Here is a 115,343-nt window from a genome sequence, read left to right as displayed (position 1 = left end):
CAGACCATGGAATTCGAGAAAGCACAAAAACCAGGGCAAGACCGTAGAATATACCGAGTGTTTTAAACTTTTGGTTAGACAGGCGCTTATTTTTGTGTTTTGAATATCCAATAGTGATCAATGCCACAGCAATAACCATAATAAGCGGGTGCTCCACAAGGTAAAGTCGCAAGGTGGAATCTTTCATTACTTGCCCCATTCCCAGTTCGCCAAAGGCTTTAAAATAGGGGGAAACAAAGTAGAGAACAATCCCAATAAGAAGCTGGATATGCGACACAATTAGCGAAAATAAAGCCAATCGAAAATCTGTTGCAGCATATTCTTTCTTTGAGGAGATCCCAATTATGAAATTAACGGTTGCAATTATAAGCACCAGTAAGACCAGGTATGCCCACCAGGAGTGGATAAAGAGTACTGTTTCGTACATAATAGTAGATTTATTAGGGGTAAAGATAAGTTTTTTAAATAAAAAAACCGCTCCTTATGGGAGCGGCTTGTATGGTGGAATTCACAATTTAAAAAGTTCCAAGACCTTCGGTATTCTCATCGCTGAAGGTTTCCCACTCATCGGGCACAAAGGTAGTATTGGGGGTAGAACCAGGTTTTCTTCTAAGGTTTACATCTTTTGCAAAATCGGCACCTCCTTTTTCTCCCAGCATATCAACCAGAACACCGTCAAGGAAAAGTCCGATTGGATCATTCCCGTTGAAGTTTACAACCTGATGCTCTGTTTTGATATCGGCAGCATTAAGAAGAGCCTGCCTGTCGGCTTCACTATTCACAATAACGAGAACTTCTCCTGCCTCTAACGTATACCCGGCAAGGCTGAATTCATTATCCCAGGTTTCACTTGCATTTGTGATCTTCATAAGCGAATAAGACTCGAGATCTACAGTTTCTTCTGAAAAATTAGCAATTTCAAGCGCTTTATTGTGTCCAAAAGAACCTTCAATATATTCGGAAATAATTATTGAAGAAGCTCCTTCTGAATCACCTGTATCAGCATCTGTTTTACCTTCAACTGCTGTACTTTGAGCTGAAGCATTGTCGTAAATATCTACAGCTGCAACGGTAAATGAATATGTGTGATCGGCATCAAGACCGGCAATGGTATAATCTAAAGATTCTACATTTTTATAGAATTCGCCATCAATGTAGATATCATATCCCTGAACAGCTGCATTATCTGAAGATGCTGTCCATGAAAGGGAAATGCTTGAAGAAGTAGCTCCCGTCACAGCAAGATCTTGTGGCACTGAAGGTGCTTCAGCATCGGCAATTGTAGTAACCTCCAAAGCCGTACTCATGGCCGAATAATTTCCAGCAGAATCTCCAGCAGCTACTGTGATGGAGTAAGTTGTTCCGGGTGCCAGATCAATAATATTAACAGTTGTTGAAGTAACAGTTGTATAGTACTCTCCATTCACTTCAATGTAATATTTTGTTACCGCAACATTATCTGTTGAAGCATTCCAGGAGATCTTGATATTTTCGAATCCTTTTTCATTTAAAGTTAACCCCTCCGGAACTGATGGAGCCTCTTCATCAGAAAAATCTACTTCTCCATCCCAGCGGTTTTCAGCATCATCTCCACCCCAAAGGCTCGTTGCTAAATGTGGGTTATCAATAAATGGATTCCTGTTGCCCTGTGCACCGTATATAACTTCGTTTCTCTGGATCTCAAAATTAGAAACAGGATCTTCGGCGTTCCACTCAAGGAACAGAGCCAGTCCTCCAACTTCGTCAAAAGGTTCATTATACCTAAGGTTCATGTACATGATCATTCTGGCAACATCACCACGCCATTCATCACCCGGATAGAAAGCAGTACCGTTTACTAATTTGTACTGACCATCTCCATCAACATAAGGAAAGTTTAACCTTGATTCATTTATCGCGATATCGGCTACGCGCAGAATATGAAGGTCGGCAATAGCGTCACCTTCAAGGAGGGATTTTGGATAAACATGCTCTGTATTGAATGTTTGAACATCATTAGGATTACCCGAAGACTGGTATTCATCTTTACTTCTGCTTTCTCCTGAATACAACAAAATGACATTAGCAGGATTAGAAGGATCTTCATCGGCATCATAGAGATAATCATGACGATCTGTATACCCCAGAATATTTTTATGTTTCTCTATGGTAAGAACTGCAAGCTCATCATAAAGCTCTTCAGCAGAAAGTGTAAAATCGACGCCGCCATAATATCCAACCAGGGCATCGGGAATTACATAAATGCTCTCTTCCTCAGGAACCTCAGGGTCTACCGGCTGATTAGGAACAGTATTGTTATTATCATCTGTACTACAGGCAAACAGGAATAAAAAACAGACTATTGGTAAAAAGATATATTTTTTCATTCTTGTAAATATGGATAAAAAAAACCGCCACTAAAAGTGACGGTTTTAAGTGTTTAGCTGTTATTCGTTGAGAACGAATTCCCCTTCTTCATTTACAATGACGTTAACGCTATAAGTAGCAGGTGATCCTGCATAACCTATAAAGTAAACGAGGAACTTCTGTCCTGTTTCAGCTTCAGGGAACCGGGTTTCAAGTATGGTAACAATATTTTCAAATGCAGCATCATAATCGTCCTGATCCCAATAATTGAAGTTACCATATTGTTCATTTCCTGTAAGTGCATAGTCGGCAGGAGTCAAGGTATAGATAATAGTATTGTCTGGCTCCCATGCTGTACCATTGTGGCCGTACTGCAATACCATTTCTACAACACCAGTGGTAGTATTCCATTGTTGACCATTATAGTTAAAGATCTGAATTACTTCAATGGTATTACCATTACCTATATGAAGATTATAAAGAATAGTCTCAGTGTCTCCTTTAAGAGCATAAGGATATTTCAATCTTAAAAAGTTAGGAATAATCTCTTCTGCATCTTCACGGTTAGAGAAGTTTTTATAACGGCCCTGTCCCATTTCGTCATAATCCTCATCGGTTAAAGTGTAAGGTGCCACCCAGGTATTATCAGCTTTTACATAAAGCTTTGTTTCATCACTGGTATTTCCCGAAGAGTAGTACTTATATGTAAGCTCAACGGCATCACCACCTTCTGCCTGTGGAAATTTATAATTTAGGAACCTCACCATATCATCGGAGCTGTCAAAATTTTTGTATTTGAAATTCAACTCCAGATAATCTTCTTCAGTAACAGTATATGCTACGGCTTCACTAACCTCAATTAACGGGTTTGCAATATTAGCCGTTATAGAAGCCAATGACTGGTTGCCCCATAGTGGATAGGTTTCATCAAGGTAAGCAGGGATTTCAACATTTGCGCTGTCTATTGACGCAAAATACTCATTATCAAGGCCCATAGCAGTGTAATCCTCTTCTGTAAGTGTGTACTCAAGAGTACCCACCAAAGGATCGGTCGCGATGATTTCATCGATCTCTGCATGAATGTCATCCATAGGGTCACAACTTATAAAAGTCGCACCTATGACCATCATTAATAAATAAACTAATTTTTTCATTTTTCCTTTTTTTAGAAATTAAGCTTTGTTCCGATGTTGAAGGTTCTTCCAAAACCATAGAAGAAACCACTGTCTCTGGCAACAGAAATATATTCTGTATCCAATACGTTGTTTACATTTCCAATTAATGTAGCATCAAATCCGCCAAAGTCGAAATTGTAGGTTAAACCAAAATCCACCAAACCGTAAGCAGGTACTTCATAAGACTGTCCTAGGGTTGGATCATCACGTCTTGCAGGATCAAAGTCGGCATACAGACTGTCAAAGTAATTCCAGTTTAAACGAATATGAGTACCTTCCATTGGTTCGAAATCGGCACCGGCAGCAAAACTGTTTTGAGCAGAACCACCAACCTTTAGACCACCTATGTAAAGGTTTACTTCACGTAAAAATTCTCCGGTTTCATCAATAACAGCAACTCCTGTTACGTCATTTTCCCAGGTCCAGTCTCCAATAGAGGCCATACCATTAAGAGTAAGGTTCTCAAATGGGCGGTAGTTAACTTCTAACTCGATACCCTGGTGAAGCGCATTAAGACCAAGAATGTTTGCAGAACCAAAAGTTCCATCTTCCTGACGGAAAGTCTCGGTTAAAGTCTTGTCATCCCACTTAGTGTAGTATGCGTTAAGGTCTACTCTAAAGTTACGGCTTCTGTAACCGTATCCCAACTCTGCACTAAAGATTTTCTGATTTTCAGCATCTTCGTTGATATCATTGGTGTTGTTAAGGAAAACAGCGTTCATAAAAGGCGCTTTTTCAAAATAGCCAATATTGGCAAAAACATTATGAGTATCAGTAAGGTTGTAGTTAGCACCACCTTTTGCACTGTATCCAAAGAAGTCTACCCATTCGGTTTCCTGATTTCCTACTTCATATCTAAAATAATCGATTCTTTTGTACGAAGTGTTTGAAGCGGCAACATTAATAAAAGCAGAAAGTGCATCTTTTGAATACTCTGCCTGTGCAAAAGCACCTAGCCATCCTACAAGACCGTCATTATAGTAATCAATCTTATCTCCAACCTGTGCAGTATTTAAAGGATTGTTTACATTGGAATCATCAAAAACATATTGGCCTCCTAATAGATCTGTGAGTTCAGTATAGTGCTCACCTTCGTAGTATCTAACATCTATACCTCCGGTCAATTCAAGGTTTTCTACTACTTCGGAAGAAATTGTAGATAAAAGTCCGTACCACTCATGGTTGTTTCTTGAAGCCCTTAAATAAGTTTCTGAACCTAAGGCTCCAAGAGCCACATTCTCTTCTACGATAAGATCAAGATTTACAGGCTGAAGAAAGCCGTCTCTGTATTTGGAGTCAAGGCCAAATTTATTGACACCTCCAAAACCTCCACCTCCACCGGAACCGAAGGAAGCATAAACAACTGTAGATAGTTGTGTTTCATCTGAAATATCCCAATAATGGTTTAGGGATATTTGTGGTTTATGGAAGAAGTTGTCTTCAATACTCACCACCTGGCCATCGCGATAACCCCAGTCTCTGTTAAAACGGGTACCACTCTCACTTTGTCTATATGTAATTAACTGCTCTGCATTTTGACGTTGCCCATGCTCCTGTTGCGCCCCAAAGGCGGTAAAAGAAAGCTCATGGTCTTCACCAAGTTCTTTAGCCACATTCACGAAGTATGAAAACCCAGAGAATTGAGTTCCATCAACATAACCATCTCCCTCAGTTCTGGAACCAGATACAGTTGCAGCCCAGCCGTTCTCCATTTTTCCTGTAGAAACTGTTGCAGCCACTTTGTTATACCCGTCATTTCCTAAAGAGTAAAGAACGCTACCCCCTTCTTCTGCATCGGTAGTTTTGGTAACAATGTTAATTGTTCCACCAATAGAAGGCACAGCAACTTTTGAAGCACCAAGCCCGCGCTGAACCTGCATAAATCTTGTAACATCTGAAAGACCAGCCCAGTTACTCCAGTAAACACGACCATTTTCCATGTCGTTCACCGGGATACCATTGATCATTACGGCAATGTTTTCAGAATCAAAACCTCTAAGCCTGATTTCAGCATCACCAAATCCACCACCACCTTTTGTTGCGTAGACACCCGGAGTGGATTTTAAAATTTCAGGAAACTCCTGGTTTCCCAGTCTTTGCTCAATGGCTTCAGCTTTGATCGTGGAAACAGCCACCGGCGTTTTACGGTCAATCGCAATAGAATAAGAAGTTATGATCACTTCTTCCAAAGCATCTGCATCTGGAGAAATTAAAATCCTACCAAGATCAACAGTTTGTCCATTTTGAACTGTAAATGGCACGCGAATTGCTTCAAATCCTACGTAAGTAATTTCTACAACTCCCGAAGAACGATCGGTCTGAATACTGAATTTACCGCCAAAATCGGTCATGCCACCTGCGTTGGTGCCCACTACCAGTACATTTGCCCCCGGCAGCGGCGCATCCATGTCAGAATCGATTACCGTACCGGTAATTGTTCCTTGTGCAAAAATTGTAGCTGACGTTAAAAATAACGCTAACGCTAAAAATTTTCTCATTGTGTAATTTGTTAGTTTGTGTTTAAAAAGTTGCTGCAAAAGAACAACTTTCTTTAAAAATATCCTTTAACTTAAGGTTAAGAATTTTTCACAAAAAACACAAGGTTTTCAACAGCCCTAATAACAAAACAACCTCCTGTTTATCAGGAGGTTGTTTGTACATAACATAAAAAGCTAACTATCTGTTACTCTTGCAGATAAAATTTTAACAAATTTCCTGTAGAAGAATCGTGCGTTCCCACGTCATTTTTCTCAATTTCGTCGAGAATGGTTGTTGCAAGCTGCTTGCCCAATTCTACCCCCCATTGATCATAACTGTATATGTTCCAGATGATACCCTGCACGAAAATCTGATGTTCGTACAAAGCGATTAACTTGCCAAGGCTTTCAGGAGAAAGCTTGTCTATCAAAATAGTGGTTGTAGGATTATTCCCTTTAAATACTTTGAATGGCAATAATTTTTCAATCTTTTCTTCGGAAGTATTTTTAGCTTCCAGCTCTTTTCTAACTTCATCTGAAGATTTTCCCTGCAACAAGGCTTCTGTCTGGGCAAAGAAATTGGCCATCAACTTGTTATGGTGCTCCTGCTCGTTGTGCAGGGATTTTTTAAATCCGATAAAATCTGCAGGAATGAGTTTTGTTCCCTGGTGGATTAGCTGGAAGAAAGCATGTTGAGAATTTGTTCCGGGTTCCCCCCAAACTATATTTCCGGTTTGATAGCTTACTTCATTGCCGTTGCGGTCTACACCTTTCCCGTTACTTTCCATAATTGCCTGCTGCAAATAGGCAGGAAAACGGTGCAGGTACTGGGTATAAGGGATGATGGCCTGGGTTTCAGCTTTAAAGAAATTGTTGTACCAAAGGGTCAAAAGTGCCAGTTGAACGGGAATATTTTCTTTAAAGTCGGTCTCTTTAAAATGCTCATCCATTTTTCGGGCACCTTCGAGCAGGGCGTTAAAGTTGTCGTAGCCTATGGAAAGGCTGATAGAAAGACCTACCGCACTCCAGAGAGAAAAGCGGCCTCCAACCCAATCCCACATTGGGAAAATATTCTGGGTTTCAATGCCAAATTCCTCTACTGCCTTCACATTGCTCGAAACGGCCACAAAATGTTTAGCCACAGCATCGGCCGGCGCTTTTTTGGTGAACCATTTTCGTATCGTAGTGGAATTGGCCAAAGTCTCCTGGGTAGAGAACGATTTGGACACGATAATGAACAAAGTAGTCTCTGGATTGAGGTCTTTAATCACCTCCTGCACGTGGTCTCCGTCTACGTTTGAAACAAAATGTACCTTCAGGTGGTTTTTGTAGTACTCCAGGGCCTCGGTAACCATCACCGGACCGAGATCTGACCCCCCAATCCCAATGTTCACCACATCGGTGAAAGCCTTACCTGTAAAGCCTTTTTTGGCACCAGTAATCACAGAATAAGAAAATTCCCTGATATTTTCTTTAACTTCGAAAACTTCAGGAATCACGTTCTCACCTTCAACTTTAATACTGGCATCGGCCTTACTCCTCAAAGCGGTATGCAAAACCGAACGCCCCTCGGTCCTGTTGATTTCTTCCCCTTCAAAAAGGGCATTTATAGCCTCCTTTAATCCGGCTTCTTCAGCAAGAGCAGTAAGGAGGTCACGAGTTTCTTCAGTAATTAAATTTTTGCTGTAGTCTACATAAAAATCTTCCCACTTAAGAGTAAAGGCATCAGCCCGATTAGGATTTTTTTGAAAAGCTTCCTTTAGGTTAAAATCTTTTATTTCAGAAAAGTGAGCCTGAAGTTTTTCCCAGGCTTTGGTATGGGTTGGATTAGTTTTAGTCATTTTAAATAGGTTCTTTAAATTCAATTTTTCCCAGCTCCGTCTTCAAAGGCTCAATAGCCGCAAAGTAAGACGGGATGTATTTATCTTCAATAGGCTCGGCTGCCGGAAGGTTTTGACGGAATGGATCTACCTGCACGCCATTCTTCCAGAAGCGATAGCAAACATGCGGCCCGGTGGCCAGTCCTGTACTACCTACATAGCCAATAATATCTCCCTGCTTTACACGCTGCCCCTGCTTTACCGCACGTTTTGACATGTGCAGGTACTGGGTGGTATAGGTGCCGTTGTGTTTTATCTTAACGTAATTACCGTTGCCGGCAGTATAAGAAGATGCTATCACCACGCCGTTTGCCGTACTCCAGATGGGCGTCCCGTGAGGTGCAGCATAATCTGTGCCTTTATGGGCTTTCCAGCGTTGCTGTACAGGGTGGAACCTTCTTGGGCTGAAACGGGATGAAATTCGGGTGAAATTAAGCGGTGCCTTCAGGAAAAAACTCTGTAGCGGCCGGGCTTTTTCATCGTAATAATCGCGCTCCCCCGAAGTAGAATCTACCATGAAATTAAACGCGTAATACGGCTTGTCTCCATGGTAAAACACCGAAGCTTCAATATTCTCAATTCCTGCATAAATACTGTCATTGATGTAGCGCTCGTTGTAGACCAGCTTAAACCTGTCTCCTTTTTGCAACCTAAAAAAATCTATACTCCATTGGTATATGTTGCTCATCTCGTGCGCTATAAGATAGCTCAAACCTTCATCCTGAATTGCCTCGGTCAAACTGGAGTTTATCACTCCCGAAACTGTTCTTTTGGCAATAGTCACCGGTTTTTTTGCAGTATACACCGAAACACTGTCCCTAAGGTCTACCACGGTGTAATTTACCAGGTCATTCTCGTAAATAAAAACATGCGGGGTTGCAGCCGAATCGCGGTCTTTAAGGATCACATAAGGCTTTCCAAGAACAATTCTACGCGGATTAAAAGTGTCACGCACTTTGTTCACTATCTCAAAGATCTTGTTTGGATCAACGCCATGTGTACCCAGGATAAGGCCAAAACTATCGCCCGACCTGATGGTGTCGCGCACCACTTCATAGTCATTTAAGACAAAACCAAACTCCTTTACCAAAGCCGGTGCCTTTACTTTAACAGTGTTATCGGCTATTTCAGGTTTTTCATTGTGGTTATTACAGCCAACCATAACCATCATCAACATTAGCAGGTAACCAAGTCTTCTCACTTTCAATATTTTATTGTGTTATCATTTCTTCTACCCATTGTCTACCCCATTCTTTTTTCTCATCTTCACTCCAAAGTTCCGGAAAAAAGAAGATCCTTTGAAAACTGGGTGGCAAAAACTCTTTCCAGTTTGTACCTCCCGTTGCTTTTACGGCATGTTTCTTCACTACAAGGTAACGTTGCGCTGCACCAATATGCACCAGGAGCCAGTTTACATTGACTGCAACATCCAGATTACGCAACGCCGAAATTAAATTTTTATTGTCTTTTTCTTCCTGCGGAAGTTTATGATAAAGCTCTAAAAGAGTTTTACCCTGAAGGTTGTTTGCAAGCCTTAAGAAAGTCTCGTCATATTTCTCTTCAAACTGCCTGAGGGTAAGGGTTTTTTCGCCGGTATCTGAACTTATTCCTCCCCGCTTCCAGTAGATATTCTGATATACCTCCTGAAGGTTGGTGTTAGCGCGATAAGCCTCCCGGTTCTCCTGCAACACGAGGTTGTGGAGCGGTGTGGAGTAAATCTCTATCATCCTGAACTGGCCCGACTGGAATCCGCTGGCGGGCAACAAGGCCATCCTGAACTTCAGAAATTGCTCCCTGTCCAACCCTTTGATCATCACATCAAAAGAATGGGTCTGTATCTTGAAGTACCTTACAATACGGTTGAGCCTTTCAGTAAAAAAATCGGCCTTGAGATCTCTGGCCTCAACCAGCTGTTTCATCTCGTGGAGAACCAGCTTAAAATACAATTCGGTAATTTGGTGATAGCCTATAAAAATTTCCTCATCGGGGAAATGGGTCTTTGGTTTTTGCAGGCTCAAGAGCGTATCCAGCTCGATATAATCCCAATAAGTAAGATATTTATCGTAAAGCAGACCGTCGAGATACGAACCAAGATCCTGGCCGGAATTCCGGAATTTCTCCTCCAGCTGCCTTAGCTTTTCGGCTATCTCGGGCTGTATGCCACTCATATTTACTTCATTATTATGTTCAATGGATATTTCAATCCTTTAAAAGCATCAATATCAGCATTCAGGGAACCTACAGCAAGATCGGCTTTGATCTTTAAGGGCATGCGGTTTTTGTCATCGCTAACCCAAATTGTAAGGCTTTCTTTCTTTTCAAAAACCCGGCCAGCCAGCACGTAGGGCTGAAATTTTAATGCCGCAATATTACCCATTTTTGTTTTCACGACCTCCCTCCCCAGGAATTTTAACTTAAAATCGTGGTTCTCGTCATCTATGAACATTTTAATGCTAAACATTTCCCCATGCTCAAGTGAACTCACGTCCAGATTATTGCGCAGGTAGTAAAAAGAAGAAAGCATATCGTGTACATTCTCGGGAATGGAATACGTATTCCTGGTGTTGTATTTACGGTTAAAAACGTGAGCCGTATTGCTGTCGTGATCAAAATCTATAAGCAGATCACGGGTGTGGCCACCTTCATCTATCTGCCGGATAAACCTGAGGGGTTCGCCGCTCTTCTTGTCCATAAATGTCTCGTAGTTGTCATCAACTTTAAAGAACAAATGCAGTAAACCTGTAGATTTTCCCTTCCCCACCACATGGTACACAGGCTTATTTCGAAGTGTGGTCTCCTTTACCTCGAGGGTCGCAAAACTTGCATTGAACATACCGTAGTGAATTCGAAACCTGAACCACTCCCCGGCATCAAAAGCCTGGTGAGACTGAGCCGACATATTGAGGGCAATAAGTGAAATTATAATCGCTGTAATCTTCTTCATTTTATACAAGTAGGTTTTTTCCGGTATGACAATTACAATTTCTATTCCAAATGTATTAAAAGAAAAAGCCCCGTCAAATCAATGACGGGGCTTTTAATCTTATTAACCAACTAAAACTTAAATTATGAAAAAAAAGTAATTTTTTTCCCAATCCTGGTAACCACTCCAAAATTGCGGTGCAAAAGTCTTATATAAGTAGATAACTCACAACTAAAATTTGGACTTTAACGCAACTTATTTGAAATACCTACATTTTTAAGCTTTAAGCTGAATTAGAAATGAGTTAATATATTAATTTATAGCGTTCCCCGTAAATTTTGTTCTCTTTCTATTGCTTCAAAAAGGGCTTTAAAATTACCTTTTCCGAAAGATTGTGCTCCTTTTCTCTGAATGATCTCAAAGAACATGGTGGGCCTGTCAAGAACCGGCTTGGTAAATATTTGCAAAAGGTAACCTTCATCATCCCTGTCTATCAATACGCCAAGCTCCTTTAAAGGCTCAAGTTCTTCATCTATTTCCCCCACCCTGTCCAGCACATCGTCATAATAGGTTTCGGGTACGTGAAGAAATTCCACTCCGCGGTCGCGCAAAGAACTAACGGTTTCAATAATATTATCTGTGGCCACAGCGATGTGTTGCACTCCTGCCCCGTTGTAGAAATCTATATATTCTTCTATCTGGGATTTCTTCTTTCCTTCAGCCGGCTCATTAATAGGAAATTTGATCCTTCCGTTTCCGTTACTCATCACCTTACTCATCAGGGCTGTATATTCCGTAGAAATATCTTTGTCATCAAAAGATACCATTTGCGCAAAGCCCATTACCTTGGCGTAAAACTCGCACCATTTGTTCATTTCATTCCAGCCCACATTCCCTACCATGTGGTCTATGTATTTAAGCCCCACTTCCTCTACCCTGAAATTTGGCTTGTATTCTTTGTAGCCGGGCATAAAGGGGCCCGAATAATTTTTTCTTTCCACAAACACGTGAACCGTCTCCCCATAGGTGTGAATGCCCGAAAGTACCACATGCCCGTGTTCATCACTCACCTCTTTAGGTTCAAAATATGATTTTGCACCTCGTTTTGTGGTTTCTTCATAACTCTTGCGGGCATCGTCTACCCAAAGAGCTACTACCTTCACCCCGTCTCCATGCTTATCAATATGAGCATTTATCTCTCCTCCCGGCTGTAACGGGCTGGTAAGCACAAGCCTTATCTTGCCCTGCTGAAGCACATAGGAAACCCTGTCTTTACTGCCCGATTCAAGCCCCGAATAAGCTACAGGCTGAAAGCCCCAGGCCTGCTGGTAGTAGTAGGCCGCCTGCTTGGCATTTCCCACATAGAGTTCAACGAAATCTGTACCCATAATAGGCAGGAAATCTTCGGCCTGTGGCACTGTCTTCTTTATTTCTGTTGTGTTTTCTGTAGACATAAATAATTATATTTTAGGCCGCACTGCGACATTTTTCTTTAAAGTTCAATTTCATAAAGCCTCAAAAATGGCATTTTTTAAAGCATTTATTTTCAATGGTCAAGCCATGATTTATGGTAAGAGTCATCTGCGATCTCCATGGCATCTTCAGTCACCATTAAGGGCTTAAAAGTATCTACCATCACTGCCAGCTCTTCGGTTTGGGTCTGGCCAATGCTGCGCTCTACCGCTCCCGGGTGTGGCCCGTGAGGAATACCCGCCGGGTGCAAAGAAATATGCCCGGCTTCAATATCGTTCCGGCTCATAAAATCGCCATCTACGTAATAAAGAACCTCATCGCTGTCTATATTGCTGTGACTGTAAGGCGCCGGTATGCTTTCGGGATGGTAATCGTAAAGCCGCGGGCAAAAAGAACACACCACAAAGGCATCGGTCTCAAACGTCTGGTGCACCGGTGGCGGCTGATGAATTCGGCCCGTTATGGGCTCAAAATCGTGAATTGAAAAGGCATAAGGATAATTGTAACCGTCATAGCCCACCACATCAAAAGGATGTGAGGCATAGACCATATCAAAAATTTTTCCCTGCTTCTTGATCTTGATCAAAAAATCCCCTTTTTCATCATTCGTTTCCAGCTCATATGGCCTTCTGATATCCCTTTCACAAAACGGCGAATGCTCCAGCAGCTGCCCAAAATGGTTACGGTAGCGTTTTGGCGTATAAATGGGCCTGCGCGATTCCACAATGAATAACCTGTTCACCTCATCATCAAAGTCGAGCTTATAAATGGTTCCGCGGGGAATTAGCAGGTAATCTCCGTATTTAAAATCGAGGTTTCCCAGGTGGGTCCTCAGTTTACCGCTGCCCTTGTGGATGAAAAGCAACTCATCTGAATCGGCATTTTTATAGAAATAATCTTTCGTAGATTTTTGCGGCGCAGCCAGGGCGATATCCACATCGCTGTTGGTAAGCACTACTTTTCGGCTCTTCAGGTAATCTGGATCTGGCTTTACCTGGAATCCTTTAAACCTGTAAGACTGTATATTCTTCACAGTGGCCACCTTCGGCTGCACGTCATAACTCCCTTTGATCTCCTTTACCTGCGTGGGCCGCTGCTCGTGATACATATTCGAGTACATTCCGTCGAAACCAATAGTCCCAAAAAGCTGCTCGTAGTAAAGACTTCCATCGGGCTTTCTAAAAACGGTATGTCTTTTATGCGGAATTTTTCCGAGGGTATGATAAAAAGGCATATTAGCGTATTTTAATGAAAACGTTTTCGTAAGTTCCTCTTTTGAGCCTCAAACTCCTGAAGGAACGGTTACAAATATGAACAAATTTTACTGAATTCTCCGTTAAAGGACCTCTAAAACCAGAAGCCCAGGCTAAAATACCACTGACTTTCCTTTTTTTCGGGGGAAATAGAATACTTCACCTCAACAGGCCCCAAAAAAGTCTCCAGGCCGTATCCCAGGGCGTAACCCGAATACTCGGGCCAATTCAACCAGTTTCCGCCTTCAAAAAGTTCGTTTTCAACATTGGCAAAGTTTGCGCTTAAAATGAGGTGGCTGTTTGCCAGGAACCTGTAATCTAGCTCCAGCAGGCCTTTGATAAAACTATCACCCGAAAGATTGATGAATTCATAGCCGTAGAAAGAAGTGAAGTTGTTGATAAAGTCATTGCCATAACCGCCCAGAAAGAAGTCAAAAATGTTGTTTTCGCGGCTGCCAATCCTAAACCCGGCTTCCGAAGAAATCCTTACCGATAACTGCTCTGCAGGAGAAAAAGTAGCTCCCAAAGTACCCTTTGCAGTCGAAAAGGCTGAAAAATCATCTCTTGACGATAACAGCTGCCAGTGAAAATCGCTTTCAAAGAAGACGCCGCGGGTTGGAAAATATTTTGAATCCCTGCTGTCGTAAAGCAGGTACCCAAAAGGAGCATAATAAGAGCTGTCGTCAAATTCCCCTGTTTCAGGCATGGCAGGATTGGGAGTGTCTATAGTCTCTGAAGTTATGTTCAGGTGCTTGTGCTCCAGCCCAATTCCAAACGAAAATACCTGCTGAAAAAGCGTTTCTACATAAACCTGATTGGTAAAATCCTGGTAATCTATCTCCAGCCGATTGATCCCGTCAATTTCGAAACCAGAATTTTCATTAGCAAGGTCGAACGAAACTCCTTTGCTAAAGCTGTTGTACCTCGACCTGAAGCCCACGCTCCAGTAGTAACCTTTGTCTATATAGTAATTGAAATTATACCTGAAATTATCCCCCAAAACCACATCGAGCGAACTCACATCGTTGGTCACCAGTAAACTCTTATGGGTGATGTTTAAAAGCACTCCGCTGTGATAAACATTGTCGTAATGCAATCCCATTCTTAAAAGGGTCTTGCTGGGATTTTCCTCTAATTGCAGCACAAGCAGGTGACCATCATTTGATGGTACCAGCCGGTAATTGATGCGGTTAAAATTCCTGGTGGCCGAAAGGTTATTAATGCCCAGGTTCAAATCTTTGTAAGTAATGGTATCGGGAGACTGAATTTTCAGTTTCCCGAGCACATAGGCTCGGGGATACGATGTGTTCCCCTCAATCTGCACCCCCGTGATGAACAGGGATTCTACCGGCGAGATATATTTTCTTTGTTGCGGCTCTTCCTGCTGCTTTGCCGCAATTTGCTGCAGGGCCGGCAACATTGCCCGTGCAGCGGCCTCGCCTTCATCAATGATCTCCCGGCCTTTTTCAAAAGAGACTACAGAAAAGGGTTTAATGTCAGGATCAATATAAACATCGGTCTTTTCGATTTTCTCGCGCATATCGGTAATGGTTCTGAAGTTACTCACCTGGGCAAGGATATCAAAAACCGATTTTAATTCATCCCGTTCCAGAAGCGTATCCTGCACATCTACACCAATAATTATATCGGCTCCCCTTCGCCTCACTTCCTCTACGGGGTAGTTGTTCACAATACCACCATCAACCAACAGCTGCCCGTCAATAATCACCGGGCTAAACAAACTCGGGATAGCCGCACTCGCCGAAATTGCCTGCGGAAGGTGCCCCTCATCAAGCAGGACTTCTTCCCCGTTCTCAATATTGGCAGCAACAGCAAAGAAAGGAATGGGCAAAGCTTCAAAATCCTGATTTTCCTCTAAATGCAGGGTGAGCTTTGACATGAGGTTATACACGTTCTGGCCTCTTGAAAGGGCCGTGGGAAAACTAATATTAAAATTATCGAACGGCAGCGTGAGCGCATATCTTTCTGAATCCCTCTTTTCATAAAAGGTTTTGGCACTTCTGGGCAGCTCATCCTGAAGCAGGATATTAAAATTGGTGGTTTGAAAAATACTGTCGAGCTGATGGGCAGAATAACCCGCCGAGTAAAGCGCACCCACAATGGCTCCCATGCTGGTACCACCAATGAGGTCTACCCTTACCCCGGCTTCTTCAAGCACCTTGAGCACCCCAATGTGCGCCAGGCCCTTTGCCCCGCCCCCACTCAATACCAGCCCCACTTTGGGATCTTCCTTTTCCTGGGCCAGCCCCGGCAGGAGTCCCAAAAAGAGTAAAAGCACAAAGAGTTTTTTAGTCTTTTTCTGCATGGTAATGTTGATATATAAGCATAGCTTTAGACTTTCCAATTACCGAAGATAAACTTTCCAGCGTAGCTTCTTTCACTCTTTTTACAGACCTGAAATGCTTTAACAGCTCTACCACCGTTTTCTCCCCAATTCCCGCAATTTCTTCAAGCTCGGTATTGAGGGCAACACTGCTGCGCTTTTGCCGGTGAAAGGTAATACCAAAACGGTGGGCTTCATTCCTCAACTGCTGAATGATCTTGAGGGTTTCCGACTTTTTATCGAGGTATAAAGGAATTGAATCTCCAGGGTAGAAAATCTCCTCCAGCCTTTTTGCAATTCCAATGATGGCGATCTTTCCTCTAAGGCCCAAAGTTTCCAAAGCTTTTACTCCTGAAGACAACTGGCCTTTCCCACCGTCTACTATCACCAGCTGCGGCAGGGGTTCGCCTTCTTCCAAAAGCCTGCGGTACCGCCTGAAGACCACTTCTTCCATAGAAGCAAAGTCGTTAGGGCCTTCAACTGTCTTAATATTGAACTTTCGGTAATCTTTCTTGCTGGGTTTCCCATCTTTAAACACCACACAGGCCGCCACCGGATTGGTTCCCTGAATATTCGAGTTGTCAAAACACTCTATATGCCTTGGCTCTTCGTTTAGCCTGAGATCCTGCTTCATCTGGGCCATGATACGGTTCACATGCCTGTCGGGGTCCACGATCTTCATTTGCTTGAAGCGCTCCTGCCTGAAGTATTTTGCATTTCTTGTAGACAAATCGACGATCTGTTTCTTGTCACCCAAAACAGGCACTGTAACTTTAATTTCTTCGCCCACATCAACTTTAAAAGGAACGTAGATCTCGCGGGTGTGGGAATTGAACCTTTGCCTTATTTCGGTTATGCCCAGCTCCAGCAGTTCCCTGTCGGTCTCGTTGAGCTTTTTCTTCATTTCTATGGTGTGCGAGCGTATAATGGCACCATGAGACAGCTGCAAAAAATTCACATAACCGTAACCTTCGTCACTCACAATAGAGAACACATCTACATTGTTGATCTTTGGGTTCACCACGGTAGATTTCGCCTGATAGTTCTCTAAAATGTCAATTTTCGTCTTGATTTTTTGCGCCTCCTCAAATTCCATTTTTTCGGCGTGGGCTTTCATCTGCTGCCTGAACTGCTGTAAAGAGTCCTTGAAATTCCCTTTTACGATTTGGCGAATGGCATCGATCTTTTTGTGGTATTCGGCTTCAGTTTCATAGGCTTCACAAGGCCCCATACAGTTCCCAAGATGGTACTCCAGGCATACTTTGTACTTGCCGTTCCTTATTTTGTCTTCAGCAAGATCATAATTACAGGTGCGAAGGGGATACACCCCCTTAATAAGGTCCATAAGCGTGTGTATGGTCTTAAAACTGGTAAAAGGGCCATAGTATTCACTGCCATCCTTCACTAACCTGCGGGTGGCAAAAACCCTTGGGAATCTCTCATTTTTGATACATATCCACGGGTAGGTTTTATCATCCTTCAGCATCACGTTAAAACGCGGCTGGTGCTTTTTGATAAGGTTATTTTCCAGGAGAAGGGCATCGGTTTCCGAAGAGACCACAATATGCCTTATCTCGTGTATTTTTTTTACCATCACGCGTATGCGGTGGCTGTCATTGTTCTTGGTAAAATAGGAAGTGACCCTTTTTTTGAGGTTTTTGGCCTTCCCCACGTAAAGGATCTTTCCGTTTTTGTCAAAATACTGGTATACCCCCGGATTTTCGGGCAGGGTTTTTAATTGTACTTCCAGCTTGTTTTCCTCCATGCTTCAAAGGTAAAATATTAGAATTTGCCATTTTAAATAGCACGGGCTGTATAGTGTTAAAAAAATTTTCTGAAGCTTCAGGTGTCAAAAATGCCAAAAAGAAGGATTACTTCGGAAGAAACCGGAATCAATATGGGGCTTTAAAGAAGCTTACAAAGTATAAAACCAACGGGGAGTTAGTTCATTTTCAGCAAAATATATTTTCAGAAATAGTTAAGATTTTAAAAATCTGCTTTTAGTACCTTGCGATCATGGAAAAAATTACCATTGGCCGTTTTGACAAGGCAGATTTTCCCGACCTGCACCTCGAAGACATAGCAGTTAAGGTAGATACCGGAGCTTACACCTCATCCATTCACTGCGATCACATCGTGGAAGAAAAAGGGGTGCTAAAATGCACCTTTCTGGACGAAGAGCACCCGCTGTACAATGGCCGCACTTACAGGTTTAAAGACTATGATATTGTGTTTGTGAAAAGCAGCAATGGCATCGTGCAAAAGCGCTACCAGATACAAACCACCATTACGCTCTTTGGAAAAACCCGAAAAATCTCCCTGTCCCTTTCGGCACGGCAGGAGATGAGATTTCCCGTACTTTTGGGCCGAAAATTTATAACAAGAAAATACATCGTAGATACCGAATATTACGATCTCTCTTATAAGAAGAAGCAAGAATGAATATAAAGATCCTTTCCAGGAACAGCAGCCTGTACTCCACGCAACGGCTTGTAGAGGCAGCTAAAAAAAGACATCACGACGTTGAGATCATAGATCCTCTAAAGTGTGACCTCATCATTGAAAAGAAACACCCGAGCATTTACTACAAAGGCCGGCATATTGAAGATGCCGATGCTGTAATTCCTCGAATTGGGGCTTCGGTCACTTTTTACGGTACGGCTGTGGTAAGGCAGTTTGAGATGATGGGGGTATTCTCTACCACCGAGTCACAATCTCTGGTAAGGAGCCGTGACAAACTGAGGAGCCTGCAGGTACTCTCCCGCGCCAGGCTTGGCCTTCCAAAAACGGTGTTCACCAATTATTCCAAAGATGTTGGGGAAGTAATAGACCACGTGGGTGGCGCCCCTTTGATCATTAAACTGCTTGAAGGGACCCAGGGCCTTGGGGTTGTTCTTGCTGAAACCAAGAACGCAGCCGAATCGGTCATTGAAGCTTTTAACGGGCTGCAGGCAAGGGTGATCGTACAGGAATTTATCAAGGAAGCCGGTGGTGCCGATATACGGGCATTTGTTGTGGATGGCCATGTAGTTGGCGCTATGAAGAGACAGGGGAAAGAAGGGGAATTCCGTTCTAACCTCCACCGTGGTGGGACCGCAAGTATCATTCAGCTTACCGATGATGAAGAGAACGCAGCCATCAAAGCAGCCAAAGCCATGGGACTGGGAGTGGCCGGGGTAGACATGCTACAAAGCTCCCGCGGGCCCCTTATCCTGGAAGTAAATTCTTCCCCCGGGCTCGAAGGCATCGAAGAAGCCACGGGAAAAGATATCGCTAAAACCATTATTCGTTATATTGAGCGAAACGTTTAGTATATGGCATCTATAGATGAGAACAATGTTCTTGAGATCTTAGGGAAAAGAGTGCCTCCCGGCAAAAGTGCAACGATCAATTTCAACATGGCCAAACTCTACACCACCACCCATGTAGAAGTGCCCATTATTATTGAAAGGTCAAAAAAAACCGGCCCGGTGGTACTTATCACTGCGGGGATTCACGGCGATGAGATCAATGGCGTAGAGGTGGTGCGCCAGCTTATTGTAAAGGAAATTAACAAACCCGCCAGGGGCACGGTTATTTGCATTCCCATTCTCAATGTTTTCGGATTTTTGAATATGACCCGCGAATTCCCTGATGGGCGCGACCTCAACAGGGTTTTCCCGGGTTCCAAAAATGGCTCTTTGGCCAGCCGTTTTGCCTACCAGTTTGTACAGAAGATCCTCCCGGTAGCCGATTTCTGCATGGACTTCCACACCGGCGGGGCAAGCCGTTTTAACGCTCCTCAAATTAGGATCAAAAAAGGCGAGGAAATGGCCATGCATTACGCCAAAATCTTTAATGCGCCTTTTACGATCATCTCAAAGACCATCACCAAATCTTACCGCGAAACCTGCGCAAAACAGGGGAAACCGGTGCTGCTTTTTGAAGGCGGAAAATCGCAGGACAGCAATAAGAGCATTGCCAAACAGGGCGTGGAAGGCGTCATGCGCATTCTAGACCATTTTGAAATGCTCAAGCCTAAATTTGACGTGCCCGACCCTACGGGAGAAACGATATTAATAGAATACAGCAGCTGGATGAGGGCAAAATACAGTGGCCTGCTGCATGTGAAGATCCCCTGTGGCAAACATGTTGAAAAAGGCGAATATATTGCCACGATCACCGATCCTTACGGAAAACTTCGGCACAAGGTGAAAGCCCCAAATGCCGGGTACATCATCAACGTGAACGAATCTCCCATTGTTTATCAGGGAGACGCAATTTTCCATATTTCCCTTTCAAAAGAATCTTATGAACAAGAAGCAGCTTCGGCTTAAATACAAAGAGCTACGGGAAGCCCTCACACCAGAGCAGGTAGAAGAAGGCAGCCTGGAGATTGCCAACCGTCTTTTAGAGCTGCCCATCTGGAACTACTCGTATTATCACCTTTTTTTAAGCATTTCAGAAAAAAAAGAAGTTGATACGCAGGGCGTTTTACACATCCTTCAGGGAAAAGACAAGCATGTGGTGTTGTCAAAATCCAATTTTAAAAAGGCTTCACTTACCAACTATTTGCTTACAGATTCTACGGTGATCAAGGTGAACGAATGGGGCATCCCCGAGCCGGTTGACGGTATTGAGGTCCCTGCCTCCAAAATTGACGTGGTGTTTATTCCGCTACTGGCCTTCGACAAAAAAGGGAACAGGACAGGCTACGGAAAAGGCTTTTACGACAGGTTTCTTTCCCTGTGCACAAAAGAGGTGCTTAAGGTAGGTTTGTCGCTCTTCCCGTCCGAAGAAAGCATCAAAGACATCAATGAACACGACGTGCCCTTGGATTACTGCGTGACTCCCGAAAAAATTTATAAATTTTAAAATTTGTAAACTTTCAGGTTTTCAGTTACATTTATTAGATCCAATAGGTAATTTTAATGCTCAGCGACCTCCAGTTAAACAGTATTTTAGAAGACTTTGATGTTGCATACTGGAAAATCAATCTTCTTACCAAAGAGATTTCCTGGTCTTCACATTTTAATAATCTCGTGGGAGATCCAGACACTGCGGGGGACAAACTGGAGTATTTTCTGAACAATATTCTCCACAACGATTACCGTTATGACTTCAGGGAGCATTTTGAAGAACTCACCAATCATTCCAGGTCTTTTACTTCGGAAATCCGGATTAAGCTCGAAAACGGGAAATACCGCTGGTTTGAATGTCGAAACCTGAAGAGCAGGGACAAATCTTCGAACGACACCGCCGTACTTTTGTTTGTGAACATTCACCAGGCCAAAAGAGACGAGTACACCATTGAAGAGAATTTTTTCTATTACCGCGAAACCGCCGAAATGACCTCTACGGGAGGCTGGTATTACGATGTAACTTCGGGGGCTGTTTACTGGGACAACGTCACCAAAAAGATCCTGAACTGCCCCTTGAACCATGAGCCAAAACCCGAAGACAAAATGAGGTTCTACGCCGAAGAGCATCATGAAAAAGTGACGAACATGTTCAATAAATGTTCAAACTACGGCATTCCCTTTAAGGTGGAAATTAAGATGCGCACCCTCCACAACAGGGAGTTTTGGGTGAGGGCAACTGGTAAGCCGGTGTACAACAACGATCAGGAAATTATTGGGATTAGGGGCGTTTACCAGGACATAGATGAGCAGAAGACCAACGAATTAAACCTTCAGAATTCGCTCGACATCATTGCCTCACAAAATTCCCGACTTTTCAATTTTGCACATATAGTATCGCACCAGCTGCGTTGCCACAGCAGTAACCTGAGCCTCATCTCCCAACTTCTTGGCGAAGCGAAAACGCCCGAAGACAAGCTGGACCTGCTTATCAACGTGAGCGATATCTCCAAGAACCTAGAACAGGCCATAGTTGAACTCAATGCCATAGTCACAAAACAGAACAACCTTAAAAAAGAACGCCAGGTGGTGAGGTTTAAGGATGCTCTCGATATGGTCATTGCTTCTGCCTCATCCCTTATCAAAAGGGAAAATGCGGAGATCGTCGCCGAATTTAGTCAGTTGAACGAAATAAATTACATTTCGGAATATCTGGAAAGTATTTTGCTAAATTTGATCACCAATGCAATTAAGTACAGGTTCGAGGGCAGGAAACCAGTGATCTTTATCCAGACCTACAAAGAGAATGGAGAAAACATTCTTGAGATAAGCGACAACGGGATGGGGATTGATCTTGATGAGCACGGGGATAAGATGTTCGGAATGTACAAAACCTTCCACCGGCACCCCGAAGCAAACGGAATAGGCCTGTTCATCACCAAAAATCAGGTAGAGACCATGGGTGGAAAAATCTCGGTTACCAGTACAGTGAACATTGGCACCACGTTTAAAATTACCCTCTAATTCTATGGATCATCCAATAGAACTTGCCTGTATTATCGACGATGACAGGATCTACGTTAACCTGGTAAAGAAGATCATCGAGATCAAGAAGCTTTCCCAAAACCTCATCATCTTCAAAAATGGCAAAGAAGCACTAGATTATTTTAAAGCTATTCTTGAAAACATCAGTGAAAACAGTCTGCCCGATATAATTTTCCTGGACCTCAATATGCCGGTGATGGACGGCTGGGAATTTCTTAGTGAATTTGTAAAAATCAAGAATAACTTCAACAAAAAGATCACGCTGTATGTGGTAAGTTCTTCAATAGATCCCAGGGACCTCGAAAGGGCGAAATCCTTTAACCTGGTGACAGATTACCTCATCAAGCCCATCGAGCTCAAGAAATTTGAAAAGATCTTTGACCAGGATGTAGCCTAACCAACAGTTTCTTTAGGCTGTTCCTGCTCTTTTTTCTCCTGCGGAAATACCTTCTTATTAAAGATGATCAAAAGGAAGAACCCTAAAGTAATGGCAGAATCGGCAATGTTGAATACAGGCTCAAAAAAGGTAAAATATTCCCCTCCCCATATAGGAAGCCACTCCGGAAGGTAACCAGACCACAGCGGGAAATACAGCATATCTACAACATGTCCGTACAACAAGGGCGCATAGCCACCGGCTTCTGGCATAAAATCGGCTACCTGGTTGTAGCTGTGCTCAAAGATCACCCCGTAAAAGACCGAATCAATGATATTCCCCACTGCCCCGGCAAATATTAAAGCTATGGCAGTGATAAGAATCCTAGAGCCATTTTTTCTTACCGAATCCCATAACCAGTAGCCAATAAACGGCACTGCGATTAACCTGAAGGTGGTAAGCAGCAGCTTGCCGTACTCACCGGGAATCTGAGCTCCCCATGCCATGCCCTTGTTCTCCACAAAAAGAATCCTGAACCAGTCAAAAACCCTTATCTCATCCCCCAACATGAAGTTGGTTTTTATATAGAATTTTGAGACCTGGTCTATAATAAGGATCACAACTATAAGGGCAGAGGCTTGTTTTATGGACATTGAATTTTTTTTAAGCGGAGTAAAAATACTAATATTATTTAGTTTCGGTAATCTTTATATCCCCGTTAATACTGGTTAATACCATATTGTGATTTCCAGAGGGGACTTGTGGCACATTCACATTGCCATGCCTTGACTTTGCTTGCACATTCACCCGGTTTACCGTACCCAGAATATTCCCGTTATAAGTATTGATCACTGCCTCCCCGCTAAAGCTGGTAAGGTAACAGGAACCGTTCCTGAGCTCCATAAGCACAGAATCATATGTTCCCGAAAGGTAAACACTTGCCAGGTTTGAAGTGATCTCCAGCAGCATTCCTTGAGGAACCTCCAGGTCAACTTCCATAGAAAAAACCTTATGGGCACTTAGCTTGTCATAACCGCTTTGCAGTATTTCCCTGTAGCGGGAACTTATAAATAAAGAACGCCGTTCCAGCCGGGTATCAAGACTAATCTGGTTGAAGTATTCACCTTCGGCGTTGGTTTTGATCCTGATTTCTTTCCGGGGGCTTGTGGTAATATTGATCCTGTAAATTTCATCGCTGGACAGTACAATTCTATCAATATTATCGGCCGCTATCACATCCTGTGTAAGCTTTTGAGCCTTCGCTGAAAAAGCCAGAAGAAAGAAAAAAATTAGTAGGTGAACTCTCATTTTAGGACGAAAACAAAAAACGCTCCAAACCTAAAAGGCAGGAGCGTTTTTATAAGGAATTCACAGCTTATCGCTGCATGTTCTTTGCCTCAATACTCAAAGTAGCATGAGGAACCAGTTTTAATCGCTCTTTGGCAATCAGTTTCCCGGTAACTCTGCAAATTCCATAGGTTTTGCTTTCAATGCGCACAAGGGCATTTTTCAGGTCACGAATGAATTTTTCCTGGCGAATTGCCAGCTGCGAGTTAGCCTCTTTACTCATTGTTTCACTGCCTTCTTCAAAAGCCTTGAACGTGGGAGACGTGTCATCTGTACCATTGTTCCCGTCATTCATGTAGGCGCTCTTGTAAAGTTCCAGCTGCTCCTTTGCCTTCTCAATTTTGGCAAGGATCAATGTCCTGAATTCCGCCAGCTCTGCGTCGCTGTAGCGTTCTTTTACTTCTGTTGACATAGTTCTTAATGTTTTTTAATTAACAACCTTGTGGTCACTTCATCAAAAGAAACTTCCAGTCCGTTGTTCACTTCTTCTGCTAAGTCGAGATTTGCAGTGAGGGTTTCGGTTTTAATATATTGAATATTTTGTTGAACAGCATCCTCGACAGTGCCGTCCTTTTGTAGGGTCACATCTATTTTATCTGTCACTTCAAAGCCAGAATCCTTACGCATGTTTTGAATGCGGTTCACCAGCTCTCTCGCAATCCCCTCTTTCTTGAGTTCATCAGAAATGGTGATATCCAAAGCAACAGTAATATTTCCGGAGTTCGCCACTAACCAGCCCTCAATATCCTGGGAGGTTATTTCTACATCTCCGCTTTCTAATGTAAGCGAATTCCCGTTAATATCAACTTCAATTTTTCCGTCGCGTTCAATTTTCTTGATGTCTTCTGCGGAAAAGCTGTTGATCTTAGCCGCTACCAGCTTCATGTCTTTTCCAAAGCGGGGGCCCAGAACTTTAAAATTAGGCTTGATTTGCTTTACCAGGATGCCCGAAGCATCATCTATAAGTTCAAGTTCCTTTACATTCACTTCAGATTTGATGAGTTCAGCCACTGCCGCAATCTCCTTTCCCTGCTGCTCATCGAGCACCGGGATCATCACTCGCTGTAAAGGCTGGCGCACTTTGATCATCTCCTTCTTCCTAAGGGAAAGTACAAGCGAAGAGATGGTTTGCGCCTTTTGCATTTGACGCTCCAGCTCCTTATTCACAAAACTTTGATCTGGCTCGGGGAAACGCGATAAATGTACCGACTCAAAACTTTCCTTCTGAGTGGCCTTTTCGAGATCTTTGTACAACCTGTCCATAAAGAAAGGCGCCACGGGAGCTCCCAGTTTGGCTACGGTCTCAAGGCAGGTGTAAAGCGTTTGATAAGCCGAGATCTTATCGGTGCCGTATTCGCCTTTCCAGAACCTTCTTCGGCACAATCTCACGTACCAGTTGCTCAAATTCTCCTGCACGAATTCTGAAATTGCCCTGGTAGCCCTGGTAGGCTCATAATCGGCATAGAATTTATCAACATTCTCAATGAGCGTGTGCAATTCTGAAAGTATCCAGCGGTCTATTTCAGGTCTTTCCTCCAATGGTACATCGGCTTCGGAATAAGTGAAGTTATCAATATTAGCGTACAAACTAAAGAATGAGTACGTATTGTAAAGGGTTCCGAAGAATTTACGCCTTACTTCTGAAATTCCCTCAATATCAAATTTTAAGTTGTCCCATGGGTTGGCATTGGAGATCATGTACCAGCGGGTGGCATCGGGACCAAAAGCCGCCAGGGTTTCAAAAGGATCTACGGCATTTCCAAGACGTTTGGACATTTTTTGCCCGTTCTTGTCGAGTACAAGTCCGTTAGAAACCACATTTTTATATGCCACATCGTCAAAGGTCATGGTTGCAATGGCGTGCAGCGTATAGAACCAGCCTCGTGTCTGGTCAACACCCTCGGCTATGAAATCGGCCTTGCGCCAGGTCTTTTCAACTTTTTCGGCATTTTCAAAAGGATAATGCCACTGTGAATAAGGCATAGAACCCGAATCGAACCAAACATCTATGAGGTCGGCTTCACGCTTCATGGGTTTTCCTGAATCTGATACCAGTACAATCCCGTCAACCACATTTTTATGCAGGTCTACCTTGTCATAATTCTCATCGCTAAAGTTTCCGGGTTCAAAACCTGCAAAAAGATCGGCGTCCATAAAGCCGGCTTCTACGGCCCTGCTCATTTCCTGCTTCAGCTCTTCAATAGATCCTATGATCTTTTCTTCCTTCCCGTCTTCAGTCCTCCAGATAGGCAGCGGGATTCCCCAATATCTGGATCTTGAGAGGTTCCAGTCGTTCGCGTTGGCAAGCCAGTTTCCAAAACGGCCTTCACCGGTAGATTTTGGCTTCCAGTTAATTTCTTTATTGAGTTCATGCATCCGGTCTTTGACCTCTGTGATCTTGATGAACCAGGAATCAAGCGGATAATATAGAACTGGCTTATCGGTTCTCCAGCAGTTAGGGTAACTGTGAAGGTATTTTTCAACTTTAAAAGCCCTGTTCTCTTCTTTTAATTTGATGGCGATCTCTACATCTACCGATTTCTCGGGGGCTTCGCCGTCATTGTAATACTCGTTCTTGACATATTTGCCTCCAAACTCCTTTAGCTCGGGCCTGAATTTCCCCTGTAGGTCTACCAGCGGAACAAGATTATCATTCTCGTCTTTTACAAGCATTGGCGGCACTTCAGGACTGGCCTGTTTTGCAACCATGGCATCATCGGCCCCAAAAGTTGGAGCAGTATGAACAATACCGGTACCGTCTTCGGTGGTAACAAAATCCCCAAGAATAATCCGGAAAGCATTTTCGGGATGTTCATCCGGCTGCGCATACGGCATCAACTGCTCATACCTGCTTTCTGCAATTTCCTTACCGGTGAAAGACTTACCTGTCAAAAATGGTATTTTTTTATCCCCTTCTTTGTATGCCTGCAAAGCCTCTTCAGAATCCACTTTCTGGAACTTCTTATCAAACTGCTTTTCGGCCAGCTCTTTGGCAACTATCACCGTAATGGGCTCAAAAGTGTACTGGTTATATGTTTTAACCGTTACGTATTCTATTTTAGGCCCCACAGTGAGTGCCGTGTTGGAAGGCAGAGTCCACGGAGTGGTGGTCCATGCGATAAAGAACACTTCCCCTTCAATTTCGGAAAGAAATGCGGGTAAAGTTTCTTTTTTCGCCTTAAACATGGCAGTAACGGTAGTATCGGTCACATCCTGATAAGTACCCGGTTGGTTGAGCTCGTGTGAACTAAGGCCTGTTCCTGCTTTTGGGGAATAGGGTTGTATGGTATAGCCCTTATAAATTAGGCCTTTTTTGTAGATCTGGGAAAGCAGCCACCATACAGTCTCCATGTACTTGGATTTGTAGGTGATATACGGGTCATCCATATCTACCCAGTAACCCATTTTTTCGGTAAGGTCATTCCAGACATCGGTATAACGCATCACGGCATTTTTACACGCCTCGTTGTATTCCTCTACGCTTATCTTCTTCCCAATATCTTCTTTAGTGATGCCCAGTTCCTTTTCAACGCCAAGTTCTATGGGCAGGCCGTGGGTATCCCATCCGGCTTTTCGCTTTACCTGGTAACCTTTCTGGGTTTTGAACCTGCAAAAAATATCTTTAATGGCACGCGCCATAACGTGGTGGATTCCGGGCAGGCCGTTTGCTGAAGGTGGCCCTTCAAAAAAGATAAACGGCTCTTCTCCATCTCTCGAAGTTACACTCTTCTCAAAAATGTCATTTTCCTTCCAGAATTGCAGAATTTCTTCGGTCACTTTTGGCAGGTCAAGTCCTTTATATTCAGGGAACTTTGCGCTCATCATCTTGTTCTTTCAAAATAGTTGCGCGAAAATAATGATTTTTAGTAAATCGAATGGTTTAAAATGGGAAAACCTGAAAACACCCTGATTTTTATCAGCTATAAAATATTTATAATCTGAAGTTTACACTAGAAGGAGTACTGCAGCGCGAGGATAAGGTTGCGGCCGGCAGCCGCCACTCCCGATGAGTACGTGCGGTAGCGTTGATCGGTAATATTTTCAAGGCTGGCAGTGACCAGCCACATTTTGCCCAGCTGATATTGCGAGCTGAAGTTAAGCGTGTACCATTCAGGAGAGTAGGGGTCACCATTTTCATTTATCGCGTAAAGGTAGTCTTTGTCCTTTTCTAAAGGCGCCAGCTCAGAGGCACTAATCTCGCCGTTGTACTCGCCAAAAAGGTCAAACCTAAGCCTGTCGTTCTCCCAAACAAGGTGCGCATTTCCAAAGAGTGGTGCCGCATGCCGCAAAGGCGCGGTTGTGCCGTCATCCTGCTCTTCTTCTCCTTCGGTAATGCTCAATTGACTCTCTATTTTGAGCTGTTGGCTAAACCTGATTTTTGCCCCGGCCTCAAAACCGTAAACATGGGCACGGGCAGCGTTTTGTATAGCCTGAACCCGGCTGGGCTCTCCGTGATATTCGATGCTGGTCTCCCCATTCAGGTCAAAATCCCGCCGCACCAGGGCATCTTCCAAGAGGGTGTAATATCCGGCAAGTTCCAGCTTTACCACATGCTCAAAATTCAGTCTTAAGCCTAGCTCGGCATTGTAAGCTTTTTCGGGTTCAAGATCGGGATTTGGAACAACCACAAGCCCGGGGGCTGAATCAAAGATCTTCCCCACGTCATCAATGTTGGGCGATCTAAAACCGGTAGAAAGGTTGAATTGCCATCCAAAAATGTCATTTTGCTGCCAGTTTAATCCGGCACTTCCGGTTAAGGCACCGGTGCGCAAATTGGCATCTGAGAAGGGAAAGTCGTAAATCTCCTCATCAAATTCGGCATCAAGCAGAATGTAATTATACCTCGCGCCGGTTTGCAGGTTAAGGGAAGGAGCCAGCTCCCACTGTAAATTCCCGTAAGCCGCCAAAGACTGCCAGCTGGCATCATCGGGATATCGTGAAGTACCGGCAGCCCACTCTCCGGTGATGATGTTCTTTTCACTTCCTTTAGACCCTACTTTGTTGTACACATATTCTGCCCCGTAAGAAAGGGTGGTAGAAGCAAAATCCTTCTCAAAATCAAGGTTTAGAGAATAGGCATCGACTTCTTCCTGGGTGTGGTAAAAAATATCGTCCCCAAAAGCACGGTCATTTCGGCTCTCTTCAAAGTACTGATAAGCCGCGGTCAATTTGGCATCGTTATAGATCTTGCCGTTTCCGGCCTTGTTTAGCTGAAAATTGGTCTGCAGCCATTCCTGGGGGCCATAGTACCAATCGGCAGCCCTCAAAACCCCGTTTCGTTTGCGGTAAAGCCGGTCGTATCGCGGATAATCGGAAGTTGTGGAGTAGATCATCCCGAGGGAAAAATTGTATTCTTCGTTAGGTTTGAACCTTATTTTCTGAAGCAAATTCAGCTGGTTATAACCCGTGGGTTTTTGCACCTTCGGGTTGTCATTTTCTACCATGAGATCCTGTCCGTTTCGCCTCACCACATAATCGGGCCGCAGGTATTCTTCGGGGCCATGGCTTCCCATGCGCATATCCCCGAAATCTGAATAGGAAGCACTGCTTAAAAAAGCCCACTTTTTAGTGCCGTATGACAAATTGAGGTGCCCGGTTTTTTCTTCATTGGCAGTAGCATAGCGGGTGTAGGCACGACCCGAAAAATTCCCTCCCTTCGCCACAGAAAACGCAGGAGAAAGTGTTAGAAAATTAATTACCCCTCCAATGGCGTCGCTCCCAAAAACCAAAGATCCGGGGCCAAGAACCACTTCGGCTCTTTCTATGGAGAGAGGATCTATAGAGATCACATTCTGTACATTTCCACCCCTAAAAATGGCGGTATTCATACGCACGCCGTCTACAGTAATCAATAACCTGTTGGTCGCAAAACCTCTAATCATGGGGCTGCCGCCGCCTAACTGACTCTTCTGCACGTACACCTGCCCGGTGCTCTCGAGCAAATCGGCCGAAGTTTGCGGAGCCGATGTAAGTATATCTTTTTGATTAATGGTGACCACCTTTTGCGGCACCATTCCTTTGTTCTGCTCAAACCTTGATACCGAAAGCACTACTTCTGAAAGCTCATTTTTAGTAGATGCCAGATACACTTTTCCTTCCTGCTGAAGGATCTGCCGCTTGGTAGCATGAAAATTTGAATGAGAAACATGCCTGAAGAAAATCACCTCGTTATAAGAAAACCCTGAAAGACTGGCTTCTCCATTAAAGCCGGTAAGCAGGTGTTTTGACTTATCTTTATTAAAGACCGCCACGTTAAAAACAGGCTCGCCGGTCTCCTTATCAAGCACCTGAATTTCCTGGGCCGAACTAACAGTAAAAAGCAGAAAAAACAGGGCTAAACTGATGTAAAATCTCATTAGGAATAGATTTCGTTCAATACCGCAAGAGACTTTGGCTTATGAAAACCCTGAAGGTGAATTTCGTAATATTTCAAGAGCATTAGTAAAAATCCCGAACGGGTGGTTTGGTTAAGTTTAATGGCAGAAAGTTCATCAAAGTCTGTGCCTAAGAGCCGCTGCAAAAGGCCCACATTCTCATCGTTGATACAGTCGGGGTTGGTCTCCACCTCCTGGAAAGTGCCGTCTACAAGATTAAAAACCGGGGCATCGCACTGAGAATCATCGGGGTAAAAGCCCAGGTAACGGCTAAGCTTCAACAGGAAGAGCAGGTGGAAATTTACTGCCGGGCCATGAGTATCAAACCATTCGAGGCTTGTATCGAGAAAATTGTAGAGCTCAGGATTTGCTTCTTCCTCTTTTACGGCATTTTTGAGCACTTCAGCAAGAAACATCACGACGCTGGACTTTAGCATATTGGTATGCAGGCTTTGATAAGCTTTAGCCAATTTGGCTTCTTTCATGTACTCCAGCGTGCCTTTGTCTTTGTGGCTGGCCACGACCTCAAGCCGGGTGAGCGGCTGAAAAAGCGAGGCTTTAATTTTGCCCTTTTTAGACTTTAGCACCCCCCGAAGCAGGTAAGTCTTTAAACCGCTTTGCAGGGTAAAGCATTTCACAATAAGATCGGCTTCCCCGTACTTTAAGGCACTAAAAACAATTGCTTTGGTGGTGATCAACATGTAATAACTGGTCTTTCAGCTGAAAAGCTCTTCAAAAATGGCATTTTCGGGAGGAATTATTTCATCCTGTAAGGCTCAAAAAAGACATTTTCAAAAAAGAATTTTTCAGAAGTAATAAATGTAAGCTAAAAAAAGAAAAAGCCGCACAAAGCGGCCTTTTCAGAATTTATTTCAGCAAAAGTTTACACAACTCCCTGCGCAAGCATGGCATCGGCTACTTTTACGAATCCGGCGATGTTGGCTCCTTTCACGTAGTCTACATAACCGTTTTCATCTGTACCAAATTTCACACACTGGGCGTGAATATCGTTCATGATTTGTTTAAGTTTTGAATCTACCTCTTCGGAAGTCCAGTTATACCTCAGGGAGTTTTGAGACATCTCAAGCCCCGAAGTGGCAACCCCACCGGCGTTTGAAGCCTTTCCGGGAGAGAAGAGGATCTTCGCTTCCTGGAACACGGCAATAGCTTCGGGGGTACAGGGCATGTTGGCACCTTCACCCACAAGGATACAGCCGTTGCTCACAAGGGCGCGGGCATCATCTTCGTGCAGCTCGTTCTGGGTGGCACATGGCAGCGCGATATCACACTTCACATGCCACGGAGTCTCACCTTCAAAGTATTCGGCATCTGGATATTCGTTGAGGTATTCTTTGATCCTGCCTCTTTTCACATTTTTAAGATCCTGGATGTACGCGAGTTTACCTGCATCAATCCCGGTGCTGTCGTAGATATATCCTGAAGAATCGGACATGGTCACTACTTTTCCACCCAGCTGGGTAGCCTTTTCAGCAGCATACTGGGCCACGTTCCCTGAACCGGAAACCACTATGGTCTTACCTTTAATGGTGTCTTCTTTGGTCTTCAGCATATTTTCGGCAAAGTATACGTTTCCGTAACCTGTGGCTTCGGGGCGAATCAAAGAACCGCCGTAAGAAAGGCCTTTCCCGGTAAGCACGCCGGTAAATTCGTTGCGAAGCCTTTTGTACTGGCCGTACAAATAACCAACTTCACGCCCACCTACTCCAATGTCGCCCGCAGGCACATCGGTATCGGCACCAATGTGGCGTTGTAGCTCTGTCATAAAGCTCTGGCAGAATTTCATCACCTCATTGTCTGACTTCCCTTTAGGATCAAAATCTGACCCTCCTTTCCCACCGCCCATGGGCAGCGTGGTAAGGCTGTTTTTAAACACCTGCTCAAAAGCGAGGAATTTAAGGATAGACAGGTTTACGGAAGGGTGAAAACGAAGCCCGCCTTTGTAAGGCCCGATAGCAGAGTTCATCTGTATCCTGAAACCGCGGTTCACCTGTACCTCGCCGTTGTCATCAATCCACGGCACGCGAAACATGATCACGCGCTCGGGCTCGACCATACGTTCGAGTAACTTTTTATTTTGATATTTTTTATTCTTTTCAATGAATGGGATAACAGTTTCAGCAACCTCATGAACCGCCTGTAAAAACTCGGGTTCATTGGTATTCCTTTTTGAAACGCTATCTAGAAATTCTTTTACATTTTGTTCCATGGTTTTGGCTAAAATTACATTAACGAAAACGTTTTATACGATTCGTTGCAAATATACATTATCTGCAAATTTTAGCCTTGAAATTTTTGTTATTCCTTTATAATTAATCATTTTCTGAAAGCCCCGTAATTCCAATTTTCCTTAAGATGTTTTTATATATTTGCCCGTAGCGGAAATTTCTATATGGCCAAGATTTTCAAATCTTTAATGCTGGGGTTGCTCTTTTTTTTCTTCGGAAAAGGGGCCGCTTCGGCACAGGTTGGATTGGTGGGCCAGGAGATAGGAATAGTGGCGGGACCGGTAGCCTACTTCACCGATTACGGCCTGCGGTGGAATCTAGAGACCAATTCCTCAAACGTTGGCTTGGGGATAGGCCTGGTTTACTACCTCAATTTTGCTTACCGCGCCGATTGTGACTGCTATGCCCGCTACAGTTATTTTAACGATCATTTTAGAGTTAGGGCCGAAGTAGATTACCACGAAGGTGAGCTTAATCATTATGGGCCATTGGCTCAAAAGGAAAGCACCGGCGGTGAACAGCTGCGCGCCATGATTGGAAAAGCACAGGTTTATGAGGTAGGCGCACATTTAGAATACTATCCCCTGAGCATTAGAGACTATACGGCCTTTGCATATCCCATTGCCCCTTATGTGAGCCTTGGCTTCAACTTTGTAGGTTTTGACCCTCATACTTATTCTACTTTAGGGCCGCTCGAAGAGCACATCTTCCCTACATTTGACGGCTATGTAAGCCAGGAAGCAGGCTCTACCTGGAGCGTGGTGGCAGGCGGCGGATTTCGTTACAAGCTGGGAGTGTCCAGCGACCTCGTGATGAACATGCAGTGGCGGTATTACGACACCGACTGGCTGGATGGGCTGGACCACGACAACCCACAGAACAAGTTTAACGACATGATGTTCTGGTTAAACTTCGGGTATATTTATTATCTGAATTTTTGATGAGCCTTGAGATATTAGACGTGAGACATTAGACATGAGATGTGAGATGTGAGAAAAAATCTCTTGCTATCTTATTTTAACCCAGTTCAATTACTTTTATTTCCCTTGATTGCTTTCGCCTAATCTTGTTTAAAAATTAAGAAGTCCCGGAAGTTCTTCCGAAGCCTCCTCAAAAATGGCATTTTTGGAGTACTTATTCTAAAGCCTGCTTCAGGTCGTTGATGAGATCTTCTTCATCTTCAACTCCCACGCTTAGCCGAACCATAGCATCTACCACCCCTGTTTTTTCCCGTTCTTCCTTCGGAATAGAAGCATGGGTCATGGTGGCGGGATGACCTGCAAGTGATTCTACCCCGCCCAAAGATTCGCCCAGCGTGAAAACCTTCAGTTTTTCGACGAATCTAACGGCACTATCTATAGTTCCTTCAGCAGTGGTAAAAGAAACCATTCCGCCAAAACCACGCATCTGTTTTTTGGCAATCTCGTGGTTGGGGTGGTCTTCAAAACCGGGCCAGTACACATTTTCAACTTTTGGATGTGTTTTCAGAAACCTTGCAACTGCTTCCCCGTTCTCACAATGCCGCTGCATGCGCAGGTGCAGGGTCTTGATGCCGCGCAGCACCAGAAAACTGTCCTGCGGGCCACACACCGCCCCGCTGGCATTCTGTATAAAATACAATTTTTTGGCAAGTTCCTGATCTTTCACCACCAGGCTCCCCATAATCACGTCACTATGACCCCCAAATATTTGGTGGCGCTGTGCATCACAATATCGGCACCCAAATCTAGTGGCTGCTGCAAATATGGCGTGGCAAAAGTATTGTCTACCGCCAGCAACAGCCTGTGCTTTTTGGCAAGACCGGCCATGGCTTCAATGTCAATGATATTCATCATTGGGTTGGTAGGAGTTTCCACCCAGATCATTTTGGTATTCTCATTAATATACTGCTCGATACCTGCGGGATTTTGCATGCTTACAAAGCGGAATTTAATACCCAGCTTTTCAAAAATCCCTGTAAAAAGCCGGTATGAACCTCCATACAGATCATTGGTAGAAATGATCTCATCACCGGGACCAAAGAGTTTTAACACGGCATCTATAGCGGCTAGACCCGAGCCAAAAGCGAGTCCGAAATTGCCATTTTCAAGACTGGCAAGAGATCTCTCGAGTGCCGCTCGGGTGGGATTGCCGCTTCGGGAATACTCAAAACCTTTATGGCCTCCAGGAGTGTCCTGCTTGTAAGTGCTTGTCTGGTAAATGGGTGGCATCACCGAGCCGTAAGCCGGGTCTATGTTCTCCTGGCCCCCATGAATGGTTTTGGTGTTAAACTTCATTTTTACATTTTATTTAAGACACAAAGGTAGCATTGACCTTGGGCTTTCCCAAAATAGCCCGTACCTTTCAGATCAGTTTAACATCAAGAATTTATGTTCCGCAAATTATTTGCCCTGGTATTCCTGGCACTGGTATTTACAGGGTGTAAGCAAGACAAAGAAGAAGAAAAATCGGCAGGAAATTTAGCTCCTTTAAGCTTTCAGAAGGAGAGCCTGGTGAGAAAGGCGGGGAAAAACTGCGACACGGCCGATTACGATTGTTCTGTCATCGCGTTAGACGTGGTGAGGGCAAGGGGTGCTTCGGAAGTTTCTGAAAGCATAAACCGAAGGCTTGATGAACACACCATTGGCCTGGTCTCTACCCAGAAAAACCCGAATATTTCGAGTCTCGAAGAACTGGCCGAAAAATTCCTGAGCGACTATCGCGAAGCTGCGAGGAATTTTTCCGAAGAACCACCATGGGAAGCTTACGTAGATCAAAAAGTATATCTGCACACCGACAGTTTGATCTCTATTGGAATAGTCACTGAAATTTTTAGCGGCGGCGCCCACGGCTATAAAACCCTTACCTTTTTGAACATGGATCCCACTACCGGGAAATTACTTTCCAAAAATGACATTTTTGAAGAGGATTTTACTTCATTCGTAGAGCAAAGGTTTAGGCAGGAACAGGAGATCCCTGAAGCTGAAAACATTAACAGTACAGGTTTCTGGTTTGAAAATGAAACCTTCAGCCTGCCCGAGAATATTGGCTTTTCCGAAGAAAAGGTGATCCTGATCTACAACTCTTATGAGATTGCGCCCTACGCTGCCGGGGATATCATGATGGAAATTCCGCTGAAAGAAGTGGTGCCTTTCATGAAGATTGAATAATTTTACCCCATGAAGAAAATCTATTACCTGTCTACCTGCGATACCTGCAAAAGGATACTAAAAGAACTCGACCCGCCTGCCGATTATGAACTGCAGGACGTGAAGAAGGAACCGCTTACTTTAGACCAGCTTCAGGAATTAAAACACAGGGCAGGCACTTATGAAGCCCTTTTTAACAAACGGGCAAAACTCTATAAAGAACGGGATTTAAAGAACAAACAACTCTCTGAAGAAGATTACAAAAACCTCCTTTTAGAGCATTATACATTTCTTAAACGGCCGGTTGTTATTAACGGGCAAAAAATCTTTATTGGCAATTCTAAAAAAGAAGTCTCTGCCGCAAAAGCAGCGTTAAGTGAATAAGAGGCTGCTGGCAATTCTCGCAGCCATTGGCGCAGGCACTATTTATGGCATTAACCATACGGTAGCCAAAGCTTTGATGCCGGTTTACATTCAGCCATTTGGGTTCATCCTGCTGCGGGTAACGGGAGCCGCCATTCTTTTCTGGTTAATTAGCCCCTTAGGGCCAAAAGAGAAAATTGCTACCAGTGACTGGCCGCGCCTGCTGGGTTGCTCTATTCTGGGGATGTGCATAAACATGCTGTTCTTCTTCAAAGGCCTTAACCTCACCACGCCCATCAACAGTTCGGTGATCACTACCATCACACCAATTATTGTGCTGGTTTTGGCTGCCATTCTCATCAAAGAAAAGATAACCCTGCTAAAGACTATTGGGATCATAACAGGACTGGCGGGAGCGCTGGGCCTCATCCTGTTTAGCAGTAGCGAAGTAAGGAACGCCAGTAATATCCCGCTGGGGAATTTCCTGGTGCTCGTAAATGCCACTTCTTACGGACTTTATCTCATTTTGGTAAAGCCGCTTACCGGCAGGTATCACCCTTTCACATTGATGAAATGGCTTTTTACAATGGCGGTGATCATCAATTTGCCATTCACCCTGAAGGAATTCATTCAGGTGGAATGGAGCAGCCTGCCCATCGAAGCCATTTTAGGGATGAGTTTTGTTGTAGTGGGAACTACTTTTCTCACCTACCTCCTCAATGTTTACGCGCTTAGGCAATTGAGCGCCTCCACCATAAGTGCATTTGTGTATTTACAGCCCCTCATCGCGATTATCTATGCGGTATCAACCGGGGCCGATTCCCTGAATTTGCTCAAAATAGTGGCGGCGCTTCTCGTTTTTGCAGGGGTCTATATGGTTACCCGAAAACCCAGGCCTAAGCCTGCAGCATAGCCGGGTCTATATCTTTTGGCTTCTTGCCGTACTTCCTGGTGTCTTCACGGGTAAGGATCTTGAAATCTTCGGTATGGGAAAGGTGGTTAATATTGTCAAACAGTTCTTTTGGGAGACCTGTTAACTTGCGCTCTTTTAGATCTATCCAGCCGCCCATCATTTCACAGCTGGCAAAGTTCCTGCCTTTGTGATCGTAAAAATCATGGATGAACTCAAAGTACATCCCGTCTTCCGACAGGCCTTTTAGCTGTAAGGTCACAGTTACAGGCTTTCCTGCAAAAACTTCTTTGAAGTATGAGATATGCTCATAAAAAACCACCGGGCCCAGGTTGTGCTGTGCCATTTCTTTTTGCCCAAAACCATTTTCCATAAGGAAACCCATTCGGGTGTGGCTCATAAAATTTATATAGGCAGTGTTTGCCAAATGCCGGTTGGCATCAATATCACTCCATCTTATTTCAAAACTCTTCTTGTACATTTTTCTAATTTTGAGATAAAATTACAAATTTATGCTATGCGTGCATAACAAATTTTTCTTTCATTTACAGTCTTCAAACCCTGCACAGCCCGATGCCAATAGTAGAAAGCACATATCGCCCACCCATGATCTTCAGGAATTACCATGTTTCTACAGTGTATTCGGCCATGATTAGACGGGCACCGGTTGCACAGGAGCGGGAGCGGATGGAACTGCAGGACGGGGATTTTCTAGACCTGGACTGGAGCTTTTCCGAAGAAAATTCAGGAAAGGTGCTTATCGTGATCCACGGGCTTGAAGGCAGTGCAAAGCGCCCTTATGTGACCGGCCTGGCCAAATATTTCACTCAGAGAGGCTGGGATGTGGCCGCAGTGAACCTTAGAGGCTGCAGCGGCGAGATTAACCGCCACTTTAGGTCGTACCACGCCGGGGCCACCAATGACCTTCAGGAAGTTGTGGAACATATTCTGAAAAAGAACAGGTATGCAACAATGGCCTTTAACGGCTTTAGCCTGGGCGGGAATTTAATGCTGAAATACCTTGGCGAAGAAAGGGAAATTCCGAAGCAGTTAAAAGCAGCTGTCATGGTCTCGGTGCCCTGTGATCTCCACGGAAGTTTAAAACAACTTCAAAAGCGTGAAAATTTCGTGTATGCCCAGCGGTTCAAGATCAAACTGCAAAATCATTTACTGCTGCGCGCAAAGAACTTCCCCGATCAACTTTCCAAAGAAGAGATCAAAGCCTGCGACAGCCTGCTCGACATTGACGACCTGTACACCAGCCGGGCGCACGATTTTGAAAATGCACTAGATTACTATCACAAGAACAGCTCCCGCCGGTTTTTACAACACATCAAGCTGCCCACACTGCTTATCAATGCTAAGAATGACGGCTTTTTGTCTCCTGAATGCTATCCTTTTGAAATTGCCAGAGAAAGCGATCACCTCTACCTGGAAACCCCCGAGTATGGCGGGCATGTAGGTTTTATGCAAAACAAACCCGAAACCTATAATGAAGAACGCGCCTATCAATTCATCAATTGCCGTCTCTAGCCACTTTTCTTTGTGCCGCCTTGAATTTGTTTATCTTTGTGCATCAATAAAATCACCCTATGATTCAGTCAATGACCGGTTTTGGGAAAAGCGTTTTACAGCTGCCTTCCAAAAAGATCACCGTAGAGATCAAATCCCTCAACAGCAAGAATTTAGATTTAAATGCCCGCATCCCATCCCAGTACAGGGAAAAGGAGTTGCAGCTGCGCAATAAAATTTCACGCGAACTCACCCGCGGAAAAGTTGATTTTTCGGTTTATGTTGAAGTTACGGGAGAAGAAACCAGCTCGGCCGTAAATACGGCTGCAGTGAAGAAATACATGAATCAATTGCGGGAGATTTACCCGGCCTCAGATGTTGACCTGCTCCAAATGGCAGTGCGCATGCCCGATGCCTTTAAGACTGAAAGAGAAGAAATTGACGAGAATGAATTCAAAGCCATAGAAGAAGCTGTTGACCAAGCCCTTAGGGAGATCAACGATTTTAGGTCGGCTGAAGGGAAGGTGCTCGAAGACGAACTTGAGCAAAGAGCCGGAAACATTCAGCAGCTGTTGCAAAAAGTAATTGCCATGGATCCCGAAAGGATTGCCGGCGTGAGAGAACGCCTGCAAAAAGGAGTAGCCGAACTCAAAGAAAATGTTGACCAGAACCGCTTTGAGCAGGAGTTGATCTTCTACATTGAAAAATTCGACATTACCGAAGAAAAAGTAAGGCTTGAAAATCATATGGACTACTTTCAGAAAACGCTTGGGTCATTAGATTCCAACGGAAAAAAACTCGGGTTCATCTCGCAGGAAATGGGCCGTGAGATCAATACCATTGGCAGTAAATCAAATTATGCTCCCATGCAGCAGCTGGTGGTGCAAATGAAAGACGAACTGGAAAAGATCAAAGAACAACTTTTAAACGTACTCTAATGGCAGATGGGAAATTAATCGTCTTTTCGGCACCATCGGGATCGGGAAAGACCACTATCGTAAAATACCTGCTTGCCCAGGAAGAACTAAACCTGGAATTCTCTATTTCTGCAACCTCGCGGGCACCAAGGGGCACAGAAGTGCACGCTAAAGATTACTATTTTTTAGACCTGAAAGAATTCAAAAATAAGATCAAGAACGAAGAATTCCTTGAATGGGAAGAAGTCTATCGCGATAACTTCTACGGAACGCTTAAGAGCGAAGTAGAACGCATTTGGTCGCATGGCAAAAATGTCATTTTTGACATCGATGTGGTTGGCGGGCTGGATATTAAGAATATTTACCCTGAAAAAACCCTGGCCGTTTTTGTGAAACCCCCCAGTATTGAAGAGCTAAAAATACGCCTGAAGAAGCGCAAAACCGAATCGGCCGACAAGATTAGCATGAGGGTGGCAAAAGCCTCTATTGAACTGGCCACTGCGCCCCAGTTTGATCATATTATAATCAACAATGACCTCAATACAGCCCTTGAAGAGGCCTACACTCTGGTATCTGATTTTGTGGGGGCTGCTAAAGCCCCAAAAAAGTGAAAAAAAGAATAGGTTTATTTTTTGGCACTTTTAACCCGGTACACGTAGGGCACCTCATCCTGGCCAATCACCTGCTGCAGTATTCAAAGCTAGACGAGGTCTGGATGGTAGTGACCCCGCACAACCCGTTCAAAAAGAAAAGCAGCCTTTTAAATAACCATCACCGCTTTGAAATGGTGTGGCAGCTGTGTGAAGAATACTCTAACATTAAGCCCAGCGATATAGAATTCAACCTTCCGCAACCCAATTACACGGTGTACACGCTGGCGCACCTGGAAGAAAAATATCCAAATTACGATTTCGTGCTGATCATGGGCGAAGATAACCTGAAGAGCTTTCCGAAGTGGAAGAATTATGAGGTCATTCTAGAAAGACACGATATCCTGGTGTACCCGAGATATTCTGAAGGAGAAAATCACCCCGACTTGCTGGAGCATCCTGGAATCACACTTACCGATGCTCCAAGAGTGGAGATTTCTTCCACCTTTATAAGAAAAGCCATCAAAGAAGGAAAAGATGTTCGACCTTTATTACCTCCCAGCGTCTGGAAGTATATAGACCAAATGGGCTTTTACCGTTAAAAAAAATTGCCTCCCAAGCTTTAGCTCCCGGAGGCAATCCTCACTAACTAACCAACCAAAAAAGAAAACTCTTCTTTTATTATAATCTTTCTTATTCCATAACGCAGTTAAGGTCTTAATAGTACATCATTAACAGGCTCAAAATGTTAAAGTTTTAGAGGCTATCCTCAGCTTTTTAAGCTATTCTTTGCTACGGCTATTCTTATCAAGCCCTTTATTTTGCTTATTTTTGGAGACACAATTACCGTTCTATGGAGAAATCGCCGAAATTTGCCGTTATAGGCGGAGGGAGCTGGGCTACAGCTAATGTAAAAATGCTTTGTGAGAACCTTGACGAGGTTACCTGGTACATGCGCAGTGTATATGCCATTGAACATATCAAAAAGCAGGACCATAACCCAAATTATTTAAGTTCGGTTGAATTTGACAATTCCCAACTCTATCTTACAAGTGACATAAACGAGGCCGTTAGACGGGCAGATGTGCTTATCTTCGCAATACCCTCGGCTTTTCTGAAGCGGGAACTCGACCATCTCACCGAATCTCTGCAGGAGAAGATCATTTTTTCAGCAATTAAAGGTATAGTGCCCGAAACCAGCCTTATTGTAGGCGAACATTTCCACAAGACCTACAACATTCCTTACGAGAATATTGGCGTGATCACAGGACCATGCCACGCAGAAGAAGTGGCGCTGGAGCGTCTTTCTTACCTCACCATTGCCTGTTCTGATGAAGAGAAGGCAAAACTTGTAGCCAAACACCTTAGCAGCGATTACATCACCTGCAAGACCAGTGATGATATTGTGGGGACCGAGTATGCGGCCATGCTCAAGAATATTTACGCCATTGCCGCCGGAATTGCCCACGGCCTGGGTTACGGTGATAACTTCCAGAGTGTTTTAATGAGCAACGCCATTAGGGAGATGAAGAAATTCATCAAAAAGGTGCATAAGATGAAACGAAACATCAATGACTCTGCCTACCTGGGCGACCTCCTGGTAACGGGATATTCTACCTTTAGCCGAAACAGGATGTTTGGGAATATGATTGGGAAAGGCTATACGGTAAAGAGCGCCCAAATGGAAATGAGCATGGTAGCCGAAGGTTATTACGCTACAGACAGCGCTTTTAAAATAGTGCAGGAAACAGGGGCCAAAACTCCCATTATTAACGCCGTTTACGGAATTCTATACCAGGGGAAGGAACCCAAAAAGGTATTCAAGAAATTAGCAGAGAAACTGGATTGATACTGAGACCTGCGAGGTTTTAGAAACCTCGCAGGTCTTTTGAATTTATTCCCTCCAATTAACCAGTAAGTAATCTTGGATTAACTACTTAAGCAGCACGCCTTTCTTTGGCATTACCGGGAGGTCTTGCAGTGCTTTTTCGTTAATGCTGTTCTTCCTGAAGACAAATTTCTTGTGAAACATCTTTCCTTCAGCAAAAAAAGAAACTGAGAATTCATTGTTCAGCTGCAACACGTCATCCTGCAAAAATTCCACTTTAGCAAAAGACTTTGGGGGCAAAGTGGTGATACTGTGCCTCATGGTTGAAGTTTCCTTTGTTCCGTCGTAGCCTTTTGAAACGATTAGCACGCCTTCAATAGCTTCGGCACGGTCGTTAATCAGGTAAGCATTCCAGTCAAGGCTGCCGTATTCTTCATGCTTTTCGCGAACGGCAGCAACAAAAACATCTTTAACCTGGGGGATATCAATATCCTTTTTCACTAACGATCAATTTTGCTTTTGGCCCAGCGGTACAAGCCCCATATTACTAAAGCAGCAACTCCCAGCAGGATTGCCCCTATGGTAAATTCAATGATCTCAATGGCTACTAAAAGAATGATGATCGCAATGGCGATGATCCCAATAAATACCAGGCCTGTAGTTTTCATATAGACGATTTAAACTGTTCCAGAAATCTCATGTCGTTTTCATAGAACATTCGAATATCCCCAATTTGGTAAAGCAGCATGGCAATTCTTTCTATTCCCATTCCAAATGCAAAACCCGAATATTCTGAAGGCTCTATGTTACAGTTGCGAAGCACGTTAGGATCTACCATCCCGCAGCCCATGATTTCCAGCCAGCCCGTACCTTTTGTGATGCGGTAATCGGTTTCGGTTTCAAGGCCCCAGTAGATATCAACCTCTGCACTTGGCTCTGTAAACGGAAAATAAGAAGGCCGTAACCTTATCTTCGACTTTCCGAACAACTGCTTTGTAAAGTACAACAAAGTTTGCTTTAAATCTGCAAACGACACATTTTTATCTACATACAAGCCCTCTACCTGGTGAAAGATACAGTGTGATCTTGCCGAAATCGCTTCATTTCTGAAAACCCTTCCGGGAGAGATTGTTCTTATTGGCGGGGTGTTGTTCTCCATATACCGCACCTGTACCGAAGAAGTGTGCGTGCGCAACAGCACATCGGGGTTTGTCTGGATAAAGAAAGTATCCTGCATATCCCTTGCCGGGTGGTACTCGGGAAGGTTTAACGCAGTAAAATTATGCCAGTCATCTTCCATTTCGGGCCCTTCAGAAACATTAAAGCCAATGCTGGAAAAGATCTCGATGATCTGGTTCTTTACAATGGAAATAGGATGGCGGGCACCAATTTCAACCGGCTCGCCGGGACGGGTAAGGTCTCCATAGACCCCTTTCTCCTCTTCGCGGCCCTCCAGCTCCTCTTTTAATTTCTGAACTTTACTGGCAGCTGCATCCTTCAGCTCATTCACCGCCTGCCCAAATGCTTTTTTCTCCTCATTGGGTACCGCTTTGAATTCGGCAAAATACCCGTTCAAAATGCCTTTTTTGCCAAGGTATTTTATACGGAAATTTTCAACTTCTTCTTTGGTATTTGCCGTGAAGGCTTCAATTTCAGAGATATGTTCCTTAATGGTTTCTGTCATGGTTCCTTGTCTTTAGGAAGCGCAAATTTATGAAAAGTAAATGGGATGTGATTTCCCTGAATAAGAAACTTAAATGCATTGTTCCCTCGGGAACTACTTCATTAACCTTTTGTCTGCTTTCTTTTCTTATTCCTGTAATCCAGAATTAATACGATAAAACCCAGAACAGAAAATATCAATAAGAAGATTTCGGTGGATACTCCCGCTAATTTCGAATCAAAAATGTAGGCATAAACAATTGCAAGAAATCCTAATGCCACTATGATATAAAAAAACCTGATCATTTTTATTACTTCAGTGGAATAATCAAGTCCTGGCTCTTGGTTCTTGATTCTTCCTTTTCCTACTCAATATACTCTTTTTCCAAAAAATACTGCACTATAGCTTCTTTCATAAGCACAGCCTGCTCCCCGGCTTTTAAAGTCGGCAGGTTTTCCACTACCTTATAATGAGGCCAGCCTTCATCATCAAAATATTCGAATTCATAGTACCCGTAGGGTTCCAGAAGTCGGCAGATCGCGATGTGCATAAGATCGAGCTTGTGATCTTTTTTGAATTTCCGGTGTAGCTGCCCCAGTTCCTGGAGCCCGATTATATATATTATGGCATCGAGCTCGAGTTTTTCACCGTCTGCAAATTGCTTTGACAATTTGTTTTCCACCTCGGCCCAGCGTTGTTTTAATTGTTCATCTCTAGACATGCCGCAAAGATAATTACTAAGAACCGGAAATTGCTATCTTTGGGAATATGAATATCCTGGACCTGCTGCTTAGCATTTTTCTGCTTTTAGGGCTCGTAAGAGGGCTCTTCAAAGGTTTCTTTGCCGAACTTGCAGCCTTATTGTCTCTTATTTTAGGAATATATGCCGCCATTCATTTTTCGGGCAACACCTATATTTTCCTGGCTTCTTTTATAGACTGGGATGTAAAATACCTGAGTATCCTATCTTTTGCCCTAACCTTTTTTATGGTAGCCCTAATTATTTCTCTCGCCGGGAGTTTCCTCACAAAAATGGTGCACATGGTGGCCCTGGGGGTGATTAACAGATTGGCCGGTGCAGCTTTAGGCGTGTTGAAAATGGCATTTTTGGCAAGTGTTTTTATGATGTTCGTAGACGGCTTTGAAGTCTTTGATGCCGAAGAAGCCACAAAAGAAGAATCTGTGCTCTATGACCCGGTACGGGTTTTGGCTCCGGCTATTTTGCCTACAATAATTGAGAAAATAAAAGAAGGGGATCTTTTTGAGACTTCTTCGGAAGCTGAAACAACTCCAAAATAATCCCTGAAAAATCCCCTTTTTGAAAGCTATATTAGAAGTTTAGCTGGTAAACTTCATCAAGTTCAGAATTGTTGCTGATGTTTACGCCCAGATCCTTAATAATTCCCGATCCTACTCCATACACCACGCCATGCAGGAACAGGTCCTGATTGTTGTTCCACGCATTTTGAACAATAGTGGTCTTAGCCAGGTCATAAACCTGCTCCACCACGTTCAGTTCTACAAACCTGTCAAAACGCTCTTTTTCATCGGCAATATTGTCAAGGGTTTCTTTGTGCACGCGGTACACATCTTTGATGTGACGAATCCAGTTGTCTATAAGCCCAATTGACTGGTTCTTCATTGCAGCCTGCACACCTCCACAGCCATAGTGCCCCACAACCATTACGTGCCTTACCTTTAAGTGGTTCACAGCATAATCCAGCACACTTAACATGTTCATATCGCTGTGTATAACCATATTTGCAATGTTCCGGTGAACAAAGACTTCCCCGGGCTGCGCCCCAATAATCTGGTTGGCCGGCACCCGGCTATCTGCACAACCTATCCAAAGAAGCGGGGGCTGCTGCCCATTTTCGAGCCTTTTAAAAAATTCAGGATCTTTATTCAGCTCCTGTTGTACCCATTCTTTATTATTCTCTAGCAGATGATCAAAAAATTTAGCCATTTTGTTTTTTTATTTAGTGTTTTAGATTTACCTGTTTTAGCAGGCATATTTTATTTGAATTTAGTTTGTTTTAAGCTGTTTTTGGCCTCATAAAGAACTGCTGATAACTCGGAGGGTTATCTACCGTACCTCTTTGAGAAATAATTTTAATGTTAATATTTTTCTCTTCGGCCTTGATCCTGAAGTCATCAAGTATTTCTATAATATCACTATCAAGATAGTGAGTTTTGCTCACATCCATAATGAGATTTGAATTTTCTTCGAGCCTGTTGAGTTCTTTTATAATTGCCCCCTTGTTGATAAAGGTAACTTCTTCGGCCAGCCTCATCTTTACGGTCTTTTGCCCGTTTTCTACATCTTCTTTGTGCAGGAAGTAAGAATTCTGGTAGCTCTTGATAAGGATCACACAAATACCAACCAGTAACCCCATGGCGATGCCTACCAGCAGGTCTCCAAAAATAATTCCCACTACAGTGACCATGAACGGTACAAATTGTTTCCACCCGGCCTTGTACATTTGTACAAAAAGCTGTGGCTTTGCAAGTTTATAGCCTACAAGAAACAATACGGCCGCAAGTACCGACAGCGGGATATAATTCAGGATCGTGGGAATGATGATTACCGAAATAAGCAGTAAAAACCCATGAAGGATGGCAGAAAGTTTTGTTTGCCCACCCGACTGTATGTTGGCAGAACTTCTTACAATTACCTGCGTAATGGGCAGGCCTCCAATAAACCCTGAGATCAAATTTCCGGTTCCCTGGGCAAAAAGTTCCCTGTTGGTAGGTGTGGTTCTCTTATGAGGGTCAAGCTTATCTGTAGCTTCTACACAAAGCAGGGTCTCCAAACTGGCAACAAGTGCTATGGTAAAAGCAGTGACCCAAATCTCTGCACTTCCAATCAGTTTGAAAGACGGAAAAGTGAACTGCCCTATAAAGGAATCAAAGCTATCGGGCACCGGCACATTTACCAGGAACTTTTCATCTATGGCAAACATCGCCGAATCGCGGGTTAACAGGAAAAAAACAATCCCCACAACTACTGCCACCAGCGGCCCCTGAATAAGCCTGAAAATTTTGCTTTTTTTGGTAAGCACCGAATCCCACAAAACCAGGATTCCCATTCCTATTAAAGCAATTAAAGTGGCTCCCACACTTATACTATTAAAAGCATTTCCTATTCCTTCAAGAGAATAAATATCCCCAATATTGCCGTCATATCCAAAGAAGTGCGGGATCTGTTTGATGATAATGATGATCCCGATACCGGTCAACATTCCTTTAATTACCGATGATGGGAAATAATACCCAATGATCCCGGCCCTTAGAACACCAAACAAGATCTGCATAGCTCCCGCCAAAACCACGGCTAAAAGAAAATCCTGGTAACTTCCAAGGCTGGCAATTGCGGCCAGTACGATCGCAGCCAGCCCGGCAGCGGGGCCGCTCACCCCCACATTGGAACCACTTATGGCCCCAACCACAATTCCGCCGACAATCCCGGCTATTAATCCTGAAAATAATGGCGCGCCACTGGCTAAGGCGATACCTAAACAAAGTGGCAAGGCGACAAAAAATACTACAACACTTGCCGGCAAATCACTTTTGAGTTGCTTGAACATAAAATATATACGTTTACTCACAGGAACTTCTTTTGCTCCTGCAACTGGTTATTAAAACTTGATAAAAAAGAAGGTTCTGCCAAACTGCCCAAAAAGGGCAATACAGTGCCTGGGCCACGAGAATGCAGCCACCTGTTGCGAACCTTAAAAACGGATATAATTATATGTTCTTGGGCGGGGGGGAAATCACCTCCAGGTACACCTGGTGATAGTTTTTCTTGTAGGAATAATTTTCCTTCTGGTGAGATTTAAGATACTCGATACTGGCGTGGTTTGAATAAATGTCTTCAATCACAGATTCAAAAGAAGCCAGGTTCTTTGAAGAATTTTCTTCCTCATTTGCAGTAAAGGCGTAAGAAACATCTACAGAATCATCTATAAGAGCGATGGTAGTAGGCCCTGCAATAAAGCTGAGGAAAATAAAGGATAATATGTATGCAACCTTTTTCAAAGCTTACAAAAATAGCATTTTTGAGAGGTGTTGCAAATTTAATTGTAATCTGAAATGCCCTACATACATCAAAAAAGGCATATTTTTAGTTATTTTTTTGTTATTAATTCATTTTCCCGAAGTGACCGGAAGCTGAGTTACAACCTCCTAAGATGGTTTTCTTCCAGCCATCCCGTACTCCCGTTAGGCAATCGAATCTCTACCCAATCCTGGAAATCTTCAGTGATCTTCACTTTAGCCCCTTCGTGCAGCAGGAAGGCATCATCGGCACGTGGTGACGGCTCGTTCTTTATCTCCACTTCTTCAGAAAAAACAATCGCATATTCGCCCTCCTCACTATAGCTTTCTTTGGTCACAGCCACTATTACTGAAGATATTGCCATCAGCAGAAATAACATGGAACCAATAAACAGCAAACGTTTCGTAAAGGTTCTACTACTGAAATAATACACCAGGAAAAAGACTACAAAAACAAGCATACAAAAAATAGCGACCCAGCCCCAGCCCGAAGCAGAGAATGCCGCCGTAGAGGTCTCAAAAATGCCTCTAAAGCCGGTTTGTTCTTCCTCGCCAATGGCGTCAATGGCCATATTCCTGGCAAAGCCCAGATTATTTTGCACATCTTCATCCCCGGGCTCCAACCGCAATGCTTTTTCGTAGTGGTAAATACTCGGCGCAACCCGGTTCAGTTTGTAGTAGCTATTTCCCAGATTGTAGTGCAATGCTGCCGAAGTTTGTCCGCTTTCCAGGATCTGTTCATATTGCGCAATGGCTTCCTCGTAATTCCCTGCGGCATAAGCCTCATTGGCAGCTTTAAAAACCTGCGCATTTTGTGCGCTTGCCATGAAACTGAAACACAGGGCCAGTAAAAAGATCAGCTTTTTCATACTTGTTTATCCAATTCTGAAATTACACGTACTGCCTTATCATAATCCTGCTGCATGGCCACATTTGATGCCGGGGTGTAACGGGCAAATTCGCAGCTTCTAAGCAGCTCGTTGAAATCGGCTACCGTACCGGCGTTGGCTCCTTTACTCTCCAGCAGTTCCTTAATGCGCTCCTTGCTCATTTCGCTGGTTTGTATGTGCAGCTTTGCCTTTAAATAATTGTGCAGCGCCCTTTCCAAAGATTCATAGAACTTGGTTTGGTCACCCAGGTTCTTTTTAGCTTCCGACAGATATTTACGGGCCAGCCGGTCGGCTTTTCTAATTCGGTTACCCCGCACGTCTCCCGCTTTTGCCTGTCTCTTTTTTCCGAAGAGAATTACCAGCGGAATGAAAAGCAACGGACTCAAAAACAACGTCCAGAACAAAGCCGATCCCATAAATGGTGCCTCTCCAACAGTTTTTAGAGAAGTATTGAGCTTTATGTACCTGAATTGGTTTGTCGCAGCTGGCACCTGTTGCGCTACCGCAGCCTCGTTACTGCCCGGCCTGGCTCGGCTTCCTGCCGGCGCTGCCTCAACATCGAGCAGGATCTCTTCTGAAGTAAGGGTTTTATATGATTGGGTGTTAAGATCAAAATAACTGAAGCTCACCGGCGGAATGGGAACCTTGCCTTTGGCCTGTGGCACAAGGGTATATTGATTGGCAATGCTTCCCTGCATCCCGTTGATCGTGGTATTTACATTTTCAATGTATTCCGGCTCGTACTTCTCCATTGAGGCAGGCACGGTTAAAGGCGGAAGATCAAACAGCTTTAAATTCCCCTGCCCTGTCACCTTTACAGTGGCCTGTAAAGATTCGGTAGCCCTTAGGGCATTTTTATCGGTGGAAACTTCGAGGTCCAGGTTTTTACCCACTGCACCTGTAAAATCGGCTGGGCGGCCTTCCTGCGGCAGGGGCTTCACATTGATCACCCTGTTGCCTGCGGCCACTACTTTGTCAACGGTTTCATAAAACCTGTTTCCGAAGATATCCCTTCGGTTGCCCGGAACTTCTACTGAAATATTCAGTGTAAGCGGCTCAATATTGAGTTTCCCGGTCTTTTGTGGGTAAAGTACCGTTTTCCGAAGCACCACAAAGCGATAAGGTTCACCTTCATAAGTGCCGTTTTCAACCTGAAGTCTTCTAATATCGATATTCTGGCTCCAAAAGTCACTAAACTTGGGGCTGTCAAGCTGCCGCCAGTCGCTCACGTTAATACGGGGGCTTACGTAAAGTTTGTAAACTACGGTAATGGCTTCGTTGAGATACGGATTGGTATTGGAGATTTCTGCCACCAGGTGGATGTTCTCTGAAGCTATGTATTCTGAATTCTCCCCATCGGTAGGCTGGTCTACGGCAGCGGTTACCTCCACCTGTACGGGCGTGGTTTTATAAATATTGCCGTCAATGGTGATCTCTGCCTGTCCAATGGTAAAATTTCCCCGGCTCTTTGGGGCAAGAAAATAACTGTAGGTTTTGGAATAAGTCCTTTTGCCGTTTATCCAGCTGTTGCTCACTGCCTGGTTGGGACCTCCCACCACGGTAAAATTGGTGAACGGGGGCGGATTAAAATTGTCGCCGTCCTGGTTCATCTCAAAATCTACCCTAAGGCGCTCATTTACCCCCAGCTTGTCTTTGCTTACCTTAGCCTCAAACTGCACCTGCCCAATGGCAAGGCCTGAGGCAAGTAACATCATTAAAAGTACCAGTTTGTGTTTCATCATGTGACTACCAGTCTTTTTCTGTTTGTACAGGAACACCTTTTGCCTTTTTGGCATTTATCCTTTCCTGAACTTTCTTTTCTTCATTTCCCATGGCTTCGAGCAAGTTCTTTACCTGTTGCGGTGAAAGCTGGCCCGGCCGCTGTTGTGGCTGTTTAGGCTGCTCGCCTTCTTTTGGCTGCTCCTCTTTTTTCTGCTCTTTATCATCGGGCTGGCCTGCTTTATCTTTCTTTTGCTCGCCTTCCTTATTTTCATCTTCTTTCTTGTCGCCACCTGCTTTATCATCGGGCTGGCCATCTTCATTTTGCTCTTTCTCGCCTTCGCCGTCCTGCTGCTCCTGTTTATCGTCTTGCTTTTGCTGGTCTTGTTGATCTTTTTCCTTGCTGTCGCCACCGCCACCCTGCTTTTGCTCTTCCTCGAGCATCTTTTTAGCCAGGGCTAAATTATAGCGGGTCTCATCGTCTTCAGGGTTGTTGCGCAGCGACTGCTTGTAAGCCTCAACCGCCTCGCTGTATTTCTTCTGCTTCATATAAGCGTTGCCCTGGTTGTGAAAAGCGTCGTGCTTCAGAGGCTTTTCTTTGGCTGTGCTGGCCGCCGAACGATGCCGCTCAAGTGCCTGACTCGTAACCTCCTTATTGTAGTAAAGATTTCCTAAATTATATTTTGCTTCGGCATTAGCCGGGTCTTTTGCTATGGCCTTACGATAATAAGCCTCGGCCGTTGCCGGGTCGTTATCGGCTAAAGCAGCTTCGGCTTCCTGCATGTATTTCCGGGCAGCTTTGGCTGCTGCTTTAGTATCTTCCTGTGCGCCTGCAATAAAAGGAAAAGAAAAAAGCAGGCCCAAAAACAGCGTTTTTGGCAGGTATGTTTTCATCATCATCAGCTTCTTTTTTCGTTAAACAAATTTAGCCTTTTTAACCAGGAGGTTTGTCGCTCAAGTAAAAGAATGTCCAGCAACAGGAAAAGTAACCCCAGTCCCAAAAACCACTGGAACTGGCTTTTGTATTCTGCGATTTGCTGGGACTCAAACTCTTTCTTATCCATATTTTGAAGGATCTCTGTCACCTCTTCAACTACCTGCGCCGTGTTACTGCCGTCTATATATCTTCCGTTTGCTTCGGAAGCTATTTCCTTCAGGGTTTCCTGCTCAAGCCGGGTGATCACCGTCTCCCCCTGATTGTTTTTTTTATAATTCTGAACCACTCCGTTGCGCCTGACGGGAATTGGGCCCCCTTTGGGTGTTCCCACCCCAATAGTCACTATCCTTATTCCCTGGCGGGCAGCTTCAGCAGCAATTTCTTCAATATTCCCTTCATGATCTTCGCCGTCACTAATAAGGAACAAAACTCTATTGGTTTGCTCGTCATCATTAAAGTAGGTCTTTGCCAGCTCAATCGCTTCCCTAATGGCAGTTCCCTGCGAAGAAAGCATATCTGTATTCATGTTTTGCAGGAACATTTTTGCCGCAGCATAATCTGTGGTGATGGGCAACTGCGGAAATGCACTCCCGGCATAGGCGATGATCCCCACCCGGTCACTGGCCAGGTTATTTATGATCTGGGTTACCAGTTGCTTCGATTTCTCAAGCCTGTTGGGCGCAATGTCTTCGGCCAGCATACTTTTTGACACATCTATGGCAAAAACTACATCTACACCTTCCCTTTTCACAGTTTCCAATTTTGTGCCAAACTGCGGGTTCACCAGCGCAATTACCAAACTGGCGATAGCAAGGCACAGCAGTACTATTTTTAGCACCTGCTTTCCGGTAGAGCGGTTGGGGCTCAGCCTGTCCAGCAACTCCTTATCGGCAAATTTGCGCTGTGTCCTTTTTTGCCAAAAGATGACCATGGCATACAGCAGCACAATGACCGGGATGCCTATCAATAACCATAAGTAAGTCTTATCTTCTAACAAAAACATGTTGTACCTTTTTAAACAAAACTTCGGAAAATAGTAAACCTCAACAGCACTTCTACCAACAACAGTAATCCTGCCAGCAATATTAATGGCCTGAATTTCTCTTCATAGTTGTAAAACCTGAATTCTTCTATCTCCGTCTTTTCAAGTTCATCAATTTCGGCATAGATCTCTTCTAGAGAGCGGTTATTGGTAGCCCGGAAGTATTTTCCGCCGGTAGCATCGGCAATTTCCTTTAGTAAAGCTTCATCTATCTCAACCGGCACCCTGCCATACTGGAAATTCCCGTTAGGCAGGATAGCTATGGGAGAAAGGGCCGTGCCGTTGCTTCCCACGCCAATGGTATATACCTTGATTCCAAATTCCAGGGCCAGTTCACTTGCGATCTTTGGATCTATAAAACCGGCATTGTTCATCCCGTCGGTAAGAAGGATCACTACCTTACTTTCGGCTTTACTGTCTTTGAGCCGGTTCACTGCCGTGGCAAGCCCCATTCCAATTGCCGTACCATTTTCGAGCACATTGTTGTACTCAATATTCTCAAGGGCGCTTAACACGATGCTTTTATCGCTCGTAATTGGGGTTTGGGTAAAACTTTCACCCGCGTATACCACCAGCCCAATCCTGTCGGCAGGACGGTTTTTCACAAAATCGGCAGCCACTTCTTTAGTTGCTTCAAGCCGGTTGGGCTCCAGGTCACGGGCCAGCATACTGGCAGAAACATCTATGGCCATTACTATATCAATCCCAAAATTGCTGCTGGTACGCGAAGAAACATCTACACTTCGCGGCCTTGCAAGGGCAGTGATGACCAAAGCCAGTACGAGCAGCCTGAGTATGAAGAGCAGGGGGCGGAATTTTCCCAGCAAACCGGGTTTGGCCTCAAAACCTTTAATGCTAGAGATCCTGAGCTCGGCGGTTTGCCGGTTGCGTTTCCAGATGTACCAACCCAGGGCCAGCGGCAAAAGCAGCAATAGCCAAAAGAACTGCGGATCTTCAAAAACTAATCTTTCGAACATTAATTGCTGTTGTTTATAAGTTCAACCGAATCTGAGATGCGCTGCGCGATCTCATCGGCATATTTATCATTTTCATTGTAGATCACCACTACCTGCTGGAATCCCTGTCCCATTCCGAAGTTAAGGATGATATACTCCTTGGCCACAGGTGGTGATTTTTCATCTTTTTGCAGGCTCATGGTCCCAAAGATCTTAAATCCGGGAGCGCCGTTGAGCGTTTCGTAATCTTCCTGCTTGGTAATAATGTTTTTAGCGCCATTGGCTTCCAGGTAAGCATAAACCTCTTCTACGGCCAGGTCTACGTTAAAATCATCATTGGCCGGGCGGGTGCTTACATTCACAAAGAGATTGGCATTAAGGCTGCCATACCTGAAAGTCTCACGGCCAGCAGCCATTCCTTCAGCATCGCTGAGATCTCTCACCAGCACATCGGGCGTGGCAATGGTGACCGATGGAGTACCGTATTCACTGGAGATCCAGTCGCTCTCCAGCATCTCCTTACTGGTGTTTCCAAAGTAAGTATCAGTAAAATACTCAAACCCGCGGGTAGAAATAATATAAGCCGTACCTGCACTTATGAGCAACACTACCGCAAGGATTCCAAAAATGATCTTTTTGACCTTCTTTTTTCGCTCCAGCCTTTCCCGGTATTCGCGGTCTCTTAAGAGTTCTTCTTCGGTAGGCTGCGGGATAGAAGCTTTAGTATCTTTTATAACATTTTCAACACTGCTGCGGTCTTCTTTTGCCGTAAGCACATCGGGTTTGGAGTTTGCGAATTTTGCAAGATCGGCTCTTTCGAGAATCTCTTTCAGCCTGCTTATAGTGGTGTTTTCGAGCTTTAGTTTACCCTTATCTCTTTCAGCTTCAAGATAAGTGATAAGCTCATTGGTGGTACTTTCGAGCGCATGATCGTAGACCTCGCCATCTAAATACCTCCTTACCGCCGCCGAAAGCTGGGAATAATACTCCTTGATCTCCCGTTGCTCCAAAAGCCGGGAATCATCTAATTGCTTCAGCTCAAAGAGTGCGCGTTCATAAGGCGGAAGTTGTTTTGTAGCTTCTTTTCTTTTTTTCCTGCTCCTGTACAACAGGTAAATAACACCTGCCAGAAGCGCCAGGCCAAGCAGCCACCAGAGCCAGGCAGGAACGCCAAAAGCCGGTGGCACTTCAACAGCCGGTTTTATGGGAAACATTTTCTGCTTGGTAGTATCAACTACCACATCATTCACTACTACCTGAAATGAATCGGTGCGAAATTCCCTGTCGTTGATCAACACCCGCTGCCGCGGAATGGTATAGCTGCCCGAATCGAATTGTGTAAGCGCGTATTCGCGTGTGAGGCGGTACCTGTCGCTAATTTCACTGGTATCTATGGCCAGTGCCTCTATCATTTCGAGCGGAGAAAAGCTCTGCCCTTCCGGAAACACCACCAGGTCTTCACGGTTAGTTTCCACAGCAAGTTTATAGGTGATCTGCTCCCCTATTTTTATAGTAGTTGTGTCTACGGAAGCAGAAACCTCCTGTGCCTGTCCCGCAAAACTGTTGAGCAGCAGAAAAATTGCACACAGGCAGAAAAAGAGAACACTCTTCACGGGGGTGTCAAAAATGCCATTCTGCCTTACTATTTTTTGCATTGTTATTCTTTTATCTGGCTTTAAAATAGCCCAGTAATTTTTTTACATAACTTTCATCTACACGGGTGCTAAGGCTTCCTGCCCCACTTCTGCGGAAGCTCTCGCTAAAATACTCCACTCTCTCGTGGTAATATTTAGCATAGTTGCGGCGCACCGACCTTGAAGAGGTATCTACAAGTATCCTTTTCCCGGTTTCTTCATCCTGCATGGCCACCATTCCAAGGTTTGGTATCTCTTCTTCGCGCTCATCATAAACCCGGATACCGGTAACATCATGCCGGCCGCTGGTGATCTTGAGCGTACGCTGATAATCTTCAGCAATAAAATCGGAAAGCACAAAAACAATGGCTTTTTTCTTCATCACGCGCGAAAGGTAACTGAGCGCATTTTCGAGATTGGTCTTCTGACTTTTAGGCTCAAATTCCAACAGCTCTCTAATAATCCGAAGCACATGTGAACGTCCCTTTTTAGGCGGAATATAAAGCTCAATGATATCGGAGAACAGGATGAGCCCGATCTTATCGTTGTTCTGGGTAGCCGAAAATGCCAGAGTAGCGGCAATTTCAGTAATAATATCCTGCTTGAACCCGTTGCGGGTACCAAACAGGCCAGAGCCGGAAACATCTACCACCAGCATCATGGTGAGCTCCCGCTCCTCTTCGAACACCTTTACAAAAGGTTCAGAATAGCGGGCAGTAACATTCCAGTCAATATTCCTTACATCATCCCCAAACTGATACTGGCGCACCTCGCTAAAAGTCATTCCACGCCCCTTAAAGGTAGAGTGGTATTCCCCGCCAAAGATGTGATCACTCAGCCGGCGGGTCTTGATCTCTATTTTTCGAACTTTCTTGAGTAACTCCTTAGTATCCATTTCTTCAATTGACAATGATCAATAAACAATTATCAGTAACTAATTAACAGGTGACAGATGTTCAATTCTGTTCATTGTTAATTGTTCATTGTTTAAGGTACTTCAATCTCGTTTACGATCTTGTTGATGATATCTTCGGAAGTTACATTTTCGGCTTCGGCTTCGTAGGTGATCCCAATCCTGTGGCGAAGCACATCGTGCACCACGGCACGCACGTCTTCGGGCACCACGTAGCCGCGGCGCTTTATAAAGGCGTAGCATTTTGCCGCCGTTGCCAGGTTGATACTTCCCCGCGGGGAAGCACCAAAATTGATAAGAGGCTTCAGGCTCTCAAGCCTGTATTTTTCAGGAAAACGTGTGGCAAAAACGATATCAAGGATATATTTTTCGATCTTTTCATCCATGTACACCTCTCGCACCGATTGCTGGGCGCGGGCAATTTGATCCAGGCTCACTACCGGGTTCACCTTTTCAAAACTGCCTTTTAAATTGGCGCGAATGATCATCTGCTCATCGGCCATTTCGGGATATTTAATGACGGTTTTAAGCATAAAACGGTCAACCTGGGCTTCAGGCAGCGGATAGGTTCCTTCCTGCTCCACCGGGTTTTGAGTGGCCATTACCAGAAATGGCTTATCGAGCACAAAAGTCTCTTCCCCAATGGTCACCTGTTTTTCCTGCATGGCTTCGAGCAAAGCCGACTGCACTTTGGCAGGTGCCCTGTTGATCTCATCGGCAAGTACGAAATTTGCGAAGATGGGGCCTTTTTTTATGCTGAAATCATTCAGCTTCATATTATAAATGAGCGTACCCACCACATCTGCCGGAAGTAGATCGGGCGTGAACTGTATACGGCTGAAGCTACCGTGCACCGCCTGAGACAGGGTGTTGATGGCAAGGGTTTTTGCCAACCCCGGAACTCCTTCCAGAAGTATATGCCCCTGGCCCAGTAAGCCAATTAACAGACGTTCAACCATATGCTTCTGGCCCACAATGACCTTCTTCATTTCTGAACTTAAAATATCAACAAAGGCACTTTCGCGCTCAATTTTTTCATTGATACTGGCTATGTCTACCGAGCTGTTGTTTTCCTGCATTGGTAAAAAATTTTATTTAGGTGAAGATACTTATCTATAGTCAACGGCGCAACTTCAGCAAATATTCAACCAAATTATCTTAAATTTATGTTAAAACAAAAAGCAGCGGGATTACCGCTGCTTTCAAAAATGGCATATTTTTCAGCATTTATTATTCTCCGTCCAAAAACATGGGATCAAGAGTTACAGTTTCACCCTGTTCCACCACCACGTTATTCACTACGGAAGAATTAAGCCCAGAACCTTCGGCAACGGTGGCAGTCACTTTGTAAGTACCGGCAGGCAGCCCGTGCACCTCAAATTTCCCGTTGGCATCGGTGTAGGCAGAAGCATTTACCGTGGCATTTTGAACTTTGATCAAAGCCTGCTCTGTAGTTGGGTGGATGCTGCCCACAATAGAACCTGAATTTTCTTCAACGGCCATTCTAATCACGGGGTGAAGGTTGTAGCCATCGGCAGTGGTGCTTTTCACAGACTGGTCTACATCAAAATCGAGGATAAAAGTGTATTCGGCGTTGGCTTCGAGTTCCTGCCCCACCATCACTTTTAAACCAGATTGCTGTGCACTTGGAGTCTTAAGGGCAAATTCCTGCTCCACATCACCATCCATGACCACCACACTGTTGTCACCGCCAAGCACCAGCCTGATCTGGTGAAGGTAACCGGCCTCAATTTCGGTATCTACCAGTAATTTGGTCACTCCACCTGTAAGGCTTAGAAGGTCAATTACCCCTGTGTTCACCCCTTCAAGGCTGGTCCAGCCTTCTTCGTCACTACCTTCGTTGGTTGTTTTTATCATTACATCTTCAACTTCCACGTAAACGTGCTTAAAATCACCGGGAGCATCGGTCAACTCTACTGCCACTCTTGCAGTACCCTTACTGGCGCCACTGCCATCGTCATCTGAACTACAACTAACAAGCCCGGAAACCAGAGCAAAAAGGAATAAAAATAAATGATACTTTTTCATAAATGATTTGTTTTAGGTTTAGGCATGATAACGCTCGATTAAAGGCTTTAATCTCCCGATAAATGAAGTTTAACTCTTTTTAACTATCCTTCGCATTCTTTAACAATCCGCCTCCTGCGTAGAAGAATAGAGTTCCTTACTTTTAAAAAATGAGGCAAAGAAATTCCTATTCCCGTATCATTCAGGATCCTGAATCCTGGGAACCCCTTTCAAAAGGCAAAAAAATCCAGCTTTTTCACCACTGCGTCGAGAAAGGCATCACTACTTTTTTGATAGACCACACCAGGGCCAAAACCTATACCCATGGCCTGGGAACGGCATTTAGCGAAAGCGGGCTAAGCCGCGACCAGGTGCAACTGGCCGCCGCAATTGACGCAGACCCTGGCGGGCAGGATATTCCCGGGCAGGTAGAGCACATTCTTGAGCTTCTTGATACCGACTATCTCGACCTCCTGCTCCTTACTTTTAATGCTCCCGCAAATGAACTGCTTTCAAATATCCAGAAATTACGCGCCCGCGGTAAAATCGTGGAGATTGGGGTCCTGGAAAAAAGGCCGGGGGAGAAAAAGGCATTTTTAGAAGAATTCCCTGCCAGTGCCACACTTTCTAGTGTAAGGCTAACGCCCGCAGCCGTGAAAAGCCTTACCTTAGCTGAAGCTGCTTCGGAAGGGGTCACCCAAATGATCATTCCCGAAAGCGAAGACTGGGAAAATGAGCACGAAGAGCTCAAAAAGGCCGCCACTAAGTACAATTTGCGGCCAAAAGAGCTGCTTTTTGCGTGGCTGCTTCAGCATAAAGCCCAGTTTCACGCCGTTATCAAAGGAAATTCTGAAGCAGGCATAGATTCGGCACACAAAGCTTTTCACACCTCCCTAATTGATGAGGACTTTAAAAAGCTGCCGGAAAGACTTTAAAAATGACATTTTTGACACCTATGAACAAAACAGCTTTAGTCACCGGCGCCAGCAGTGGAATTGGGAAAGCAACTGCAATTGCCCTGGCAGCCGCAGGTTACCGCCTTGTTATTTGCGGCCGAAGAAAAGACGCCCTTGAATCTTTAAAAAATGAGCTTAGCGCTAAAACCGAAGTACACATCCTTCAGTTTGACGTGAGAGATAAAGAAAAAGTAAGTGAGGCTATTCAAAGCCTTCCGCAGCAATTCAAAACTATAGATGTACTCATTAACAACGCCGGAAATGCCCATGGCCTCGACCCCATTCAAACCGGAAGTGTGACCGACTGGGATGCAATGATAGACATTAATGTGAAAGGCCTGCTGTACGTGAGCCGGGAGATCATTCCGCAGATGCTAAAAAGAGGCTCGGGAGATATTATCAACATTGGTTCTTTGGCCGGAAAAGAAGTTTATCCAAACGGGAACGTGTACAGCGCCAGCAAACACGCCGTAGACGCCATTAACCAGGGAATGCGCATTGACCTAAACGGGAAAGGCATACGCGTAGGTGCCATAAACCCGGGGCTGGTAGAGACCGGTTTTAGCGAGGTGAGGTTCAAAGGGGATTCAGAAAAGGCAAAATCGGTTTACCAGGGTTACCAGGCCCTAAAGCCCGAAGACATCGCCGAACTCGTGGTGTTTGTAGTGAGCCGCCCCCGGCATGTGAACATTGCCGACCTGCTGGTGCTGCCCACCGCACAGGCAACTTCTACTATTGTACATAAGGAATAGCAGGCATGATCAACAAGCGCCTTCTTATTAAAAATCTGCTCGCGCATAACAGCGAAAACAGTTTTTATGATAAAAAGCGCCAGATCAACCTGGGAGAAAAAGAAGGAAAGGCCAAATTTCTAAAGCACATTTGCGCCCTGGCCAATTCCAACCCCAACAATAATTCTTATATGGTCATTGGGGTTGAAGATGCCGACAACCAGATTAAAGGAGTTGACTTTTTTGACGACAGCAAGATACAGAACCTGGTAAATGCCTACCTCGAAAATCCGCCGCTGGTGGCCTATGAAAACATCCCGTTTCCGCATTTGCCACACGACCTGGTGGTGGGGCTGGTCACCATAAAACCCAACAAAGGCAAAACCTGTGCTTTGAAAAAAGCCATCTGGAAGTACCCTGCACAAAGCATCTTCTTCAGGGAGGGCAGTATTAGCATAGCTTCGGAGTTTTCGCGGGGTTCACAAAGCGATAATTCAGCCGTGGTAAATGCCATTGAAGCACATTCCCAGAACAACATACAGCTCACGCTAGACGGGGTTTTTGACTTCATGGGAAAGCATGAGAACCTTAGGCCCGAATACAAGGTTTTTAAAGAATATTTTGTGGTGTGCTGGAGCGGCAAGAAGAAAGAGGCCAATGAAGAAGTCTATTTTTCAAGAGTAGACATTGAGCTCATCAACGAACAGGTAAAACTCTTTTATTCAGATCTTGACGAGGTGAGCATCGAGATTTCGGAAGACCTTTTTAGCATTTTAGAGTATGTAAAGCTGGGGCTTAACGACAGGTTTAAATACTATCCGCTGGAAGAAGTAAAGATCCACTTTAAAGACAATGCCACTTATGAGATCAAGACAAATATGCTTTTTAAGCCTCCGCAGTTTGAAAAAAGAACGCTGTACCACATCTATAATTCGAATATTGCACTGGTGCACAAGCTGAAACAAAATTTGCAATTAACCCCTTCCGAAGAAAAAGATTTATATAATTTGCCAGCCACGTATTTACTGTGTCATTTTAACGGCTTCAGCGAGGCACTAGACCGCCTTGAAGACGCAAAGGAAGAACTCAGGAATTTTGATGAAAGGATTTATCAGCAGTACAAGGAAAGCCTGCGGATATTGAGAAAAGTAAAATACAATTAAATGGAAAGGACTCTGGTAATAGGAGACATACATGGAGGTTTAAAAGCACTCATTCAATTGCTGGAAAGGGCAAAGATTACGCCCCGAGATACTGTAATTTTTTTGGGAGATTACGTAGATGGCTGGAGCGATTCGGCCAATGTGGTTTCCTATCTCATAAAATTTTCCAAACAAAATACCTGCATCTTTTTACGCGGAAACCACGACGACCTCACCCATCGCTGGTTAAAAACCGGCGAATTGAATGACAAATGGCTGCAACACGGCGGGCAATCAAGCATTGACGCTTACCGCCGGTTCACCAGTGAAGAAAAACAGGAGCACATCAAGTTCTTCGAAGAAATGGTCAATTATTATATTGATGCTGAAAACCGGCTTTTTGTACACGCCGGATTCACCAACCAAAAAGGCCCCGAGGAGGAATATACGCCCACGCCTTTCTATTGGGACCGCACCCTGTGGGAGATGGCCATGGCTGTTAATCCGGCATTAAAGCCGGGAGAAACGCATTACCCAAAACGCCTGGAACTGTTCCGGGAAATATATATTGGCCATACGCCGGTCACCAGGATTGGAGAAGACAAACCTGCCAATTTTGCAAATGTTTTTAACATAGACACAGGTGCGGCCTTTATGGGAAAGCTGTCTTTACTCGATGTAAACTCAAAAGAAGTGGTTCAAAGTGACCCGGTACACAGCCTTTATCCTGACGAATCGGGTAGAAATTAAGAAATTTTTTAACGTCCTCCTCTTTGAACTTTCTATCTTTGTAGATTACCAAAATTATAATGGTTCGGTTCTTGAGAAAAGAACCATGAAAAACACCCTACCTATATGGCGCTAGAGAATATCAGATTAGAAGTAATGAAGACTGTTGAGAAGTCTATTGATGAATTTGTGGAGAAGTATCTCATTCCGGTGGAAGAGATCTGGCAGCCTACAGATCTTTTACCCAATTCGCAGCAAGAGAATTTCTTTGAAGAAGTGACACAAATCCGGGAAGAAGCTCAGGAACTGGGATATGATTTCTGGGTAGTACTGGTAGCCGATATGGTGACCGAAGAAGCTCTGCCAACCTATGAATCCTGGTTAATGGATATGGAAGGGGTTGAGCAGCATGGGCAGCAAAAAGGATTGCAAAATGGCTGGGCAAAATGGATTCGCCACTGGACCGGGGAAGAGAACCGCCACGGCGACACCCTTAACAAATACCTTTACCTCTCGGGCAGGGTAAATATGAGGGAAGTAGAAAAAACCACCCAATACCTCATCAATGACGGTTTTGACATAGGAACAGGCCGCGATCCCTACCGCAATTTTGTGTACACCAGCTTCCAGGAGCTAGCCACCAACATTTCTCATAAACGCGTGGGCCAGCTTGCCCGAAAAAAGGGGAATAAGATGCTCGCTAAAATGTGCAACATCATTGCCGGAGACGAGATGCGCCACCACCTGGCCTACAGGGAGTTTGTAAAGACCATTTTTGAATACGACCCAAGTGAAATGATGCTGGCTTTTGAAGACATGATGAAGAAAAAGATCGTTATGCCCGCCCAGTTCATTAGGGAGAGCGGCCAGGGCATTGGCGAGGCATTTGAAAACTTTTCCAATGCAGCACAAAGACTTGGCGTCTACACCACGCAGGATTATATTGATATCCTTCAAAAACTGAATGACTTCTGGGAGATCGACAAAATGACTTCCCTTACCGATAAAGCCGAAAAAGCCCGCGATTATCTCATGAAACTTCCGGACAGGATGACGAGAATCGCCGAAAGGATCAAAGTTCCGCAAGACCCGCACCAGTTTGCCTGGGTCACACCAAACGGAAAATTATAAGCATTGGGAGGCTGTCCTTAAAAAGACAGCCTTTTTTTTGCCTTGTTTTCTGCGGAAGTTTACTTCCAAAAATGGCATTTTTGAGCAGGTTTTTTCCCGAATTTTTTTCAGAAAGCAATACGTGAGAAGTAAATGAGTTTTCCTGCTGAAGATTTTTCAAAACCCATCCCCAGGAATCCTGTTATTTTAAGAAAAAATCCCCATAGCTGAGGCAGCCGTTTTATTGCTAAGTTTGCACAGCAAATTTTCAGCATGAGCTCAAAAAATCCGCTTTTTATTGTTCTGGCCTTTTTCTCCATTTACGTGATCTGGGGGTCTACTTACCTGCTCAACAAGATTGCGGTGACCGAGCTGCCGCCCTTCATGCTGGCTGCCATCAGGTTTGCCACCGCCGGGCTGCTCATTTTTGGAATTAGCCGCGCCATGGGCAAAAGCCTTAGAATTACCCGCGCCCAGTTCTTTAATACCGCAATAGCAGGATTTTTGTTCCTCGCTTTTGGAAACGGCGTGGTGGTTTGGGCGCTAAGATTTGTAGACAGCGGCTTTGCAGCCCTGGTAATTTCGGCACAACCCCTGGTAGTGCTGATCTTCATGCGAATCTTTGAAGGTAAAAAGATCCTGCCCATGTCTATGCTGGGAGTCGCTCTGGGCCTAAGTGGGATTTATTTACTGGTGAGCCAAAAAGAAGTTACCTCTCAGGAAAACTCCATTCTTGGAATTGTAATGATCTTCTGCTGCCTGCTAAGCTGGTCTTACGGAAGCCTTTTTGTGGGAAAAGCCAATTTACCCAGTAACCATTTTGTCAATACCGGTTACCAAATGTTCTGCGCAGGCATCATTTTAGCCCTTTCGAGCCTGGCTTTTAACGAATCCTGGAGTTCTCCTTTCAGCTGGAGCAGCCAGGTACAATATTCGATGCTGCTGCTCATCATCTTCGGAAGTATTGTGGCCTTTACGGCTTTTAACTACCTGCTAAAGGTGATCTCTCCCGAAAAAGTGGCCACTTCAACTTACGTAAACCCGGTTATTGCCATGATTTTGGGCTGGTACTTTTTAGACGAGCAAATCACCAGCCAGTCGGCCATTGCCGCGGCTGTACTGCTCACCGGGGTCTATTTCATAAACACCAAAAAGAAGCTGGTCGTGCTTTCACGCTTCACCAGCAAAGCATCTACCTTTCTGAAGAAAAATTAAATCGAGTGCTAAAAATGCCATTTTTGACAGCTTTGGCAGAATTTTTTCGGAAGAATTCTGAAGGTTTAGCCTGAGGTTTACTTCACCTCCAGCATTTTGTGGTTCACGTTCACAGCATTTTGCTGAATATCGAAAACCAACGTCTTCTTCAGATAATCTTCCCCTTCTTTGAGATAGCTTCCGGTAACCGATTCTTGTTTTCCGTTACTTCGGGTAAACCTGAAGGTGTATTTCCCGTCAACAGCATCTTTGGGCACCTGCAGGCTGTGCGCAATCTCTTCGCCCGCAGGCAGAACATCAACTTCAAAACTCACTTTTTCGCCGGCCGTGAAAACTTTCAGGTTTTTAACTGCTTCCGAAGTATTATTCACCAGTTCAAGTTCCAGTACATGGTCTTCGGGAACGCAGGAGAAAATTGAGCCGATAAAAAACAGGAGTGTAAATATTTTCTTCATGAATAGTTGGTTTAGTTTGTTCTAAGATAAAGAAACTGTCTCTCTAAAAGAAGTGCTTTTTCTGCGGAAGGCTTTCCAAACTCATAACTTAACATACTTTAACCCTTTCCTTTGACATACATCAATTCCTGCGCGCAACGCCTTCCTTACCTTTGAAGAAAAGAATATTAACCTAAAAACGAGCTGATTAAGCTATAGATATGAGTAAAGAACAAGCATTGTTACAGGCTTATAATAAAGGAAACCTCAACCTTAAAAACCGCGTGGTCATGGCGCCCATGACGCGAAGCCGCGCCAACAACCCCGAGAACAAACCCACCGCAGAACTTCAGGGGGAGTATTATAAACAGCGCGCCAGCGCCGGACTCATCATTACCGAAGGTGCGCAGATCTCCAAACAGGCCGTGGGTTACATCAATACCCCGGGAATACATTCCGAAGAACAGGTGAAAGGCTGGAAAGAAGTGACCGAAAAAGTTCATGAAGCCAACGGAAAGATCTTCATACAGCTTTGGCATGTGGGGCGCATGTCTCACCCCGATTTTCACAACGGAAATTTACCCGTGGCCCCTTCAGCCATAAATCCAAATTCAAAATCCTTTACTTCCGAAGGTTTAAAAGACACGGTCACGCCAAAAGAAATGAGCGTGGAGGAAATCAAATCTACCGTTCAGGATTTTAAACAGGCCGCTGCAAACGCCATGAAAGCCGGGTTTGACGGGGTAGAAATTCATTCTTCAAACGGGTATTTGCTGCACCAGTTCTTTAACGGGACCTCAAACCAGCGCACCGATGAGTATGGTGGCAGCATTGAAAACCGCGCAAAGATTCTTTTTGAAGTGATTGACGCCATTAAAGAAGTAATGCCCGAAGAGAAGATTGGCCTGCGCCTTAACCCTTCCCTGCACGGGATCTTTGGAATGAGCATGGATGAAGAAACCATTCCTACTTTTGACTATATCGTCAAAAAACTGAATGATTACAACCTGGCTTATCTTCACCTTTCCGAACCTTTTAATGATGTTTCTGAGCTTCCTTTTGCTGAAACTGAGATCGCGAAACGGTACAGGCCTATGTATAACGGGACTTTAATGATCAATACCAACTTTGACCAGGAAAGCGGAAATGCCGTTCTGGAAGCAGGCAATGCCGATCTTGTGGCCTTCGGAAAGCCTTACGTTTCAAACCCCGACCTGGTAGAACGCTTTGAACAGGGCGTTGAACTAACCGAATGGGATGAAAAAACTTTCTACACCCCCGGTAAAGAAGGATATTTAGATTACCCGGTAAAAACTGAAAGAGAACCTGCTTTGCAATAAGGTTCCAAAAATGCCAAAAAAAGAGGCTGTCCTAAAAGACAGCCTCTTTTTATTTTTAGCGTATTTAACCTCTTATAAATCGAACTTGATTCCCTGTGCCAGTGGCAGTTCGGTAGTGTAGTTGATGGTATTTGTCTGCCGGCGCATGTAGATCTTCCAGGCATCAGAACCAGATTCCCTTCCGCCTCCGGTTTCTTTCTCACCTCCAAAGGCCCCGCCAATCTCGGCACCCGAGGTTCCTATGTTCACGTTGGCAATTCCGCAGTCAGATCCTTCCACAGAAAGGAATCTTTCGGCCTCTCTGAGATTATTGGTCATAATTGCAGAAGAAAGCCCCTGTTTTACACCATTCTGAAGTTCAAGGGCATTTTCAAGGTCTCCGCTGTACTTCATAAGATAAAGTACGGGCGCAAAGGTTTCGTGCTGTACAATCTCGTAGTGGTTTTGAGCTTCGGCAATTGCAGGCTTCACATAACATCCGCTTTCATAGCCTTCCCCTTCAAGCACTCCGCCTTCCACGATTATTTTTCCGCCTTCCTCAACAACTTTATCAAGCGCAGCCTGGTAGTTCTTCACGGCATCCTTATCGATAAGTGGCCCCACGTGGTTGTTCTCATCTAACGGATTTCCAATTCTCAACTGCTGGTAAGCATCAACAATGGCGTTTTTCACCTGATCGTAAACCTCTTCGTGCACGATCAATCTACGGGTTGAAGTACAACGCTGTCCGCAAGTTCCCACGGCTCCAAAAACGGCACCAATCACGGTATTTTTTATGTTGGCATCGGGCGTTACGATAATGGCATTATTTCCACCCAGTTCAAGCAGGGACTTCCCTAAACGTGCCGCAACAGCCTGGGCAACGATTTTCCCCATTCTAATGGAACCGGTAGCCGAGATCAATGGCACCCTTTCATCTTTGGTGAGCATTTCCCCCACTTTGTAGTCGCCGGTGATAAGGCAGGAAATCCCTTCGGGAAGATTGTTTTCAGAAAATACTCTTGCAGCAATATTCTGGCAGGCCACAGAGGTTAAAGGTGTTTTTTCAGATCCTTTCCACACGCACACATCGCCACATACCCAGGCAAGGGCAGTGTTCCACGACCATACGGCTACAGGAAAGTTAAAGGCAGAAATCACTCCCACAACCCCAAGCGGGTGGTATTGTTCGTACATGCGGTGACCGGGCCGTTCAGAATGCATCGTGACACCGTGCAGCTGTCGGCTTAGCCCTACTGCAAAATCACAGATATCTATCATCTCCTGCACCTCGCCCAGGCCTTCCTGGTAAGATTTCCCCATTTCATAAGAAACCAGTTTTCCAAGTGGCTCTTTTAAACGGCGCAATTCGTCATTAAACTTCCTTACTATTTCCCCTCTTTGAGGTGAAGGCATGGTTCTCCAGGTTTTAAAAGCTTCCTGTGCGGTTTTGATGGTGCGGTCGTAATCTTCGCGGGTGGTGGCTTTTACTTTTCCAATTAAAGCTCCGTCTACCGGCGAATAAGATTCGATAACCTCCCCCGAAGAAAACCATTCATTCCCGGTAGAGGTACCCTTGTTCACCTGGTCTACATTAAGGCCAAGATCTTTTAAAGCTTGATTTATTCCGAATTTTTCAGCAATTGCGCTCATTCTTGTTGTTGTTTTAGTATGTTTTTGTTTGGATAGTTGCGAATATAAAAAATTTAAAGAGGAAAGCCTTGTTTTAAGCCCTACTTCGGCTTTTCCATTTTGGTCCCGCACTTCTTGCAGGTGCGCAGTTTGTCGCTATTGTAGAAGTGGTCAAAATGCTTCTGAAAATCGTTCTCAATATCATTCAGCGGGAAATAGACTTCATATAATTTATTATTACAGTTCTCGCAAAACCACAACAACCCGTCTTTGGCATCGAGCTCTATCCTTCTTCGCTCTACCACTATCCCCACAGAACCGGCTGTACGCTCGGGAGAATGCGGCACTTTTGAAGGGTTGAGGTACATATCGCCGGGCCCCAGCTCAAAAGTCCTTTTTTGGCCCTCTTCCTGCACATGCACTTTTATTTGCCCCTCCAGCTGGTAAAACAGCTCTTCGGTCTCGTTGTAGTGGTAATCTTTCCGGGAGTTTGGGCCGCCCACCACCATTACGATGTAATCTTCGGCTTCGGGATAGATACTTTTATTCGCCACCGGCGGTTTTAGGAGATCCCGGTTCTGCGTTATCCACTTATTTAAATTAAAAGGTTTTGAAATTGCCATTTTTTAGTTTTTGGACCCTAAATTTACACAATCTTTTTCTGAAGCAGCTCCAAAAGCACCAGTTGCTGTATAACAGCTCATTTTTTATATCTTTTATGCTGAAAAATTTCCGATCATGAAAAAAATACTTCTGGTTTTTGCCATTTTTGGCACCCTGGCATGTAATCATGCTGAAGAACAAAGTAAGGTAGAGGCGGCAACCCCCGAAGCAGCTTCCGAAGAGAAAGATAGCCTGCCCAATTTTGGGATTGTAATTCACGGTGGCGCGGGCACCATTTTGAAAGAAAATATGAGCGACAGCCTGGAGCAGCAATACCGGGCAAAGCTGGAAGAGGCAGTGAGAGCCGGGCATGCAGTACTAAAGCGTGGGGGAACTTCAATAGAGGCAATCGAGCAGGCTATTAACATTATGGAAGATTCCCCGCTCTTCAATGCCGGGAAAGGGGCTGTTTTTACCAACGCTGAAACCAACGAGCTCGATGCCGCGGTAATGGATGGCAAAACCCTTAACGCCGGGGCGGTCGCAGGAGTTACTACCGTGAAAAACCCCATAGACCTTGCCATCGCAGTTATGAACAGGTCTGAACACGTGATGATGATTGGAAAAGGAGCCGAAACCTTTGCTAAAGAACAAGGGATGGAAATAGTAGATCCCGAATATTTCTATACAGAGAATCGCTACCGCGGACTTCAGCGTGTAAAAGATTCGGAAAAAACCCAACTTGATCATGATCAAAAAACGGCATTTCTGGATCCTTTTATCAAAGATTCCAAGTATGGAACTGTAGGTGCTGCCGCGCTCGATAAATATGGAAATCTTGCGGCCGGCACCTCTACCGGAGGCATGACCAACAAAAGGTGGGGGCGTGTAGGAGATGTTCCGGTTATTGGTGCGGGAACTTATGCCAACAACAAGACCGCTGCCATATCTGGTACGGGATGGGGAGAGTTTTTCATTCGAGGGGTAGTGGCCTACGATATTTCTGCCTTAATGGAATATAAAAATTTGTCTCTCCAGGAAGCTGCCCGGGAAGTGATACAGAAGAAAAATGTGGACCTGGGAGGGAACGGCGGAATCATCGCCATAGACCACGAGGGAAATGTGGCTATGGAATTCAACACCGCAGGCATGTATCGCGCCAAAATGAACAAGGATGGAGCATTGGAGGTTGCGATTTATGGAGAAAAGTAGATAAGCTTTACCAAAGTTGAAGAAGCTGCTTTAAGAACTCTCAAAAATGCCATTTCTGAACCTTCAGGAGTAGGCAGGAGAGCTCAAAGCAGCTTTTTTTGTAAGATTTTTCTGCTATTAACAAAACCTTATAGTTCTTGTAGTTCGGAAGTTTCAGAACTAAATCTTAGTTTTGCAGCTTCAAATTTTGAGAAACAAGAACGTGGACTTAGAAATTCAGCGAAAGACCTTAATAGAAGAACTGGGAGTGCACCTGGAGGAGGAGAATCTTGCTCCTCTTGCGGCGCGTATTCTCGCTACTCTGATCCTTTCAGGAAGAAAAGGGGTGACTTTTGATGAGCTGGTGAATGATTTACATGCGGGAAAAAGCACGGTTTCAACACATCTCGATCATCTTCAAACTACCAACAGAGTTAAATATTTCACTAAACCCGGAGACCGCAAACGCTATTTTGTGATAGACCCAGACCTCATCCTCAATATTATGGATGAAATGATCACCAAATGGGAAACCGAACGAAAGCTGCACCTCAAAATACGGGAGTACAAAGAACAGTGTAATTGCAAGGCCAAAGAAACCGGCGGTTTTCAATTTGACCTGGAATTCCAGGAAGATTTTCTCACCTATTTGGAAGAAACTTCAAACGCAGTAAAAAAATTCAAAGCCAAACTTTTATTAAGAAATAACTAAATACAGACAGAAGCAGAATATGAGAAAACTACACTCTATAGGATTGATGCTAATTGCCTTTATGGCTTTTTCATGCCAGGACAAGCAGGCGGCCGGGCCACAGGCGGGCGCTGCCGCTCCGTTTCCGGTAATTGAGGTTCCACAACGCACCATTACTGGTTTCACCTCTTACCCGGTGAGCATTGAAGGTACGGTAAGCAGTGCCGTAAGAGCAAAAGTGCCGGGATACATCACTAGGGTGCTGGTTGATGAAGGGGAAAAAGTGAGCAAAGGACAAATCCTTTTCAGGCTTGAAACCGAGTCTTTATCACAGGAAGCTGGTGCTGCCAAAGCTAACGTGAACGCTGCGCAGGTAGAGGTAGACAAGCTCAAACCCCTTGTAGAAAAAGGGATTATAAGCCCGGTGCAGCTGGAAACCGCCAAAGCCAGGCTGGAACAGGCAAAAGCCGGTTACAGCAGCATCGCTGCCAGTATAGGTTATGCCACCATAAAAAGCCCCGTAGACGGGTATGTAGGCGCAATTAATTTTAGGGAAGGGGCACTTGTTAGCCCTGGCGACCCAACGCCACTCACCACTGTTTCAGACATTGACGAGGTATATGCCTTTTTCTCTATGAATGAAAGAGATTACCTCAACTTTATTCAGAATGCAGAAGGGGAAAGCCTTTCAGAAAAAATAGAGAATTTCCCTGCGGTTCAGCTTCAACTGGTAAATGACAGGATCTATTCTGAAACCGGGGAGATACAAACCGTAACCGGGCAAATTGACCCGTCAACAGGAACAGTAAGCTTTAGAGCGATGTTCCCAAACCCGAACGGGATTTTAGCGAGCGGGAACAGCGGGAAGATCAGAATCCCGCGTACTTACGAAAACGTGCCGGTAGTTCCCGAATCTGCTTCCTTTGAACAACAGGGAATCGTGTACGTGTATGCAGTGCAGGGAGACAGCCTTGCCACCAGTGCGCCAATTGAAGTAATAGATCGGGTTCAAAACCTTATTGTAGTGGGAGAAGGGGTTAAACCCGGCGACAAGATCGTAGCACAGGGAGTAGGAAAGTTGAGAAACAACACTCCAATCATTCCGCAGCCGGTGTCTTTTGACAGTATTGCCACTTCCATTAAACCAATCTTTAAATAAGAAGGACTAATGCTAAAGACTTTTATAGAGAGACCTGTACTATCTACGGTAGTCTCGATAGTTATAGTTATGCTGGGAATTTTGGCCATCACCACTTTACCGGTGACCCAATATCCCGATATTGCCCCTCCTACGGTACAGGTAAATGCCAATTATGCCGGGGCCAACGCAGCCACGGTACTTGAAAGTGTGATCATTCCCATTGAAGAGCAGATCAACGGGGTGGAAGGAATGGACTACATTACCTCAACTGCCAGTAACAACGGTAGTGCCAGTATCAATGTATTCTTTAAACAGGGCATAGACCCCGATATTGCTTCGGTAAACGTTCAGAACAGGGTGGCCCGTGCCACTCCTTTGCTTCCGCGGGAGGTAACCCAGAGTGGGGTTACCACCCAGAAACAGCAAACCAGTGCACTTATGTTCCTTACCGTACTTTCTGAAAATGAAGCATACGATGCCACCTTTATTCAGAATTACCTCAACATCAACGTAATCCCCGAACTAAAAAGGATCAACGGGGTTGGAGACGTGAGTGTGTTTGGGGCCAAGACTTACGCCATGCGCGTTTGGTTGCAGCCTGAAAAAATGGCTGCCTACAATTTGATCCCTTCAGATGTTATTGGCGCCATCAACGAGCAAAGTCAGGAGGCTGCTGCCGGGTCTTTAGGGCAGAACAATGCTGAAGCTTTTGAATATGTTATTCGCTACAGCGGTAGGTATAATACCGAAGAAGACTACAAGAATATTGTCATAAAAGCGCTGGACGACGGAAGGTTCTTAAGACTTGAAGATGTTGCCGAAGTTGAGCTCGATGCCCAGGGTTATAACGTAATCTCCTTCACCAACGGAAAGCCGGGGGTGAGTATGGCTGTTTACCAAACCCCGGGTTCAAACGCCCAGGAAATTATTGAAACCGTTCACGATAAACTTGATGAGCTCGAAGAAAATTTTCCTACCGGACTTAAAACGGTGATCAACTTTGACTCCAACGAATTCCTGAATGCTTCCATAAGCAAGGTGGTAATGACCATTTTTGAAGCCTTTTTGCTGGTATTCCTGGTAGTGTTCATCTTTCTGCAGGATTTTAAATCTACGCTCATACCGGCTATTGCAGTGCCGGTGTCTATTATTGGAACCTTCTTCTTCCTCAACCTTTTTGGTTACTCCATCAACCTGCTTACGCTGTTTGCACTCGTACTGGCCATTGGTATTGTGGTAGATGATGCCATTGTGGTTGTAGAGGCGGTGCACGCCAAGCTGGAAGAGGGTGCCGAAAATGCCAAAAAAGCGACCCATTCGGCCATGGAAGAAATTGCCGGTGCCATTGTCTCCATTACCCTGGTGATGGGTGCGGTGTTTATCCCGGTTACCTTTATTACAGGGCCTACAGGGGTATTTTACGAACAGTTTGGGGTGACTTTGATGGTGGCAATCGCTATTTCAGCAGTAAACGCCTTAACCCTTAGCCCTGCTCTTTGTGCGCTCTTCCTGAAACCTCACCACGAGAAAGAAGGCAAGAGAAAAGGCTTTTTGAAGCGCTTCTTTTCAGCCTTTAACACGGCTTTTGATGCCACCACCAGGAAATATGTGAACTCGGTATCTTTCCTATACAGGAATAAATGGATCACCGGGGCAATCATTGTAGCTGCAGTAGGTGCTATTTTCTGGGCTTCGTCTACAACGCCTACCGGCTTTGTTCCCGATGAAGACCGGGGGATGATTTTCGCCAATATCGAATTGCCTGCCGGATCTTCTCTTGACCGTACTGCCGAGGTTACTGCGGAATTGAGCCGAAGGGCCCAACAAATTCCCGGGGTTAATATGGCTTCTGTGGTAAACGGTTTCAGCTTTCTTGGAGGTGCCGGAAGCAACTACGGAATTGGCTTTATTAAGCTAGACTCCTGGGATGAAAGGACCGAAGACGGCATGTCTGCCGAAGATATCATAGCAAAACTCTTTGGTACTGCCGCAGGAATATCTGATGCCAACATTCTCTTCTTCCAGCCTCCTAGTGTACCAGGATTTGGAACATCTTCAGGATTTGAATTGAAGGTACTCGACCGTACCGGTGGTAGTTTCGAAGATCTTGATGCCGCTACACGAAATTACCTGGCCGATCTTTCAGCCAGACCCGAGATCCTGTACGCCAACAGTTCGTTCAACACCAACTATCCGCAGTACGAGATTGACCTGAATATTCCGAAGGCAAAAGAAGCAGGAGTAGATATAGGAACTATTTTCTCAACCCTGCAGTCTTATATCGGATCTGTTTATGCAGCCGATTTTGCCCGCTTCGGAAAACAGTACAGGGTTTATGTACAGGCCCTGCCCGAAGACAGAGCTACTGTAGAAGACCTTAATTCGATCTTTGTGCGAAACGCGCAGGGAGAAATGGCACCTATCACGCAGTTTGTAACCTTAAGCAGGGTTTACGGGCCACAGTCGGTTACCAGGTTCAACCTGTTCAATTCGGCCAGTGTGAATGGTGCAACGGCACCCGGCTACTCTTCGGGAGATGCTATTGCGGCCGTGCAGGAAGTGGGCACAGGCTCCCTTCCGGAAGGATTTGACATAGGGTTCTCGGGGCTTACAAGGGAAGAAGTTTCCGCAGGAAACCAAACCACCTTTATTTTCTTCCTGAGTATCATGTTCGTATTCTTCATTCTTGCAGCGCAGTACGAGAGCTACCTGCTCCCACTTGCAGTACTGCTGTCACTGCCGGTTGGGGTAATGGGGGCTTATGTGACCACCGCCCTTACGGGACTGGAGAACAACATCTATTTCCAGATCGCGCTTATCATGCTACTGGGCTTACTTGCCAAAAATGCCATTTTGATTGTGGAATTTGCCGTGCAAAGGCGAAATGCCGGAAACTCAATTGTTGACTCGGCTCTTGGAGCTGCAAAAGCACGTTTACGTCCTATTCTTATGACCTCGTTTGCCTTTATTGTGGGGCTTCTTCCTCTGGTGTTCGCTACAGGAACAGGAGCTGCAGGAAACAGGTCTATTGGTACAGGTGCCGTTGGTGGATTGTTAATAGGTACCCTACTGGGAATCTTTATCATCCCAATTCTATACATCCTGTTCCAATGGCTCCAGGAAAAAATCTCGGGACAACCTAAAGCCGCAAATGAAAACCTATAGAAAATGAGAAGACTAAATATATACAAGTTCATTTTAATTCCCGCGGTCCTGCTATCTCTTCAGTCATGTTTTGTAGCTAAGGAATATTCCAGGCCCGAAGAAGTAGTTGAAAACGAAGCTTACAGAACCGATAATCTGCCTACAGATACTTTGTCTATGGCCAGGATCTCGTGGAGAGAACTCTTTACAGACCCTGTACTGACAAACCATATAGACCGGGCTCTTGAGAATAACATAGACATTCGCATTGCCCTACAGCAAATAGAAGCGGCAGGCGCCTATCTCAAGCAGGCAAAAGCAGCATATTTGCCAACACTGGGAGTTTCTGCGCAGGTAACCCATCAGGAATTAGCACAAAACAGCCAGTTTGGAAGCTTCTTTGATGGTGGTATTACTCAATATGATGCTACCGCCAACCTGTCCTGGGAAGCCGATATATGGGGAAGGATAAGAAGCAATGAAAGGGCACAAAGAGCGGCCTACCTGCAAACAGTAGCAGCACACCAGGCGGTAAAAACAAGATTGGTAGCTAATATTGCGAATCTTTATTACCAGCTCCTGGCGCTAGACGAGCAGCTTGAAGTAACGCAGGAAACTGTTGCTAACAGGATGAATAGCCTTGAGACTATCAAAGCCCTTAAAGAAGCAGGGAATGTTACCGAAGTAGGCGTAAAGCAAACCGAAGCACAGCTTTACCGTGCCCAGGCTGTAGTTATAGATCTTCAGAATCAAATAAGGCTGTTGGAAAACACTTTTTCTATCCTGCTGGGCGAAGCCCCGCATCCTGTAGAAAGAACAGCGTTAGGTGCTCAGGAGTTGAATACCCGCCTGCAAATTGGTGTGCCGGTGCAGTTGTTGAGAAATCGTCCCGACGTGATTGCAGCCGAATACAACCTGATGAACGCTTTTCAGCTGAAGAACGTTGCTAAAAGCAATTTCTATCCTGCCCTGCGCCTTACTGCCAACGGCGGATTCCAGAGTCTTGACCTGGCCGATCTAATCGACACCAATTCTCTTTTTGCCAGCTTTGTTGGTTCTCTTACACAGCCCATCTTTAACAGAAGGCAAATAAGAACCCAGTACGAAGTGGCACAGGCACAACAGGAGATTGCATATTTGGAGTTTAGAAGAGCGATCCTGGACGCTTCAAGAGAAGTATCGGACGCCCTTTATAACTATGCGGCAGCCGATAAGAAGCTCGACATTAAACAGGATGAATTTGAAGCTTACGAACTGGCGACTTCCTATTCGGAAGAACTGCTGAACAATGGTTTGGTAAACTACCTGGAAGTATTGACTGCAAGAGAAAATACTCTTAATTCACAGTTGGAGCTTGTTAACATAAGATATGATGAACTGAGTTCAATAGTAGACTTATACCAGGCGCTGGGAGGCGGCTGGCAATAATGGTTTCATGATTGGATTTTTAGTTGTTGGAGTGGCCCTGCCTTTTGGCGGGGCTGCTTTTTTTGCTGCAGTTCCTATTTTAGCGCACTGCCTTTTGCTGCCCACCATGGATAGACTTCGATGGCTAACCTTCCAGCCGCAACCATGGGATCAAGCCTCGCCAGGCTGTCGGCCATTTCGAAGTTTGGGGTATTATAAACTGCTATTCCTCTAATATCACCGTCGTCCCCAAAAGGACCTGCCATGCTGAGATATCCTTCTGAAGCCATTCGCTCAAGATGCGCCAGGTGCTCTTGCTGAAGCTTCGCAGCTGTAAGAGAATCCTGGTTTCTATTTTCTCCTCTTTTCAGAAACACTATAAAGTACTGCTGCATGAGATGCTGCTTTTCCCCTTCTCCATATAAAAAAGTTTGATACCCCTGCTCCTGAAGTGCTGCTGCTTCCTGTTCAGAATCCCTGATGGTATCTGGAATTCTTGCCTCCACCTCTTCGGGCCCGGGAATTCCCCTGGTGTCACGGCCCTGGTTGCATGATGCGATCAACAAAAATGCACCCCCTAAAAAGATCAATTTTTTCATGGTCTTGATATTTGCCAATCCTTAAAAGGAAATTTACTGAGGTAAGAATTGTAGTAACGCTTTTCTCCTGTCACTTCTTTACCCAGCCATGCCGGCTTTAAAAATTCTTCATTTTCATGTTGAAGCTCCACTTCAGCCATTAGCAGGCCTTCATTAAGACCTATAAACTCGTCGACTTCAAAAATGTGCTCCCCTACTTCAACCTCATACCTGAATTTTTCAATGACACCCGGCTCACAAAGCTTCAGCAGTTCTTCGGCTTCAAAAAGGGGAATTTCCTTTTCCCATTCAAAACGTGTGAGCCCGTCGCTACTGCTTTTTCCCTTAATGGTCAAAAAACCTTTTTCAGCCTTTATGCGCACCCTCACGGTTCTTTCGGGTGCCGAGTTGAGATAGCCCTGCACGATTCTGGTCTTGTTTCGGGCTTTATCTTTAAAATCGGGCGTCTCTAAAATGAGAAATTTGCGTTCTATTTCCTGCATGTGTAATGGTTAACGATAACTATCGGCAATTTCCCTAATTTCCGAAGATTTTATACAGGTAGCCGAATATTTATTGTTGGCCACGTAGATCATGGCATCGGCGATCTTTTCGGCAGTAATACTCCTGTACTTTTTAAGCGGCCCAATAAGCAGGTGGTTGCCCACACTCATCGCCTTTTGCCAGGCGGCTTCAAAAGGGCGTTTTTCATCGCGCTTCCCGGCGATAAGGGAAGGTTCAAAAATGTAAGTTTCGGCAATGCCCTGCGCCTTTACGTCGCGTTCCATTTCTCCTTTTGTACGGTTGTAGAAAAAGCGGCTTTCTTCATCGGCTCCCAGGGCTGAGATCACCAAAAACCTCGAAATTCCGTTATTTTTGGCCAGTTTTGCGGCATTTACGGGAATTCCGTAGTCAATTTTGTGGTAAGTATCCTCATCGGTTGTTTTCGCCTGGGTGGTGCCAATACAGCAGTAGACTTCATCGGCCACAAAATCGTCTGAGTGTTTTTCCAGTTCGAACAGATCAATTAAATGTTCTTCAATTTTGTCATTTTTGACACCTGCGGTAGAGCGGGAGAAAAGTTTGATCTTTTCATAGCGCTTATCCTTAAGCAGCCTTTCGAGCAACTCTCCACCGGTAAGGCCTGTGGCTCCCAATATAATAGCAGTTTTCATAGTTCTTTCTTTTTTTATGAAGGTAGCAGATTTCTGTCTCAAATCAAAGGGAGTCAAAAATGGCATTTTTGAGACTTATTTTTTCTTCGGAAGTAGCGCCATTTCAAAACTTGAAGCTGAAGATTCACTAATTTTACAGCGATGGAGGAGATCATACAGCGGAAGATTATTCACGTAGACATGGATGCGTTCTATGCCTCGGTAGAACAGTTAGACAACCCTGAACTGCGCGGTAAACCTATTGCAGTGGGCGGTAGTTCGCAGCGCGGCGTTGTAGCGGCAGCAAGTTATGAAGCCCGCAAGTTTGGCGTGAAAAGTGCCATGAGTAGTGTGCTGGCAAAGCGCAATTGCCCCGAGCTCATCTTTGTAAAGCCAAGATTTGAACGCTACAAGGAACTTTCACAGCGCATAAGGAATATTTTCTTTGAGTATACAGATCTTGTAGAACCCTTGTCACTTGATGAGGCTTACCTTGACGTGTCCCAGAATAAAAAAGGCAATCCCAGTGCCACTATGATCGCCAAAGAAATTCGGCAGAAGATAAAGGAGAAGACTGGTTTAAATGCTTCCGCAGGGATATCGATCAATAAATTCATTGCCAAGGTAGCCAGTGACGTCAACAAACCTAACGGACAAAAGACCGTAAACCCCGAAGAGGTGGAGGCTTTCCTGGAAGACCTTGAAATAAGGAAGTTCTACGGGGTAGGCAAGGTAACTGCCGAAAAGATGTACAGGCTGGGCATCTTTACCGGAAAAGACCTCAAAACCAAACCTCTTGATTTTCTCAATGACCACTTCGGAAAGAGCGGGGAATATTATTATCAGGTGGTGCGGGGAATTCACAATAGTGAAGTAAAACCTTCACGAATAAGGAAATCTTTGGGTGCAGAGCGCACTTTTGAAGAGAATATATCTTCAGAAGTATTTATGCTGGAGCGGCTGGAGAATATTTCCGAAGAAATTGAGCGGCGCCTTACCCGGAGTAAGGTTGCTGGAAAAACGATCACCCTAAAGATAAAATACAGCGATTTTACGCTGCAAACCCGCAGTAAAACGCTGTCTTACTACATCTCTTCAAAAGAATTGATCCTGGAAGCCGCAAAAGAGCTGTTGTACCAGGAAAAAATGAGGGAAAGCGTGCGCCTGCTGGGAATTTCCCTGTCTAACCTCAATACCGATAAAGCGGAAGAAAAAGAGGAGAAGAAGGAAATTGCAGTACAGCTAAAGTTTGATTTTTGAAGGAGTGGGAAGTGGAGAGAAGATTCCATAAAGAAAAAAGCCACAGATCTTTGCGATCTATGGCTTTTTAAAATTAATTCTCAGTACTCAATACTAAGTATTCAATACTAAATATTATTCAATTTCTGAAATTCTCAATGTATTCACCATTCCTTTACTGGTAATAGGCATGGCTGCGAGGTTGATGGTGAAATCACCCTTTTCAACAAATTTATTTTCTGAAGCAATCCTGTTGATATCATCAATAGTCTCGTCTGTACTTACCATTTTATCGTAGTAAAACGCACGTACCCCCCATAAAAGGCTTAATTGATTAAGGATCCTTTTATTAGAAGTGAACACAAGAATATTAGATTCTGGTCTCCAGGCCGAGATCTGGAAAGCTGTATAACCACTATTGGTCAAAGTACAAATAGCTTTAGCTTTGATCTCATTGGCCATATGGGCAGCGTGGTAACAGATAGATTTGGTAATGTATCTCTTGGTACGCACGTGTGGTGGCTCATGAGGTACCTTAATAAGCGGTGAATTCTCAACGCTCATAATAATTTGGCTCATTTTTTCAATCACCTGCACCGGGTAATTACCTACTGAAGTTTCTCCACTTAACATCACGGCATCGGCCCCATCCATTACAGAGTTCGCCACGTCGTTCACCTCGGCCCTTGTTGGGGTAAGGCTGGTGATCATGGTTTCCATCATTTGGGTAGCAATTATAACCGGAATGCGGGCTTTTTTAGCCTTTAGCACCAGTTGCTTCTGAATAAGCGGAACTTCCTGTGCAGGAATTTCCACTCCCAGGTCACCCCGCGCTACCATTAGTCCGTCGCAATAAGCCACGATCTTGTCGATATTATCAACACCTTCAGGCTTTTCGATCTTGGCAATGATTGGGATCTTGTGATCTGTATGTTCTTTTATTAAATTCTGAAGTTGAATAAGGTCATCGCTGTTTCTCACAAAAGAAAGAGCAATCCAGTCTACACCCTGCTCAACGGCAAAAATGGCATCCTGAATATCTTTTTCGGTAAGGGCCGGAAGGGAAATCTTTGTATTAGGAAGGTTAACTCCTTTTTTAGACCTCAATGGGCCTCCCTGTATCACTTTTGCAAGAACCTCATCTTTTTGGTTGGTAGACACCACTTCAAAGATAAGTTTACCATCATCAAGAAGAATTCGCTCTCCGGCTTTTACATCCTGAGGGAATTCGTTGTAGTTCATGTAAACCCTTGAAGCTGTGCCTTCAAATTCTTCACCGGTGACAAAGGTGATTTCATCTCCTTTGGTTACCACCACTTCTTCCTTCATCTTCCCTACCCTTAATTTGGGTCCCTGCAGGTCACCAAGTATGGCTGCGGTAAAGCCATTTTCTTCATTTAGTTCCCTTATAAGCTTTATGCGTTGTTTTACATCTTCATAATCGGCGTGAGAAAAATTGATCCTAAACACGTTTACACCTGCATGCATCATATCTCTCAAAACGTCTTTCGAACTCGTTGCTGGCCCTAGGGTGGCCACAATTTTAGTCTTTTTCGTATTCGGCATTAGTCAAAAATTAAATTTTCTTTAGTTTTTATGTGATGAAAATCAACGGCATACGCCGTAGAAACCTGTGGGATCTCGAGGATCAATGCGTTGAGCATCTTTAAAGATACCGCATCCAGTTCATCCTCGATCTTCAGCAAAAAATCTACCTGCTTAAATTCTGGTAAAAGAATTGATTTTTGGACAGCCAGTTCATCCGCAAAAAAAAGAGAGTCCTTATTAGAACCCGTTCTTCCTTCCCGCCTGGCAACGTTACTTACCAGGTGATAAGTACAATATTGCCGTAGATCTTCATAGATAAAATGCGCAAAATAGTTGCTCTCATTTCCTTTATGAAGATCAATATCCTTTGGCGTTCTGGCTAATTTAAGGCCTAAATGTTTGTTTAACAGGTAAGCCAGCTTGTACTCTTCTACCGAAGAATGTACCGCAAGTAGCTTGTAGGGCTGTTCAAAAACGTCATTTAAAACCAGTTTATGCGCCGGCATATGATTTTACATCAAAGGTTAAAGATAATTATTGCATCGCAGAAAAGTAATTTTTTGGGGTATATTTTCAGAATATCTTACGAAAACGTTATAGTTTCTGCTATATTTTTAAGGGTGGTCTATTTTGCTCTGCAGGGCGTAATATGCCCTTTTGGATGCTTTTTCTTCGGCTTTCTTCTTTGAGGTCGCCCTGGCTTTAGCCACAACCCTGTTCTCAATCCTTAATTTTACAGCAAAATGTTTTAGCTCGTCTTTTCCTGTATCTTCATAGACTTCAAAGCTAAACTCTTTCTTCTCCTTTTGGCACCATTCTATTAAAAGACCCTTATAACTTATAACCGTGCCTTCCAGTTGCTCGATATCTACATAAGGCTCAATCACCCTTTCATAGATAAATTTTTTGGTATACCTGTAGCCCCTATCAAGGTAAATGGCACCTACAAGGGCTTCAAAAAGGTTTCCATGGATGTTGGTGCCAAACTGCTCTATGGGAATATTAGTCTGAATATATTTGATCAACTCGAGATCTTTCCCAAGTTCATTCAGGTGCTTACGGCTTACAATCTTGGAGCGCATTTTTGTGAGGTAGCCTTCGTTACCACTTGGCACTTCATTGAACAGGTGCGAAGCTATAACGGCACTTAGCATAGCATCTCCAAGAAATTCCATCCTTTCAAAGTTAATGGCGTTGCCCTCTGCATCTTTCTGGTTTAAAGAGCGGTGGGTGAATGCTTTTTTGTAGTGTGCAATATTGCGGGGTTTGAACCCCATTATCTTTGTTAATTCCACAAAAAAATTCCCGCCTCTGGAGGAGCGGGAATTTAATATGTTTCTTATTACACTCATGGAAGAATTTACTCGTCCAGTTTTTTGAACAAAACGCAGGCATTATGACCTCCAAAACCAAAGGTATTGCTCATAGCCACTCTCACATCTCTCTTCTGCGCCTTATTAAGGGTAAGATTTAATTCGGGATCAATGTTCTCATCCTGAACTTCGTGATTGATGGTAGGCGGCACAACTCCGTGTTTCATGGCGAGAATAGAGGCAATTGCTTCTACAGCTCCCGCGGCACCCAGCAGGTGGCCTGTCATGGATTTTGTGGAGTTGATGTTGATATCTTTGGCATGTTCTCCAAACACCTTCTTAATAGCCTTAAGTTCGGCCACATCTCCCAAAGGGGTAGATGTTCCGTGAGTATTGATGTGATCTACATCTTCGGGTTTAAGCCGGGCATTTCTAAGGCAGTTCTCCATTACCGCCACGACTCCAATTCCTTCGGGATGTGGGGCAGTCATATGGTGAGCATCCGAAGATAACCCGCCACCCAGTACTTCTGCATAAATCTTTGCCCCTCTTGCCTTTGCATGTTCATATTCTTCGAGAACAAGCGCACCCGCACCTTCACCCAGAACAAAACCGTCGCGTGTTGCATCAAAAGGCCTTGAAGCAGTTTCGGGGCTCTCATTCCTTGTAGAAAGGGCATGCATGGCATTAAATCCACCCATTCCGGCAGGAGCAACCGCTGCTTCACTACCCCCGGTGACAATAATGTCACTATTGCCAAGCCTAATAGTATTGAGGGCATCAATTAATGCGTTTGCTGCAGATGCACATGCTGAAACCGTGGTATAGTTGGGGCCCATGAAGCCGTGCTTAATGGAAATATTTCCAGGAGCAATATCGGCGATCATCTTTGGAATAAAGAAAGGATTGAATCTTGGGGTTCCGTCTCCCTTGCCAAAAGCCAGAACTTCATCCTGAAAAGTTTCAAGACCTCCAATCCCGGCACCCCAAATCACTCCTACACGAAGCTTATCGATGGTATCAAGGTCCAGCCCAGAATCTTTAATAGCTTCATCTGAAGCTACCAGCGCATACTGGGCGAACTTGTCGAGTTTCCTGGCTTCCTTTCGATCAAAATAGTCTTCAACCTTGAAGTTTTTGATCTCGCAAGCGAATTTAGTTTTGAATTTCTCGGTATCAAAATAGGTAATGGGTGCAGACCCACTTTTACCGTTTACCAGGGCTTCCCAATATTCTTCAATATTATTTCCAATTGGGGTAAGGGCACCTAATCCAGTTACTACAACTCGCTTCAACTCCATAAGGATATGTTAGTTTTTTATTTTTTTGCGTCTTCAATATAAGAGATTGCCTGACCCACAGTAGCAATGTTCTCTGCCTGGTCGTCTGGAATCTGGATATCAAATTCCTTCTCAAATTCCATGATCAACTCTACAGTGTCTAATGAATCAGCGCCCAAGTCGTTGGTGAAGCTAGCTTCGTTTACTACTTCATTCTCGTCAACTCCTAACTTGTCAACGATAATCGCTTTTACTCTTGATGCAATGTCTGACATAACTTGTGTTTTTAATTTTTAATTTAAGTGGCAAAAATAAAAAACTTTATTTTAAAACCTGTTTTTACTTTAAAAATGTGAATGTAAATTACATAATTTCCGCCTAAAGCCAGTATTTTTACCTGCCAATAATTGTTAAGACCCCAGGCTTGCAAACACAAGAAAAATTCAGAAAAAAGAAAATAGTGATCTTTGCTTCGGGTAATGGATCAAATGCCGAGAACATTATAACCTATTTTCAGCAGAAAAATACTGCGGAAGTTATTGCCGTTTTCTCCAATAACCGAAGGGCCAAAGTGCTGGAAAGAGCGCACCGCCTGGGCGTAAAAGCCCTGCATTTTGACCGGGAGGCCATCTACCAGTCTAATGAAGTGCTGCGTTTATTAAAAGACATGAACCCCAACCTTATTGTGCTTGCAGGTTTTCTCTGGATTTTCCCCACTAATATCCTGAAGCAATTTCCCAATAAGGTAATTAACATTCACCCCGCACTCCTCCCAAAATACGGCGGAAAAGGAATGTATGGAATGCATGTTCACAAAGCCATACACGAAAAGAAGGAAGTAGAAACCGGGATAAGCATTCATTACGTCAATGAACATTACGACGAGGGCAAAATGATCTTTCAGGCCACCACTGCTATTAAACCCGAAGATTCTGTTCAGGATATTGCTGAAAAGATCCATGAACTGGAACAGGAACATTTTCCGAAGGTGATAGAAAATCTTTTATTCCCGCTGCCAAATGAATGATGCCAGTGTTCACATATATACCGATGGGGCGGCCAGGGGAAACCCGGGGCCCGGCGGGTACGGAATAGTGATGGAATGGGTAGGAAAGCCCTACCGCAAGGAGTTCTCAAAAGGCTACAAACACACCACCAATAACCGGATGGAGTTACTGGCGGTGATAGAAGCCCTCAAAAAACTGAAAAACCCCGATACCCGCGTGCTTGTTTTCACCGATTCCAAATACGTGGCCGATGCCGTGGAAAAAGGCTGGGTTTTCAACTGGGAAAAAAAGGGCTTTAAAGACCGCAAGAACGTAGACCTGTGGATAGAGTTCTTAAAAGAATACCGCAAGCACAAGGTTAAATTCCAGTGGATTAAAGGCCACAACGAGCACCCTCAAAACGAGCGCTGCGACAGCCTGGCCGTAGCAGCTTCCAAAGAGAAACGCCTTTTGGTAGACACAGGATTTGAAGGAGATTCAAAAAGCCTTTTTTGACTATCAGGCCTTGAAAAACAAAACCGTATATTTGCACCTCATTTTTAAAGAACACTATGAATAAGTTATTAATAGTGGGCACGGTTGCCTTTGATGCTATCGAGACCCCTTTTGGTAAAACAGATAAAATTCTTGGTGGTGCGGCCACATATATTGGCCTCTCTGCAGCACAATTTGATATTAAAAGCGCTATAGTTTCTGTGGTGGGAGAAGATTTTCCGCAGGAATATTTAGACTTGCTTAAAAACAGGAATATTAACCTTAGCGGAACCGAAATAATCAAAGGCGGAAAAACCTTTTTTTGGAGCGGTAAGTACCACAACGACCTCAATTCGCGTGATACTCTGGACACCCAATTGAATGTTCTTGCCGATTTTCAGCCGGTGGTGCCCGAAGATTTTAAATCCCCCGATGTGGTAATGCTGGGAAACCTTCACCCACTGGTGCAGCTAAGTGTGCTTGAACAAATTGAAAGACCTAAGCTGGTGGTGTTAGACACCATGAACTTCTGGATGGACAATACCTGGGATGACCTTATGAAGGTGATTGATAAAGTAGATGCCCTTACTATTAATGACGAAGAAGCAAGGCAGCTTACAGACGAGTATTCTTTGGTGAAAGCCGCACGTAAGATCGCCAAAATGGGGCCTAAATATGTAGTGATTAAAAAAGGGGAACACGGGGCTTTACTGTTCCACAACGAGCAGATCTTTTTCGCACCCGCCCTACCGTTAGAAGAAGTTTTTGACCCTACCGGGGCAGGAGACACTTTTGCCGGCGGGTTTACAGGCTACCTTGCGCATACAGGAGACATCTCTTTCAAGAACATGAAAAATGCGGTGATCTACGGCTCTAATCTCGCCTCTTTCTGCGTGGAGAAATTCGGGACCGAAAGGATGCAGAACCTCACCAAAGAAGAAGTGCATCAACGCCTGGAAGAGTTTAAAGCCTTAACACAATTCCAAATCAAACTTACTTAATATTGTGCCCTGTAATTTCAGGGCTTTTTTTATGACTAAATCCGGGCCAAACAACTACAAGATATGAGTGATGCTTTAAAACACGAATGCGGGATTGCCCAATTGCGACTGCTAAAGCCGTTAGAGTACTACAAAGAGAAGTACGGAACGGCATTTTACGGGGTAAACAAAATGTACCTCATGATGGAAAAGCAGCACAACCGCGGGCAGGATGGTGCCGGTTTTGCCAGCATCAAGCTCAACACCCAGCCGGGCGACCGCTATATAAGCCGCATAAGGTCTAATGCCGCACAGCCTATTCAGGATATTTTTGCTCAAATTAACGCCCGTATCAATGACGAAATAAAGCAGCATCCAGAATACGCCGAAGATGTTGCCCTTCAAAAAAAGCACATCCCGTACCTGGGAGAGCTGTTTTTGGGCCACGTGAGATATGGCACTTTTGGAAAGAACAGCGTGGAGAGTGTTCACCCGTTCTTGCGCCAAAACAACTGGATGCACCGAAACCTCATTGTTGCCGGAAATTTCAACATGACCAATGTGCACCAGCTCTTCAATAATCTTGTAGAACTGGGCCAACACCCAAAAGAAAAGGCCGATACCGTTACGGTAATGGAGAAAATTGGCCACTTCCTGGATGATGAAGTAAGAAAACTCTACAAAAAACTTAAAACCGAAGGCTATTCCAAAGTAGAAGCCTCTCCGCTAATTGCCGAGCAGTTAAAGATTGGAAAGATCCTTAAAAAATCGGCTAAGAACTGGGATGGCGGCTATGCCATGGCCGGCCTTTTAGGGCACGGCGATTCCTTTGTGTTAAGGGATCCGGCAGGAATAAGGCCCTGCTACTATTATTGTGATGACGAGGTGGTTGTGGTTGCTTCGGAAAGACCCGTGATACAAACTGTATTCAACGTAGATTTTGAAAACGTCAAAGAACTGCCCCCGGGACACGCCATCATCACCAAAAAGAACGGAAACGTAAAGATCAAGCAAATCCTGGAACCTCTAGAGAGAAAAGCATGCTCTTTTGAACGTATCTATTTTTCCCGCGGAAGTGATTCTGAAATCTACCGGGAGCGAAAAATGCTTGGAAAACTGCTTATGCCCGAAGTTCTCAAGGCAATTGACCACGATACTGTAAATACCGTTTTCTCCTTTATTCCGAATACGGCTGAAACTTCCTTCTACGGCATGGTAGAAGCCGCACAGGATGAGCTCAACAAACAAAAGAACGACACCATTCTTGCCGAAAAAGAGTCTTTGACCGATGCCCGCCTGCAGGAGATCCTTGCCCACAGGCTAAGAACTGAAAAGATCGCCATTAAAGATGCCAAACTGCGCACTTTCATTACTGAAGACAGCAGCCGTGACGACCTGGTGGCGCACGTGTATGACGTCACTTACGGCGTGGTAAAACCTGAAGACAACCTGGTGATCATTGATGACAGTATTGTTCGCGGTACTACTTTGAAGAAAAGTATCCTGAAGATGCTGGACCGCACCAAACCCAAGAAAATCGTGGTGGTCTCTTCGGCCCCGCAAATACGCTACCCCGACTGTTACGGGATAGACATGGCAAGACTGGAGAACCTGGTGGCCTTTCAGGCTGCCTTAGAGCTGCTCAGGGAAACAAACCAGTACCATATCGTAGATGAAGTCTACGAAAAATGCAAGCAACAGGTAGAACTTGACGACAGGGAAGTACAAAACTTCGTAAAAGAGGTCTACGCTCCTTTTACAGATGAACAGATCTCCGATAAAATTGCCCAGTTGCTAAGTGACGACACCATAAAAGCCGAAGTAAAGATCATCTTCCAATCTGTAGAAAACCTGCATAAGGCCTGTCCTCAAAACCTGGGAGACTGGTATTTTACAGGAAATTACCCCACCTTTGGAGGGAACCGGGTAGTGAACCGGGCCTTTATCAATTTCTATGAAGGAAGTACAGAAAGGGCATATTAAATAATCTTTTTCTGCTAGCCAACAGGAGCTTTGTGCAGTTTAACTAAAATTCATGTACTTCATCTAAAAAGCTGTCAGGAACAAAGATTAATATCTACTTTTACAAAGCCATAACATAAGTAGGTTAAGTTCATGGTAGATTTGGGGCAAAAAAGGTGGATCTTTCCACCTTTTTTATTTTCAGCACTTTTCACCCCTTCAAAATTCCTTTCTCTTAGTATAATTTAGAACAGTATACCACTGTTAAGGTCTAAAAATAGCGTATTTTTATGTTCCCTATTTAAGAGTTATTACCATGCCAAAAAAGGCTTTTTTTCTTCTCTCCTTTCTTTACACTTTTTCACTTTCGGCCCAAAACAAAGAGGATCTTTTAGGAACCTGAACAGAAATTATTGGCCAACATCACATTTCTGAAAAATGGAGCATTCCCACTGTGGCACTACTTCAGCATTACGAGATGTTTGGTAAATTTCAGTTTATTATGCTGCGCAGCGGGGTCGCCTATGCCTTTTCAAAGGATTTTTCGGCTTCTGTGGGCTACGATTATACCTATTCCGAAGCCTTTTCCGAAGATAGTTTTACCCTGCAGCACAGGCTATGGGAAGAAGCGACCTTAAAAACGCCATTTTTGAGCCCTTATATTGCTCATCGTTTTCGGCTGGAGTCAACCTGGACGCGCCAGCAGCCCGAGTACGATCTTAGCCATCGCCTGCGTTACCGCCTTAAATTTGACCGGGCTTTGTACAAAAGTTTATATTTTACGGCTTTTAATGAAGTCTTTATAAACCTGAAAGAGCCATATTTCAATCAAAACCGTATTCACGCCGGTTTGGGATATAGCTTGCTCAAAGATTTCAAAATAGAAGTGGGATACCTAAAAAACCATTTTAGGCGCGCACATTACGACCGGATAAGGCTGGGAATGGTTTTTAAGACCAGGTTCTTAGAACAAAAGGAACCCTAAGCCGGGGGAAGAAAGGCGGCAGCAAAAGAAAGGGCTCCATGTATCTCGAAGCCCTTTCAATCAACTACCAATAGTTTCTACATTAAGAAACTGATCATAATACCAGCGGCAACAGCCGACCCAATCACACCACTCACATTGGGGGCCATGGCATGCATGAGCAAGTGGTTTGACGGATCGCTTTTGATCCCTTCCTGTTGAACTACACGGGCACTATCAGGCACCGCCGAAACGCCGGCCGCACCTATGAGGGGGTTGATCCTGTTCTTTTCGCTGAGGAACAGGTTCATTACTTTGGCAAAAAGAAGTCCGCCAGCAGTAGCAATGATAAAGGAGACTGCCCCCAGGGCGAAGATCTTAATTGAGCTTCCGGTTAGAAAAACGCTGGCCTGGGTTGAAGCTCCCACGGTCACTCCCAACAGTATGGTCACAATATCTATCATCTTTGTCCTGGCGGTATCGGCAAGACGATCGGTTACGCCACTTTCTTTGAGTAAGTTTCCGAAGAAGAGCATCCCTAAAAGCGGAATAGCTGACGGAGAAATAAAAGTGGTGAGCAACAATCCAATAATGGGGAAAAGGATTTTTTCAGTTTTAGAGACAGCACGAGGCGGTTTCATCCTGATAAGCCTTTCCTTTTTGCTGATTAACAGCTTCATGATAGGAGGCTGAATAACCGGCACCAGGGCCATATAAGAGTAGGCGGCTATGGCGATACTCCCAATTAGTTGAGGTGCCATTTTAGCCGAAGCGAAAATAGCCGTAGGGCCATCGGCCCCGCCAATGATTGAAATCGCACCGGCTTCGTGTATCTCAAAGCCCAGGGCAACGGCACCAATAAAGGTTCCAAAAACCCCAATTTGAGCAGCGGCTCCCAGCAACATAAGCCGTGGGTTGGAGATAAGCGATGAAAAATCGGTCATTGCCCCAATTCCAAGGAAGATCAATGGTGGGTAAATCCCCTGGGTAACCCCGAAGTACAAATAGTTAAGCACAGAGCCGGATTCATAGATCCCAACCCCTGCCCCTGCGGGGAAAGGAATGTTCCCTAAAAGTATCCCTGTGCCAATGGGGATTAGCAGGAGGGGCTCATAGTGAAAGCGTATTGCCAGGAAAATAAAGAACAGCCCTACGGCTATCATTATAAAATTACCCAGGCTCGCATTCGCAAAACCGGTATATTCCCAGAAATGGAGAAGCCCTTCAGCCAGGCCCCCTCCTTCCTCGGGGATAACAGGAACTAAATCCTGGGCCATTAATTCCGTACCCAAAAGTGTCGGGATGAGGTAAAGAATGCCCAGTACAACTATAACAGTCAATAATTTTTTCACAATCTTGTTTTTAAATTGGGGAAAGATTTGCTTAGAAAGCTCTATCCTATAACCATGAGTAGATCATTCTGTAAGACGGCGTCTCCTTCCTTAACTTTTATTTCTTTGATAACTCCGGCCTGGTCGGCAAGCACATCATTTTCCATCTTCATGGCTTCCAGGATAAGCAGGGAATCTCCTTTGGCAACAGCGTCTCCCACCTTCACCTTCATCTTAAAGATACTGCCGGGCAGGGGTGCTTCTACAGGGAAGCCTCCGGGAGAGACTTTTTTCTCTATACGCCCTTCGCCGGGTTGCCGCACTACATTCTCGCGCACCAGTTTTGGGGTCTTAACGCGTTTCTTTTCCTGGTGTACTTCCACCACGTATTCGGTTCCATTGACGTGAACGGTGGCTTGTTCATCTTCAAATTCTTTGATATCTACCGAATATTTATTTCCGTTTATTGTAAAATCGAATTTCTTCATTTTGTGTATTCTTTACCGTGGGTTATTGTTTACTCCGTAGATCTTGGAACTCCATGGAGAATAGGTACGGGCAACTCGTTTTATTGTTATGATGCCGCTCTCTTCATCGTGCTGCTCCTTGAAGTATAGATGCAGTGCCGTTGCTATGGCAGCACTAATCTCTCCCGAGAGGTAGTGTTCTTCCTCTTCTCCTGCAGCTCCATTCTCTTTGGAGCGGTTCTTTTCCCGCACCTCTTTGATCTTCTTACTGATGCCGAGATTGAGGATTTGCGGCATTTTCTTGAACACGAACATGAGCAGGAGAAGGGCAAAAAACACAACCACATACCCTACCCCTGTGATGATCCATATTTGTGACCAGTCTGTAGCCACTGTTGAAGCATGTTCCATAGTTATTTATTTATAGGGGGATATTACTGTGTTTCTTCGGCGGGTTGGTAACTTTCTTCGTCTGCAACGTTTGAAGGCCTCTAATGATCCTGAAACGGGTATTTCGGGGTTCAATAACGTCATCTATATATCCATAAGCAGCCGCCTGATATGGATTCGCAAATTTCTCCTGATATTCCTGTTCTTTCTGAGCTTTGAATTTTGCCCTTTCTTCAGGGTCTTTGATCTCGTTCATTGCCCTTCCTTCAAGCACCTCTATGGCACCCGAAGCTCCCATAACCGCAATCTCGGCCGATGGCCAGGCGTAGTTAAGATCGCCCCTAAGCTGTTTACAACTCATCACATCATGCGCCCCGCCATAAGATTTTCTAAGGGTTATTGTGATTTTGGGAACGGTGGCTTCTCCATAGGCAAACATGAGTTTTGCCCCGTGAATAATGATACCGGCATACTCCTGCCCGCTGCCGGGTAAAAATCCGGGGACGTCTACCAGGGTAAGGATTGGAATGTTAAAAGAATCGCAGAAACGCACAAACCTGGCGGCCTTTCTCGATGCATCACTGTCTAGCACCCCGGCAAGGAAATTGGGCTGGTTGGCTACAATACCTACAGACTGGCCATCCATTCTTCCAAATCCAACAATAATGTTCTTCGCGTAATTTCTGTGCACCTCGAGAAACTCACCTTCATCAACTACACTGTAGATCACCTCCTGCATGTCGTAAGGCTGGTTGGGGTTATCGGGGATAATACTGTTAAGAAAATCGTCCCGTCTGTCTATAGGATCGGTGTTATTTTGAATAGGAGCTTCTTCCAGGTTATTCTGCGGAAGGTAAGAGAGCAGCTTTCTTATGAGCAGCAGTCCATTTTCTTCGGAAGAAACCTTGAAATGGGAAACCCCCGATTTTGATGCGTGTATATTGGCACCACCAAGGTTCTGAACCGAAATATCCTCGCCGGTCACTGTTTTGACCACTTTAGGACCGGTAACGAACATATAGCTGTTCTCTTCGGTCATCATCACAAAATCTGTAAGGGCCGGTGAATACACGGCTCCCCCGGCACAGGGCCCAAAAATGGCAGATATTTGAGGAATTAATCCGGAGGCAAGGATGTTGCGTTCAAAGATCTCGGCATATCCTGCGAGCGAAGTCACTCCTTCCTGTATACGGGCACCACCACTGTCGTTGATCCCAATAACAGGCGCACCGGCTTTCATGGCCATATCCATGACCTTACATATCTTTTGGGCAAAGGTTTCAGAAAGTGAGCCGCCAAAAACAGTAAAATCCTGGGAAAAGACATACACCACCCGGCCGTCTATGGTGCCGTGGCCTGTTACCACGCCATCCCCAAGCACTTTATTGCCTTCCATTCCAAAATTGGTACACCTGTGGGTGACAAACATGTCGAATTCTTCAAAACTGCCCTCATCTAAAAGGATTTCCAGACGTTCTCGTGCCGTAAGTTTTCCTTTTTCGTGTTGGGCGTCTATACGTTTTTGACCACCACCCATACGGGCAATCTCCCGTTTCTGGATCAATTCGTTTACTTTATCCTGACTTGACATTTATCTAATATTTAAATTACTGTTGAGGTTCTTCACAGAGTTCTGTCAACACACCAAATGTTGATTTTGGGTGTAAAAAGGCAATATTTAAGCCCTCTGCGCCTTTTCGGGGAGTTTTATCTATAAGCTTTACTTCTTTTGTCTCCAGTTCATCTAACTGCTGCTGAAGGTCATTTACCGCAAAAGCAATGTGGTGCACCCCCTGGCCTTTCTTCTCTATGAACTTTCCTATAGGCCCCTGGGGAGCTGTAGATTCAAGCAATTCGATCTTGGTTTGGCCTACTTTGAAAAATGCCGTTTTCACCTTCTGGTCTTTAACTTCTTCTACAGAGTAACATTTCAACCCAAAGGTCTTTTCGTAAAAGGGGATGGCCTCCTCAAGGCTTTCAACAGCAATACCTATATGTTCTATATGCGTTGGTTTCATGGTTTATATAGTTTTAGTTTCACTTCAGTTTGGAGCAAAAAAAAATCGCACTCCTGCGATTTCTGATTTTTTTACCTATAAATAATACTTAACCCTTCTTGGGGAAGAGATAAATGTAAATCGTCATCCTGGTTCCATGGCAAAATGGGGGGAAGGGCAATTCTCAATTGTTGGTAAGAAAAGCACAACTTAAACCAGTGGAAAATATGACTTAAAATGCGTATCATTTTGATACTTTAAAAATGCCCTATAAAGGTAACGAAACTTTAACTTTTAGACCCTAGAAAATCCCGTCAATTTTTTATAATTTAACGCAAACGTTGTAGTGATAGCAAGGCTTACCAAAGGGTCCGAATTTAAAATCAAAGCCTAAAGGTCGGGCGATTTTTTTTCTTAAAGAATGATTAAAATCATCCTAATTTTAATCCTTTTTACCAAAAGTTATAATTAAATTTACTGTGAAGATTTTGGCCGGTGCAGGGAGATAAAAAACGTCTCCTCAAACACAGGATTTTTGTTCTTTAAGAAAAAACTTCAGCAAGAGATCGCATTCTTCTCTGCCACTATTTTTCGAAACCGAATTAAAATCAGCCGGAACAAATCATTCATTTAAGATTTAGGTCGTGAACATCTTGTTCCATTTCAGCAGAGATCAGTTTTGGGCTACTACGAATTTTAGCCGGGACCAACTTTTGAAGTTACTCAATTTCCGAAAGCAGCTGCTGGACGCCTTAAGTTTCAACAGAAATTCAATAAAAACAGATTTTTTAAGAAGGTCCCTAGGGGATATTTACCGAATAGATTGCGAGACAGTCCCGTAATCTCTCATGCAGCGATGCAATTACTTTCATTAAAACGATAACAATGAAGGAATCATTATTTCAGGAATTTCCACAAGTTTCAGCAGAACAATGGAAAGATCAAATCGAACAGGACCTAAAAGGTGCCAGTTACGATGAGAAATTAGTTTTTAGATCTCAAGACGGGATCGCAGTACAGCCCTTTTATACTTCCGCAGATGTAAAAGACCACATGCAGCTACCGCCGCCACTTCCCTGGCGCATCTGTGAGAAGATAAGCGTGACCACGGCCGGCGAGGGCAATGTACAGGCCGCAAAAGCTCTTCAAAAAGGTGCAGAAAGCCTCTGGCTCCATATTTCTTCGGAAAGCGTAACACCAAATGTACTTTTTGAGGGAATCAATTTAGAAAATTTGCAAATCTACTTAAGCCTCTCCTTCCTCTCCCGGGAATATGTAGAAAGGCTGAAGTCTTATTTTAAGGACAGGAATTCTGAAGTATACCTGCAAATTGACATTTTAGGCAATCTTGCGGCTACAGGAAACTGGTTTTTTGACCAAAAAAGAGATTTTAATATCTTAAAATCTGTTACAGAAACTGCTTCAGAATTTGCTTCTGTAATAAGTGTGAACGGCGACCTTTATCAAAACGCCGGTGCGAGCATTCCGCAGCAACTTGCCTTTAGCCTGGCACAGGTGAACGAGTACCTCAACCTGGAGGGTCAAAAAGGGGAAAATACGGGTAAATTTAGGCCACAGTTCATTCTCGCAGCAGGCAGCAACTACTTCTTTGAAATAGCAAAAATAAGGGCGCTGCGCCTGCTATACGCCTCTTTGGCAAAAGAATACGGGCTGCCCCAAACCTGTTTTATCCTCGCCCAACCTTCGCGCCGGGACAAGACCCTGTATGATTACAACGTGAACCTGCTTCGTTCTACCACCCAGTGTATGAGCGCAGTACTGGGAGGGGCCGATGCCGTGAACAACCTGCCCTACGATACACTTTTCCATAAAGACAGTGCCTTTGGCAGGCGCATAGCCCGCAACCAGCTTCTTGTGATGAAACACGAGGCTTATTTCGATAAAGTGTCCAACCCGGCCGATGGCGCATATTACATTGAACACCTCACCCGTCAGTTTGCCAATAAAGCGCTCGATATCTTCAAGCAAATTGAAGAAGAAGGCGGCTTTCTTGAACTTTTGCTGAAAGGGGAGCTTCAGAAAAGAATCAAAGAAAGCGCGCAAAAGGAACAGGAGCTTTTTCACCAGGGTAAACTCATTCTTATTGGCACCAATAAATATGAGAATTCACAGGACCTCATGTCACAGGAACTGGAATTAGATCCTTTTGCAAAAACTTCTTCTGAAAATAGCATTTTAGAACCCCTTTTCCCGGTGCGCCTAAGCGAGAAGCTTGAACAGGAAAGGCTTGAAAAAGAGCAGGGAGTATTAACCGAAAGCTAAAACCATGAAAAGAAAATCACTTCAAAATATGACACTTTTGGAACCTGAGACCGCAGCACAGGTCGCTGTGGCACCCGAAAATCCAGGGAACCCAAAAGCAGGGGCCGAAGCTAAAAAAGTTTATGCTGCAAAGGATGTTGCGGGCCTTGAACATCTCGATTTTGCTGCGGGAATTCCGCCTTACCTGCGCGGGCCTTACAGCACCATGTACGTGATGCGGCCCTGGACCATTCGCCAGTACGCCGGCTTCTCAACCGCCGAGGAAAGTAACGCCTTTTACCGCCGCAACCTCGCTGCGGGACAAAAAGGGCTTTCGGTAGCCTTTGACCTTCCCACCCACCGCGGGTACGACAGTGACCACGAAAGAGTGGTGGGAGACGTTGGGAAAGCAGGGGTGGCCATAGACTCGGTAGAAGACATGAAGGTGCTCTTTGACCAGATCCCGCTAGACCAGATGTCGGTTTCCATGACCATGAATGGGGCGGTACTGCCCATACTCGCGTTCTACATCGTGGCTGCCGAGGAACAGGGCGTAAAACCTGCACTGCTTTCAGGAACCATTCAAAATGACATTTTAAAGGAGTTTATGGTGCGAAACACCTACATCTATCCTCCCACTCCTTCGATGAAGATCATTTCTGATATTTTTGAGTACACCTCCAAAAATATGCCCCGCTTTAACAGCATTAGTATCTCGGGGTACCACATGCAGGAAGCAGGTGCCACCAGTGAGATCGAACTGGCCTACACTTTAGCCGACGGACTAGAATACATCCGAAAAGGCCTCGAAGCCGGGATGAACATCGACAGTTTTGCACCGCGCCTGTCCTTCTTCTGGGCCATAGGTTTAGATCATTTTACTGAAATCGCCAAAATGCGTGCAGCCAGGATGCTGTGGGCAAAACTGGTGAAACAGTTCAACCCGAAAAACGAAAAATCCCTCGCGCTTAGAACGCATAGCCAGACCAGCGGCTGGAGTTTGACCGAGCAGGATCCTTTCAACAACGTGGCACGTACTTCTATAGAAGCTGCCGCTGCTGCTTTTGGGGGCACCCAGAGTTTACACACCAATGCCCTTGATGAGGCTATCGCCCTGCCCACAGATTTCTCTGCCAGGATTGCCAGGAACACCCAGCTGCACCTGCAGCAGGAAACCCAGATCACGCGGACTGTAGACCCATGGGCTGGTAGTTATTATGTGGAAGAACTCACAGACAAGATCGCCCATAAGGCCTGGGAGCTTATCCAGGAAGTGGAAGAGCTGGGCGGTATGACCAAAGCCATCGAGGCCGGAATTCCAAAGCTAAGAATAGAAGAAGCCGCAGCCATTAAGCAGGCAAGGATTGACAGCGGCCAGGATATAATTGTAGGGGTAAACAAATACCGCAGGGAAAAAGAAGACCCCATCGTGACCCTGGAGGTAGATAACCAGTCGGTGAGAAGGCAGCAAATTGAGCGGCTTAATCAGCTGAAAGCCGACAGGAACAATGAAGCAGTAAAACAGGCGCTTCAAAAACTCACCGAAGCAGCAAGATCGGGGCAGGAAAACCTCCTGGCGCTGGCTGTAGATGCCGCCCGTAAGCGCGCAAGCCTTGGGGAGATAAGCGATGCTTTGGAAGAAGTTTACGGCAGGTACAAAGCACAGATAAAATCATTTAGCGGAGTGTATTCAAAAGAGATCAAAGACGATGCTTCCTTTAAAAAGGCGAGAGAAATGGCCGACAGGTTTGCTGAACAGGAAGGCCGTCGCCCCAGGATCATGGTGGCAAAAATGGGACAGGACGGGCATGACCGTGGTGCCAAAGTAGTATCTACAGGTTATGCCGATGTTGGTTTTGACGTGGATATAGGGCCACTTTTCCAAACCCCGGCAGAAGCTGCAAAGCAAGCCGTGGAAAACGACGTGCACATTTTGGGAGTTTCTTCTCTGGCTGCAGGGCACAAAACACTGGTGCCACAGGTGATTGAGGAACTCAAAAAACACGGCAGGGAAGATATAATGGTAATTGTGGGCGGGGTGATCCCGTCACAGGACTACCAGTTCCTATTTGACGCAGGTGCCGTAGCCGTTTTTGGCCCCGGAACAAAGATTAGTGAAGCGGCCATTCAACTGCTAGAGATCTTGATTGATGAATAAAGCTTCAGGATTATTTACAAATTTTAAAATTCAGCATTATGAGAAATTCTCTTAACATAGTTTCGCCGCAGGAAGCAGTATCTCACGTAAAATCGGGAGACAGGGTCTTTTTGCACGGTGCCGCAATGACCCCAAATAAACTCATAGAGACCCTTACTGAACGCTACAGTGAATTAAAGGATGTGGAGTTTATTCACATCCATACCGAAGGGCCTGCACCTTACACGCAGCCTCCTTACAACGAATCTTTCAGGACCAACAGCTGCTTTGTGGCGGGAAATGTAAGACAGGCAGTGAATTCAAGTATAGGTGCTTACATCCCTATCTTCCTGAGTGAGATCCACCTGCTCTTCCGAAGAAATATTCTTCCGCTTGATGTTGCTTTTGTACAGGTCTCCCCGCCAGATGAGCATGGCTATTGCTCCCTGGGGGTGTCTGTAGACATCGCTTTACCTGCAGTACAGACTGCAAAGAAGGTGATCGCGCAGGTGAATCCGCGGGTGCCGCGCACTCATGGAGATGGTATCATTCACGTAAGCCAGATACATGCGGCCATTGAAGTAGACCAGCCTATACATATTCACGATATCACCGCTCCTTCGGCTATTGAGCAAAAAGTTGGTGAATACGTGGCCGGGCTTGTAGATGATGGTGCTACGCTGCAAATGGGCATAGGCGGAATTCCGAACGTGGTGCTTTCGAAACTGATGAACCACAAACGCCTCGGAATTCATACCGAATTATTTTCAGACGGGGTTTTACCGCTCATTGAAAAAGGAATCATTACCGGTGAAGAAAAAAAGATCAAGACCGGAAAGATCGTGACCTGTTTTTCAGCCGGAAGTCAGAATTTGTACGACTTTATTGACGACAACCCGGTAGTGCATTTTAAGGAAGCTGCTTATACCAACGATTCAGCAATTATTCGCCAGAATCCTAAAGTAACCGCCATCAACTCGGCCATAGAGATTGACCTTACCGGGCAGATTTGTGCAGACACCATTGGAAAATACCATTTTTCGGGGGTAGGCGGCCAGATGGATTTTATCCGCGGTGCTTCTTTGTCGGAAGGCGGAAAAGCCATTTTTGCAATGCCTTCTGTGACCAACAAAGGGATTTCCAAGATAGTTCCATCCCTAAAGGTAGGTGCCGGGGTGACCACCACCAGGGCGCACGTACATTATGTGGCTACCGAATATGGCGTGGTTAACCTCTTCGGAAAAAACCTTAAAGAACGCGCCAAAGCACTTATTTCTATAGCCCATCCCGACCACAGAGAGGAGCTTGAAAAAGCCTTTTTTGAGATGGCATATTGATTATTCTGATCTTTAAAAGATTGGAAACTGAGAAAAGAGCCTGCTGCTTCAGGCGAAACCCTGAAGCAGTTTGCTCCCTTTCTTTTTTTTTACTGACCGAAATTTCACTTCATAATGATATTCATAAAAAACTCCATTACCCGGAAAAACCTGATGGCAATAACAGGATTGTTCCTGTCATTCTTTTTGATCATTCATCTCCTGGGTAATCTACAGTTACTGTTGCCCGCCGAAGAAGCACAGCTTCAGTACAACTCCTACAGCCATTTACTGGGCGGCAACATAGTTATAAAACTTGTGTCTTACGTTTTGTACCTGTGTATCCTGCTGCACAGCATAGATGCCATCTACCTTTCCTTTAAAAGAAAAAAAGCCAATGGCAGCTCCTATTCGTATGACCGCCGGGGCAGGGGAAGCACCTGGTATTCCCGAAATATGATGGCCCTTGGCGTCATCATATTTGTGTTCCTGGTGATTCACTTTAAAGATTTCTGGTACCAGTATAAATTTGGGGAACTTCCGGTAGACATGAACGGGAACAAAGACCTCTACACCATTGTGGTGGTTGCTTTTGAGCAACTCTGGTATGTTGTGCTGTACATTTTGGCCATACTGGCTTTGGGTTACCACCTTTTACACGGGGTCTTTAGTGCACACAGAACAATGGGAATTTACCACCCCGTTTATAACCGAATCATAAAAGTAGTGGGAAAATCCTTTGCCATTATTATTACCATAGGATACATCATTATACCACTATTCCTCTATTTTAATTTACAATCATGAGCAAGACCTTAAAAGCCCCAATTCCTGAAGGCCCTTTAGCCGAAAAATGGAACAACTATAAAGCAAAAGCCCGTCTTGTAAGCCCTAACAATCGTAAAAAACTGGACGTAATTGTAGTAGGCACCGGGCTGGCAGGTGCTTCTGCGGCCGCATCTCTGGCCGAAATGGGATACAATGTAAAAAGCTTCTGCTTCCAGGATTCCCCAAGAAGGGCACACTCTGTTGCCGCACAGGGCGGGGTGAATGCCGCAAAAAATTATAAGAATGACGGAGACAGCGTTTACCGTATGTTTTATGATACCTTAAAAGGAGGCGACTTCCGCTCACGTGAGGCCAACACCTACCGCCTGGCCGAATGTTCTGCGAATCTCATAGACCAGGCTGTGGCCCAGGGAGTACCTTTTGGCCGGGAATACGGCGGCTATCTTAGAAACCGCTCTTTTGGTGGCGTGCAGGTATCCCGAACCTTTTATGCCCGTGGACAAACGGGACAACAGCTCCTCCTGGGATCTTATCAGGCCCTCTTGAGACAGCAACATGCCGGGAAGGTAAAGCTTTATGCCCGCCACGAAATGCTCGATGTGGTGATCATTGAAGGCAGGGCCCGCGGAATTATCGCACGAAACCTGGACACCGGCGAGATTGAACGCCATGGCGCACATACTGTGGTGCTGGCAACGGGCGGCTTTGGCAAGATCTACTACCTCTCTACCTTGGCCATGGGCTGTAATGCTTCGGCTATTTGGCGCGCGCACAAAAAAGGTGCCTACATGGCCAATCCCAGCTGGACCCAGATTCACCCCACCAGCCTTCCCCAAAGTGGCGAGCATCAGTCTAAATTAACGCTGATGAGCGAATCCCTTCGGAATGACGGCCGCATCTGGGTTCCAAAAGATAAAAATGAAACCCGCGCCCCCGGAGATATTCCCGAAGAAGAACGCGATTACTATCTTGAAAGAAAATATCCTTCCTTTGGAAACCTGGCGCCAAGAGACATATCTTCGAGAGCTGCCAAAGAACAAATAGACCTGGGCAAAGGCGTTGGACCTCTCAAAAATGCCGTTTACCTCGACTTTTCCAGAGCTATTAAAGAATACGGAAAAGACGTGATCGCCGAACGCTATGGCAACCTGTTCACCATGTATAAAAAGATCACGGGAATTGATGCTTATAAGGAACCTATGAAGATCTCCCCTGCTGCCCATTTTTCAATGGGTGGGTTGTGGGTAGATTATGAACTCATGACCTCGGTACCCGGACTTTTTGCCATTGGAGAAGCTAATTTTTCAGATCATGGTGCCAACAGGCTGGGAGCAAACTCCCTGTTACAGGCCTGTGTAGACGGCTATTTCATTCTGCCCTATACCCTTCAGAATTATTTAGCCGATCAAATAAAAATTCCGAAGATAGAGGTGAACCACTCTGCTTTTGAGCAAAGTGAAAAGCTGGTTAAAGAGCAAATGCAGGCTTTCTTGAACTGCAAGGGCAAAAAAACTGCGGAAGAATTCCATAAAGAGCTCGGAAAAGAACTCTATGACAAATGCGGCCTTCTTCGCACCAAAGAAGGTTTGGAAAAGGCCATAGAGAACATCAGGAAATTAAGGGAGGAATACAAGACCAACCTCCTGGTGCCCGGAAGTGCCGAAGAAGTGAACAGCGAGCTTGAAAAAGCAGGCCGGGTTTCAGATTATATGGAGCTGGCAGAGCTTATGTGTATTGATGCCCTGCACCGGGAAGAATCTTGCGGTGCCCATTTTAGGGCCGAATTTCAGACTGAAGACGGCGAAGCCAGAAGAGATGATGAGAATTTCTGCTATTCGGCAGCCTGGGAATGGACCGGCAACGCATCTCAACCCATTTTAAACCCTGAACCCCTGGTCTTTGATACCGTAAAACCAACGGTGAGAAGTTATAAATAGAAAGTTATGAAGATCAAATTAAATATATGGCGTCAACGTGACTGCCAGAGCAAAGGAGAATTTAAAGAATATCACCTGGACGATGTAAGCCGGGATATGTCATTCCTCGAAATGCTGGATACCCTCAATATAAAATTAATAAAACAGGGGGAGTTACCGGTAGAATTTGACCATGATTGCCGCGAGGGCATCTGCGGGCAATGCGGGGTGATGATCAATGGTATTGCCCACGGCCCCTTAAAGAACACCACCACCTGCCAGTTACACATGAGGTCCTTCAATGACGGGGACACTATTTATGTAGAGCCGTTCAAAGCTTCGGCTTTCCCTGTGGTGAGAGACCTTAAAGTGAACAGATCGGCGCTGGACCATATCATTGCTGCCGGCGGATATGTTTCGGTAGATACCGGCCAGGCGCCCGAAGCAAATTCTATCCCCGTAACTTTTGAAGAAGCAGAATCTGCTTTTGATGCCGCTGCCTGTATTGGCTGCGGTGCCTGTGTGGCCAGTTGCAAAAATTCGAGTGCTGCCCTCTTTACCAGTGCCAAGATCTCTCACCTGGCGCAACTGCCGCAGGGAGATAAGGAGACCTCAACCAGGGTGGTGAGCATGGTGAACCAGATGGAAGAAGAAGGTTTTGGCCACTGCACCAATACCGAAGCCTGTGAGGTAGAATGCCCCGAAGGTATTTCTGTTCTCAATATAGCCAGGATGAACTACGAGTACAACAGATCTAGACTGGCAAAAAAGTAGAAGTCATATTTCATTTTTAACAAGCAAGGGAGCCTTTACGGCTCCCTTATTTTTGGTCAAAGTTTTTGCAATTAAAAAGGCCGTCTTGACAATCTAAGACGGCCTTTTCGTGGTTAGAAAAGCTCTGGTTAAAATTCTGCTTCCATGTGGTGGTGCTCGTCAATTAGCGGACCTCCATTGATAATCTGTTCAGACGCCTCAGCAGAGAATTTCTCAAAGTTGAGGTGGAAAGAATGTGCCAGCTGGATCGACTTTTGAATATAGGCTCCTTTTTGCAGCCAGGTATTGATTGGGTTCAGCATTTCGATAGGCACATTAGGACAATATTTCGGCATATAAAGACCAAATATTGGGTGCATTTCAAATTCTACGTTTTCAAGTTCACCTTTAAGGATAGAAGTGATCATGGCACGGGTATATTTCAGTTTGATCCTTGATCCTACTCCAAATGGGCCACCGCTCCATCCTGTATTCACAAGCCAGACGTTCACCCCGGCTTCTTTCATCTTGGTGCTTAACATTTCAGCATAAACAGTTGGGTGCAACGGCATGAAAGGCGCACCAAAACAGGCTGAGAATGAAGGTACAGGTTCAGTAATTCCGGCTTCTGTTCCGGCTACTTTTGCTGTATACCCCGAAATGAAGTGGTATGCTGCCTGCCCCGGGGTTAATTTTGAAACCGGAGGCAGTACCCCAAACGCATCACAGGTAAGGAAGAAAATATTCTTTGGGTTTTTGGCGTAAGATGGTGACTGTATATCGGCAATGTGATCTATGGGGTAACTCACCCTGGTATTCTGAGTGATGCTGGCATCAAAAAAGTCTACTTCTTTAGTGCCTTTTTTGAAGATCACGTTTTCAAGTAAAGCTCCCGGTTTTATCGCGCGGTAGATATCTGGTTCAGATTCTTCGGTAAGGCCAATTACTTTGGCGTAACAACCGCCTTCAAAGTTGAAGATCACATCTTCTGAAGTCCAGCCGTGCTCATCATCTCCAATGAGTTTACGATCGGGATCGGCAGAAAGTGTGGTTTTTCCTGTTCCTGAAAGTCCGAAGAAAATGGAAGTATCTCCCTCTTTACCCACGTTGGCAGAACAGTGCATGGGCAATACATCTTTTTCTATGGGAAGAATGAGGTTAAGGGCAGAGAAAATACCTTTTTTCATTTCCCCTGTATAGGCAGAACCTCCTACCAGTGCAATTTTTCGGGTAAAGTCAAGAATACTGAAGTTCCCCTGGCGCAGGCCGTATTTGGCAGGTTCGGTTTCAACATAACCCGGTGCACAAACTACCAGCCATTCTTCAGTAAAATCCTGAAGTTCTTCTTCGCTAAGGCGTAAAAACATATTTTTTACAAAAAAGGCAGACCATGGGTACTCGGCAATGGTGCGCACGTTCATTCTGTAGTCGGGATGTGAACACACATAACCGTCATGTACGTATACTTCTTTGCCAGAGAGGTATTTGGTCACTTTATCGTAGAGTAAACCAAAGTTTTCTGAAGATAAAGGCTTATTGATATTTCCCCACCACACTTTGTCTTTGGTGTAATCGTCTTTTACCAGGAAGCGGTCTTGTGGAGATCTGCCTGTAAAAGTACCTGTATTGACACTAAGGGTGCCGTTTTCAGTCTCAGTACCCATTCCTTTTCGTACTGTGATTTCCTGAAGTTCTTCGCCGGGAAGGTTCCAGTTAACTCTACAGTTTTTCAACCCGTATTTATCGAGGTTTGTGGCTTGAGGTCTTTCTAAAACATTTTTCATGATCTAAATATTGAGTGGTTATAAATGTTGCCATGTTATATGGCGGCAATAAAAATTTAAGTTCTATTCAGGAGCGTAAAATGGCATTCCAGCATTGCCTAATCGAGCACCAGTAAAGGAACATTAGAATGTAAAGTGAGCAGTCTTGTGAGACGGCCCGGAGATGCTTCTTCCCCCGGTAAGTGGGTTTTTGGCATAATGGCAAGCATATCCATGTCGTTCTTCTTGATATAGTTCAAAATTCCCTGCTCAATGTCTTCACTTTCGTGGAAGGTGTGGTGAGAATAGAACATTTCAAGAAAATAATTGAGGGTGGTTTCGTTGCTCTCGTCATCTTCGGTGTAGCCCATGGCCATTTCATGTTGCTGAATGGTCAAAACATGCACCTGCGCCTTGTGTTTGCGGGAAACATCGAGCAATACATATAAAGGGGACCTGTCGGCTATCTTTTCGTTGCCTAAAGAAAGGATAATACTCTCAAGCCTGAACTTTTTATATTTTTCCGGGATCACCAGTACCGGAAGGTCGGCTTCATGAACAAGACGGGATGTAGTGGTGGCCACATTCTCTTCTTCGAGATTGGCACCTCTGGTTCCCATCATAATGATGTCTACTTTTAGCTCTTTTTGAAGCTGAATTATAGAAGAGACCAGCTCTCCCGTTTGTACCAGTGTATAGATCTCAGGAGAAAGCGGTTTTTTGTATTTTTTAATGACTTTTTTGAAATCTTCACGTACAGCATTAACATCAGCGCCTTCTTCAGTAATGTTCAGTAGGAATAAATTAATTAAGGGATCCTTATCTGCAAATTTCACAGCATAATCTAAAGCATTTTTAGATACTTCAGAAAAATCGAAGGGGATTAGGATATTTTTCATGGCTTTAAAAATTGCGGAAACTGCTGGACATATTTCCTGATTTATATCACCTAAAGATACCTCTATAAAAAGCCCTGTAGCATGACAAATATCATTTGCATATTGAAAGAAATCAACATTTTAGCCTCGAAAACGATTGCAGGTTTTTCAGTTTTACCACTGCGGAAAAACAGCTGTCAAAAATGGCATTTTTGACCGCCTAAAAGACGAAATTATTATGTGCTACGAAAGGCAGGAGTCGAGGCAAAAAGTTAAAAACCGCGAACTCTTTTTAAAATGGCTGAATGCGCCGGAAAAAGTTTTTCTGCAGCTCCCTAAAGTTTTTTTCCCTGCTTTTACCAAAAATCTTGGCTCCTGTTTCCTGGCTCTTAAGCGTTACCACTCTTTAAGCTGAAGTTCTTGGCCGTCAAAGACGCCGTAAGTGTAGAAATTGATCCAGTCACCCAGGTTCATGTAGGTTGAGTGCTCCTGAAGCTTTATGTCTAGCGGCAAATGGCGGTGTCCAAAAATAAAGTAATCGTAATGTTGTGTTTCCAGCTTTCGGCGGCAGTACTGGATGAGCCATTCTTTCTCTTCTCCCAGGAACTTCACATCCTCTTCTCCCGAGATGGCCTTGTTCTTCACCGAAAAATACTGGGCCAAAGGCACGCCCAAATCTGGGTGCAGCCACCTGTACAGCCATTTGGAAAGCGGGTTGGTAAACACCTTTTTCATGCGCTTGTAGCCTTTGTCTCCCGGCCCCAGCCCGTCGCCGTGGCCAATAAGGAACTTCCTGTCATTGAAAACAAACTCCTTAGGCTTTCTATATACCGGAATATCGAGTTCTTTTTCAAAATAATCATCCATCCACAAATCGTGGTTGCCTACAAGAAAGTAAACGGGAATACCCCTGTCCCTCAACTGGGCGAGTTTTCCCAAAGTTCGAACAAAACCTTTTGGAACCACGTGTTTGTACTCAAACCAGAAATCGAACAAATCTCCCAGGAGAAATATTGCCGCAGCATCTTTGCTTACGTGCTCCAGCCAGGCCACGAACCTCTCTTCACGCGGGCGGCTTTCTTCGGCCGTTGGTGCTCCCAGGTGGTTGTCACTGGCAAAATAGATCTTCTTCCCCTCGGGTATCTGCATGCTAAAGATTTGCCGGTAAAGATAGTTTTAAAATTTCCGAAGTTAAAATCTTCAGAAAAAATGCCATCCCCCCATGCTCTGCTTGGGCATTTTAGGAAATAAAGGTATCTTTAAAAGAAACAGATAATATGGACCAGTTGATTACCGGAATACATCATGTCACTGCACTTGCGGGCGAACCCCAAAAGAACCTCGATTTTTACACAGGAATCTTGGGCCTGCGCATGGTCAAGAAAACAGTAAATTTTGACGCGCCCGATGTTTACCACTTTTATTACGGCGATGAGCAGGGCAAACCGGGATCTATTATGACCTTCTTTCCTTATGAAGGAATCCAGAGAGGCCGCCATGGAAAAGGCATGCTCAACGTCACCACCTTTTCGGTGCCTGCAAATTCCCTTCTTTTTTGGGAAGAGCGCCTGAAGAAATTCAATATTAATTTTAAACCTGCACAAGACAGGTTTGACGGCGAAGCGGTGATTTATTTTGAAGATCCCGACGGCCTGGGGCTCGAACTGGTCTTTAATGAACGCGACCAGCGGCCGGGGTTTACTTACGGGCAAATTCCGCTGGAGCATTCCATCCGCGGATTTTACAGTGTAGAAATATGGCAGGAAGGCTACGAACGCACGGCAGGTTTGCTGCAGGAAGGCCTTGACCACAAATTAATTGCCGAAAAAGGCAACCGCTTTCGCTTTGCGGCTACAAACGCACCGGGAAATTACGTAGACATTCTGTGCCGGCCCGATGCGCTGAGGGGTCTTGGCGGCGGCGGCACGGTACACCACCTGGCCTTTTCAACGGCAAATAAAGAAAGTCAGTTAAAAGTTAGGGAGAAGCTGGCCAGTTCGGGTTATAATCCCACGCCGGTGTTAGATCGACAATATTTTGAATCCATTTATTTCAGGGAGCCCGGCGGCGTACTATTTGAAGTGGCTACAGCCGAACCCGGTTTTGCCATAGATGAAGCACATGACAAGCTGGGGCAGGAGCTTAAACTTCCGCCGCAATATGAATCGCGCCGGGAACTCATAGAAAAAGCCGTAAAACCGGTAAACCTAAACCCTTCAAAATTTTAAACATGTTACATCAAAAAGATTTTAAGTATAACGGAACTCCTCTAAAAGATGCAAAAAAGGCACTCATCATGGTTCATGGCCGGGGCGGGTTTGCCGAAGACATCCTGGCGGTGGCCGATCATCTTAAAATAGAAGACTTTGCGCTGGTGGCCCCGCAAGCTTATAACAACAGCTGGTATCCGCTTTCTTTTATGGCCCCGGTACAACAAAATCAGCCCTGGCTCGATTCGGCCATAGAGATGCTGCAGCTCTTGGAACGGGAGCTAAACGAGGAAGGAATAGCTTCAGAAGATATTTATTTCTTCGGATTTTCACAGGGCGCCTGCCTCACCCTTGAGTATGTAACACGAAATGCCAAAAGGTATGGCGGCGTCATTGGGATAATTGGCGGACTTATAGGCAAAGACATCAACACCGGGAATTACCTTACCAATTTTGAAGGCACGCCGGTCTACCTGGGCACCAGTGACCCCGATGCGCATGTACCTGCCGAAAGGGTGCAGCAAACCGCAGATATTCTAAGAAATAAAAACGCACAGGTAGAGCTGCAAATTTTCCCCGATGCCGGCCATGTGATCTTACCAGAAGAACTGGGGCGGGCCAATAATTTTATCTTCGGATATTCGGGGATGAAAAACGAAAAGCCCTAAGGGTTATCTGAAGCAAACCATTCGGCATAAGAAGTCTCGGTCTCCTGTAACTTCAGGGAGAAAAGTTTGATATGCCCTGGCAGGCGGCGCTTTATTCTTTCAGCAAAATCCTGGATCATATTCTCGCTGGTGGGCTGGTATTCCACAAGAATAATGTTGTGGCCTCTCTTTTGCAGCTCTTCAGCCAGCTCAATGTGGGGCGTGTTCTTGTTAAAAACAGTGGCGTGGTCAAACTTATCAACAATCTCCTGCTTCACTATTTTCTTGAGGTCACCAAAATCAATGACCATTCCCAGCTTCACATTATCTTCATCTTCTATGGGCTCTCCCTGAACCGTTACCCCCAGTTTATAGCTATGCCCGTGCACATTTTTGCACTTGCCGTCATAGCCAAAAAGCGCGTGGCCTGTCTCAAAAGAAAATTGCTTGGTGATGCGAATTGTTGCCATACTCAGGTTTTGTGCAAAGATAGAGCTTGGCCAGCCGAAATTTAACTATTAAGACCAAAAAATTATAAATCTTTGCTTTGGAGACTGTTCAAAAATTGACAAATTCAGGCGTACATTTGCACGCCTAAAAAAATGACATTGGAGATTATAGAAAACCCGGTTTACGAAAAGATCATTTCAGATCTTTCAGAGCAGCACTACTCTATTGTTGAAGATTTCTTCAGCCCCGAAGAAGTTTTGGAGCTGCGCGATTCCTTACTGCACAAATATGAAGAAGACAACTTCAAAAAAGCTGCCATAGGAAACCGTACCAATGAGATCATTGCAAAATCTATTCGCGGGGATTTTATTTTGTGGTTAAATGAAGCTGAAGCAGCGCAGGCCGAAAAAGCCTTTTTTAGGAAGATCAAAGATTTTGTAGATTACCTTAACCGCACCTGTTATATGGGTATTCTTCACAAAGAATTCCACTACGCCTTATATCCCGAAGGCACCTTCTACAAAAGGCACCTGGATACTTTTCAGAATGACGACAGGCGCAAGCTCTCTATGGTGTGCTACCTCAATGAGCAGGACTGGCAACCGGAATATGGCGGCGAACTGGTGATCTATACCGAAGAGGACGGAATGGAGATTTCCAAAAGCATTTATCCCTTTCCCGGCAGAATGGTCATTTTTGAAAGCCAGATCCTGGAGCACGAAGTAAAACCGGTAAAAACCGAACGCCTCAGCATTACGGGCTGGCTGAAGACCCGCTAAAACTACTTCCTGAATTTTTTATATAAAACCACTGCCACAAGCAGCAGGGCAATGATAAGCCACCAGCCGTAACCGCTCAAAAACCTGAGCAGGTCAAAGGTTTCTTCATTTACGGGGAGATCTTCCTGCATTAGCGTTCATTTCTTTTGCGCCAGGCGTACCTCGCGTAGAAAAATATGCCCAATACGATAAGGATGCCCACCAGGTACATCCATTGGTCTTCGAGGAAATGCTCTAAAGAAAATCCGTAACCCTCCCTTTCACTGGCGGGTTGATCTTTGGGTAAATGCTCTTGTTGAAAACTCATACTGCTCGTGTTTTAGGTGTCAAAAATGACATTTTTAGCCGATGCTTTTTTTCTTTCTGAAGAAAGCAAGGTAAAGAATTACTGCCAAGATCACCACGGCTGCGGTCACTACTTCCCAAAAATTAGAACCTACAAAATAACCTATTTCATAGCCTACCTGGAAAGCTTTGGTCTTCTCTATCTCCTGAAAGAGTACAATTCGCAATACCTCCATATTATTTCCTGAATTTTGATAAAGCATTCCTGGTAAATTCCGAAAGGACCAATTCTCCCGAAATTGCCGCACGTTCCTGAAGCAATGAATCCCAGTTTTTGGTCCCTTCCCACAGCACCTGTTTCATTTCCAGAAGGGCATCAGGATTATAAGAAGCCAGTTTCTCCGAAAAGAAACCCAGTTCCTTATCCATATCAGCTGTGTTTTCAAAAACCCGGGCATAAAGGCCTTTCTCCTTTGCCCAATAAGCATTTTTCCACTCGTGTGCCGCAAGGCTAAGTTCGGCAAGGGCGGCTACGCCCATTTTTCGCTCAATTGCCGGGGCAATGACAAAAGGCCCTATTCCTATACTTAGTTCAGATAATTTTATAGCGGCCTGTTCGGTCGCAAAACAATAATCGCAGGCTGCTGCCAGGCCTACCCCGCCGCCCACGGTTTTTCCGTGAATGCGGCCAATAATCAGCTTTTTACAGCTGCGCATGGCATTGATCACATTGGCAAATCCCGAAAAAAACACTTTCCCCTGCTGCATATTCTCTACCGCCAAGAGCTCATCAAATGATGCCCCGGCACAAAATGCCCTGTCTCCTTCAGCTCTTAAAATAATGATCTTTACCTCATCGTCATCTGACAGTTTATGCAGTTCCTTTTCAAGCCGTTCTAACAACACTCCGGGAAAAGAGTTACTTGCCGGGTGCCCAAATTCAAGAGCAGCAACCCCGTTTACAATCTTGGTGTACAAACTTCCATTCTCCCTGTTCGTGGTCATTTTTTTAGTCTTTCCCGTAAAGTTACATTTTTTATTTTCAGTCATGTACTTCTAGGTTTCTTTGTACAGATATTTCCTGCGGAATTTTATCACCAGTGCACTGCTTCTAATGAGCATCCATACAAAGAAGGCGATCCAGATGGCGTGGAGTTTTAATCCGAAGTAATCGCCGAGGAGCAATGCCGGGGTGAACCCGAGAAAGGTGGCCGCCAGCAACACATTCCGAAGATATTTTGCTTCCCCCAGCCCTTTAAAGATCCCGTCGAACATAAAAGCGATGGCATTAATGGGTTGCATGAACAGCACCATCCAGAAAACCGAAGTGAACAGCAGCAGCACCGGCGCTTCTTTACTGAAGATCAAGCCTATTTCTTCATAGAACAGCGCACAAATCCCGATTAAAAAAACAGCGATGATCACAGAATATTTGCTGATCTTTTTGCTCAACTGCCATAAGCCATTGTAATCCCTTGCCCCCAGGAGCCGGCCGCCCATGGCATTTCCGGCATTTGCATAGCCATCAATAAAGAAGCTGAAAAAGAGCCAGATGTTCATGAGGATACTCTGCGCAGCAATATAATTCTTGCCGTAATCTGTCGCATAGGCGTTTGCCAGGTAAATGGCGAAATTCAGGGCGGCGGTACGCACAAAAAGGTTTCCGCTCATTAAAAGCAGGGCTTTCATCTGCGGATTTATGGTGCGGCTTAGGCCCTGGTGGAATGGCGTTTTTTTAAAGAAAAAATACAGTGCCATGACTAGCATGATCAATTGCGCGATCACACTGGCATAAGCGGCGCCTGTGAGGTGCATGGCAGGAATCCAGCCTTTAATTCCGTAGACGAGCGCAAAATCAAGCCCCACATTTACAAGCGCCCCCGTGAGGCTGCACTTCATGGCCCATAAGGTATTTTGAAGCCCCCTAAAAACCCCGAAAAGGGCGAAAGTCACCAGGGTAAGCGGGTAGCCCATAGCGCGGATCTGATAGTAATCGGCAGCGTAGTTGAGCACCTTTCCTTCGGCATTATAGGCACTAAAGATGGCCGCGGCAAAATATGCCGTCACGGCATAGATCAACAGGCTGAGCAAAAAATTGAAGAAGATAGCCTGCGGTACCAGGGTTTTTACCGCGTGAATGCGGCGGGCGCCAAAATGCTGTGACACCAAAGCCGAAATAGCAGTTTTGGTCTGCGCCACGATCCAGATGATGGCCGAAAGAAATGAACCTACAATTCCTGCTGCCGCGAGAGCCTCAACCGGGTCTTTGTCCACATTCCCAATAATGGCAATATCGGTCAGGGAGATGAGCGGTTCAGCTATTCCCGCGATGATTGCCGGAATAGCCAGCCTATTGATATTTTTAAAGTTCACTACCGCCATGAGCCCAGTATCTTTTCATAGCAGTAGAAAGGGGATTCGCTTTGCTTCGGAAAATAAATGTTCCCCAGCCTTTTGTAGCCCCGGGCTTCATAGAATTTTTGGTTGCGTTTATTTTCACTGAAGGTATCCAGCCTTACTGAAACGCAATGCTGTTTTTTGGCAAAATCTTCAGCAAAATCCATAAGCCTACGCCCATGCCCGCTGCCCCACTTTTCGGGCTTCGTTGCCAGGCGGTGCACGTAAAGGTTGTTCCCGTTTGGCGTAAGCCATTCTACAGGAATGTATTCTTCATCTATGGCCGGCGTTAAAACAATGATCCCCTCAATATTTCCTTCCTCTTCAAGCAGGTACATTTCCCCCTGTAAAATGTCATTTTTGAGCCTTTCTAAAGAAGGGTAGAATTCATTCCATTGCAGGATCCCTCTTTTCTGCATGGCCAGGGCACAGGCTTCAGTAAGGTTCTTTATCTTTGGGAGATCTTCTATTTTGGCGGGTTTGATCATCTAAAAAAGGCTTTTTGACAAAAATAATTTTATAGAAAGAAATAAAGGCTTTAAACATTGGAATATATTTTATAAATTTGCCCTCATCAATGGGGGATTAGCTCAGCTGGCTAGAGCGTTTGGCTGGCAGCCAAAAGGTCATCGGTTCGACTCCGATATTCTCCACAAAAAACCACCGTTTTGCGGTGGTTTTTTTGTTTCCGGGTATTTTTAACTGCTTACGTATAAAGGCCTTCCAGATTTTTGAAACCTGGGAGGTCTGCTGTTAAATCTCAAAAACGATCACTAAAAAGCTGTCGAAATACTTCCCAAAAATGCCATTTTTGGAAGCTTATTTTTTAATGAACCCGGTTGCTTTTTCTATGATCTTCTTCATGGCTGGCGGCAAATCTTCCCGCTCCCACGGATGCGAAGCTTCAAAGACATGATCGCTGCCTTCAAGCAGAAACAAATCTGATTTTGAAGCCCATTCATGCAGTTGATGCGCATTATCTACAGCCACCGTAGGATCATTGGTGCCGTGAACAATTAGAAAAGGAATATCTAATTTTTGAGCCGATCTGGCAATATTCAGCCGCTCTTCATTTTGCTTGAAGTCTTCATAAAAATCGAACAGGTGCGGCATTTTCTGCTTGGTGCGGGAATTTTCTATATAAGAGATTCCTTTTTGCCTCCAGGCCTCCAGTTCTTCGCCTTTGGGGAACCTGTCTTCAAAATCACTTACTGCCGCAAGTGAAATGAGCTTTTGGATACGGGTATCTTCCGCAGCTTTAACCACCGCAATACCTCCGCCCCGGGAGTGCCCCATTAAAGTGAGACGGGAAAGGTCGGCCTGGTTGGCAAACGGGAAATTTTCGCTGCTTATCCAGTCAATTAAGACTTTTAGATCATCGAGTTCTTTGGTATAAGTATTCTCCCCAAACGCATCAAGATCGGGAAAATCTATAGGGTTTTCAAGGGTGCCGCCGTTGAAGGCAAAGTTGAATTTCACAAAGAGGAACCCGTTTCGGGCGAATTCGGCTGCCATCAAATTCCAGGCGCCCCAGTCTTTGAAGCCTTTATAACCGTGACAGAACAAGACTACCGGTTTGCGCCCTTCTTCTTCCGAAGAAAATACATCGGTTGGGATTGGCCGCCCGTGAAGGCCCGGAAGGCTTATATTCTTCTGCTCTTTTACTACCATGAATTTTGTTTTATTTCTTTTTCCACGAAGGGAACTTCGGGATCACAAATCTCTAAAATAAGGTTTTTAAGCTGAATTTTAAATTCATCCAGAGTCTCCGAAGTTATGTTAGTGTCTTTTTTGGCGCCATATCCTTTTTTGTCCTTTTTGCAGAACTGCAGGAACCCGACTTTCAGGTTTTTGAAGGAAATGATCCCGGCCTCCAGGTCTTGTGGCAGTGCCGAATCTACATGCATCATGAGCGCATAAGTGAGGATCTGGAACGGTTTGCTGTACTTGTCGTAATCTAAACTAATCTCGTCCCAGTCTACAACCTCCACCTTATTCTGCTCAACCTTTCCGGTCTTGTAATCTATGATGCGCATCCTGCCGTTGAATTCATCAACACGATCTACAGTTCCTTTTAAAAATACGGGAAAATCGAGCTCTTCAATAGGGATCTGCACCTTCAGTTTCTCTTCTATCTTCAGGATCTTTAGGGAATTCCCCTGTTTTAAAAGATCTATTTCAGACCTTAAAAAGTTGCGCACATAGCGGCGGGCGACTTCAAAAATAAGCAGGTTTTGTCCGCTGTTGAGCGGGGCTTTGGTGTAGTGTTCCCTAAACTGCTTTTCAATTTCGGCGTTGCTTTTTTCCAGGGCATTTTCCAGTTTTTCAACACTTACATCCTCGCCCAGCAGCTCCCTGTAAAAAGTCTCTAAAGTATCGTGGACCACGGTTCCCAGCGTGTTATAGGCAACAGTCTCTTCCACCTCTTCCCGCTCCCTGATCTCCAGTACGTACTGCCTGTAAAAGTCAAGCGGATTCCTGATATAAGTGGTGAGCGCCGAGGGCGAAAAGCCTTCTGCCGCCCTTGCTTTAAGTTTTTCAATGACCCCGGCAGATTTATGTATTGTCTTAAGCTGTGAGGCCACAGGTGGAACTACAGGGCTAATGCTGAAGTTCTCGATGTGATGGTTCTTTTGGGCTTCCATTTCAAGCTGCAGTAAAAAACGGCTTTTTTCACCCGCATTGAGTCCGTCGCTTTCAGTATTGTACAGCAAATGAACCTGGCTGGCACGCTGTAACAAATGGTAGAAGTGGTAGGTATACACCGCATCTTTTTCTTTGTAAGTAGGCAGTTTGTAAGCGCATTTAAGGTCAAAAGGAATGAAGGAATTACTGCTTTTCCCAGCCGGAAGCACGCCCTCATTGACCGAGGTGAGAATGACATTTTTGAAATCCAGCACCCGCGACTCCAGCATTCCCATAAGCTGTAATCCTGAAAAAGGTTTTCCGCGGAAATCTACTGTCTTTGAAGACAGGAAATCCTTATAAACAGAAAACAGGATCTTCACAGAATTTATGTAGGGATATTCTGAAACCAGATTGTTTATCTGGTTGAGCAACAAATGCAACTGGTAGAGGAATTCAAGGGTAATCTTATCGCGGTCATGATCCAGCCTGTTTTTAAAGAGCATAATAAGCTCCTGAAGGTTTTGCAATGCGATTTGGGGGTCATTCTTCCAGTCTCCGAAACAAGCCTTAAACAGCGGTTTAAATTCGTCAGGAACAGCTTTGAACAAATCTGCTTCCTTAATGTACACCAGGTTCTCTTTGCGGATAGTTTCGAGCAAACGCCGGGAAAAACCACCTGTTACCTGCTGTACCAGCGGATGGCTTAGCACCAGCATAAGATCTTTGTAATAGTGGGTGCCGTCGCCCTGTAGGCTGTGTACCTTCAACAGGTGCTCGAACAGGAACGCAATGGGGGCATTTTGCAGGGCAAAACCCATGGTGATGTTCACCTCGTCTACATTGGGCGGCAGGGAATTTAACACCGGCAGCAACAAGCTTTCATCCCCAAGCACCACCGCGGTCTCCTTTAGTGCTTCGGGAGACAATTTTGACAACAGCTCCCCCACGTATTTTGCCTGTCCAATATTTTTGGGAACCCCAATCATCCTGATGTTCTTGGCCTCGCTGTAGGAACGGGAAACTAATTGAGGTTTATTGTCCCGGAAGTACGGCCAGGTTTTAAGGTAATTCCGAAGAAAAAGAGATACGTCGTGCTGTTCATCTTTGAGAAAGACTTCATCTATATCCCAGAAAACTTCAGCTTTACCCGCTTCCAGCAGGAACTGAAGAATATTTTGTTCCGCAGTATTTAGCGCATTAAAACCTATGAACACAAAAGGCCCTGTTAGCTTGCCGGCATATTCAGAAATTTTTTCAGAAGCCCGCCTGTAGACCATTCCCTGGTAAGCCAGCTGCTTTTTTTCAAGTTGCTGCTGCAGGGCTTCATAATACTCCGGAATTTTATTCCAGAAGAGCAGGTAGTTCTCCATAAGCGGCGTGCGCTCTTCCTGAAGGTACCAGTGGTTCATTTCCTGGATATCGCCCAGGTAACCAAAAAAAGATTTGTAATCTATGAGGTAGCGGTCAATTTCATTGAAATCGTACAGCAGCGTTTGCGCCCAGGCAGAGAATGTCTCAAAGCCTTCACTTTGTTCTTTTGGGGTACAGGCCAGGTAAGCCGAGTAAAACTCAAAAAGCGCCGTAATATTATCAATAGATTTAAGGCCGGCTATTTCTTCGGAAAAGTCTTCTATACTCAATACCCTGGGAGCAAACATAGGCTTTGAGCTAAGCTTTGAAAGCCGGTTTACCAGGCTGGCACCTGCCCGTTTACTGGGCAGGATAAAGGTGGTTTCAGAGATGTTAGTGTTTCGGGACAATAATTCCTGAAGAACCTGTTCAATAAATGATATCATGCCTTAAAAATAAAAAACGCCCCGGTCAAACCGGGGCGTTTTCTAAATAAATTTAATGAAAGCCAGGTTACATTCCTCCCTGATTATCTCTCATCTCTTTTTCTTTATCTAAAGATATCTCTACCCTTCTGTTTTCCTGTCTTCCTTTAGCAGTGCTGTTAGAAGCGATTGGCTGAGATTCTCCATATCCTTCAGAAGTCAATCTGTTAGAAGGAATACCAGCGTTTTCAAGGAAAGTCTCTACAGACTGTGCTCTTTCTCTTGATAGTTTCTCGTTGTAAGATTCACTACCGGTGCTGTCTGTATGTCCTCCAATATGGAAAACTGTGTTAGGATACTCCATCATGATATCTGCGATAGCCTGAAGGGTTTCTTCAGATTCAGATCTGATTGTAGCTTTATCAAGATCAAAAAGAATAGTTCTTGAATATTCATTCAATTCTTCGATAACTTCTACAGTTGGTTCAGGACATCCGTTGTTTGCAGCAGTTCCTGCTACTTCAGGACATTCGTCATCTTTGTCAA

General features: G+C 44.7%; 108 protein-coding genes, 1 tRNA gene and 1 pseudogene (2 of these 110 only partly in view). 44 read left to right on the top strand and 66 right to left on the bottom strand.

Annotated elements, in window-relative coordinates; translation table 11 throughout:
• From JRG66_RS08430 to uvrC, 12 genes are all read right to left on the bottom strand, one after another.
• A protein-coding gene (locus JRG66_RS08430; RefSeq protein ID WP_265162324.1) for a hypothetical protein crosses the window boundary here: on the bottom strand, window positions 1–427 show its 5' portion. 11 nt of this gene lie to the left of the window's left edge; the window shows 427 of its 438 coding nt (coding positions 1–427); the start codon lies at window positions 425–427; its stop codon lies beyond the left edge, outside the window.
• A gap of 88 nt (window positions 428–515) precedes the next feature.
• A complete protein-coding gene (locus JRG66_RS08425; RefSeq protein WP_265162323.1) occupies window positions 516–2,366 on the bottom strand; it encodes an endonuclease in 1,851 nt (616 codons plus the stop codon).
• A gap of 60 nt (window positions 2,367–2,426) precedes the next feature.
• The gene (locus JRG66_RS08420; RefSeq protein WP_265162322.1) at window positions 2,427–3,500 is read right to left on the bottom strand and encodes a hypothetical protein; all 1,074 of its coding nucleotides are present in this window, start codon (window positions 3,498–3,500) and stop codon (window positions 2,427–2,429) included.
• 11 nt (window positions 3,501–3,511) lie between these two features.
• Window positions 3,512–6,019 carry a TonB-dependent receptor gene (locus JRG66_RS08415; RefSeq protein ID WP_265162321.1) on the bottom strand — a complete coding sequence of 836 codons (2,508 nt, stop codon included), beginning with the start codon at window positions 6,017–6,019 and terminating at the stop codon, window positions 3,512–3,514.
• Window positions 6,020–6,204: 185 nt separating this feature from the next.
• A complete protein-coding gene (gene pgi, locus JRG66_RS08410) occupies window positions 6,205–7,839 on the bottom strand; it encodes a glucose-6-phosphate isomerase (RefSeq protein WP_265162320.1) in 1,635 nt (544 codons plus the stop codon).
• A gap of 1 nt (window position 7,840) precedes the next feature.
• Window positions 7,841–9,079: a peptidoglycan DD-metalloendopeptidase family protein gene (locus tag JRG66_RS08405; protein WP_265162319.1), complete on the bottom strand. Its 1,239-nt coding sequence runs from the start codon at window positions 9,077–9,079 to the stop codon at window positions 7,841–7,843.
• A gap of 10 nt (window positions 9,080–9,089) precedes the next feature.
• Window positions 9,090–10,046 (bottom strand): tryptophan 2,3-dioxygenase family protein, encoded by a 957-nt coding sequence (locus tag JRG66_RS08400; RefSeq protein ID WP_265162318.1) that lies wholly within the window; start codon window positions 10,044–10,046, stop codon window positions 9,090–9,092.
• Between the two features lie 2 nt (window positions 10,047–10,048).
• The gene (locus JRG66_RS08395) at window positions 10,049–10,822 is read right to left on the bottom strand and encodes a DUF3108 domain-containing protein (RefSeq protein WP_265162317.1); all 774 of its coding nucleotides are present in this window, start codon (window positions 10,820–10,822) and stop codon (window positions 10,049–10,051) included.
• Between the two features lie 296 nt (window positions 10,823–11,118).
• Window positions 11,119–12,255 carry a 4-hydroxyphenylpyruvate dioxygenase gene (gene hppD / locus JRG66_RS08390; protein ID WP_265162316.1) on the bottom strand — a complete coding sequence of 379 codons (1,137 nt, stop codon included), beginning with the start codon at window positions 12,253–12,255 and terminating at the stop codon, window positions 11,119–11,121.
• Between the two features lie 92 nt (window positions 12,256–12,347).
• Window positions 12,348–13,508: a homogentisate 1,2-dioxygenase gene (locus JRG66_RS08385; RefSeq protein WP_265162315.1), complete on the bottom strand. Its 1,161-nt coding sequence runs from the start codon at window positions 13,506–13,508 to the stop codon at window positions 12,348–12,350.
• Between the two features lie 113 nt (window positions 13,509–13,621).
• The gene (locus JRG66_RS08380; protein WP_265162314.1) at window positions 13,622–15,853 is read right to left on the bottom strand and encodes a patatin-like phospholipase family protein; all 2,232 of its coding nucleotides are present in this window, start codon (window positions 15,851–15,853) and stop codon (window positions 13,622–13,624) included.
• Window positions 15,837–17,636 carry an excinuclease ABC subunit UvrC gene (uvrC, locus tag JRG66_RS08375; RefSeq protein WP_265162313.1) on the bottom strand — a complete coding sequence of 600 codons (1,800 nt, stop codon included), beginning with the start codon at window positions 17,634–17,636 and terminating at the stop codon, window positions 15,837–15,839. Before uvrC ends, JRG66_RS08380 begins: the two co-directional genes overlap by 17 nt.
• A gap of 251 nt (window positions 17,637–17,887) precedes the next feature.
• Here uvrC and JRG66_RS08370 point away from each other — a divergent pair, with 251 nt between their 5' ends.
• From JRG66_RS08370 to JRG66_RS08345, 6 genes are read left to right on the top strand one after another with little or no spacing between them, the layout of a single operon-like run.
• A complete protein-coding gene (locus JRG66_RS08370) occupies window positions 17,888–18,313 on the top strand; it encodes an ATP-dependent zinc protease family protein (RefSeq protein WP_265162312.1) in 426 nt (141 codons plus the stop codon).
• Window positions 18,310–19,182, top strand: coding sequence for a 30S ribosomal protein S6--L-glutamate ligase (gene rimK / locus JRG66_RS08365; protein ID WP_265162311.1), 873 nt, complete (start codon window positions 18,310–18,312; stop codon window positions 19,180–19,182). The genes JRG66_RS08370 and rimK overlap by 4 nt, the downstream gene beginning before the upstream one ends.
• Window positions 19,183–19,185: 3 nt before the next feature.
• Window positions 19,186–20,187, top strand: a complete 1,002-nt coding sequence (locus tag JRG66_RS08360) for a succinylglutamate desuccinylase/aspartoacylase family protein (protein WP_265162310.1) — start codon at window positions 19,186–19,188, stop codon at window positions 20,185–20,187.
• The gene (locus JRG66_RS08355; protein WP_265162309.1) at window positions 20,162–20,725 is read left to right on the top strand and encodes a 5-formyltetrahydrofolate cyclo-ligase; all 564 of its coding nucleotides are present in this window, start codon (window positions 20,162–20,164) and stop codon (window positions 20,723–20,725) included. The genes JRG66_RS08360 and JRG66_RS08355 overlap by 26 nt, the downstream gene beginning before the upstream one ends.
• Before the next feature lie 56 nt (window positions 20,726–20,781).
• Window positions 20,782–22,233, top strand: a complete 1,452-nt coding sequence (locus tag JRG66_RS08350) for a PAS domain-containing sensor histidine kinase (protein ID WP_265162308.1) — start codon at window positions 20,782–20,784, stop codon at window positions 22,231–22,233.
• Between the two features lie 4 nt (window positions 22,234–22,237).
• A complete protein-coding gene (locus JRG66_RS08345; protein ID WP_265162307.1) occupies window positions 22,238–22,651 on the top strand; it encodes a response regulator in 414 nt (137 codons plus the stop codon).
• Here the strand turns inward: JRG66_RS08345 and JRG66_RS08340 are convergent.
• From JRG66_RS08340 to gdhA, 7 genes are all read right to left on the bottom strand, one after another.
• On the bottom strand, window positions 22,648–23,283 hold the full coding sequence (locus JRG66_RS08340; RefSeq protein WP_265162306.1) for a lipoprotein signal peptidase: 636 nt from the start codon (window positions 23,281–23,283) through the stop codon (window positions 22,648–22,650). The genes JRG66_RS08345 and JRG66_RS08340 overlap by 4 nt on opposite strands.
• 34 nt (window positions 23,284–23,317) lie before the next feature.
• Window positions 23,318–23,938: a DUF4097 family beta strand repeat-containing protein gene (locus JRG66_RS08335; RefSeq protein WP_265162305.1), complete on the bottom strand. Its 621-nt coding sequence runs from the start codon at window positions 23,936–23,938 to the stop codon at window positions 23,318–23,320.
• Window positions 23,939–24,005: 67 nt separating this feature from the next.
• Window positions 24,006–24,389: a TraR/DksA family transcriptional regulator gene (locus JRG66_RS08330; protein ID WP_097054928.1), complete on the bottom strand. Its 384-nt coding sequence runs from the start codon at window positions 24,387–24,389 to the stop codon at window positions 24,006–24,008.
• A 5-nt stretch (window positions 24,390–24,394) separates the two neighbouring features.
• The gene (gene ileS, locus JRG66_RS08325) at window positions 24,395–27,799 is read right to left on the bottom strand and encodes an isoleucine--tRNA ligase (RefSeq protein ID WP_265165424.1); all 3,405 of its coding nucleotides are present in this window, start codon (window positions 27,797–27,799) and stop codon (window positions 24,395–24,397) included.
• A gap of 128 nt (window positions 27,800–27,927) precedes the next feature.
• Window positions 27,928–30,333: a TonB-dependent receptor gene (locus tag JRG66_RS08320; protein ID WP_265162304.1), complete on the bottom strand. Its 2,406-nt coding sequence runs from the start codon at window positions 30,331–30,333 to the stop codon at window positions 27,928–27,930.
• The gene (gene recO / locus JRG66_RS08315; RefSeq protein WP_265162303.1) at window positions 30,333–31,052 is read right to left on the bottom strand and encodes a DNA repair protein RecO; all 720 of its coding nucleotides are present in this window, start codon (window positions 31,050–31,052) and stop codon (window positions 30,333–30,335) included. The genes JRG66_RS08320 and recO overlap by 1 nt, the downstream gene beginning before the upstream one ends.
• Window positions 31,053–31,234: 182 nt before the next feature.
• Complete coding sequence (gdhA, locus tag JRG66_RS08310) at window positions 31,235–32,578, bottom strand: NADP-specific glutamate dehydrogenase (RefSeq protein WP_265162302.1); 1,344 nt, start codon at window positions 32,576–32,578, stop codon at window positions 31,235–31,237.
• Between the two features lie 183 nt (window positions 32,579–32,761).
• Between gdhA and JRG66_RS08305 the strand changes: the two genes are divergently transcribed.
• Complete coding sequence (locus JRG66_RS08305) at window positions 32,762–33,538, top strand: THC0290_0291 family protein (RefSeq protein ID WP_265162301.1); 777 nt, start codon at window positions 32,762–32,764, stop codon at window positions 33,536–33,538.
• A gap of 193 nt (window positions 33,539–33,731) precedes the next feature.
• On the opposite strand, the pseudogene JRG66_RS08300 reads toward JRG66_RS08305, so the two are convergent.
• Window positions 33,732–34,873 (bottom strand): annotated as a pseudogene (locus JRG66_RS08300) (cystathionine gamma-synthase).
• Between the two features lie 93 nt (window positions 34,874–34,966).
• Here JRG66_RS08300 and JRG66_RS08295 point away from each other — a divergent pair.
• From JRG66_RS08295 to JRG66_RS08285, 3 genes are read left to right on the top strand one after another with little or no spacing between them, the layout of a single operon-like run.
• Window positions 34,967–35,746: a DUF3298 and DUF4163 domain-containing protein gene (locus JRG66_RS08295; protein ID WP_265162300.1), complete on the top strand. Its 780-nt coding sequence runs from the start codon at window positions 34,967–34,969 to the stop codon at window positions 35,744–35,746.
• Window positions 35,747–35,755: 9 nt separating this feature from the next.
• Window positions 35,756–36,109 carry an arsenate reductase family protein gene (locus JRG66_RS08290; protein ID WP_265162299.1) on the top strand — a complete coding sequence of 118 codons (354 nt, stop codon included), beginning with the start codon at window positions 35,756–35,758 and terminating at the stop codon, window positions 36,107–36,109.
• Window positions 36,102–37,001 (top strand): DMT family transporter, encoded by a 900-nt coding sequence (locus tag JRG66_RS08285; protein WP_265162298.1) that lies wholly within the window; start codon window positions 36,102–36,104, stop codon window positions 36,999–37,001. The genes JRG66_RS08290 and JRG66_RS08285 overlap by 8 nt, the downstream gene beginning before the upstream one ends.
• Here JRG66_RS08285 and JRG66_RS08280 read toward each other — a convergent pair.
• Entirely contained in the window at window positions 36,985–37,479 is a 495-nt protein-coding gene (locus JRG66_RS08280) for an acyl-CoA thioesterase (protein ID WP_265162297.1), read from the bottom strand. The two genes, JRG66_RS08285 and JRG66_RS08280, sit on opposite strands and share 17 nt — an antisense overlap.
• Before the next feature lie 92 nt (window positions 37,480–37,571).
• Here JRG66_RS08280 and JRG66_RS08275 point away from each other — a divergent pair, with 92 nt between their 5' ends.
• The 5 genes from JRG66_RS08275 to JRG66_RS08255 all read left to right on the top strand — a co-directional run bounded on the left by JRG66_RS08275 (window position 37,572) and on the right by JRG66_RS08255 (window position 41,866).
• The gene (locus tag JRG66_RS08275) at window positions 37,572–38,531 is read left to right on the top strand and encodes a YheT family hydrolase (RefSeq protein ID WP_265162296.1); all 960 of its coding nucleotides are present in this window, start codon (window positions 37,572–37,574) and stop codon (window positions 38,529–38,531) included.
• A gap of 59 nt (window positions 38,532–38,590) precedes the next feature.
• Window positions 38,591–39,448, top strand: a complete 858-nt coding sequence (locus tag JRG66_RS08270; RefSeq protein ID WP_265162295.1) for a YicC/YloC family endoribonuclease — start codon at window positions 38,591–38,593, stop codon at window positions 39,446–39,448.
• Window positions 39,448–40,038 (top strand): guanylate kinase, encoded by a 591-nt coding sequence (gene gmk, locus JRG66_RS08265; RefSeq protein ID WP_265162294.1) that lies wholly within the window; start codon window positions 39,448–39,450, stop codon window positions 40,036–40,038. The genes JRG66_RS08270 and gmk overlap by 1 nt, the downstream gene beginning before the upstream one ends.
• On the top strand, window positions 40,035–40,619 hold the full coding sequence (nadD, locus tag JRG66_RS08260; protein ID WP_265162293.1) for a nicotinate (nicotinamide) nucleotide adenylyltransferase: 585 nt from the start codon (window positions 40,035–40,037) through the stop codon (window positions 40,617–40,619). The genes gmk and nadD overlap by 4 nt, the downstream gene beginning before the upstream one ends.
• Window positions 40,620–40,870: 251 nt before the next feature.
• Window positions 40,871–41,866, top strand: a complete 996-nt coding sequence (locus JRG66_RS08255) for an NAD(P)H-dependent glycerol-3-phosphate dehydrogenase (RefSeq protein WP_265162292.1) — start codon at window positions 40,871–40,873, stop codon at window positions 41,864–41,866.
• An 84-nt stretch (window positions 41,867–41,950) separates the two neighbouring features.
• On the opposite strand, the gene JRG66_RS08250 is transcribed toward JRG66_RS08255, so the two are convergent.
• From JRG66_RS08250 to JRG66_RS08235, 4 genes are all read right to left on the bottom strand, one after another.
• On the bottom strand, window positions 41,951–42,346 hold the full coding sequence (locus JRG66_RS08250; protein WP_265162291.1) for a hypothetical protein: 396 nt from the start codon (window positions 42,344–42,346) through the stop codon (window positions 41,951–41,953).
• Complete coding sequence (locus JRG66_RS08245; RefSeq protein ID WP_265162290.1) at window positions 42,346–42,513, bottom strand: hypothetical protein; 168 nt, start codon at window positions 42,511–42,513, stop codon at window positions 42,346–42,348. Before JRG66_RS08245 ends, JRG66_RS08250 begins: the two co-directional genes overlap by 1 nt.
• On the bottom strand, window positions 42,510–43,529 hold the full coding sequence (pheS, locus tag JRG66_RS08240; protein ID WP_265162289.1) for a phenylalanine--tRNA ligase subunit alpha: 1,020 nt from the start codon (window positions 43,527–43,529) through the stop codon (window positions 42,510–42,512). The genes JRG66_RS08245 and pheS overlap by 4 nt, the downstream gene beginning before the upstream one ends.
• Window positions 43,530–43,872: 343 nt before the next feature.
• Window positions 43,873–44,229 (bottom strand): hypothetical protein, encoded by a 357-nt coding sequence (locus tag JRG66_RS08235; protein ID WP_265162288.1) that lies wholly within the window; start codon window positions 44,227–44,229, stop codon window positions 43,873–43,875.
• A gap of 47 nt (window positions 44,230–44,276) precedes the next feature.
• Here JRG66_RS08235 and JRG66_RS08230 point away from each other — a divergent pair, with 47 nt between their 5' ends.
• Window positions 44,277–44,807, top strand: coding sequence for a CvpA family protein (locus JRG66_RS08230; protein ID WP_265162287.1), 531 nt, complete (start codon window positions 44,277–44,279; stop codon window positions 44,805–44,807).
• 31 nt (window positions 44,808–44,838) lie between these two features.
• Here JRG66_RS08230 and can read toward each other — a convergent pair whose 3' ends face one another.
• From can to JRG66_RS08170, 12 genes are all read right to left on the bottom strand, one after another.
• Window positions 44,839–45,474: a carbonate dehydratase gene (gene can / locus JRG66_RS08225; protein WP_265162286.1), complete on the bottom strand. Its 636-nt coding sequence runs from the start codon at window positions 45,472–45,474 to the stop codon at window positions 44,839–44,841.
• Between the two features lie 70 nt (window positions 45,475–45,544).
• Entirely contained in the window at window positions 45,545–47,095 is a 1,551-nt protein-coding gene (locus tag JRG66_RS08220) for a SulP family inorganic anion transporter (RefSeq protein ID WP_265165423.1), read from the bottom strand.
• Between the two features lie 160 nt (window positions 47,096–47,255).
• Window positions 47,256–47,546 (bottom strand): hypothetical protein, encoded by a 291-nt coding sequence (locus JRG66_RS08215; protein ID WP_265162285.1) that lies wholly within the window; start codon window positions 47,544–47,546, stop codon window positions 47,256–47,258.
• A gap of 137 nt (window positions 47,547–47,683) precedes the next feature.
• On the bottom strand, window positions 47,684–48,433 hold the full coding sequence (locus JRG66_RS08210) for an SH3 domain-containing protein (protein WP_265162284.1): 750 nt from the start codon (window positions 48,431–48,433) through the stop codon (window positions 47,684–47,686).
• A complete protein-coding gene (locus JRG66_RS08205) occupies window positions 48,430–50,193 on the bottom strand; it encodes a BatD family protein (RefSeq protein WP_265165422.1) in 1,764 nt (587 codons plus the stop codon). Before JRG66_RS08205 ends, JRG66_RS08210 begins: the two co-directional genes overlap by 4 nt.
• A gap of 7 nt (window positions 50,194–50,200) precedes the next feature.
• The gene (locus JRG66_RS08200; protein WP_265162283.1) at window positions 50,201–51,073 is read right to left on the bottom strand and encodes a tetratricopeptide repeat protein; all 873 of its coding nucleotides are present in this window, start codon (window positions 51,071–51,073) and stop codon (window positions 50,201–50,203) included.
• A complete protein-coding gene (locus JRG66_RS08195) occupies window positions 51,073–52,113 on the bottom strand; it encodes a vWA domain-containing protein (protein ID WP_265162282.1) in 1,041 nt (346 codons plus the stop codon). Before JRG66_RS08195 ends, JRG66_RS08200 begins: the two co-directional genes overlap by 1 nt.
• Window positions 52,114–52,124: 11 nt before the next feature.
• On the bottom strand, window positions 52,125–53,129 hold the full coding sequence (locus JRG66_RS08190; RefSeq protein WP_265162281.1) for a vWA domain-containing protein: 1,005 nt from the start codon (window positions 53,127–53,129) through the stop codon (window positions 52,125–52,127).
• Window positions 53,129–54,763: a BatD family protein gene (locus tag JRG66_RS08185; RefSeq protein WP_265162280.1), complete on the bottom strand. Its 1,635-nt coding sequence runs from the start codon at window positions 54,761–54,763 to the stop codon at window positions 53,129–53,131. Before JRG66_RS08185 ends, JRG66_RS08190 begins: the two co-directional genes overlap by 1 nt.
• A gap of 10 nt (window positions 54,764–54,773) precedes the next feature.
• Entirely contained in the window at window positions 54,774–55,637 is an 864-nt protein-coding gene (locus tag JRG66_RS08180; protein WP_265162279.1) for a DUF58 domain-containing protein, read from the bottom strand.
• Between the two features lie 92 nt (window positions 55,638–55,729).
• Window positions 55,730–56,734 (bottom strand): AAA family ATPase, encoded by a 1,005-nt coding sequence (locus tag JRG66_RS08175; RefSeq protein ID WP_265162278.1) that lies wholly within the window; start codon window positions 56,732–56,734, stop codon window positions 55,730–55,732.
• A 151-nt stretch (window positions 56,735–56,885) separates the two neighbouring features.
• On the bottom strand, window positions 56,886–57,704 hold the full coding sequence (locus JRG66_RS08170; RefSeq protein ID WP_265162277.1) for a DUF4382 domain-containing protein: 819 nt from the start codon (window positions 57,702–57,704) through the stop codon (window positions 56,886–56,888).
• A 149-nt stretch (window positions 57,705–57,853) separates the two neighbouring features.
• Between JRG66_RS08170 and JRG66_RS08165 the strand changes: the two genes are divergently transcribed.
• From JRG66_RS08165 to JRG66_RS08140, 6 genes are all read left to right on the top strand, one after another.
• Window positions 57,854–58,618 (top strand): aldo/keto reductase, encoded by a 765-nt coding sequence (locus JRG66_RS08165; RefSeq protein WP_265162276.1) that lies wholly within the window; start codon window positions 57,854–57,856, stop codon window positions 58,616–58,618.
• 20 nt (window positions 58,619–58,638) lie between these two features.
• The gene (locus tag JRG66_RS08160) at window positions 58,639–59,391 is read left to right on the top strand and encodes an SDR family NAD(P)-dependent oxidoreductase (protein WP_265165421.1); all 753 of its coding nucleotides are present in this window, start codon (window positions 58,639–58,641) and stop codon (window positions 59,389–59,391) included.
• Window positions 59,392–59,396: 5 nt separating this feature from the next.
• Entirely contained in the window at window positions 59,397–60,533 is a 1,137-nt protein-coding gene (locus JRG66_RS08155) for an ATP-binding protein (RefSeq protein ID WP_265162275.1), read from the top strand.
• Window positions 60,534–61,262, top strand: a complete 729-nt coding sequence (locus tag JRG66_RS08150) for a metallophosphoesterase family protein (protein WP_265162274.1) — start codon at window positions 60,534–60,536, stop codon at window positions 61,260–61,262. It begins immediately after the preceding gene.
• Between the two features lie 105 nt (window positions 61,263–61,367).
• Window positions 61,368–62,372 (top strand): acyl-ACP desaturase, encoded by a 1,005-nt coding sequence (locus JRG66_RS08145; protein ID WP_265162273.1) that lies wholly within the window; start codon window positions 61,368–61,370, stop codon window positions 62,370–62,372.
• A 252-nt stretch (window positions 62,373–62,624) separates the two neighbouring features.
• Window positions 62,625–63,566 carry an EamA family transporter gene (locus JRG66_RS08140; protein WP_265162272.1) on the top strand — a complete coding sequence of 314 codons (942 nt, stop codon included), beginning with the start codon at window positions 62,625–62,627 and terminating at the stop codon, window positions 63,564–63,566.
• Between the two features lie 77 nt (window positions 63,567–63,643).
• On the opposite strand, the gene JRG66_RS08135 is transcribed toward JRG66_RS08140, so the two are convergent.
• Window positions 63,644–64,021: a hypothetical protein gene (locus JRG66_RS08135; protein WP_265162271.1), complete on the bottom strand. Its 378-nt coding sequence runs from the start codon at window positions 64,019–64,021 to the stop codon at window positions 63,644–63,646.
• A gap of 200 nt (window positions 64,022–64,221) precedes the next feature.
• On the opposite strand from JRG66_RS08135, the gene JRG66_RS08130 reads away from it, so the two are divergent.
• Window positions 64,222–65,340: an alkene reductase gene (locus tag JRG66_RS08130; protein ID WP_265162270.1), complete on the top strand. Its 1,119-nt coding sequence runs from the start codon at window positions 64,222–64,224 to the stop codon at window positions 65,338–65,340.
• A 72-nt stretch (window positions 65,341–65,412) separates the two neighbouring features.
• On the opposite strand, the gene amaB is transcribed toward JRG66_RS08130, so the two are convergent.
• Window positions 65,413–66,972, bottom strand: a complete 1,560-nt coding sequence (gene amaB, locus JRG66_RS08125; RefSeq protein WP_265162269.1) for an L-piperidine-6-carboxylate dehydrogenase — start codon at window positions 66,970–66,972, stop codon at window positions 65,413–65,415.
• An 80-nt stretch (window positions 66,973–67,052) separates the two neighbouring features.
• Window positions 67,053–67,574 carry a 3-hydroxyanthranilate 3,4-dioxygenase gene (locus JRG66_RS08120; RefSeq protein ID WP_265162268.1) on the bottom strand — a complete coding sequence of 174 codons (522 nt, stop codon included), beginning with the start codon at window positions 67,572–67,574 and terminating at the stop codon, window positions 67,053–67,055.
• A 115-nt stretch (window positions 67,575–67,689) separates the two neighbouring features.
• Between JRG66_RS08120 and JRG66_RS08115 the strand changes: the two genes are divergently transcribed.
• The 5 genes from JRG66_RS08115 to JRG66_RS08095 all read left to right on the top strand — a co-directional run bounded on the left by JRG66_RS08115 (window position 67,690) and on the right by JRG66_RS08095 (window position 75,149).
• On the top strand, window positions 67,690–68,766 hold the full coding sequence (locus tag JRG66_RS08115) for an isoaspartyl peptidase/L-asparaginase family protein (protein ID WP_265162267.1): 1,077 nt from the start codon (window positions 67,690–67,692) through the stop codon (window positions 68,764–68,766).
• A 202-nt stretch (window positions 68,767–68,968) separates the two neighbouring features.
• Window positions 68,969–69,457 (top strand): GbsR/MarR family transcriptional regulator, encoded by a 489-nt coding sequence (locus JRG66_RS08110; RefSeq protein WP_265162266.1) that lies wholly within the window; start codon window positions 68,969–68,971, stop codon window positions 69,455–69,457.
• Window positions 69,458–69,476: 19 nt separating this feature from the next.
• Window positions 69,477–70,595, top strand: coding sequence for an efflux RND transporter periplasmic adaptor subunit (locus tag JRG66_RS08105; protein WP_265162265.1), 1,119 nt, complete (start codon window positions 69,477–69,479; stop codon window positions 70,593–70,595).
• 9 nt (window positions 70,596–70,604) lie between these two features.
• Window positions 70,605–73,742, top strand: coding sequence for an efflux RND transporter permease subunit (locus JRG66_RS08100; RefSeq protein WP_265162264.1), 3,138 nt, complete (start codon window positions 70,605–70,607; stop codon window positions 73,740–73,742).
• A gap of 3 nt (window positions 73,743–73,745) precedes the next feature.
• Window positions 73,746–75,149 carry an efflux transporter outer membrane subunit gene (locus tag JRG66_RS08095; RefSeq protein WP_265162263.1) on the top strand — a complete coding sequence of 468 codons (1,404 nt, stop codon included), beginning with the start codon at window positions 73,746–73,748 and terminating at the stop codon, window positions 75,147–75,149.
• Window positions 75,150–75,223: 74 nt separating this feature from the next.
• Here the strand turns inward: JRG66_RS08095 and JRG66_RS08090 are convergent, their stop codons facing one another.
• Genes JRG66_RS08090 through JRG66_RS08080 form a run of 3 tightly spaced genes read right to left on the bottom strand, consistent with a single transcriptional unit; the run spans window position 75,224 to window position 76,881 of the window.
• Window positions 75,224–75,727 carry a YciI family protein gene (locus JRG66_RS08090; RefSeq protein WP_265162262.1) on the bottom strand — a complete coding sequence of 168 codons (504 nt, stop codon included), beginning with the start codon at window positions 75,725–75,727 and terminating at the stop codon, window positions 75,224–75,226.
• Complete coding sequence (locus JRG66_RS08085) at window positions 75,724–76,209, bottom strand: CYTH domain-containing protein (RefSeq protein WP_265162261.1); 486 nt, start codon at window positions 76,207–76,209, stop codon at window positions 75,724–75,726. Before JRG66_RS08085 ends, JRG66_RS08090 begins: the two co-directional genes overlap by 4 nt.
• 9 nt (window positions 76,210–76,218) lie before the next feature.
• Window positions 76,219–76,881 carry an NAD(P)H-binding protein gene (locus tag JRG66_RS08080; RefSeq protein WP_265162260.1) on the bottom strand — a complete coding sequence of 221 codons (663 nt, stop codon included), beginning with the start codon at window positions 76,879–76,881 and terminating at the stop codon, window positions 76,219–76,221.
• A 141-nt stretch (window positions 76,882–77,022) separates the two neighbouring features.
• Between JRG66_RS08080 and dinB the strand changes: the two genes are divergently transcribed.
• Entirely contained in the window at window positions 77,023–78,120 is a 1,098-nt protein-coding gene (gene dinB, locus JRG66_RS08075) for a DNA polymerase IV (RefSeq protein ID WP_265162259.1), read from the top strand.
• Between the two features lie 114 nt (window positions 78,121–78,234).
• On the opposite strand, the gene pyk is transcribed toward dinB, so the two are convergent.
• The 5 genes from pyk to JRG66_RS08050 all read right to left on the bottom strand — a co-directional run bounded on the left by pyk (window position 78,235) and on the right by JRG66_RS08050 (window position 82,515).
• A complete protein-coding gene (pyk, locus tag JRG66_RS08070; RefSeq protein WP_265162258.1) occupies window positions 78,235–79,665 on the bottom strand; it encodes a pyruvate kinase in 1,431 nt (476 codons plus the stop codon).
• Window positions 79,665–80,153, bottom strand: a complete 489-nt coding sequence (locus tag JRG66_RS08065; RefSeq protein WP_265162257.1) for an IPExxxVDY family protein — start codon at window positions 80,151–80,153, stop codon at window positions 79,665–79,667. Before JRG66_RS08065 ends, pyk begins: the two co-directional genes overlap by 1 nt.
• A gap of 108 nt (window positions 80,154–80,261) precedes the next feature.
• On the bottom strand, window positions 80,262–80,999 hold the full coding sequence (rnc, locus tag JRG66_RS08060; RefSeq protein WP_265162256.1) for a ribonuclease III: 738 nt from the start codon (window positions 80,997–80,999) through the stop codon (window positions 80,262–80,264).
• Between the two features lie 8 nt (window positions 81,000–81,007).
• Window positions 81,008–82,261: a beta-ketoacyl-ACP synthase II gene (gene fabF, locus JRG66_RS08055; RefSeq protein ID WP_265162255.1), complete on the bottom strand. Its 1,254-nt coding sequence runs from the start codon at window positions 82,259–82,261 to the stop codon at window positions 81,008–81,010.
• A gap of 17 nt (window positions 82,262–82,278) precedes the next feature.
• Window positions 82,279–82,515, bottom strand: a complete 237-nt coding sequence (locus JRG66_RS08050; protein ID WP_013069791.1) for an acyl carrier protein — start codon at window positions 82,513–82,515, stop codon at window positions 82,279–82,281.
• 149 nt (window positions 82,516–82,664) lie between these two features.
• Between JRG66_RS08050 and purN the strand changes: the two genes are divergently transcribed.
• The 5 genes from purN (at window position 82,665) to JRG66_RS08025 (ending at window position 87,648) form a co-directional block, all read left to right on the top strand.
• The gene (purN, locus tag JRG66_RS08045) at window positions 82,665–83,267 is read left to right on the top strand and encodes a phosphoribosylglycinamide formyltransferase (protein WP_265162253.1); all 603 of its coding nucleotides are present in this window, start codon (window positions 82,665–82,667) and stop codon (window positions 83,265–83,267) included.
• A complete protein-coding gene (gene rnhA, locus JRG66_RS08040) occupies window positions 83,260–83,742 on the top strand; it encodes a ribonuclease HI (protein ID WP_265162252.1) in 483 nt (160 codons plus the stop codon). The genes purN and rnhA overlap by 8 nt, the downstream gene beginning before the upstream one ends.
• A 56-nt stretch (window positions 83,743–83,798) precedes the next feature.
• On the top strand, window positions 83,799–84,722 hold the full coding sequence (locus tag JRG66_RS08035) for a PfkB family carbohydrate kinase (RefSeq protein ID WP_265162251.1): 924 nt from the start codon (window positions 83,799–83,801) through the stop codon (window positions 84,720–84,722).
• A 63-nt stretch (window positions 84,723–84,785) separates the two neighbouring features.
• Window positions 84,786–86,684, top strand: a complete 1,899-nt coding sequence (locus tag JRG66_RS08030) for an amidophosphoribosyltransferase (RefSeq protein ID WP_265162250.1) — start codon at window positions 84,786–84,788, stop codon at window positions 86,682–86,684.
• 388 nt (window positions 86,685–87,072) lie between these two features.
• Entirely contained in the window at window positions 87,073–87,648 is a 576-nt protein-coding gene (locus tag JRG66_RS08025) for a DUF2490 domain-containing protein (RefSeq protein WP_307726321.1), read from the top strand.
• A 77-nt stretch (window positions 87,649–87,725) separates the two neighbouring features.
• On the opposite strand, the gene JRG66_RS08020 is transcribed toward JRG66_RS08025, so the two are convergent.
• Genes JRG66_RS08020 through mce form a run of 5 tightly spaced genes read right to left on the bottom strand, consistent with a single transcriptional unit; the run spans window position 87,726 to window position 91,833 of the window.
• A complete protein-coding gene (locus tag JRG66_RS08020; protein ID WP_265162249.1) occupies window positions 87,726–88,979 on the bottom strand; it encodes a sodium ion-translocating decarboxylase subunit beta in 1,254 nt (417 codons plus the stop codon).
• A gap of 41 nt (window positions 88,980–89,020) precedes the next feature.
• Window positions 89,021–89,446 carry a biotin/lipoyl-containing protein gene (locus JRG66_RS08015; RefSeq protein ID WP_265162248.1) on the bottom strand — a complete coding sequence of 142 codons (426 nt, stop codon included), beginning with the start codon at window positions 89,444–89,446 and terminating at the stop codon, window positions 89,021–89,023.
• 12 nt (window positions 89,447–89,458) lie between these two features.
• Window positions 89,459–89,836: an OadG family protein gene (locus tag JRG66_RS08010; protein ID WP_265162247.1), complete on the bottom strand. Its 378-nt coding sequence runs from the start codon at window positions 89,834–89,836 to the stop codon at window positions 89,459–89,461.
• A 10-nt stretch (window positions 89,837–89,846) separates the two neighbouring features.
• Complete coding sequence (locus JRG66_RS08005; RefSeq protein WP_265162246.1) at window positions 89,847–91,406, bottom strand: acyl-CoA carboxylase subunit beta; 1,560 nt, start codon at window positions 91,404–91,406, stop codon at window positions 89,847–89,849.
• Between the two features lie 16 nt (window positions 91,407–91,422).
• Entirely contained in the window at window positions 91,423–91,833 is a 411-nt protein-coding gene (gene mce / locus JRG66_RS08000; RefSeq protein ID WP_265162245.1) for a methylmalonyl-CoA epimerase, read from the bottom strand.
• 864 nt (window positions 91,834–92,697) lie between these two features.
• Here mce and JRG66_RS07995 point away from each other — a divergent pair.
• The 6 genes from JRG66_RS07995 (at window position 92,698) to JRG66_RS07970 (ending at window position 101,006) form a co-directional block, all read left to right on the top strand.
• Window positions 92,698–94,095, top strand: coding sequence for a methylmalonyl-CoA mutase subunit beta (locus tag JRG66_RS07995; RefSeq protein WP_265162244.1), 1,398 nt, complete (start codon window positions 92,698–92,700; stop codon window positions 94,093–94,095).
• Between the two features lie 4 nt (window positions 94,096–94,099).
• Window positions 94,100–96,232, top strand: coding sequence for a methylmalonyl-CoA mutase (gene scpA / locus JRG66_RS07990; RefSeq protein WP_265162243.1), 2,133 nt, complete (start codon window positions 94,100–94,102; stop codon window positions 96,230–96,232).
• A gap of 38 nt (window positions 96,233–96,270) precedes the next feature.
• Window positions 96,271–97,548: an acetyl-CoA hydrolase/transferase family protein gene (locus JRG66_RS07985; protein ID WP_265162241.1), complete on the top strand. Its 1,278-nt coding sequence runs from the start codon at window positions 96,271–96,273 to the stop codon at window positions 97,546–97,548.
• A 114-nt stretch (window positions 97,549–97,662) separates the two neighbouring features.
• Complete coding sequence (locus tag JRG66_RS07980; RefSeq protein WP_265162240.1) at window positions 97,663–98,334, top strand: succinate dehydrogenase cytochrome b subunit; 672 nt, start codon at window positions 97,663–97,665, stop codon at window positions 98,332–98,334.
• Window positions 98,331–100,253 carry a fumarate reductase/succinate dehydrogenase flavoprotein subunit gene (locus JRG66_RS07975; protein WP_265162239.1) on the top strand — a complete coding sequence of 641 codons (1,923 nt, stop codon included), beginning with the start codon at window positions 98,331–98,333 and terminating at the stop codon, window positions 100,251–100,253. The genes JRG66_RS07980 and JRG66_RS07975 overlap by 4 nt, the downstream gene beginning before the upstream one ends.
• Before the next feature lie 6 nt (window positions 100,254–100,259).
• On the top strand, window positions 100,260–101,006 hold the full coding sequence (locus tag JRG66_RS07970) for a succinate dehydrogenase/fumarate reductase iron-sulfur subunit (protein WP_265162238.1): 747 nt from the start codon (window positions 100,260–100,262) through the stop codon (window positions 101,004–101,006).
• A gap of 128 nt (window positions 101,007–101,134) precedes the next feature.
• Here JRG66_RS07970 and pckA read toward each other — a convergent pair whose 3' ends face one another.
• The 3 genes from pckA to JRG66_RS07955 all read right to left on the bottom strand — a co-directional run bounded on the left by pckA (window position 101,135) and on the right by JRG66_RS07955 (window position 104,775).
• Window positions 101,135–102,769 (bottom strand): phosphoenolpyruvate carboxykinase (ATP), encoded by a 1,635-nt coding sequence (gene pckA / locus JRG66_RS07965; RefSeq protein WP_265162237.1) that lies wholly within the window; start codon window positions 102,767–102,769, stop codon window positions 101,135–101,137.
• Between the two features lie 98 nt (window positions 102,770–102,867).
• Window positions 102,868–103,647 carry a universal stress protein gene (locus tag JRG66_RS07960; protein ID WP_265162236.1) on the bottom strand — a complete coding sequence of 260 codons (780 nt, stop codon included), beginning with the start codon at window positions 103,645–103,647 and terminating at the stop codon, window positions 102,868–102,870.
• 375 nt (window positions 103,648–104,022) lie between these two features.
• Window positions 104,023–104,775 (bottom strand): UDP-2,3-diacylglucosamine diphosphatase, encoded by a 753-nt coding sequence (locus JRG66_RS07955; RefSeq protein WP_265162235.1) that lies wholly within the window; start codon window positions 104,773–104,775, stop codon window positions 104,023–104,025.
• A gap of 128 nt (window positions 104,776–104,903) precedes the next feature.
• Here JRG66_RS07955 and JRG66_RS07950 point away from each other — a divergent pair, with 128 nt between their 5' ends.
• Together JRG66_RS07950 and JRG66_RS07945 are read left to right on the top strand one after the other, a co-directional pair.
• Window positions 104,904–105,854: a ring-cleaving dioxygenase gene (locus JRG66_RS07950; protein ID WP_265162234.1), complete on the top strand. Its 951-nt coding sequence runs from the start codon at window positions 104,904–104,906 to the stop codon at window positions 105,852–105,854.
• Window positions 105,855–105,856: 2 nt separating this feature from the next.
• Window positions 105,857–106,504 (top strand): alpha/beta hydrolase, encoded by a 648-nt coding sequence (locus JRG66_RS07945; RefSeq protein WP_265162233.1) that lies wholly within the window; start codon window positions 105,857–105,859, stop codon window positions 106,502–106,504.
• Here the strand turns inward: JRG66_RS07945 and queD are convergent.
• The gene (gene queD, locus JRG66_RS07940) at window positions 106,501–106,953 is read right to left on the bottom strand and encodes a 6-carboxytetrahydropterin synthase QueD (RefSeq protein WP_265162232.1); all 453 of its coding nucleotides are present in this window, start codon (window positions 106,951–106,953) and stop codon (window positions 106,501–106,503) included. The two genes, JRG66_RS07945 and queD, sit on opposite strands and share 4 nt — an antisense overlap.
• 132 nt (window positions 106,954–107,085) lie before the next feature.
• Here queD and JRG66_RS07935 point away from each other — a divergent pair, with 132 nt between their 5' ends.
• The gene (locus JRG66_RS07935) at window positions 107,086–107,712 is read left to right on the top strand and encodes a 2OG-Fe(II) oxygenase (RefSeq protein WP_265162231.1); all 627 of its coding nucleotides are present in this window, start codon (window positions 107,086–107,088) and stop codon (window positions 107,710–107,712) included.
• Between the two features lie 2 nt (window positions 107,713–107,714).
• Here JRG66_RS07935 and JRG66_RS07930 read toward each other — a convergent pair whose 3' ends face one another.
• The 6 genes from JRG66_RS07930 to JRG66_RS07905 are packed head-to-tail and all read right to left on the bottom strand — an operon-like array spanning window position 107,715 to window position 110,882.
• Complete coding sequence (locus tag JRG66_RS07930) at window positions 107,715–107,843, bottom strand: hypothetical protein (protein WP_265162230.1); 129 nt, start codon at window positions 107,841–107,843, stop codon at window positions 107,715–107,717.
• Complete coding sequence (locus tag JRG66_RS07925; RefSeq protein ID WP_265162229.1) at window positions 107,843–108,019, bottom strand: hypothetical protein; 177 nt, start codon at window positions 108,017–108,019, stop codon at window positions 107,843–107,845. Before JRG66_RS07925 ends, JRG66_RS07930 begins: the two co-directional genes overlap by 1 nt.
• Window positions 108,020–108,053: 34 nt before the next feature.
• Window positions 108,054–108,233 carry a hypothetical protein gene (locus JRG66_RS07920; RefSeq protein ID WP_265162228.1) on the bottom strand — a complete coding sequence of 60 codons (180 nt, stop codon included), beginning with the start codon at window positions 108,231–108,233 and terminating at the stop codon, window positions 108,054–108,056.
• 1 nt (window position 108,234) lies between these two features.
• A complete protein-coding gene (locus JRG66_RS07915) occupies window positions 108,235–109,002 on the bottom strand; it encodes an enoyl-CoA hydratase/isomerase family protein (protein WP_265162227.1) in 768 nt (255 codons plus the stop codon).
• Window positions 109,003–109,053: 51 nt separating this feature from the next.
• Window positions 109,054–110,379 carry an MATE family efflux transporter gene (locus tag JRG66_RS07910; protein ID WP_265162226.1) on the bottom strand — a complete coding sequence of 442 codons (1,326 nt, stop codon included), beginning with the start codon at window positions 110,377–110,379 and terminating at the stop codon, window positions 109,054–109,056.
• Window positions 110,370–110,882, bottom strand: a complete 513-nt coding sequence (locus tag JRG66_RS07905; protein WP_265162225.1) for a GNAT family N-acetyltransferase — start codon at window positions 110,880–110,882, stop codon at window positions 110,370–110,372. Before JRG66_RS07905 ends, JRG66_RS07910 begins: the two co-directional genes overlap by 10 nt.
• A 91-nt stretch (window positions 110,883–110,973) precedes the next feature.
• Between JRG66_RS07905 and JRG66_RS07900 the strand changes: the two genes are divergently transcribed.
• Window positions 110,974–111,047: transfer RNA gene (locus JRG66_RS07900), tRNA-Ala, on the top strand.
• 166 nt (window positions 111,048–111,213) lie between these two features.
• Here JRG66_RS07900 and JRG66_RS07895 read toward each other — a convergent pair.
• The 3 genes from JRG66_RS07895 to JRG66_RS07885 form a co-directional block, all read right to left on the bottom strand.
• Window positions 111,214–112,065, bottom strand: a complete 852-nt coding sequence (locus tag JRG66_RS07895; RefSeq protein ID WP_265162224.1) for an alpha/beta hydrolase family protein — start codon at window positions 112,063–112,065, stop codon at window positions 111,214–111,216.
• Window positions 112,059–114,818: a PD-(D/E)XK nuclease family protein gene (locus JRG66_RS07890; RefSeq protein ID WP_265162223.1), complete on the bottom strand. Its 2,760-nt coding sequence runs from the start codon at window positions 114,816–114,818 to the stop codon at window positions 112,059–112,061. Before JRG66_RS07890 ends, JRG66_RS07895 begins: the two co-directional genes overlap by 7 nt.
• Before the next feature lie 67 nt (window positions 114,819–114,885).
• Window positions 114,886–115,343: the 3' portion of an OmpA family protein gene (locus JRG66_RS07885; RefSeq protein WP_265162222.1), read on the bottom strand. The gene runs 934 nt beyond the window's last position; the window shows 458 of its 1,392 coding nt (coding positions 935–1,392); its start codon lies off the right edge, out of view; the stop codon is at window positions 114,886–114,888.

Origin of the sequence: Salinimicrobium tongyeongense (genome assembly GCF_026109735.1) — a bacterium.
In the GTDB taxonomy this organism is placed as follows: Bacteria; Bacteroidota; Bacteroidia; order Flavobacteriales; family Flavobacteriaceae; genus Salinimicrobium; species Salinimicrobium tongyeongense.
The sequence above is the reverse complement of the archived record's forward strand: the minus strand, read 5'-3'. Positions and strand labels throughout refer to the sequence as shown.

Bases quoted from the DNA above. Each gene is read 5' to 3' on its own strand.
- JRG66_RS08425 (WP_265162323.1), bottom strand. From the start codon at position 2,366: ATGAAAAAATATATCTTTTTACCAATAGTCTGTTTTTTATTCCTGTTT.
- JRG66_RS08420 (WP_265162322.1), bottom strand. From the start codon at position 3,500: ATGAAAAAATTAGTTTATTTATTAATGATGGTCATAGGTGCGACTTTT.
- JRG66_RS08415 (WP_265162321.1), bottom strand. From the start codon at position 6,019: ATGAGAAAATTTTTAGCGTTAGCGTTATTTTTAACGTCAGCTACAATT.
- pgi (WP_265162320.1), bottom strand. From the start codon at position 7,839: ATGACTAAAACTAATCCAACCCATACCAAAGCCTGGGAAAAACTTCAG.
- JRG66_RS08400 (WP_265162318.1), bottom strand. From the start codon at position 10,046: ATGAGTGGCATACAGCCCGAGATAGCCGAAAAGCTAAGGCAGCTGGAG.
- JRG66_RS08395 (WP_265162317.1), bottom strand. From the start codon at position 10,822: ATGAAGAAGATTACAGCGATTATAATTTCACTTATTGCCCTCAATATG.
- hppD (WP_265162316.1), bottom strand. From the start codon at position 12,255: ATGTCTACAGAAAACACAACAGAAATAAAGAAGACAGTGCCACAGGCC.
- JRG66_RS08385 (WP_265162315.1), bottom strand. From the start codon at position 13,508: ATGCCTTTTTATCATACCCTCGGAAAAATTCCGCATAAAAGACATACC.
- JRG66_RS08380 (WP_265162314.1), bottom strand. From the start codon at position 15,853: ATGCAGAAAAAGACTAAAAAACTCTTTGTGCTTTTACTCTTTTTGGGA.
- uvrC (WP_265162313.1), bottom strand. From the start codon at position 17,636: ATGGAGGAAAACAAGCTGGAAGTACAATTAAAAACCCTGCCCGAAAAT.
- JRG66_RS08370 (WP_265162312.1), top strand. From the start codon at position 17,888: ATGGAAAAAATTACCATTGGCCGTTTTGACAAGGCAGATTTTCCCGAC.
- rimK (WP_265162311.1), top strand. From the start codon at position 18,310: ATGAATATAAAGATCCTTTCCAGGAACAGCAGCCTGTACTCCACGCAA.
- JRG66_RS08360 (WP_265162310.1), top strand. From the start codon at position 19,186: ATGGCATCTATAGATGAGAACAATGTTCTTGAGATCTTAGGGAAAAGA.
- JRG66_RS08355 (WP_265162309.1), top strand. From the start codon at position 20,162: ATGAACAAGAAGCAGCTTCGGCTTAAATACAAAGAGCTACGGGAAGCC.
- JRG66_RS08350 (WP_265162308.1), top strand. From the start codon at position 20,782: ATGCTCAGCGACCTCCAGTTAAACAGTATTTTAGAAGACTTTGATGTT.
- JRG66_RS08345 (WP_265162307.1), top strand. From the start codon at position 22,238: ATGGATCATCCAATAGAACTTGCCTGTATTATCGACGATGACAGGATC.
- JRG66_RS08340 (WP_265162306.1), bottom strand. From the start codon at position 23,283: ATGTCCATAAAACAAGCCTCTGCCCTTATAGTTGTGATCCTTATTATA.
- JRG66_RS08335 (WP_265162305.1), bottom strand. From the start codon at position 23,938: ATGAGAGTTCACCTACTAATTTTTTTCTTTCTTCTGGCTTTTTCAGCG.
- JRG66_RS08330 (WP_097054928.1), bottom strand. From the start codon at position 24,389: ATGTCAACAGAAGTAAAAGAACGCTACAGCGACGCAGAGCTGGCGGAA.
- ileS (WP_265165424.1), bottom strand. From the start codon at position 27,799: ATGAGCGCAAAGTTCCCTGAATATAAAGGACTTGACCTGCCAAAAGTG.
- JRG66_RS08320 (WP_265162304.1), bottom strand. From the start codon at position 30,333: ATGAGATTTTACATCAGTTTAGCCCTGTTTTTTCTGCTTTTTACTGTT.
- recO (WP_265162303.1), bottom strand. From the start codon at position 31,052: ATGTTGATCACCACCAAAGCAATTGTTTTTAGTGCCTTAAAGTACGGG.
- gdhA (WP_265162302.1), bottom strand. From the start codon at position 32,578: ATGGAACAAAATGTAAAAGAATTTCTAGATAGCGTTTCAAAAAGGAAT.
- JRG66_RS08305 (WP_265162301.1), top strand. From the start codon at position 32,762: ATGGCCAAGATTTTCAAATCTTTAATGCTGGGGTTGCTCTTTTTTTTC.
- JRG66_RS08295 (WP_265162300.1), top strand. From the start codon at position 34,967: ATGTTCCGCAAATTATTTGCCCTGGTATTCCTGGCACTGGTATTTACA.
- JRG66_RS08290 (WP_265162299.1), top strand. From the start codon at position 35,756: ATGAAGAAAATCTATTACCTGTCTACCTGCGATACCTGCAAAAGGATA.
- JRG66_RS08280 (WP_265162297.1), bottom strand. From the start codon at position 37,479: ATGTACAAGAAGAGTTTTGAAATAAGATGGAGTGATATTGATGCCAAC.
- JRG66_RS08275 (WP_265162296.1), top strand. From the start codon at position 37,572: ATGCCAATAGTAGAAAGCACATATCGCCCACCCATGATCTTCAGGAAT.
- JRG66_RS08270 (WP_265162295.1), top strand. From the start codon at position 38,591: ATGATTCAGTCAATGACCGGTTTTGGGAAAAGCGTTTTACAGCTGCCT.
- gmk (WP_265162294.1), top strand. From the start codon at position 39,448: ATGGCAGATGGGAAATTAATCGTCTTTTCGGCACCATCGGGATCGGGA.
- JRG66_RS08255 (WP_265162292.1), top strand. From the start codon at position 40,871: ATGGAGAAATCGCCGAAATTTGCCGTTATAGGCGGAGGGAGCTGGGCT.
- JRG66_RS08245 (WP_265162290.1), bottom strand. From the start codon at position 42,513: ATGAAAACTACAGGCCTGGTATTTATTGGGATCATCGCCATTGCGATC.
- pheS (WP_265162289.1), bottom strand. From the start codon at position 43,529: ATGACAGAAACCATTAAGGAACATATCTCTGAAATTGAAGCCTTCACG.
- JRG66_RS08235 (WP_265162288.1), bottom strand. From the start codon at position 44,229: ATGTCTAGAGATGAACAATTAAAACAACGCTGGGCCGAGGTGGAAAAC.
- JRG66_RS08230 (WP_265162287.1), top strand. From the start codon at position 44,277: ATGAATATCCTGGACCTGCTGCTTAGCATTTTTCTGCTTTTAGGGCTC.
- can (WP_265162286.1), bottom strand. From the start codon at position 45,474: ATGGCTAAATTTTTTGATCATCTGCTAGAGAATAATAAAGAATGGGTA.
- JRG66_RS08220 (WP_265165423.1), bottom strand. From the start codon at position 47,095: ATGTTCAAGCAACTCAAAAGTGATTTGCCGGCAAGTGTTGTAGTATTT.
- JRG66_RS08210 (WP_265162284.1), bottom strand. From the start codon at position 48,433: ATGAAAAAGCTGATCTTTTTACTGGCCCTGTGTTTCAGTTTCATGGCA.
- JRG66_RS08205 (WP_265165422.1), bottom strand. From the start codon at position 50,193: ATGAAACACAAACTGGTACTTTTAATGATGTTACTTGCCTCAGGCCTT.
- JRG66_RS08200 (WP_265162283.1), bottom strand. From the start codon at position 51,073: ATGATGATGAAAACATACCTGCCAAAAACGCTGTTTTTGGGCCTGCTT.
- JRG66_RS08195 (WP_265162282.1), bottom strand. From the start codon at position 52,113: ATGTTTTTGTTAGAAGATAAGACTTACTTATGGTTATTGATAGGCATC.
- JRG66_RS08190 (WP_265162281.1), bottom strand. From the start codon at position 53,129: ATGTTCGAAAGATTAGTTTTTGAAGATCCGCAGTTCTTTTGGCTATTG.
- JRG66_RS08185 (WP_265162280.1), bottom strand. From the start codon at position 54,763: ATGCAAAAAATAGTAAGGCAGAATGGCATTTTTGACACCCCCGTGAAG.
- JRG66_RS08180 (WP_265162279.1), bottom strand. From the start codon at position 55,637: ATGGATACTAAGGAGTTACTCAAGAAAGTTCGAAAAATAGAGATCAAG.
- JRG66_RS08175 (WP_265162278.1), bottom strand. From the start codon at position 56,734: ATGCAGGAAAACAACAGCTCGGTAGACATAGCCAGTATCAATGAAAAA.
- JRG66_RS08170 (WP_265162277.1), bottom strand. From the start codon at position 57,704: ATGAAAAAGTATCATTTATTTTTATTCCTTTTTGCTCTGGTTTCCGGG.
- JRG66_RS08165 (WP_265162276.1), top strand. From the start codon at position 57,854: ATGAGGCAAAGAAATTCCTATTCCCGTATCATTCAGGATCCTGAATCC.
- JRG66_RS08160 (WP_265165421.1), top strand. From the start codon at position 58,639: ATGAACAAAACAGCTTTAGTCACCGGCGCCAGCAGTGGAATTGGGAAA.
- JRG66_RS08155 (WP_265162275.1), top strand. From the start codon at position 59,397: ATGATCAACAAGCGCCTTCTTATTAAAAATCTGCTCGCGCATAACAGC.
- JRG66_RS08150 (WP_265162274.1), top strand. From the start codon at position 60,534: ATGGAAAGGACTCTGGTAATAGGAGACATACATGGAGGTTTAAAAGCA.
- JRG66_RS08145 (WP_265162273.1), top strand. From the start codon at position 61,368: ATGGCGCTAGAGAATATCAGATTAGAAGTAATGAAGACTGTTGAGAAG.
- JRG66_RS08140 (WP_265162272.1), top strand. From the start codon at position 62,625: ATGAGCTCAAAAAATCCGCTTTTTATTGTTCTGGCCTTTTTCTCCATT.
- JRG66_RS08135 (WP_265162271.1), bottom strand. From the start codon at position 64,021: ATGAAGAAAATATTTACACTCCTGTTTTTTATCGGCTCAATTTTCTCC.
- JRG66_RS08130 (WP_265162270.1), top strand. From the start codon at position 64,222: ATGAGTAAAGAACAAGCATTGTTACAGGCTTATAATAAAGGAAACCTC.
- amaB (WP_265162269.1), bottom strand. From the start codon at position 66,972: ATGAGCGCAATTGCTGAAAAATTCGGAATAAATCAAGCTTTAAAAGAT.
- JRG66_RS08120 (WP_265162268.1), bottom strand. From the start codon at position 67,574: ATGGCAATTTCAAAACCTTTTAATTTAAATAAGTGGATAACGCAGAAC.
- JRG66_RS08115 (WP_265162267.1), top strand. From the start codon at position 67,690: ATGAAAAAAATACTTCTGGTTTTTGCCATTTTTGGCACCCTGGCATGT.
- JRG66_RS08105 (WP_265162265.1), top strand. From the start codon at position 69,477: ATGAGAAAACTACACTCTATAGGATTGATGCTAATTGCCTTTATGGCT.
- JRG66_RS08100 (WP_265162264.1), top strand. From the start codon at position 70,605: ATGCTAAAGACTTTTATAGAGAGACCTGTACTATCTACGGTAGTCTCG.
- JRG66_RS08095 (WP_265162263.1), top strand. From the start codon at position 73,746: ATGAGAAGACTAAATATATACAAGTTCATTTTAATTCCCGCGGTCCTG.
- JRG66_RS08090 (WP_265162262.1), bottom strand. From the start codon at position 75,727: ATGAAAAAATTGATCTTTTTAGGGGGTGCATTTTTGTTGATCGCATCA.
- JRG66_RS08085 (WP_265162261.1), bottom strand. From the start codon at position 76,209: ATGCAGGAAATAGAACGCAAATTTCTCATTTTAGAGACGCCCGATTTT.
- JRG66_RS08080 (WP_265162260.1), bottom strand. From the start codon at position 76,881: ATGAAAACTGCTATTATATTGGGAGCCACAGGCCTTACCGGTGGAGAG.
- dinB (WP_265162259.1), top strand. From the start codon at position 77,023: ATGGAGGAGATCATACAGCGGAAGATTATTCACGTAGACATGGATGCG.
- pyk (WP_265162258.1), bottom strand. From the start codon at position 79,665: ATGCCGAATACGAAAAAGACTAAAATTGTGGCCACCCTAGGGCCAGCA.
- JRG66_RS08065 (WP_265162257.1), bottom strand. From the start codon at position 80,153: ATGCCGGCGCATAAACTGGTTTTAAATGACGTTTTTGAACAGCCCTAC.
- rnc (WP_265162256.1), bottom strand. From the start codon at position 80,999: ATGAGTGTAATAAGAAACATATTAAATTCCCGCTCCTCCAGAGGCGGG.
- fabF (WP_265162255.1), bottom strand. From the start codon at position 82,261: ATGGAGTTGAAGCGAGTTGTAGTAACTGGATTAGGTGCCCTTACCCCA.
- JRG66_RS08050 (WP_013069791.1), bottom strand. From the start codon at position 82,515: ATGTCAGACATTGCATCAAGAGTAAAAGCGATTATCGTTGACAAGTTA.
- rnhA (WP_265162252.1), top strand. From the start codon at position 83,260: ATGAATGATGCCAGTGTTCACATATATACCGATGGGGCGGCCAGGGGA.
- JRG66_RS08035 (WP_265162251.1), top strand. From the start codon at position 83,799: ATGAATAAGTTATTAATAGTGGGCACGGTTGCCTTTGATGCTATCGAG.
- JRG66_RS08030 (WP_265162250.1), top strand. From the start codon at position 84,786: ATGAGTGATGCTTTAAAACACGAATGCGGGATTGCCCAATTGCGACTG.
- JRG66_RS08015 (WP_265162248.1), bottom strand. From the start codon at position 89,446: ATGAAGAAATTCGATTTTACAATAAACGGAAATAAATATTCGGTAGAT.
- JRG66_RS08010 (WP_265162247.1), bottom strand. From the start codon at position 89,836: ATGGAACATGCTTCAACAGTGGCTACAGACTGGTCACAAATATGGATC.
- JRG66_RS08005 (WP_265162246.1), bottom strand. From the start codon at position 91,406: ATGTCAAGTCAGGATAAAGTAAACGAATTGATCCAGAAACGGGAGATT.
- mce (WP_265162245.1), bottom strand. From the start codon at position 91,833: ATGAAACCAACGCATATAGAACATATAGGTATTGCTGTTGAAAGCCTT.
- JRG66_RS07995 (WP_265162244.1), top strand. From the start codon at position 92,698: ATGAAGGAATCATTATTTCAGGAATTTCCACAAGTTTCAGCAGAACAA.
- scpA (WP_265162243.1), top strand. From the start codon at position 94,100: ATGAAAAGAAAATCACTTCAAAATATGACACTTTTGGAACCTGAGACC.
- JRG66_RS07985 (WP_265162241.1), top strand. From the start codon at position 96,271: ATGAGAAATTCTCTTAACATAGTTTCGCCGCAGGAAGCAGTATCTCAC.
- JRG66_RS07980 (WP_265162240.1), top strand. From the start codon at position 97,663: ATGATATTCATAAAAAACTCCATTACCCGGAAAAACCTGATGGCAATA.
- JRG66_RS07975 (WP_265162239.1), top strand. From the start codon at position 98,331: ATGAGCAAGACCTTAAAAGCCCCAATTCCTGAAGGCCCTTTAGCCGAA.
- JRG66_RS07970 (WP_265162238.1), top strand. From the start codon at position 100,260: ATGAAGATCAAATTAAATATATGGCGTCAACGTGACTGCCAGAGCAAA.
- pckA (WP_265162237.1), bottom strand. From the start codon at position 102,769: ATGAAAAATGTTTTAGAAAGACCTCAAGCCACAAACCTCGATAAATAC.
- JRG66_RS07960 (WP_265162236.1), bottom strand. From the start codon at position 103,647: ATGAAAAATATCCTAATCCCCTTCGATTTTTCTGAAGTATCTAAAAAT.
- JRG66_RS07955 (WP_265162235.1), bottom strand. From the start codon at position 104,775: ATGCAGATACCCGAGGGGAAGAAGATCTATTTTGCCAGTGACAACCAC.
- JRG66_RS07950 (WP_265162234.1), top strand. From the start codon at position 104,904: ATGGACCAGTTGATTACCGGAATACATCATGTCACTGCACTTGCGGGC.
- JRG66_RS07945 (WP_265162233.1), top strand. From the start codon at position 105,857: ATGTTACATCAAAAAGATTTTAAGTATAACGGAACTCCTCTAAAAGAT.
- queD (WP_265162232.1), bottom strand. From the start codon at position 106,953: ATGGCAACAATTCGCATCACCAAGCAATTTTCTTTTGAGACAGGCCAC.
- JRG66_RS07935 (WP_265162231.1), top strand. From the start codon at position 107,086: ATGACATTGGAGATTATAGAAAACCCGGTTTACGAAAAGATCATTTCA.
- JRG66_RS07930 (WP_265162230.1), bottom strand. From the start codon at position 107,843: ATGCAGGAAGATCTCCCCGTAAATGAAGAAACCTTTGACCTGCTCAGG.
- JRG66_RS07925 (WP_265162229.1), bottom strand. From the start codon at position 108,019: ATGAGTTTTCAACAAGAGCATTTACCCAAAGATCAACCCGCCAGTGAA.
- JRG66_RS07920 (WP_265162228.1), bottom strand. From the start codon at position 108,233: ATGGAGGTATTGCGAATTGTACTCTTTCAGGAGATAGAGAAGACCAAA.
- JRG66_RS07915 (WP_265162227.1), bottom strand. From the start codon at position 109,002: ATGACCACGAACAGGGAGAATGGAAGTTTGTACACCAAGATTGTAAAC.
- JRG66_RS07910 (WP_265162226.1), bottom strand. From the start codon at position 110,379: ATGGCGGTAGTGAACTTTAAAAATATCAATAGGCTGGCTATTCCGGCA.
- JRG66_RS07905 (WP_265162225.1), bottom strand. From the start codon at position 110,882: ATGATCAAACCCGCCAAAATAGAAGATCTCCCAAAGATAAAGAACCTT.
- JRG66_RS07895 (WP_265162224.1), bottom strand. From the start codon at position 112,065: ATGGTAGTAAAAGAGCAGAAGAATATAAGCCTTCCGGGCCTTCACGGG.
- JRG66_RS07890 (WP_265162223.1), bottom strand. From the start codon at position 114,818: ATGATATCATTTATTGAACAGGTTCTTCAGGAATTATTGTCCCGAAAC.